The following is a 105,286-nucleotide window of genomic DNA, read 5'->3' on the forward strand; positions in this document are numbered from 1 at the left end:
TTGTCTCCCGTCCGATGCTGGGCCCGGTCACCATCGTGGGCCCGTATTTCATCCTACCGGGGGGCAACCACCTGACCAGCGCGTCCTGATCGCGTGGAAGCGCACCCCGCGATTACCCCATGTGTTTAACCCTGTTGGTCAGCGCCCCGGTCGCCCCAAACACGGGTGTTGCCTGCCCGGCCGATGCGAAGGCTTCGCGCCCCTGCCAGCAGGCCGCAAGGCCGTTACAGGCGGGGGCAAGAAGCGAGCGAGCCGGGCCATTATTTCGTGCGTCCCGATCGACAAAAAAGAAGGGCATCCGGCGGTGAGACCGGACACCCTTCTGGTTGATTGGGAAGGTGGCGCCCCCGCTCAGAACGGCGGGAGATCGTCGCCATTGGCAACCCGCTTCATCGCTGGGCGTTCAGCCTGCGCCGGGTCCTTGGCGCGCTGCGCTGGAGGCTCGTGCTGGGCCGATGCGTCGCGCACGATATGCAGGGGGATGCGGGCCTCACGCAGCCGGTCGGCAAGGTTCGCCTGAATGCCGCCGCCGCTACACACCACCGCCTCGACCGGCTTGAAGGCCAGCATGCGCGCATTGCGCTGATAGGGCGCCGAAGGTCCCCGCGAGGTATCGGGCTTGCACAGGATCACCGGCACATTGTGGCGCGATGCCCAGGCGGCTGCGATCACGTCCGCGCCCTTGTTCTGGGCGGTGGTTGCCAGCGCCATCGACGGCACCCGTGCGTGGATCGCATCGAGGTAGTCTTCAACGAGGGCAATGTCGGTGAACTGCTGCCCGCCCGAGAACACCACGACTGGTCCTGAGGGGGCGAACTGCTCGCGCCGCTGTGCCTTCTGCGCCGCGAGATAGTCGCGCGCCTCGATCATCGAGGCGTTGGTCTTGGACGAGACCCGCGAGCCGCGCACCGGCGAGAAGGGCCGGCCGGTCTCGACGAGGTAGATGCGGGCGGCATGGTCGCGCATGCATTCCATCGCGTCGCGGCATTCGGCGAGGCTGCGGGCCTGCATGGTCAGGTCTTCAAGGTCGGTCGCATAGACCTCGCTTGGATCGTATTCGCGCAGCTTCTCCTGCAGCCGGTTGGCCATCGCATCCTCGCGGTCATCGAGGCGTTTGGCGACGACGTGGAAGCTGTTGGCGATCCCCCAGGCGACCTCGCTGGCGAAATCCTCCATCCGGGTGTCGCGGAACAGGTCGAAGACCGTTGCCAGCATCATCTCGATGGCTGATTGCGCGGTCTCGGGATCGGGCATTTCGCTGCTGCTCGGTTCGTGCTCGATCGAGAGCTTGGCAAACTCGGTCTGCTCCATGAATGCCCGGGCGTAGTCGGGTGTGGCGATTTCACGCGCATAGTGTTCGGCAAGGTCGGCGAAGTTCGAGAAACGGTCCGTCATGATAACCTCCAAAAGGAATTTTCTCTCATCACACTGATGAAAGATGCCCATCGGAGGGACGCCGGAGTCAGGCAGTCAGGGACGGCGGCGCGAACGCGCTGCCGCCGCGAACAGCGGGCGCGGGGGGAGCCGATTTTTGCTCGCAAGGCGGTTAGCCGCCGCAGGCCAAAATCGGGGGGCACCCGCGATCCTTGACGGCCGCCAATCTCCCAGGCGTCATGCTATGGCGATGCTGATTTCGCTCAGCCACCGAGATGAGAGAGAGATTACGGTTTTGCCCCCGCACCCCTCTGGGCGTTCGGGGTTAACCGCAAAACGCCACTCCTCTACGCCCCGCCTGACCATCCTGAACGAGGACGGTCATGGGCGCGCGGCGGGGCGCTCTGGCTGCGCCAATTCTGGCGCGGCCCAACACAAAGCGGACCCCTTGCCGGAGACAGTCAGTCGGCCCGTGGCCCGGTGCATCGCACGGGCGCGGGGCGGCGACGAAGGCGGAGTGCAAGAGTGCCGGCGGCCCAACGCGAGGAACTTCGCACCCGCAGGAGCGCAGCCCGCAAGGGCGCGCGGGACCGAGTGCGGCAATCTTGACGGGGCCGCTCATTCGTTAGCGCGCTGGGGGAAGGGGAATTGCTTTGAGGATAAGATGCACAGGCTCGCCAAATCTGTTTGGAATGTTAGGATACGAGGCATGTCCAAGGCGAGCCTTGCCCCCCATGATGAACTGGCCCGGCGAAACCGGGACAGGCAGCGCCTTCGTGCAATCTTGCGGGAAGGGGCACAATCTGCGCCGGGATGTCCTGCTGATCAGCGATATTTCGCGGCGCTCCGTGCGCGGGTGGCGCAGTGTGCAGATGGGCCATATCCCGGGGCCAGTGCGTAATTCGCGAAAATTCGCTCATATTGCGTCTTAAGTATCATTTTGTCGCATAAAGCGCTTCTTAAATCTCGAATCTTCAGGTATGAGGCTCCGCAAGGAGCAAACAATGTCCAGAAATTCGCTCGCGGCGCTCCCTGAAGTTTTCGTTTCGGACGCAGCGATCTCCAAAGCTGTCTATCAGGCGGTGGAGCGCGGGGAATTGCGCAAACTTGGCTCGCGCCTCTACACTCGCAATCTCGGCGAGGAACCTGAACGACTGGTGCGGCGCAACTGGTACAACCTCGTCGCCGCATATTATCCTGATGCGATCATTGCCGATCGCACAGCGCTGGAAGGAAAGCCGGCCGAGGATGGTTCGGTATTCCTGATCTCGTCGAAGCGACGCGAAACCGAGTTGCCAGGCCTTGTCTTGCGACCGAGGTCGGGCCCTGCAGCTCTCGACAGTGATCGCCCGTTCAGTGGGGTCCGGCTAGCTTCGACGGCCAGGGCCTATCTCGAAAACATGCGGCCGACGCGCGGGCGCGGTGGCCGGATATCGAGAACTGTATCCCGCGCCGAACTGGAAGAGCGGCTCGACCGGATGCTGCGCAGCCAGGGTGAGGGGGCCATCAATCGGCTGCGTGACGATGCGCGGGCGCTTGCATCGGCACTCGACTACGAGGCCGAGGCCGCCGAGCTCGACGGCCTGATCGGCTCGCTACTCGGGACTCGCGAAGCGGTGATGCAGAGCGAAATCGGCAAGGCTCGTCTGGCGGGGCATCCGTTCGACCCGGCGCGCGTCGAAATGTTCGAAGAGCTGTTCTCGGCATTGCGCGAGACCGTACCGGAGCGCCGGCCCGTACCCGCGCGTAGCGCAGAGGCGACCTCGACCCTGGCGTTTTACGAAGCCTATTTTTCGAACTTCATCGAGGGCACCGAGTTCAGCGTCGAAGAAGCCGCCGATATTGTCTTCGAGGGTGTCATACCGACCGAACGGCCCGCGGACGCGCATGACGTACTTGGCACCTTCCGAGTGGTTTCGGACCTGGTCCGCATGAAGGTTCTGCCAAGCGATTATGCGTCCTTGCGCGAATTGCTCATGGACCGACATGCCGCCGTTATGGAAGCGCGCCCTGACAAGCTGCCGGGAGCCTTCAAGCAACGCGGCAATCAAGCGGGCGCGACAGTGTTCGTCGCGCCCGATCTGGTCGAAGGTACGCTCGATCGAGGCTTCGGCTTCTTGCAGGCCCTAGGCGAACCCTTCCAACGGGCCATTTTCATGATGACGCTGGTCAGCGAAGTTCATCCCTTCGCTGACGGCAATGGCCGGATCGCGCGGATCATGATGAACGCCGAGCTGCTGGCGCATGGCGAAGAGCGCATCATCATCCCGACGGCCTATCGCACCGACTACCTGAGCGCCCTCAAGGCATTCTCGCACAATCGCCAGACAGCGCCGCTGATCCGCATGCTCGATGTCGCGCAAGCATTCACGCACGCCGTTGACTGGAGCACCCTGGAATCGGCGCGGGCCATGCTGATGGCCAGCAACGCCTTCGATCAGGGTGAGGACGCAAAGCTTCGGCCCGTAGCCATCGGACTTGGCCGCACATGATCAGGCAGGAAGGTTGAACATGGAATTCGACGACCAGATGCGGCGCTTCTTTGGGACCGATGATCTCGGAGCGGTTTCACCCGCAGCAATGGCCAGCGGCGTCGAACGGATGCAGGTCGAGTTCGGGCTCGAGCCCGACAAGGGCCGCAGATTCGCGATGTGGTCCCTGCTCTACATGCTGGGCTCGGCACCCGACCTCGATGTTGCCTTCAAGGACGATCGCGACCGCGATGCGGCACGCACGTTCATGGACCTGCTGGACCAGGCGAATGAGGACGCAAGCGGACCGCGCTAAGGCGCTAACCGTTCAATGGAGCGTTTCGCCATCGCGATTGCGGACGGGTTCCCTGTCCGTGCAGTGAGCAAGCCACTCTATGGCACCATGGGTGCAGAACCAGTCGATCCCGAGTTCCTGAGCATACCATGCAGCTTCGCTCTCGCGGCCGGGCGAATAGGTGCCGGATCCCTCGTGCCAAAGCCCTGAGTTGGCGAGATAGTGCGGGATGTGGCGATTGGCGAGGTAGGCCTTCGCCGCCATGTCGCGCGTGTGCTCGCAGTCGCCTTGCATCCGGTAGGCAAGCAGCACGCGGGTGAATTCCATGAAGGCCGAGATTTCATCACGGTGCTTGTCGAGCAAGTCTTCCGCTGCCTGATAGGCATCCGACCGGATTAGCCATATCAGAAGGACGTAGCGCAGACCTTGATTGTCGTTCGGATTTAGGTCGAGCATCTCGTGCAAGTGGGCGATTGCGGCGATCCGCTCACCCTTGTCACAAGAATACCAGAGATCCTGAGCCAGCGCGAAACGCGCGCGCATATAAGGGCGGGTATCGAGAACCAGCCAGAAATCGCCCTTGACCTCGGCAAATCGTCGTTCGCCGACCGCGAGTTCACCGGCGCAAACCGCACGCAAAAGATATTCGCGGCGCTGCGAGTCCGAGAGATTGCGAAGCTCGGAGAGTTGCAGCCAGGCATCAGCACAAAGCGGCGACCGGGCGAGGGCCTTGCGGGCCAGCAAATTGCGACGCGTCCGGTCAGGCTCGTCCCAAGCGTCATAGGCAAACTGCTGCGCTTCGTTGATATCGTCGGAACTGCCGCCGCCGCCGCTGCTGGAAAGCTTGCGCAGTCCATCGCAATCCGGGAAGCGCTCGAGGTCGGAGCCGGATTGCTTGGACGTCATCTCAATTGCCTTCCCTCAGCGAATGACTGCGACGCTAACCCCGGCGGCGGCGGCAACGGTCCGCCACTGCTTGTCCGCAGTCAGGGCTGGGAGGCCATCGCGGCGGGCCAGTGCAAGGCAGAACCGGTCGCCGAGCGACAGGCCGGCTTCGGCCGTCGCGGCGCGCAAGCGTCCGGCGATCGTGGCAAGGCCGTGGTCCGCATCGACGATGGCCATCGGCAAGGGTTTCAGCATCGCATCGACTTCGCCCGCTGGCATGCCGGCGTGAATGAAGTGGCTGACGACTTCGGCAAAGTTGACGCTGGACATGCGAGCATCCGCGATGGCGTCGGCAACCTTGTCGGCTCCGGGCTCGTCCCGGAGCAAGGCAAGGAGCGCTGAGGCATCGAGCACCACTTCGCTCATTCGCCGGATTCCTCACGGCGGCGGGCAAGGAAGGCATCGACCGAGGCCTCGGACTTGCCGCCCGTGTACTTTTTCGCGAGCGCCTGCGCGTGAGCGATGGACTGCGCGACCGTTCGCAAGATGACGCCGTCCTCGGTTTCCTCGACCAGCAAGGCGCCGCCACCAGCGAGGCCGAGCCGCTTGCGGATATCGGCAGGCAGGCTCATCCGGCCGTTTGGCGTGATCGTCACTTGAACCGTCATGGCAGTGCTCCAGGTCGCTTGGCATGCCCCTACACGAGGCAATGTTCGGACATGAATTGCATCTTATGCCATAAAACAGAAAACGTGTCACATGCACCGCATTATGGCACGATCGTCCGGATTGATAATATTTCTTATGTTAAATGCAGCTCCGCCAAGACCCATGTTGCGCGCCTCCGCTCGGACGGAAAACCGGCGCGTTAGCCGACGGTTATGATGGTTCTCGCCGGGAAGACTGATCACGCGGCAGTCGGAGTTCGTCGTCGATGACCTCGAGCCGGTGCGGCGGATTGCGGCTCCACGACCACAGTATGAGATTGCGGTCGTCGGACGTGGCGCGCGACGCGAAGCTCGGCACGATCACGCCGGCACAGCCTCCGGCAATCAGCCAGTCGGCAAGTTCCCAGGTAGGCACCGGCTGGCGGTCTCCGGCAAGCCGCTCCCACGCACAGCCAAGCTGCGCCAGCGTCACCCGCGCTGCTTCGCGCACACCGGGATCGGTCAGGTCGAGGATGTCGGCCAGTTCCGCTCGGTAGCTGCAGATGGTGAGCGGCTGCGCCTTGAAGGCAAAGCCCTGCTGCGCCTCGAGCCAGGCCGTTTCGAGGCTCAGTGCGGCATAGAAGCAGGCCGTGCCGATGCGGTTAAAGCGCCCGCCATGCAGCTTCGCACCTTCACCGGATTCCGGATCGAACGCCCAGGCCGGATGATGCGCGCGGTAGACGAGTCCGTCGAACCGGCTGAAGGACAACGTCATCTTGAGGGTGCCTGGCGATCAGGCAAACCCACCAGCGGCGATCCGGCCAAGATAGGCGCGCACCTTCTCGCCGAGGCCCTGGCGGACAAGTTCTTCGGCCGTGGCATCGCCGAACGAAGGCAGCGGCTGCGAGCGATACCAGGCATAGGCGGCCAGTTCGCTGCCTGCCCAAGGGATGACACGGTTGATGATCTCGCTCACCTCGCGCAGCCGTGCCTGGGTGACCACGCTCTGGCTGCGGGCAGCCTTGGAGACAGCATCGCGGGACAATCCGGCCGCGAGCGCCAGCTCAGACTTGGTGATATGCAAGGCGGCCGACAGCCGGTCGGGCGATACGCCCTTCTCGCCGGTGACTTCGCTCAAGAATGCCGCGCTTGCCATTTGCCTCACCAAATGCCCTTAATTTTGGTCATAATGTGTGGCGCAGGCAGGGACTTGTCAAGGTGAAGGCGTTACGATGGCACGTTGCAGCGAAGCAGCAGTGCCCAGGATGACCGGAGCATGACGCCTCGGCGATGCGTGCCGCTAGGCAAGGCAAGCCCCTGCAGCACTCAACCTTGCGGTTCAGCGCCAGCAACCAATGCATCCGCCTGCGGCACATCGACCGCGTCAAATGCCACCTTGAGCTTCTTGCGCGGCGCCTTCCGCTTGACCGCCGCCTCGTCTGCGGGCGCCCCGCTTGCAGCCTTGCGCTTAACGGGGGCCTTTCTGGCCGGCGCAAGCTTCGAACGTGCGTCCTGGACCGGTTCGGCCACCTGTGCCGGTGCGCCCAACGGCTTGCGGCCCAGTCCAATACTCAGCGCCAGTTCTTTGCGCCGCGCGGCGTAGTCGGGCGCAACCATCGGGTAGCTCGCAGGCAGGCTCCAGCGCACCCGATACTCGGCCGGCGTCAGCCCATGGTCGCTGCCAAGATGGCGCTTGAGCAGCTTGAGCTTTGCGCCGCATTCGAGGCAGGCGATCGCATCCGGCTTGACCGAGGCGCGTACCGACACAGCCGGCTTGCGCTCTTCGTCCACGATCTCTGTCGCTTGGCCGAGGCGGGCGAGCGAGGCATGGACGGCGATGATCAACCCCGGCAGGTCATGTGCCGAAACCGCATTGTTGCTGACGTGCGCGGTGACAATGTCGGCGACGTGATCGAGCAGCGTTTGGGTTTCAGCCAAGGGAGATCCTTTCCAGGGAAGCGCGTAATGTTATCTAGGCGATAAGTATCTCTGGCACCATATCGACCGCGCCTAAAGGGCGATACCCTGTGGTGCGGCCCTGGTTCTTCGGACAGCGAACAGCTCGCCTTGCGGGTTTGTATGCACGGCGGACGATCGTCGCACCGGCGCAGGCTTACGCAGCAAGCCCAGTACGTGCGGTTTGATCCCGTAGACCGCATGGCGCCCACCCCCACGGTTCTTGTGGTTCGTTGCATAGCCTGCATAGTGGCGCGTCATCAGGCCGGCACGCACGAGGTCGGAAATCGCCCGGCTGATATTGGCGCGACCGACGGCCTGGACCTGCTCTTCGACAGCTGCGTTGATCCGGGCGGAATCGCGTGCCGCATCGCCAGTCAGTTCCCCAAGGAGTCCTGCCGTCACGCGTGCGCGCAGGGCGGCGCGGCGCGCGGGCTGCTCGGTCATCGGCAGCAGCTTGGTGCAAAGCCAGTCGCGCAACAGGACGGGTGCCCCTGCCCTCATCACAAAGGGGCCCGCCTGCCCTCGCCTGTCCGCGAGATCGGCGACAAGCTGAAGAACCATGAAGGCGTAACGTGGCCGGTTCGAGGCTGCGACCAGGACCGCATAGATGTCCCCGAAATCGGTGATCTGTGGCTCGTGCTCCATGGATCAGTATTGAGCACAAAAGGTGAATCCTGTGAATCCCCTTCCCGCACCGCGCATGTCGTTTGTCGTGCGTGACACTTCGCCCGAGCGGCCTTCGCGAAACGAAACTCATTGGCGCTGTTCCAAGGAGCCGATCTCCCGCAACCCAAAGCAAACGGGGCAACCGGCACCTGCTTTGCGCCCTGCAAAGTGTCACTTTGTCCAAGGGCGAAGTGTCACAGGCGGCATATCTCGACCGCTCGCAATCAAAATGGAATAAAGTGATCTCTCCATCAATCTCGGAGGTGTGACACCGCCATTTTTTGACTTGGCAAACCAGCGTTCCCTAGAGTCCCAAATCCAACCGTTTCTCAGGCACCGGTGCCTGCATTCCGCAATGCTTCTCGGGTTCCGCGCGCAAGGAAGCAGGATCAATATCAGCCGATTTTGAGACCGATGAACGCCCCGCCGAACGGACAGTGGCCGAAGGCGGATCGACGACCTTCTCCCCCACCGCTTCCAGCGCGCTGGCCTTGTCGCCGCGATTGCCTTCGATGGTCCTGAGCAGTGCGTCCCTGTCGTTCGTGACGATCTCAAGATTGTCGCGAACGCGCGTTGCCATGACATAGGTCAGGCGCTGGTTGGACAGCAGGCGTTCGGACGAGTGCATGACCCCGATCCCCTTGTCCGAGGTCATACCCTGCGCCTGGTGCATGTTGATGGCATAAGCCAAACCGAGCCGCTCGAGCATGGGATCATCACGCCGCAAGGTGAAGATGTCCCCGCGCGCGTTCTCGATGCGCACGCTGTCGCCATTGATGCCCAGCACCCGCGCCTGAGCCGAATTGAACAGCGCCCGATCCTTGTCGTTGGCACTCCAGCGGATCCGGTCGCCTGCATGGATCCGCACTTTCTCGGTCTCATAGAGCGCCAAGGCATCGCGGTGGTCACCGGCCTCGATTTCACCCGGCGAAAAACGGACATGCTCCCCTGCCCCGTCCCGCAAAGTCACCATGCCCTTGGCGTTGGCCGAGAGCACCTCGTACCGGCCGACATCAATCCCCGCCGGGCGATCCCTGCGGAATACCTCGACGACCTGCCCCTTGCGGTATGTGTGCGCCAGGCGCAGTTCCTCGCGGGTCGCGTTGACCTTCTGGAGCGTGGTCAGTTCAAGCCCGTCCCCGGTCAGAACGCCCTCGGCACGAAGGCCGGCCTGCACCAGCGCATTGAGTTCGGACCGGGTTTCCCGGCCCGACGCATAGAGCGCAGTGCGTTCGCGGTCCTCGGATGACAAGTCCAACCACCGCCGAGCGGCTACCGCCCGATACTCGACACCGGCACTGGTCACGCGGTCTCCCAGCACCTCGAACGCCTCTCGAAACGCCCCTGCCCGCGCAAGGCCCGCCACCGCCTTCATCGCATCGGTGCGCTGGCGCAGACTTTCCTCGAGGTGTGCGATGGTGGGTCCGTGCGACTGGACGAGACTGAAAGCCTTGCCGGCATCGATCGGCTGCAACTGCTTGCGATCCCCGATCATCACCATGCGCTCGACACCCATCCGATTGGCGATGAGGACAAGGTCGTTCATGGCCTCGGTCGAAACGAGCGAAGCTTCGTCGAGCACGAGGATCTTGCCGGACAGTGCGTCGCGCGATGCCTCGAGCCCTGACCCGGCGCCCTGCCCGGTCGCAGAGCGATGCGCATGGACAAACGCCGCGACGGTCTCGGCGGCAATTCCCCCCTCGTCGCGCAACATGTCGACCATCTTGTTGGCCATGGCGAGACCTAGCACGCTGCGCCCATGCTCCCCCGCAACCTCCGCGATGCTGCGGATCAGCGTGGTCTTGCCGGCACCGGCAACGCCTTGAATCACCACAAACCGATCCGGGCTCGACAAGGCAACAACGCCGGCCGCCAGTTGCTCGGCACTCAGCGGATGATCGCCCGCGATGGCCTGCAGCCGCTCCACGGCCCCATTCGCAGGGACTAGGACAGTGCCCCGCCCGCGCCCGGCATCGATCCCACCCAGCAGCTTGCGCTCGGCCGCGAGGTGGCCGGGCGTCGTCACATGCGTCACCGCGCCATCTGCGCGATCGGAAACACCCGGGATGAGGGCGCCGCTGCCCAGAAGCTGACCGATCCGCGCTTCGACCCGCTCGATGGTCACCCCCTTGATCCCGAGGTTGAGCGCGGTGCTGGCAAGCTCGCCAATGGCAAAGGCCGCCTCGCGCTGCCCTATGATCCGCAATGCAGAAGCCACGGCGAGTTCGCTGCGGAAGGCCTGCGGCGACAGCTTGAGGCGGGCAAGACCGTTGGTGGCCAGCGGATCGTCGGGCAGCAGGTATGTGCCGACCGTAGCGCGCACCGAGCGCAAGATTTCGCCTGCGTGCCGCAGGGTGCCGATCAGTGCTTCCCGCCCCGGCGTGGCGGTGGAGCGCTCCCGCGCCGCTGCCACAAGCGTGGCACCGGCAAACCCCAGCTCTGCCGCGCGATCGCGCCAGACGCCCCGCAGTGCCTCGCGATCCTCGAGATTGATCTTGTCGTCGCGGGTGCGGCGAGTGATTTCGCGAAGGATACGGGTTTCGTCGGCGCCGCGGCCCAGTTCTGCCGCCTTGGCGAGAATGTCCTGTCGGCGCTGGCTGAAGGCGTCGATCACCGCCTTGGGTACGCCCTCGATCTCGAACTGGCCGTGCTTGCCGGTGATGCGCGTTTCGTATCCAAGCTTCTCGATCTCGGAGCGCAGGGCCGCGTGATAGGCACTGCCAATCGCGGCGTTGTTCTTCCATAGCTCGCCATTCCACAAGGCGCGCCATTGCCCGGCTGCGGTGCGCGTGATGGCAGCGATGACCACGTGTATGTGCGCCTGAGGATCGAGCTTGCGGCTCGTGTCGTGCTGAAACATGGCATAGACGAGATTGCCCGTGCGCACGGCCTCGCCGCTGCGATTGCGATCGTAGTTGCGCGCTTCGGCGAACTTCTTTTCCGCCCAGGCCATGGTCTGGCGCACCGCGAGGCGATGGGCGGCGAGCAGGCGTTCGTCGCCCGCGACATAGGCCAGCACGCTTGCCGACTTGGGCATCGAGAAGGTCAGGTCGATACCGGCCCGGCGATGCTCGTGCGCATTGACCACGGTGCCATCGGGGAGTGCACCGTTGAGCAGGGTCTCGAAAGTGGCCTTGCCGACCTCGCCGTCAAGGCCCAGCGCGGCAGCCCCCTCCCCGCCCCATTCGCTCATCTCCGAGGCGTGCTCGCCGGTGTAGTAATCGTCCTTCGCAAAATAGCTCGCCGCCCCGCCCGCCGATCGCACTGGAGCCACCGACAACATCGCATCAGTCCCCGATGCCCGGACCGTCGTCTCGGTCATGGCCAGGCTCGGTCGCCTCGTGCCCCCGCCGCGCGTGACGGTCGGTGTAGTCGAAACCCAGCTGTTCCTCGCGCGCCGCGAGCAGCTCGGGCGCCTTGCGGGCCGCGGCGATCCCGGCACGCCTGCCGATCGCGGCATCGCGCGCGCTGTCGGCAAGGCGCGGCTCCCCCGTGCTTTGCGAACGCATGTTGCCGATAATTCCGGCGAGGCCCGCTTCTGGCTGGCTTGGGTTATCCGGTTCGCCGGCAGCGCGCGTGTCGGTCTCGCGCTCGCCCGCGGTCACCTCGCGCCGATCGGCCGCAGTGAACAGGTCATCGGTCAGGCGGGCGCGTTCCTCCGGCACGATCTGCCCCACCAATGCACGCTGCTCCGCTCCCGCCCGTGCAGGCACGGGCTCGACGCCCCCCTCCCCTTCGGCAGGCGCGGCACTGCCGCCCGGCGGCACGAAAGGCGCGGGCGTCAGGCTGGCGCGTCGCCGCCAGGGTTCGGCCACGGCCGGATAGTCGCGCCAGACAAGGCGGATGCGCGTGGCCGGGAACCCATCGGGGAACTTGAGGAAACCGTAGAGCGCGGGGAGATTCATGATGTCGTCGGGAATGACGAGCGGCTTGACCTCGGTGCGCGGCGTCAGGGTCGAGGCATCGCGGGTGTTGTTGTAGCCGTAGGAATAGGCCTCATCCATCTCGCGCACTTCGCGGTTGCCGATAAACTCGGCGCAGACCCGTGCGGTTTCCATGTCGGCGGTCGAGAGGATCAGTTTGGTCCGCGCCAATGCGGCCAGGTTGATGGCGCCCTGCTCGCCGTAGGTTTCTGCAAGCTTGTCGAAACTGTGCATGCCGAGCACGAAGGCACCGCCAAAGGCCCGAGCAGTCTGGAGACCATGCTCGATCGCGGGCAGACGGTGCAACGCATGGACCTCGTCGAACAGGAACCAGGTGCGCAAGTCACGGGTGCGCTCGAGCCGCATCAGCGCGTTGACCGCCATATCCATCCACAGCGTCAGCAGCGCGCGATTGAGCGTGAGGTCGGTATGGGTCGAGGTGATGAAGAGGATGCCTCCATCGCGCGCCTCCTCGCGCATCCAGGCGTTGATCGAGAACGCCGGCAACCCGCCCTCGACCGGATCGGGCAGGAAGCGGATGACCTGCGCATTGGTGTTGAACACCGCCCGAATCGATTCCGCCATGCGCGCAGCCTGGGTCGCCGTCAGCGGATCGGCGATGGTGTTCTCGAGCATCCGGTGCACGGCGGACAAGTCGGCATGCATGAGGTGGTGGGCGATGGCGCCGTTGGAGATGAGCCCGGCTTCGGCAAGTTTGACGCACATTTCGACGAAGAGCGTGCGCGCAGCCATCGCCCAGAAGGGTTCGGCATTGCCGCCATCGCTCGGGATGAGCGCGGCGGCGGCGGCGGTGAAGTCGGCATAGTTCACGCAGTCGTTGAAGATCGTCCAGGGCGGGCAGCGCTCGTCCATCGGATTGAGAATGTGGTCGCGCGAAGGATCGTAGAAGCTCTCGACGAAGGCCCCGGTCAGGTCGAAAATCACGCAACGGTGCCCACGCTCGCGCGCCTGGGCGACGATCGAGCGCAATTGCGTTGTCTTGCCAGCACCAGTCGTGCCGATCAGCATCGCGTGGCTCTGCTCGAGCCGCCATGGGAAGGGAACGCCCGCCATGTCGTAGGGCGCGGGGATCCCCATCGCGAGCCGCCGCGCGGGCGAGGTCGTCGCAACCCGTGCAGCATCAAGGCGTGGATCGATCCGGGCAAGCTCGCGCGCGAGTTCGGCATGGTTGTGCGCGGCGATTTCGCGCAGGAGGACGGGCCGCTCGACCAGCATGGCGCCGCGCTCGTGGCGTTCCTTGAGGATCTCGATTCCGCGCCGACGCGACACATCGACGAACCAGATCGAGAGCGGGATCGTGAGGAACGCCGCCCCGATCGCGGCGGCGAGCGCACAGTGCATGGCCTTGGCCCAGGCGATGCGGACCGCACTGTTGTAGGGGACCGCCCCCATCGGCACGCGGATGACGCGATCGGAGGGCAGGGTCAGGTTGATCACGTGGGTGGGGTCAAAATCGACCATGTCCCAGGCCAGCGCATAGAGCTTCATCAGCACGAGCTGGATCTCGTGGTCCTCCATGTGGAAGGTCAGGATCAGCGAGGCGAGGATCGTGAAGGCGAAGAAGCCGATCACCAGCGGCAGCTTGAGCCCCTGCCATGTCATCAGCACTTCGTGCGTCAGCAGCTGCGAGCCGCGCGTGAAGTGGCCGGCGTTGCGGATCACCCGCCCTCGTGCCGAGTGGTGCTGGACCGTGGCCGGCCGGCCGTCGAAACGGATGCCACGCTCACGCATCGTGGTAGGCCTTGAGCCGTTCGATGGTGAGCGCGGGCAGCCGCTCGGCGAACTCGGGGTCGGCCAGGGTAAGCAACCGATCGGTCGCGGCCTGCGTGCTTTCGATGATCGCGATGAGGCGCGTGAGGTTGACGCCGTGCCCAGCCTCGACGAACGGGAGCCCCACATCGATCAGCTGGCGGATGATGGCCGAGCGCGACATGCCAAGCCCTGAAGCCAGCGCGTCGATCCGTGCGAACTGGTCCTGTGCGAGCGAGACGCCCACATCCCTGAAGGTCTTCACCAGCGTTCCCTTGCCTTGAGGGAACGTGATTTCGGGTATCGCAGCGCCGATCCTACGCCGCTGTCGTGATGCTGTCGAACCGAAATCGGGCTGCAGCCGGCAGCAACCAGAAAGGGCGCAATTTCAGCATCTTGCGAGAAGGGCCGGTGAACTGCAGCGGGCTGCAGCAAGGGCAAAGGGCGGCAAATTGGCGGATTTCTGCCGTTTCTTGAATACGGCCCCGCCGTGTACGGTGTGCCTGTCAATAGGCAGGATTCAGGCCCCTTGGACCGGTACTGGCGGCTTGATGGAAATCTCTGGTTTCTCCCGGATTCCTGCGGGATTGCGGCCCGTTAGGGCCGTGGCGGTGGCCGCGACCACGTCGAAGCGACTGGGACGAAATTCACCATTTGTTCCGTTTGCGGGTACAAATAGCCATCAGGCGTGCCCAAACTGCCTGACCCTTCCGAACGACCATTTGGCCATGCAGATGGTCTTCGACGGCCGGGGCCAAGGGTCCACGGGTGAGTACAAAACCTGACGACAAAAGGCCCCTGCGGATCGTCCGCAGAGGCATTATCGAGGATGATCCTGGTGATGATAGGCGGCGCTACTTCGAGCGCCGCCGGGTGGTCTTGGCAGGAACTGGTTCTGCGGTTTCCTCCAGCGGGAGTTCGGCATCGGCTGCCGCCTTTTCCTTCGCCTTCGCGAGGAAGTCGACCTGCTCGGCGATGATCTCGCAACCGTAGCGGACCTGGCCGTCCTTGTCGGTCCAGCGAGTGTAGTGGATGCGGCCCGTGACCATGACCAAGGCGCCCTTGGCGACGTGTTCTGCGACCTGCTTGCCGACGCCGTTGAAGCAAGTGACGCGATGCCATTCGGTCTCGGTCTGACGATGTCCCTCGCCGTCCTTGTAGTGGCGCGTGGTGGCGAGGGAGAGGCTGGTGACCGAGGCTCCGCTCTGGAGGTTGCGCACTTCCGGGGTGTTGCCGACGAAGCCTGCGAGGATGACGGTGTTCTTCATGGCGAATTCCTTTTGAAGCTCATTTGAGTGTCCAAGGGACCATCCCTTCGACTGAGCCCCGAAAGGTCCGGGGGCGGAGAGGACCGCACGAGCGACGCGAGGAAACCCCGCAGGAAGGAGTGGGGCGGGCAGCCGCGCAAAGCGCGGCAACACGGTCCGCGCCGGCGCGGGTTGCGTGTCCTGTCCGGCTTCGGACAGGGGCGTATTTCAGTCTCGGAAGGGGATGGTTTTTGGGCGCGGGCGAGCGTTCACGATGGCCTGTCGCGAAGAACCAATCCTGCCTCAGGCAGCCTTGGCAAGAACCTCGATGCGCGCCTCGCAGGCGCTCTTCACCAGCCCCTGGAGCACCTCCACCCGCCCCGCGATCCAGGCGAGTTCGTCTGCCGAAATTCGGTAAGATGGCGCGTACCTTGCCTTCACATAGGCATCGCGCAGCAAGGCATAGCATCGCTTCTCGAAGCGCCCGGTTCGCGGCCAGACATCCTTCAGCACGGGCTCAAGTTCCTCGGCCATGTCCCGCAAGCGGTTGAGGTTATGAGTCTTGGGCGAGTAGAGCGTTCGAACGAGGAACAGGCAGTGGTAAAGGCGCTCGGTTGCTTGGTGGAGGTCGAAGGCAGCGAACTTTAGCTGCTGATCGGCCATACTGGTGTAGGCGCGCTCGACCGAATCCCGGGCACTCTCAAACCATTCCTTGAAATAGTCCTGCGTCGCCTCGAGAGCCTGCTGGCAGGACAGTGGCATGGGCTGGACGAAAGCGGATTCTGCCTCCTCGAACAGCACCACTCCATCATTCAGAATGTCCATAAAGAAGTACCGGCCGAGCCGCAGCTTGTCGTTCACATCCTCGAGGCTGTGGTAGATCAGGCTGACTGGAGTGCGCAGGACAGTGCCTGCCGACAGGTCGGCAAGCAGCCTGCTTTCGGTCGCTTCCCAGAACTGGGCGATGTCAGTGAGATCGTCGTGGTTCACGACCACCAACAGGTCGTAATCGGAAAAGTAGCGGCCGACCGGTTCTTCGACCCAATCTCCGCGGGCATAGGAACCGATCAGCACGATCTTCAGCAACTTGCCTGCGCGATAGCGTGGCTGCGTGCGATGCGCGATTGCCTCGGCACAGCCAGCGCGGACCGTCGCGACGACGTGCCCGAGTTCGCGCCGCTTGCCTTCGGGGAGATGATCGAGGCCGGATTTCATCAAATTTGGAATCGGCGGATTCCATCTCTTGCCAAGGAAAAAGTGTAAGCGCCCTGCGGCAAGCGTGGAAGGACATGAACTGGCGATATGGGAGGGTAGGGCTTAATGGCAGAGGATGGAACAAACTCGCCCTTGAGCGGAGCGACTGTGAACGTCGGGCTGCGCCGAAACCGGCCATTCGCCGGTCCACCAAGGCCCGCTCTCCTATTTCAAGGCCTGGAGTGAGTACGGAACGGTAGGTCTGGGCTGCGGCTCCGTCGCAACCAGGCGTTCATTTTCCCGTGGAGGTCGCTCTAACCCGCCGACTTGCGACAAGTACAAGTCGATCACTTGGACCCGCGAGCGACCTCCATCCCAGTTGGACCCAAGCTTGACCGCTAACAGAACCGGTGTCACAGTGTTCGTGTCGGGATCGAGCAACCTCCCGGTCAGGCGTCAGCCCAAGCGTTGCCTTTCACTGGTCCGCTCTTTGGCGGGCGGAAAGGCGTATCGAGGGCAATGGCGCGCGGTAACCTAAATTCCCTGCAAATTCCTACTTTTCGTGAACTCGTGAGGGTCTCCGTGCGAATCGGTTGCCTGAGCTTCGGCGGGCCGGTCGGACAGATCGCGCTGATGCACCGCGAACTAGTCGAAGAGCGGCAATGGGTCACCGAAGATCAATACCTCCACGCCTTGAACTTCTGCCATCTGCTGCCGGGTCCCGAGGCACAGCAGCTTGCGATCTGGATCGGATGGAAGCTGCATGGCCTTAGAGGCGGCCTTGCTGCGGGTCTGCTCTTTGTCATTCCGGGCGCACTTGTGATCCTCGCGTTGTCGATCCTCTATGGCTACGCGGCGCACCTCACCTGGTTCGCTGCGCTTTTCCTCGGGATCAAGGCCGCGGTGCTCGCGATCGTGGTGCAAGCGCTGCTGCGAGTTGCAGGACGGGCGCTTAATACCGGGTTCAAGCGAGGCATCGCGCTCGCAGCGTTTGCTGCGCTGTTCGTACTGAATCTCCCGTTTCCGCTTGTCGTGCTCGCCGCCGGGGCTGCTGGGACGATTGCCGCGGCAACACGCCCGGACCTGCTGGCGCTGAAGCAGACCGACAAGGCACCGGAGCTCGCCCCGCGCCCCTGGGGGGCCAGCATTCGCGCTATCGTAGTTGGATCGCTGATCTGGGTCGCACCGATGGTGATGGTGTTCATGACGCTCGGCCCCGACCATGTGCTTTGGCAGGTCGGCGCATTCTTCTCGAAGCTGGCAATCGTGACCTTCGGCGGCGCCTATGCGGTGCTCGCCTACATGGCGCAGCAGGCCGTGCAGGGCTTTGGCTGGCTGAGCGCTGGGGAAATGGCCGACGGGCTCGGCCTGGCCGAGACCACGCCAGGGCCGCTGATCATGGTGACGCAGTACGTCGGCTACCTCGCGGCGTTCCGCGCGCCTGAACCGTTCACACCGCTCGTTGCTGGAGTCATCGGTGCGGCGTTGACGACCTGGGTGACTTTTGCCCCCTGCTTCCTCTGGATCTTCGCGCTGGCACCGTGGATCGAACGGCTCGAACATGCCCATAAACTCAAGGGTGGACTAGCCGCCGTGACTGCGGCGATCGTCGGAGTGATCGCCAACCTCAGCCTGTGGTTCGCACTCCATGTGCTTTTCAAGCGGGTCGGATCGGTTGAGCTCGGGTCGCTCACGATCTCGGCGCCCGAACTCGCCAGCTTTGACTGGCGCGCAGCCGTCTTGGGAGCACTTGCCGCGTTCCTCATCTTCGGCCGCAAATGGAACATCATCCGCGTGCTCGCCTTGAGCGCAGCAGGCGGCCTTATCCTCGGTCAGATCGCTTGAACAGGAGCCTCACACCATGAACGACGTCTCTCGCCGCAACGCCATTGGCAGCATTGCGCTTGGCGTCGCAGCCGCAGCAGCCCCAGGTCCCGCTGCTGCCGTCACACCCACTTCCGGAGGTGCTCCCATGACCAGCCCCGCTCCCGCCTTTGCCGGCGGCCATACCGTCAAACCGCTCGGGTTCGATCCCACCAACCTTACGGGTCTCTCCGAAAAGCTGATCCGCTCGCACTGGGAAAACAACTACCAAGGCTCGGTAAAGACCCTCAACATGATCGAGGGTCGGCTTGCCGCCGCGATGGCTGACAAGGATCTTCCACCGGTCGTCTATGGCGGTCTCAAACGCGAGGAACTGCACCGCACCGGCTCGGTGATCCTCCACGAACTCTACTTCGAGCAGTTTGGCGGCAATGGTCTGGCGGCAGGAAGCATCCGGGATGCACTGGCTGCCAGCCACGGTTCGTTCGAAGCGTGGGAAACCGAGTTCCGGCGCACGGCGATGGCGCTGGCGGGCGGCTCTGGCTGGGCCATTCTCGCCTGGAACCAGTACACCCGCTCATTGCATAACTACTGGGCCTGGGATCATACCAACGGGCCGGTCGCTGGAGTGCCCTTGCTCGTGCTCGACATGTACGAACATGCCTTCGCCATGGATTATGGCACGGCCGCTGCGAAATACGTCGACTCCTTCATGCACAATCTCGATTGGGCAGTGGTCGATGCGCGTTACCGCTCCGCATCTCGTACCTGAGGCGCACAGCGATGAAATGGGTCACCCGTGAGCGGCCGAAGATTGACCGGATTGCCTGCCCGTGGCTGATCCGGCGCTTCATCGAACCCGAGGCCGAGTTCCTCTACGTTCCGGCAGATCAGGTGCTCGACACCGCCGAGACTGAGGGAGCCATTCCATACGACATCCCCGGCGTGGAATTCAGCCATGTCGGGGAGAAATGCAGCTTTGATGCCATCATCGAGAAATATGCGCTGACCGATCCGGCACTCCTTCAACTGGCCGTGATCGTTCGTGGTGCAGACACCTCGCGGCTCGACCTGGCCCCGCAATCGGCGGGCTTGCTGGCGATGTCACTGGGCCTGTCGGCCAATTACGCCAACGATCATGATATGCTCGAACAGGGTATGGTGATGTACGACGCGCTTTATGCCTGGTGCCGGTCTTGCCAGAATGAGGCGCACAATTGGCCACCTTAGGCATTTAGCGGACAAGCGAGCAAAGCAAAACGATAGAAGTGCAGGCTCCATTTCGCTCAATGGGTTCCCTAGATGGCGGCTTTGTCGGCGTCTGCAATCTAGACCCTAGGGTTCATTTCAATTATTCTACCAGGTTTCCCTCTAATATCTTCAGAATCACGACCGCCTAAAGCATAATGTCGAAGGATAGGTCGGATTCCGACATTATCGGGCTGTAAAACCATTGTCGATCACGAGCTCTGCGCCGCTCATGTAACTGGCGTCGTCGGACAGCAGGAAGAGGATGCCAGCTGCAATTTCGTCGGGTTCGGCAAGCCTGCCTGCCGGAAGCAGACTGTTGAGCGCGCCGCGAATTTCGTCCGAGCCTCCGAGCTGGTCGACGATCGCGTCGGCCATTGGTGTCTGGGTGAGCGCGGGGTGGACGGAGTTGACGCGGATACGGCTGGGCATGGCGATCGCTTCGAGCGCGGCGGTCTTGGTCAGCAGTCGGACCGCGCCCTTGCTCGCGGTATAAGCGGCTGCACCGGGCGAGCCGCGCAGGCCTGCGGTCGAGGACAAATTGACGATCGATCCGGTGCCGGCAACCTGCATCGCGCGCATCACGTGCTTGCAGCCGAGGAACGTTCCTTCGACGTTGACGCGCATCACTAACCGGAAATCCTCGATCGTGGTTTCAATAGTCGTGCCCATGCGGATCACGCCGGCCGCGTTGACCAGTCCGTCGATCCGGCCGTCGGAGGCAGTCACCGCTTCAACCAGCGCGATCCAGTCGTCCTCACTTGTGACGTCGCAAATGTGGTCGACCATGCCTGCAAGGCCGCAGGAAGTCAGGTCGGCCCCATGAACGACCGCGCCTTGCGCGACCAGCCGCTCAGCGGTGCGCTTGCCGATTCCAGACGAGGCTCCGGTCACGATCACGACTTTGCCTCCGAAACGCCCGTCCATCCCGCTCTCCTGTCTTTGCTTGTTTTTCTGGAACTTCAGTCCTGCAGCGCATTCCGCAGCACGGTCTTGGCATAGCCGAGCAGGTCCGCGACGACCTCGGGCTGCACCTGACCCGCGAGTTGTCCGTAGGCCATGCCCTCGAGCACATAGTGCGCGATATTGCCCGCCTGCATGACCTGGGGATCGGCGTAGCGCCAGCCGAACGCCTGTCGTGCGGTCTCGTACCAGTCGCGGAGGAAGGCCTGATAGCGGGGCGCGAATTCCTCGGTCAGTTCGGCATCGCTGCGGGCCAGCAGAACGAGTTCCTGGTAGGCGCGGAAATCGCGCTCGTTGAGGTGCTTCCAGTGTGCATCGATGATCTGGCTGGCGACGTCCTCGTCCGGCCCGATCGCCTCGACATCCGCCTTGAACTGGTTCAGGCGGCGCACGTTGATGTACTCGATCACCGCGCACAGCAGGTCGCGACGGGTTGCGAAGTGGTATTGCGCGCCCCCGCGTGAAATTCCCGCGCGGTCTGCAATCACGGCAAACGACAGCTCGTGCGCGGTCCCTTCGAGCAGGCAATCGACCGTTGCTTCGAGGACCCTCAGCCGCATCGTCTCGCTTTTGGCGAGCTGGCGCGCGGAAGGTCCCTCGCTGCGGCGCCGCGGCGCGCGCGGACGCGGAGAAGAATTCGCCTCACCGATCACACCGCCGTTCGAAGTCACGCCCGTCCTTCCCCTTCCGCGGCCTTGCTGCGCTCGCGGGGCATCTGTGCGTCGCCTGTCGCAGGGGCGCAAGTCAAGCCGTCGCCACGGCCCTATCTAAAAAACGAGCGACCTAACAGGTTTTGTTGACAGCCGCCGAAATGCGCATAGTTTCTCAAAAAAAGCTGGCTGGCATGTTTTAATCCGGCGGCGCATTGCGGAGAAATCGAAAGGCACTGCGCGAGCGTACACTGCTTGCGCGGCGACGGGCGCAGCATGCCCGGCCAAAGCCACTTCCCACGATGCTGCCGCCGGGCCGTCCATGAAAGGATTGCCCGAGTATGGCCAAGATAGAAGACCGGATGATCGAGGTGCTGGGTGCCGAGCGCCAGCAGACTCAGGCGCCAGCGTTCGTCCCGCGAAAGCCCATCCCGATGTTGGGCTACCAGCGCATCGACGGCGCGCGTTTCCATTCGCCCGAGTTCATGCAGGCCGAATGGGACCACGTCTGGACCAAGACCTGGAACGTCGCTTGCCATGTCTCGGAACTCGGCGAACCCGGCGAATTTCGTGTCCATACGCTGGGCAAGGAATCGCTGCTGTTCGTGCGCGGCGAGGACGGTGAAATTCGCGGCTTCTTCAACGTCTGCCAGCACCGTGGGAACGTGCTTTGCCAGGTTCAGTCGGGCATGGTCGAGCGATTCACCTGCCCCTATCACGGATGGCAGTGGAACAATGATGGCAGCCTTCACCTGCTGTCGCGGCCCGAACTGTTCGGCCAGTTCAAGGACGGGGTACCGAAGGGCGAACTCGACCTGCCGCCGGTCCGCACAGACACTTGGGGTGGCTGGGTCTGGTTCAACCTCGATCCGTACGCGATCGACTTGCGCAATTTCCTAGGTGAGGCGGGCCGGCACCTCGAAAGCTACGAGCTCGAGAAATTCCAGCTGATCGACCAGGCCACATTCGAATGGAACGGCAACTGGAAGCATGCGCACGATGCTTTCAATGAATCCTACCATTTTGAGACGCTGCACGCCGACTTCATGAACATCACCGAAGGCTACGATGTGCCGATCGAATTGGTGGGCATGCACAGCCGGATGATCAATTTCAACCTGACGGTCAGCGAACTGCTCGGCAATGCCGAGGAGATGACGCCGCTGCGCGAGAAGTTTCTCGGCATCGGCACACAAGTCCCGGCGGACTACCAGGGCAGCTTGCGCGACATTCACCTCGAAGTGATCAAGGCCAAGCGCGCGATCCAGGACCAGACCCACTTGCCCTATCGCCGGATGAACGACGAACAGCTGGTCCACCAGTACCACTACACGTTCTTCCCCGGCACCACCTTCACTCAGACGCCCGAGGGATCGATCGTTTTCCGCTATCGCCCGCACCCGACCGACCCGGCGTTCTGCTACTACGACTTCCTGATCACCGAGCACCGCGCGCCCGGCAGCAAGCCACCCTTGGTGACGCCGCGGTTCTTCCGCCACGACGAACTCGACGACTACGCCGACGCCTTTCCCGACACGTTCGACCCGTTCCTTGCCAACGTGCTCAAGCAGGATGGCTCGAACATGCCGACGATGCAGCAGGGCACCGGCTCATTGGGCTTCCGCGGCATGATCCTGGGCGACCAGGAAGTGCGCATCCGTCATTTCCACCAGCAGATCGATCGCTGCCTGATGGGCGATTATCCATGGCTGCACGCGACCTGAGCGGACCCTGACAACCAACTTATACAAACATCGCATAACGACAAAAAAGGGGAGAGTGATGATGAAGCCTTTGAAGCCCAAGGCATTAGATCGGCGCGCGGAACCGGCGCTGACAGGTTGCGCCAGCGTGCTCGCGCTGTTGCTCGCGGCCAACCCGGCCTACGCCCAGCAGGCGGCGCAGCCGGCACGGGCCGACACGCCGGCGAACCCCGACGATGCCGAGATCATCGTCACCGCGCAGCGCCGCGAACAGACGCTGATGAAAGTGCCGCAGGCGGTCCAAGGCCTGTCGGGTGAGAGCCTCGTCCGCATGGGGGTGACCGACATCCAGTCGGCGATCTCGCTGGTGCCGAGCGCGACCACCGGCTCGACCATCGGCGCAGGCAGCACCACCTACCAGATTCGCGCGATTGCTGCGTCGGAGACTGACGGCGATCCGGCGGTCGGCTACTATCTCGACAATTTCGCCTTCACCATGCCCGGCCGACCATACGCGCCGGCCGCCGACTTCTACGACCTCGAGCGCGTCGAAGTGCTGCGCGGGCCATCGGGCACGCTTTATGGCCTCGGCTCGATCGGCGGCACCATCAAGGTGCTGACCAAGGACCCCGAGCTCGACGGAGTCAGCGGTTCACTACGCGGAACCGGCAGTCTCACCACCGGGGGCAAGCCGGGCTGGTCGGGCGACCAGATGCTTAACCTGCCGATCGTAGACGGTAAGGTCGCGTTGCGCGGAGTGATCAGCTACAAGCGGGTCGGCGGCTATGCCGACATCATCCCGACCGGGGTCAAGAACGACAACCCATCGACCAGCTTCACCGGCAGGCTCAAGCTGCTGGCCAAGCCGACCGACAACCTGACGATCCGCCTTTCCGCCTGGCGCAACAACACCAAACAGCGCTGGTCGAACCGCATCACCTTCTCCGAGCCCGCCAGCATCGATCAGCAGTTCGGCGAAGCGCTGTCGGACTACTGGCTGTTTGCCGGCGACGTCGAATACGACATGGGGTTCGCCACGATCCAGAGCTCGACCGGGCACATCAAGAACACCGTTATTTCGAACAACGGCGGGTTCATTCCGGGCATCGGCAACTTCACCTCGCTGTGGCCGCTGGTCACCAACAACTTTAACGAGGATCTGAGGCTGACCTCGAACGGCGACGGCCCGCTGCAGTATATCGTCGGTTTTTTCTACCAGAACGGCAACACTGCAGGCGGCCAGACCGTGCAGTTGCCTGACTTCCCGGTCGCGCCTGGCGTCATCGGCTTCAACACCGTCAACGACCGCAACCGGCTCTTCAGCAAGGGCTGGGCGGTCTACGGCGAGGCAACTTACTCGACTTTCGACCGCAAGCTCGACCTGACCGTGGGCGGGCGCTACTACAAGGAGCAGCGCCGCTTCGAGGAAGACAGCCAGCTCGAGATCGCCGGCTCCGTCATCCCCAACCGCAGCACCACCCGCGCCAGCCACGATACCTTCAATCCGCGCGTCAACATTGCCTATCACCCTGCCCCCAATGCGATGATCTACGCCGAAGTCGCCAAGGGCTTCCGCAGCGGCTCGATCACTTCAGCCTCGATCATCGGCGCATCGAACGCGGTGCTCGGCACCAGCCTGTCGAACGTCTCGCCGCCCGACACGCTGTGGAACTACGAAGGCGGGCTCAAGGTGGGTCTGTTCGACAACGCAGTGCAACTCGAACTGGCCGGCTACTATGTCGACTGGGCAAAGGCGCAGATCGAGTTGAGCCCCGCGCTCCAGACGATCGTCGCGCAAGTGGGCGACGTGCGCGGCCACGGCATAGAGCCATCGATCACCTGGCGCACTCCGTTGCGCGGCCTGACCCTCAACTTTGCCGGCAACTTCAACTCGACCACGATCCACAACGTGCCTGCCGCGATCGTGGCGCATATCCCACAGTTGAAGGAGGGCAACCAACTCCCCGGCACCGCCAAGACCACCTTCACGCTGGCGGGTTCGTACCAGACCCCGATCGGCGGCAACGGCCTGCAACTGCGGTTGAATGCCCGCTACAGCTACCGTTCGCGCCAGCAGAGTATCTTCAATGGCGCCTACGCCCCCTACAACGGGGTCGGCTACGCGCGGGCGAGCATTGGCAACGATCGGTGGGAAGCGGGCGTTTTCAGCGACAACCTCGGCAATACGGTCGGCCCGCTCGACCGGCCGGGCGGCCAGAACCAAATCGTCTATCCGCGGACAGTCGGCATCTCGTTCGAAGCCCACTACTGATCCTGTTACCGCCTGATCCATTGGGAGGGTGCCAATGATCTTCTACGATTTTGACCTGTTCGCACCCAACCCGTGGATCGCGTGGATCTTCGCGCAGGAGAAAGGAATCGTGCTTGAGCGGCGGTTTCTCGATCTGTTCACGCGTGAGAACAGGCGCGAGCCGTTCGTGTCGCGGGTCAATCCGTTAGGCGAACTTCCTGCGCTTGAACTCGACGACGGAACGGTCATCACCGAAGTCACGCCGATCTGCGAATACCTCGAGGACATCTGTCCGGACCCGCCGTTGATCGGTTCGACGCCCGAGGAGCGGGCGCAGACGCGGATGTGGGTGCGAAGGATCGACCAGAACATCGCCTGGCCGATGGGCGAAGGGTTTACCACGCAGGAGGGCCGGGCGCTGTTCGAAGGCGATCACCAGCTTGACGGCGTCCTGGCAAAGCCGCTGCTCCCGCCCGATGCTGCGCCCATCCTCAAAGCCAAGTCACGTGCCAAGCTGCTGTGGCTCGACCGGCAGATGCAGGGCAAACCCTATGTCTGCGGTGACCGGTTCACGCTGGCCGACATCGTACTCTACTGCTTTCTCCAGTTCGGCGAGAACCACGGCCAGCCGATCCCCGAGGAGGCACCTTGGTCGCGCGATTTCTTCGCGCGGATGAAGGCACGGCCTACGACCTGGCACGAGCCTGCCCCTGCGAACAAAGGATGACGACCATGCACGGCCCGATCATGCAACTCGGCTACGTCGTCGGCGATATCGCCACGAGCGCCGCCAACTGGCGGGCGCGCACCGGCGCAGGTCCGTTCTTCCACTTACCGTCGATGGCCTTCGACCGCTGGACCTTCAATGGCGCGCCTCAGGATCTGGTGCTGCATATCGCCTTTGCCCAGTTCGCCGGCGTCATGGTCGAGCTGATCGAGCCGGTTGGCCCCTGGCCCAACGTCTATGGCGATGCGCCGCTGGCAAAGGGCGCGTGCCGGCCACACCACCATGCGTTCCTTGTCGCCGACCTTGATGCCGCCGCAGCGCATCTCGAGGCGGGCGCGCCTGTGACCACGGGGCAGATCTCCGACAACGCCCAATTGCGCTATTACGATTGCCGCGACACGCTGGGCCTGCTGGTCGAGGTGATCTCGGACACGCCCGACACGCGCGCCTTCTTTGACGTTGCCCGGCAGGGTGCAGAACGATGGGACGGCGCCGGCCCAGTGCTGCGTCCACTTCCCGCCATGGGAGACACCGCATGAGCGATCCTATTCGCATCCACCTCGTCACCGGCGGCAAGTATCACGATTTCGATCTGGCGCGCCGTGTCCTGTTGGACCTGATGGCAGAGGACGACCGCATCCGGGTGCGCTGCGCTGCAGACTTTTCCGGGATTACGGACCTGTCAGCGTTTGCCGGGGTGATACTCTATACCTGCGACCTCATGCCCTCGGACGCTGAGGCCCGGGCCCTGACCGACTTCGTCGCAGATGGCGGCAAGTTGTTCGCGCTCCACGGCGCCAATGCTGGGCTGGAATTTACGGATGGGCCAGAGATCGTCGCCAGCGGGGTCCGCATTCCGGGACTGGTGAAACCCACGGCCGAAACCGTTGCCCCCGCGTTCATGGAGTTGCTGGGCAGCCGCTTTGTCGCGCACTTGGCGGCCCAGCCGATGCACATCCACGTCGAGGATGCAGCCCATCCGATCACGCAGGGCCTGCAGGACTTTACCGTGATCGACGAGCCCTACATCGCCCAGCCGATTTGCGATTATAGAACTCTGCTTTCGGCTCGCTACAAAGGCGAGGCGCCGGGCTATCTCTTGGGACAGTGGGACGACGACCCGCCGCGGCCGCAGCTTTACGTTCGTGCCCATGGCAAAGGCGAAGTGGCCTATTCGCCGCTCGGCCACGCTTGCGGACGCTTCGACGCCCGCCCGCTGATGGACGAGGCGCCGGTTGTCCGAGGGCCATGGGACAGTGCGCCGTTTCAGGAGTTGTTGCGACGCGCAATTGGATGGATAGCCGGTTCGCGGTAGTGCGAGCCCTTACCCACCTGCGTCAGGAAATCCACGATTGGAGTGCATCGTTGCAGATCTATGCGCCAATTGGGACGACAGCTAACCGCCTTTGCACACTCAAACGAAACCTTCGGAGCGAGCCCGTCCCGTTCTGGTCGATCTCGCTCGACGTGATATGCAGCGCCCCGCACCTTTCTGTTCTGGCCCCTCGCTGTACGAGAGGCGATCGCCACCAGTGCCGCGTTCAGAACCCAGAGCATTGCTTGCTCTCGAATCGGGCAAGCGGATCGGAGGTGGGACAGACGAGTCCCGCCATTCGGTATGCACAGTTGAGAAGCACGAAACCGCGCACGATCGGAACTTGGGGTCCGCATCGTCGAGCGACAACTGCGGGCCAACCAGCACGCGCACTTCACCGATTGGGCCAGTGGGCGCGCTGCTCAGACGGACAATGGCGGTCGCGGCGCAGAATAGGTGCGTGGGAATGTCGATATCCGGCGTGGTTTCAGACTGTTGAATGACTGCATCAGCCAGTCAGCATTTTATAGGCGGGGATTCGCCGGTGCGAAGCACGCAGGTCTGCCTCGTTCGTGAACCGGGACGAAAGGTTGTCTCGGAAGGACGATAACTCGCAAATAGGGACTGCTGGGATGGACTTGGCAGTCGCTTCCGGAAGGCTCGGTAGCACTTGAAACGCTGGCGAGGGTCCGAACAAAGGCGTATATTATGTTCGCTCACAAACCTTTAGAAGGGGAGCGACCGATGGCTGAAAGCGATCTGTTTTCCGATTTCATGCGGAAGTTCGATCAACAGCGTCAGACAGAAATGTCGCTGGAAGATTACCTTGTCGCGTGCCGCAAGGATCCGCTGATGTATGCCAGCGCGCCGGAAAGGCTGCTGGCCGCGATCGGGGAACCGCAGATCGTGGATACGGCACAGGATCAGCGCCTCGGCCGGATCTTCATGAACCGGACCATCAGGATCTATCCCAGCTTCTCCTCCTTTTATGGCATGGAGCAGACGATCGAGCAGATCGTGAGCTTCCTGCGCCATGCCTCGCAGGGGTTGGAGGAGCGCAAGCAGATTCTCTACCTGCTCGGGCCGGTGGGTGGCGGCAAGTCGTCGCTGGCCGAACGGCTGAAGTCGCTGATGGAAAAGAATCCCATCTATGCGCTGAAGGCCGGCGACGAAATCAGCCCGATCTTCGACGCTCCGCTCTCGCTGTTCGACAGTGATCTCCACGGCCCGATGATCGAGGACCGGTACGGCATTCCGCGCCGCCGCCTGACGGGGATGGTCAGCCCATGGTGTCGCAAGCGGCTGGACGAGTTCGGCGGAGACATCACGCGGTTCCGGGTCGTGCGGCTGATGCCCTCGCAAATGCGGCAGATCGCCGTATCCAAGACCGAGCCGGGGGACGAGAACAACCAGGACATTTCCTCGCTGGTGGGCAAGGTCGATATCCGCAAGCTGGAAATGCTGTCGCAGAACGACCCCGATGCCTACAGCTATTCGGGCGGGCTCAACCGCGCGAACCAGGGCATTCTCGAATTCGTCGAGATGTTCAAGGCGCCGATCAAGATGCTGCATCCGCTGCTGACGGCGACGCAGGAGGGCAATTACATCGGCACCGAGAACATCGGCGGCATCCCGTTCACCGGGGTGATCATGGCCCATTCCAACGAAAGCGAATGGCAGAATTTCAAGAACAACAGGAACAATGAAGCCTTCATCGACCGCATCTTCGTGATCAAGGTGCCCTATTGCCTGCGCACCACCGAAGAGCGGCAGGTCTATGAAAAGCTGCTGCGCGAATCCGAACTGGCATCGGCCCCGTGCGCACCGGGCACGCTCGACATGCTGGCGCGCTTCTCGGTGCTGACACGCCTGCGCGAACACGAAAATTCCAGCCTTTATTCGAAGATGCGCGTCTACAATGGCGAAATGCTGCGGGAGATCGACCCGCGTGCCAAAAGCTTGCAGGAATACCGCGACGCCGCCGGCGTGGACGAAGGCATGTCGGGCATCTCCACGCGTTTTGCCTTCAAGGCGCTGTCGGCCACGTTCAATCACGACACCATCGAGATCGCGGCGGACCCCGTCCATCTGATGTATGTGCTGGAAGGGATGATACGGCAGGAACAGTTCCCGGCCGAAACCGAGGCCCGTTACCTTGAATTCGTGAAGGGCGAACTTGCCCCGCGCTATGCCGAATTCATCGGCAATGAGATCCAGAAGGCCTATCTCGAATCCTACAACGACTACGGGCAAAATCTGTTCGACCGCTATGTCGCTTATGCCGATGCCTGGATCGAGGATCTCGATTTCAAGGACCCCGACACCGGGCAACTGCTCAACCGCGAGGTGATCGACCAGGAACTGTCCAAGACCGAAAAGCCCGCCGGCATCGCCAACCCCAAGGACTTCCGCAACGAGGTAGTGAAGTTCGCACTGCGCATGCGCGCCGCCAACGAAGGCCGTAACCCCGCTTGGACATCGTACGAGAAGATCCGCGAGGTCATCGAAAAGCGCATGTTCAGCCAAGTGGAAGACCTGCTGCCGGTGATCAGCTTCGGGTCCAAGAAGGATGGCGAAAGCGCCAAGAAGCACAGCGAATTCGTGGAGCGGATGATCGTGCGCGGCTACACCGAACGGCAGGTCAGGCGCCTTGTGGAATGGTACATCCGGGTGAAGCAGGCAGGCTGATGGAGGCGCGATAGCAGCACCATGCACATCGTCGACCGCCGCCTGAACCCCGGAGGGAAAAGCCTGGTCAACCGCCAGCGGTTCCTGCGGCGGGCGCGGGCGGCGGTACAGCAGGCGGTCCGCCAGAGCATCAAGGACCGCAGCATCAAGGAGATCGATCGCGAAGGCCAGATCAGCATCCCGCGCGACAGCATCCACGAACCGACGCTGCACCGCACCAGCCATGGCGGCAACCGCGAACGGGTTCTGCCGGGCAACCGCGATTACCTGGAAGGCGACAGGATCCCCAGGCCGTCGGGGCAATCCGGCGGCGGGTCCAGCGCGGGGACCGGCGATGGCGAGGACGATTTCCGCTTCGTCCTCACGCGCGAGGAATTTCTCGAACTGTTCCTCGACGATCTCGAATTGCCCGATCTCGCCAAGCGCAAGCTGAAGGGCGAGGCGTCAAGCACGCCGCGCCGCGCGGGCTATACCACGGTCGGTTCGCCGTCGAACCTCTCGGTTCCCCGCACGATGCAGAAGGCAATGTCGCGCCGTCTGGCGCTGCGCCGCCCCGGCCGCGCCGACCTGGAACGGATAGAGGAGGAAATCGCCCAGGTGGAGGCGCACCAACCCGCGCAGGATGGGGATGCCGAACGGCTGGAGCAGCTCCGCGAAGAACACCAGCGCCTGCTGCGCCGACGCGCGCTGATCGCCTACATAGACCCCGTCGACTTGCGCTATCGCCGGTTCGAGGCCACGCCGCGTCCGATTGCCCAGGCGGTGATGTTCTGCCTGATGGACGTGTCCGGTTCGATGAGCGCGCACATGAAGGATCTGGCCAAGCGGTTCTTCGCGCTGCTCCACCTGTTCCTGACCCGCAGCTACGAATACGTCGAGGTTGTGTTCATCCACCACACCGACCACGCCGCAGAGGTGGACGAACAGACCTTCTTCCATTCGACCGTATCTGGCGGGACGGTCGTTTCCAGCGCGCTGGAGGAAATGCTGGCGGTCGTCTCCGCCCGTTATCCGCCCGATGACTGGAATATCTATGTTGCCCAGGCGTCCGACGGCGACAACATCAACAACGATAATCCCAAGACGGCCCGGCTGATGCGCGAGGATATCCTGCCGATCTCCCAGTACGTCGCCTATATCGAGGTCGGCGCCGAGGAGCGGCCGGTGGACGATGGAGGCAAGAGTTCGCTGTGGTCGGCTTACGAGGAACTTCAGGCCACATCGCGCCACTTCGCCATGCGCAAGGTCCATCATCGCACTGAAATATATCCCGTGCTGCGTGAACTGTTCCAGCGCAGGAGCGCGGACGAACGGGACCGCGCGAAAGGACGGTCATGACCATGGCGCGTGCTGACCGTCCGTTGTTCGAAGGGAGCGACTGGAACTTCGACCTGATCCAGCGGATCTACGACGCGGTCGAAACGATCGCGCTCACTGATTTTCACCTGGATGTCTATCCGAACCAGATCGAGGTGATCAGCGCCGAACAGATGCTCGATGCCTATGCCTCCACCGGCATGCCGCTGTTCTACAAGCACTGGTCGTTCGGCAAGCAGTTCGTCGCCAACGAGATGCTCTATCGCAAGGGATTGCGCGGGCTGGCGTATGAACTGGTGATCAATTCCGACCCCTGCATCAGCTATATCATGCAGGAAAACAGCGCGACCATGCAGACGCTGGTGATCGCGCATGCCGCATTCGGTCACAACCACTTCTTCAAGAACAACTACTCCTTCCGGCAATGGACCGATGCCACAGGCATTCTCGATTACCTCGAGTTCGCCAAATCCTATATCGCCCACTGCGAGGAACGGTATGGCGAGGCAGCTGTGGAGCGGCTTCTCGATGGCGCGCACGCCCTGATGCACCAAGGCGTGCACCGCCATCCCCGCGTGCGGAGCCGGGATCTGAAGCTGGAAGCGGCGCGCGAGGCCGAACGGCAAGCCTATCGTGACAAGATCTACGACGATCTCTGGCGCACCTTGCCAGCCAGCACCAGGGCGCCCGAGGCCACCGACGGTCACCGGCGCAGGGCACTCAACCTGCCGCAGGAAAACATCCTCTATTTTCTCGAAAAGACCGGCCCCGCGCTAGAGCCCTGGCAACGTGAAATCCTGCGGATCGTCCGCCTGATCGCGCAATATTTCTATCCCCAGCGCCAGACCAAGGTGATGAACGAGGGCTGCGCCACCTGGTGCCACTACCAGATCATGACCAAGCTGCACGAACGCGGCCAGATCACCGACGGATCGTTCCTCGAATTCCTCCAGTCGCATACCAACGTCGTCAATCAGCCGACCTTCGATTCCGGGCATTTCTCGGGCTTCAATCCCTACACGCTCGGTTTCGGCATCATGGAGGACATGGCGCGAATTTGCCGGAATCCGACCGACGAGGATCGCGAATGGTTCCCCGCTTTTGCGGGCAAGGGCGATGTGAACGGCGTTTTGCAGGACGCCTGGGCCAATTACCGCGACGAAAGCTTTATCACGCAGTTTCTCAGCCCCCACATGATCCGCAAATGGCGGCTTTTCCAGGTGACCGACCGGCAATCGGAAGCCGCATTGAGCGTCGCGGCGATCCACGACGAACGCGGTTACCGCCGCATCCGCCGGGCGCTGGCGCGCGAATACGACATCGGGCGGCAGGAACCCGACATCCAGATTGTCGATGTCGATCTCGCGGGCGATCGCACGCTGATGCTGGAACACAGCGTGGCCGATGGCGTGCTGCTGGACGAACGCGATGCGGCGATGGTGTTGCAGAACCTTGCCAATCTCTGGCGTTACGAGGTCGTGCTCATCGAACTGGACGCACAGGATCGCAAGGTTCTGAAAACCCATCGGCTGAAGCCCGCGCTCCTGCAATGACCTTGGCCTTGAGCGCAAGGCCCGCCGGGAATCCCGTTTCCTTCCCCGGAAAAGAAGCGTATTGTTCGCGGCCGGATGAATCGCGCTGGCGCGGCCGCCGTTTCCCGATGCTGCGGCAGCACGAGGCCAGGCCAAGCTGGAGTTTGCCGCATGGACCAAGCGGACCATCAAGCCCATTGTCTGGAACGGGCACGCATGCACGATAGACTGGCGGCCAGCACAAACGATACGGCCGCGCGCCAGATGCATCAGGCAATGGCGGCGGAATTCCGGCGCCGTGCCAGCTGGCCCGGAGAGGGCGACCCCATGCAACCGCCCTCCCGTGGGCCAATACTCGAGATGTATCCAAGCCAACATTAACACTGGCCGTCCGTGCCGGTGGATCTGTCTGGCTTGGTGGGGCGGCGTCCACGGAGGAGCGGGCGTTGCTTGGTCGGTTGCGCGTGAGACCGATCGATTTGCGGCCAGAGCCTATTGCTGGCGGCGAAGCCTTTCGGGTAAAGTTTCTGCTGCTCCGGATCGCTTCTTCGAAGAACTACTACTGACGGCGGCAATGATATCGTCAGTAAGACGGGCGCCTGATTTAAAACTTGCGCAAATCTTGGTCGCTCACACAATCAACCGCGAAGAGCAGAGCGTTATCCTTAATAAATTTATTACTATCAATAACTTGTTATATTTCCGGGTTTTCATCGATATTATCCGCCGGAAAACGCATTAAATCGGCCACGTAATCCGTTCTTCCTACGAGCCACTGATCAGTGGATGTCGTTTGCTTCGGGAAGGATTTGCGACGCGTCAGCCTACGTCGACCGTCAATATTGGGCGTTCGAAGATGAACTGCGCGGACGCTCAATCGCTATCCCGCGATGTATGTAGATGTAAACGGTCACACAGATGCGATCGGCTCCTACGGGTATTACCAGGCACTTTCGGAAAGACGCGCAGGAGCGGTCGCCGACTATCTGGCAGACCGCTCCGTCATGTCCGGACGTCTGCATGTCGAAGGATTTTGAAAGACCGAGCCAATTGCCTCCAACGCAACGACTTTGGGGCGCGCTGCAAACCGCCGGGTCGAGATCGTGCTGACGACCTATATCTCCTGAGCGTAGGCTGCGACCGGATCTCGGTATTTTCCGTCCAGAAATATATTGACGGGGACACACCCCGTACGGTCCGCAAAAGTTTGACACGAGAGCGCCAGACAGCGAGAAGAACCTCGTGAACGCATGGCGCTCCTGGCTGCTCCTTTTTGGAGTGATTTTTGGCCTTCTCGGCCAAGAGGCCGTATTTGCCCGGGCGATACCTGATGCGATGGCAAATCAGTCGCAGACTTCGGCATCGCAAACTGCAAGGCGCGTTGATTGCGTAGAAATGAGGGGCTTGGCCAAGCGCCAGTCGCAATCATCGGAAAAACCCTGTGAGGGCAAGAATCTCGACTGCATGGCAAAGATGGGATGCGCGGCGCCTCTGGCACTGCTTCCTCCGCTTCCCTTCGATACGTCCTCCCAGTTCCGCACGACCGTACCGCGGGTAATGCCCGTTGCGGTGATGATTGGCCGCGACATCGCTCCTGAACCTGAACCACCCGCACACCTTGGCTGAATTCTAATGAACGCCGCGAGTTCTGCTGACTGCTCGCGGTGCCATCTGCAAATTCAATCAAGGATATTCGACATGAAGACGATTCTGACGCTCGCCGCTGTCGCGGCGGCGCTCTCCACCGCATCGGTGGCTTCCGCCCATGACGCCAGCAACGGTCATTGGGATTGGCGTGATCAGTCATCTTTCGGCCCCCGGTCGATTGCCTACCCGCCCAATCCGGTCTGGGTGAAGGACACCGCCCCCGCGATGGCTAGCTGCAACTGCTCCATGATGAAGGCGGATAGCGCCAAACGCATGATGGGCATGTCCGGCAAGAGCCATTCGCCGTCGGCCAGCTAGCACTATCGCCTGGCCGAAAACGAGAAAATGAGGGCCAGGCGCACGGCACCGGCAGGGTCATCCCCTTCGCCGGTGCCGTGTTAGCTGCAAGCCCTCATTGGACGTCGAACCGGCCATCGTATTCGGGGCTCCCCATGCGAAAAAAATTCATCGCGCCCTTGCTGGCGCTGGTACCGGGCGTTGCCGCGGCCGAGCCTTTGACGTTCGAAGCGGCTGTGCAACGCGCGATGCAGGCTGCCCCATCGGTGCAGGCCCAACAAGCCAGCGTTCAGGCCCGGCGGTCGGCTGCTGTAGCCGCCGGTCAATTGCCCGATCCCACGCTGAATGCGGGCTTCGACAACTTTCCCGTTACAGGGCCTCCCGCGTTCAGCCTCACTCGCGAAAGCATGACGATGGCGCGGGTGGGCATCGAGCAGGCTTTCCCCAATCCGGCAAAGCGTGCGGCCGAGCGCTCGCGCGCGGCGGCCGACATGGCGTTCGCCGAAAGCGGCCTTGCCATGGAGCAACAAAACGTCCGTCTGGAAACGGCGCTCGCGTGGATCGACCTCTACTACGGGACGCGGCGGCTCGCCCAGTTGCAGGCCCTGGATTCGAGCCTGCATGATCTTCAGGCGACTGTCTCGGCAAGGCTGGCTTCGGGTTCGTCCCGTCCCGCAATGGCGCTCGAACCCGATCAGCTGCGCGCGGCGGTGAATGATCGGCGTAGCGAGCTGACGGCAGATATCGGGCGAGCCAGGGCGCGGTTGACACGCTACACCGGGGTGCAGGACGCAGATGTCTTGGGACTGCCGCCTGTGCCGACCGTCGACAGGGCCGCGCTGGTAACGGGGTTGGCAGCGCTTCCGAAGCTGCAGGCCCTCGACGCGGCCGTGGGCGGGATGAAAGCTGACTCGTCGATGGCACGTGCCGCGAAACGGCCGGACTGGCGGGTGAGCGCAAGCTATGGCCGCCGCAATCCCGCCTATGGCGACATGGTTTCGCTGGGCGTGAGTATCGACCTGCCGGTGTTCGGCAGAAAACGGCAGGATCCGAAGATTGCCGCGGCGGCGAGCGAGGAGACGCAAGCGCGGTTCAACCGCGTCGCAGCGGAACGGGAACTGGTCGCCTCGCTCGACAGCGACCTGGCCGACCAGGAGATGCACATGGCACGCCTCGACAACGCACGCCAGGTGCTGGTGCCACTCGCAAGGCGGCGCGCGGAACTGGACATGGCCAGCTATGCCGCCGGAAAGCTCGATCTCGGCAGCGCCCTGCTGTCGTCGCTGGCGTTGGCCGAAGCTGAAGTCGATGCACTGTCCCGCGAAGCGGACGTCGCGCGCGATGCCGTGCGCATTGCCTATACCTATGGGGGAGTTCGGCCATGATGCTGAACAATATGAATGCGGCGCGCCTTGGCGCCGGCGTGCTGGCCATCGCGCTGGTTGCGGGTGGCGGCGGTTATTGGCTGGGGCGACTGTCTCCCGCGCAGGAGGGCGCCCAGCCCACGCTAACGGGCCGCAAGATACTCTACTGGTACGACCCGATGGTGCCGGCCGAGCACTACGATAATCCCAATTCGCTCTCGTCGATGGGCATGAAGACCATACCCAAGTATGCCGATGAAGCCCCGGACACGGGACCCGGCATTGCCGTCGATGCCGGCGCCAGCCAGAGTCTTGGCCTGCGCGTTGCCACGGCGGAGGCCGGCACCTTGCCGTCTGGGCTGACCGTCACCGGAACCATCGACTTCAACCAGCGAAGCGTCGCCAATGTGCAAGCGCGTTCGGGCGGCTTCGTTACGCGCGTTTATGGGCGGGCGCCGGGTGATGTGATCGCTGCCGGAGCCCCGATTGCCGATCTGCAACTGCCGGAATGGGGCGGCGCGCAGGGCGAATACCTCGCGGTCCGCAAGCTCGGCCGAGCCGACCTGACCACCGCGGCCCGTCAGCGGTTGCGGCTGCTGGGCATGTCCGATTCGCTGATTGGCGCGGTGGAACGCACCGGGCGCCCCAACGGCACGGTGACGATCCGCACGCCAGTCGGCGGGGTGATCCAGGCGCTCGATGTCCGCGCCGGGATGACCGTTGCGGCTGGGCAAAGCCTCGCGCAGGTAAGCGGGATCGGCACGGTGTGGCTTAATGCGGCGGTCCCTGAAACACAGGCCGGCATGGTTCGCGTTGGTCAGGCCGCGAGCATGACGCTTGCCGCGTTCCCCGGGGAAACCTTTATCGGACGCGTCATCGCGATCCTGCCGGCCGCCCAGACCGAAAGCCGGACCCTGACCGCTCGCATCGAACTGGCCAATCGCGGCGGCAGGCTGCGTCCGGGCATGTTTGCTGCGGTGGCGTTTGCCGGAGACGGCGGGCCAGCGCTTCTCATCCCTAGCGAGGCGGTCATCCGCACCGGGGCCCGGACGCTGGTGATGCTGGCCTTGCCGGATGGTCGCTACCGTCCGGCCGAGGTGCGGATCGGGCGTGACAGCAACGGCAAGGCCGAAGTGCTGGCGGGGCTTGCCGCCGGCGAGAAAGTCGTGGCCTCGGGCCAGTTCCTGCTCGATTCCGAAGCCAGCCTGTCGGGGGTCGAAGCGCGCCCCCTCGGAGGCGGTCGATGATCGCCGCGATCATTCGCGCATCGGTCAGGGCGCGCAATCTCGTGCTTGGTGCGGCGCTGGTGCTGACCATGCTTGGCATCGCCGCGGTTCGCACGACGCCGGTCGATGCTTTGCCCGACCTGTCCGACGTGCAGGTCATCATCCGCACCAGCTGGCCGGGCCAGGCGCCGCAGATCGTCGAGAACCAGGTCACAACCCCGGTCGCCTCGATGATGCTGTCGGTCCCCGGTGCGCGCGTGGTGCGTGGCTATTCGTTCACCGGAGACAGCTTCGTCTATGTTCTGTTCGACGACAGCACGGACCTCTACTGGGCACGCAGCCGCGTTCTTGAATATCTCAGCCAGGTGCAGAGCCGCCTGCCGGAAGGGGCCAGGCCCTCGCTCGGTCCCGACGCGACAGGGGTTGGCTGGGTCTACGAATATGCGCTGGTTGACCGGACCAGACGGCATGACCTGTCGCAGCTGCGCTCGTTGCAGGACTGGTTCCTGCGTTATGAGCTGAAGACCGTTCCCGGTGTGGCCGAGGTCGCCAGCATTGGCGGGATGGTCAAGGAATACCAGATCCTCGTCGATCCGGCGAAGCTTGCCGCCTATGGCGTCACCGGCGACGAGGTGGCCGAAGCGATCCGCCGCGCGAACCAGGAAGTCGGCGGTTCGAGCGTGGAGATGGCCGGGGCCGAATATACCGTGCGGGCAAGTGGCTACCTGAAGTCGCTTGATGACTTTCGCTCCGTTCCGATCCGCACCACTGCGGGAGGCGTGCCGGTCATGGTCGGCGATGTGGCAACGATCCAGCTTGGTCCGGAGATGCGGCGCGGCATTGCGGAACTGAACGGGCAAGGCGAGGTCGCAGGCGGTGTCATCGTCATGCGGCAGGGCCAGAATGCCCGGGACGTCATTGCCGGTGTGCGCGGGAAGCTGGAGGAGCTGAAGAACAGCCTTCCACCCGGGGTCGAGGTGGTTACCACCTATGATCGCTCGGGGTTAATCGATCGCGCGGTCGAGAACCTCACCGGCAAGCTGTTCGAAGAGTTCCTGATCGTTGCGGCCGTCTGCGCGCTGTTCCTGTGGCACGCGCGCTCGGCGCTCGTTGCGATCCTCACACTGCCGCTCGGAATCCTCATCGCGTTCATCGCGATGCGGCTGCAGGGCCTAAACGCCAATATCCTCTCGCTGGGCGGGATCGCCATTGCCATCGGGGCCATGGTCGACGCGGCCGTGGTCATGATCGAGAATGCGCACAAGCATCTCGAACGCTGGCGGCATGACCATGCGGATGCGGAGGCCGACCCAGCCACGCGCTGGGCCCTGGTGACGGCCGCCGCCGCCGAAGTCGGACCGGCGCTGTTTCTCAGCCTGCTGATCATCACGTTCTCGTTCCTGCCCATCTTCACGCTTCAGGGACAGGAAGGCCGGCTGTTTTCGCCGCTTGCCTTCACCAAGACTTATGCGATGGCGGCAGCAGCGCTGCTTTCGATCACGCTGATCCCGGTGCTGATGGGGCTGCTGATCAAGGGAAGGATTCCGAGCGAGGAGGCCAATCCGCTCAACCGGACGCTGACACGGCTATATCGTCCGATCATCGACCGAGTGCTCGAACGTCCGAAACAGACGCTGTTCATCGCTTTGCTGGTCTTTGCCACCAGCCTTTGGCCGCTTTCGCGGATCGGCGGGGAGTTCCTGCCGCAGATGAACGAGGGCGACCTGCTTTACATGCCATCGGCCCTGCCGGGTCTGTCCGCGGCGCAGGCGGGGCACTTGCTCCAGCAGACCGACCGGCTGATCAAGACGGTGCCCGAGGTGGAAAGCGTGTTCGGTAAAGCCGGGCGGGCAGACAGTGCGACCGACCCTGCACCATTTGAGATGTTCGAGACCACCATCCGCTTCAAGCCCCGCGACCAGTGGCGGCCCGGCATGACACCGGCCAAGCTGATCGAGGAACTCGACGCGCGGGTAAAGGTGCCCGGTCTTGCCAACTTCTGGATCCCGCCGATCCGCAACCGGATCGACATGTTGGCGACAGGCGTGAAAAGTCCCATCGGTATCAAGGTTGCCGGTTCGAACCTATCCGATATCGACCGGACCGCGCAGACCATCGAGGGCGTGGTGAAAACGGTGCCCGGCGTGACCTCCGCGCTGGCCGAGCGGTTGACCGGTGGCCGTTACATCGACGTCGATGTGAACCGTGCGGTCGCCGCGCGCTATGGCCTCAATGTGGCCGATGTGCAGGCAGTGGTTTCTGGTGCCATCGGCGGCGAGCGCATCGGCGAAACGGTAGAGGGCCTCGGCCGCTATCCGATCAGCGTGCGCTATCCCCGCGAATTGCGCGACAGCACGGACAAGCTCGTAAACCTGCCGGTGCTGACGCCCTCGCGTCAGCAAATAACGCTGGGCACCGTCGCCTCGATCCGCGTCAGCGATGGGCCGCCCATGCTTCGCAGCGAGAACGGCCGTCCAGTCACCTGGATCTACGTCGATGGGCGCGACAGCGACATGGCCTCGCTGGTCGAATCCATCAACCAGGCCATAACCGCCAGGGTGCAACTGCCGCCGGGTGTGAGCATATCCTACACCGGGCAGTACGAATTTCTGGTCCGGGCGAAGGAGCGGATGAAGCTGGTTATCCCAGTGACCCTCGCGATCATCTTTGCGCTGCTATACCTGACTTTCCGGCGATGGGACGAGGCACTGCTGATCATGGGCACGCTGCCGTTCGCACTCACCGGTGGATTGTGGCTGCTTTACTGGCTCGGCTACGATCAATCGGTTGCAACCGCGGTTGGCTTCATCGCGGTCGCAGGCGTCGCAGCCGAGTTTGGCGTGGTCATGCTTATCTATCTCAAGCACGCGCTGGATGAACGCACCGATGGTGATGTCGCTGCTGCCGTCCGCGAAGGTGCGCTGCTGCGCGTGCGGCCCAAGGCGATGACCGTCGCGGTGATCCTCGCGGGCCTGCTCCCGGTTCTCGTCGGCAGCGGGGCGGGATCGGAAGTCATGAGCCGGATTGCCGCTCCCATGGTGGGCGGCATGCTTACCGCGCCCTTGCTGTCCATGCTCGTCATTCCGGCGGCGTACCTCCTGTTGCGCCGCCGAACTCATCCAACCAATCACCCCCAAGGAGAATTGAAATGATCAGAACCATGACCGTTGCCGCGGGCCTCGCGCTCGCTGCCGCACTTGCCGGTTGCCAGAAGCAGGCCGAAGCCCCGGCCCCGGCACCAAGCGGTTCGATGATGTCGGGCAGCATGGGCACCATGCCAATGGCCGGAGCGATGAAGCGCGGTCAGGCTACTGGCACCGTGACCGCGATCGATGCCGCCAAGGGCAGGATCACGCTCGACCACGGTCCGATGATGGGTCTGAACTGGCCAGCCATGAAGATGGGCTTCACGGCAAAGCCGGAGCAACTGGCCGGCCTGAAGATCGGGGACAAGGTGGACTTCGAGATCGACTGGGATGGCAAGGCCGGAATGATCACGAAAGTTCGCAAGGTCAACTGAAGCAGCGCGACCGGTGATGGATTCACGCCCCTTGCCGGTCGTGACTGAATTTTTGGGTGCTATTTGTCCTTATTGGGAAATATTGTCACATATTAATATTATAAATTATAATCCACCCATATATTCTAAAGTACATACGTGATTAAGTGCAATTTATTGATATCTCGCACCATGCACCACTGGGGGGGAAATTCAGGTCAACTGCGGCCAGCCCAGGCTGGGCCGAAAGCAACTTGTGGCCCAGACCTTGCTTTTTTGGGGGTTTCACACAAGGCCCCAGTCGCTCTTCCCACAGGACAGTCAGGCATTTACCGTCCGGACGGAGAAACCATCGTAGTGACACTCGCCCTTCCGGCACCGACAACGCCCCGTACCGCATCGCATTCGTACAGAGCTCGTGAATGGCCATGATCAATGGAATACAGCTGTCAGTTGGGACCTCAATGGGCTCCCCCGCGAGGTAGATCTGTCCTTCCGAACAAAATGGCGCGATTGCCTTTTGGAACATCGTCGGCAGTTTACGGTCGGAACTTGAGCCAATTTGCAATAAATCGCTTGCCCTCCCCAACGCATTCAAGCGTTCTGAGAAAACCGAATAAAAATCTAGTGGTGAATCTTCGTTTATTCCGCGCACAGAAAGCGCCTGAATCACGGCTAAAACACCTTGGACACGGGCCTTTAGCTCCTCGTTGTATTGCTCCTGCTTTCTAGAGTATTCATCGGCACGGCGGATGGCGACTTTCAATCGATCTCCAATGACAATGATGCTTGCCGAGGTTAGAGCGAAAACCGTAAATAAGGAAAAATGCGCTTGGTCCGGGTGCTTGAACCAAGGCTCGCCAACAAAAAGCCACTGGGTAACCGCAGCCGATCCGAACGCCACTAGGGATGCCAAAAAGAGATCTAGCAGCAAGGAAGCGACGAGAATCGCCGGGAAGCATGTCGCAAAGTGCATCCCCAGCCTTCCACCATCGATTGTCCACCGGAAAAGGGGGGGCAGCAAGATCAGGCCAGTCGCATAAAGCACCTGAAGCCAACGACTTCGGGGATTGGATACCGCGTTGCTAACTAATTTTGCCAAAGCCATACCCTAAGCCCCCTGGCTTCACCGCCGCATGAATCTCGCAAATCTTACTTGGGCCTAATGCGACTGAGGCGGGAGCACGAGTCCGATCCCCCCGCTGCCTTCAGGCGAGCCGTCAACAGGTAATCTTCGGTGGGCATTATGCGATCTGCCTCTGCAATCAATGCGAATATGGCGCGCCGACAGCCATCGCTCGACCCGGCAGATTTGTTTAGTATCTGTTGATACGATCGTACAGTTTCCGGTAGTGTTGTATTCTAGTAACTCGAAGGCCGGCCAATCCGGAGCGATCGACCGCTCGCTCCCAGCCAATATACTCTTCAAGCGTTAGGCGATATCGCGTGCACGCCTCATCGATCGTCAGAAGCCCGCCCTTTACTGCAGCCACGACTTCAGCCTTGCGCCGGATAACCCAGCGCCGGGTGTCGATTGGGGGAAGAGACGCGAGCGTCAAAGGCTCTCCTACCGGACCGATCACCGATTCTGGGCGAATTTTCTGGTTCTCAAGCATGTCAACATTTTATATGCCAAAAGTTAATTGTTTACATACTAATGTAATGGGATTGCGTCCCCCAGCACCCCATGGCGGCCCGTCCGAAATTCCGTGTCAGGCCGGTGCATGCGACATCGCCCAATCTACGCGGTACGCTACCCATCCCCAGAGCACTCAGCGTCCGCGGCGCATAGAAGATGGGCCGCGAAAGCACCGCCTGCCCCTTCCACGCTGTCCGACGCCCGTGACCGCCTTCCGCCTGTGCAAGGCGGAAGATATGACCTCGCCCGAAGATGACCAATCACCAAAGGTCTTCCTTGATCGCAAGCCACCTTCCGGACATGGAAGAAGCAAGGCGTACTAAGCTGATGGAATTCACGCGATGTGGCTAACTAAAAGCCCGCGCCGATCATTAAGCCGAGGGTCGTGTCCGCCGCTCCTCGACTCAATCCTGCTTCTCCTTGAATGCCCACGCGCAACTTGGGCCTCAGAGTTACACCAAGGCCCACTGCAACGCTCTGACTGTCGGTCAGTGCTCGCGTTGCCGATTGCTCGTAGGAATAGGACAAAATCCCATCTACCCCATGTCCCAATCCAACACGCGCACCAGCGCTGCCTGACAGAACGTTATGCACCGCGACATCATCAGGCTTGCCAATAATTTTATAGCCGACGCTGGCAAACGGTGCGACTCTGCCACCGATTGCGCGCGACACCTGGGCATTCACGAAATAGTCGGCCTTGCCGGTACCAAGTCCCTTGGAGCGAGAAGCAGTCGGGATTTTCAGCCCTGCCCCCAGCGATGCAGCGAAACCCGCTATGGGTAGACCGTAGGCCATCTGCACATTTGCATCGCCTAGCCCCTCCCGTTTGGTCCGTCGCGTATCGGTACGGCCGCTGGCCAGAAGCGGAGTGCCGAAAAGCCCGCCTTGGCTTAACACAACGTCGACAGGTGCGGTCGTTTGTACATACGGCACGGCAACGCCGAACCGTACCCGCCCTTTTCGTACCGAAACCCCGACCGTTGTCGCAACTGTCTCGACCTTCGCTCCAGTACCATAGTCGCCCCGTCGGTATTCCGCTCCACCGAACACTTCACCTGATCCATCGGGGGATGCAGAAGGGCGTGGACGAAGCACCAGTTCCTGCGCAGCCGCAACGGTTGGTGGGAGTACTATGGCAATGAGAAGCAACGGAAGTTTGGAAATACTGCGCATGGAATGGCTCCCGTCAGCCTTGGCGATCGGAGCCGGCTGTCCCATGAAGAACGAATTAGGGAGCTCGCTTAATCCATGGAGCCACGCGCGCCGGATGCGCCCTTGCCATATGCTTGGCACTCGGGGGAGTGGCACCATGCTTCTTGCCGCAAACCGCAAGGGCTCCGCGCGTTCCCTGCTGGCTTCTACTTTATGCTACCGCGTCGGCGTGTGATACCGATGCACAGTTCAGCGAAACTCGGTCCCCTGCGACGGTACGGCCATCTTCTGCGCAAGAGCATTGCCAATGGCGAGGTCAATTCTGGCTGGCCAACACGGCGAGCTGAGTTTTACGCGCCCCCCTAGCCTTTAGCCTGCGGACGCCCTAATGGGCCGGCACGCCATCCGGAGCAATCCAGGTGGCAAATGATCGCGTCGGTGCCCGAAAGGGCTTAAACGGGAACGCGGTGAGGATCGGCATCGCGCCGATCCGAAGCCGAGGCTGTCCCTGCAACTGTAAGCGGCGAGCGCGATGCAACCGCTTCCCCCCCAACGCAGGGGAAGCAGCCACTGGGCCGGACGCAGAATCATGCGAGGCCTGGGAAGGCTTGCATCAAGCATTGACCCGCGAGCCAGGAGACCTGCCGGCGTCTGGTCGCTCTTGCCATGGCCCAGGGGTTGGCCGAGGCACGGTGAACTCCGTCTGAGCGACGCCTAGCCGCCGACACGCGTCGGGCGACAGTGATGTCGCGCGCGCGTCCGGCCCTGTCGCAAGATGCCGGAGTACCCCCGTATCGTGATCAAGACCATTCTTCCTGCCAGCGTGCTGGCACTTTCCCTGACCCCACAGCCCTGCCATGCCGACGCGGCCGACGACGGGGCCGCAACGGCCGACATCGTCGTGTTCGGGCGGGGAGAAACCAAGATCGGCACGGCCCACGCCGCCAGCGAAGGCAGCGTCGGTGGAGCCGACCTGCTGGTGCGCCCATTGCTGAGGGTGGCCGAACTTCTGGAGGCCGTGCCGGGCATGGTCGCAGCGCAGCATTCAGGCAGCGGCAAGGCCAACCAGTACTTCCTGCGCGGCTTCAACCTCGACCACGGATCGGACTTTACCACCTACATCGACGGCGTGCAGATGAACTTTCGCACGCATGGGCATGGGCAAGGCTATCTCGACCTCAACGGCCTGATCCCGGAAGTGGTGGCCCGCGAGGACTTCCGCAAAGGCCCCTATCGCGCCGACGGCGGCGACCTGGCTCTGGCCGGTGCCGCGTACATGGCCACGGTCGATGGGTATGATCGCCCCTGGGCCTCGCTTGAAGGCGGCTCGTATGGCTGGCGACGCTTGGCAGCGGGCGGAACCGTCCACAATCTGGCCGGGGGCGACCTCACGCTCGTGGGACAGGCCAAGCTCTATGACGGCCCGTGGCAGGAGCCCGAGCGGCTGCGGCACTATGCCGGGTTCGCCAAGTACCGAGCACCGACAGGCAGGGAAACGCTCGAAGCATCGCTGCACGCCTACCGCGCCACTTGGCGACCGACAGAGCAGATCCCCGAACGGATCATCGGAACGTCGCTCTGCCCCGACGTCTTCTGCTCGCCCGATCCATCCGCGCGGGGCCAGACCACGCGCCTGATCGGCAACATGGCGGTGAAGCAGCCGACATGGCACGCCAACGCCTATGCCCAGTTCTACGACTGGTCGATGTTCTCCAACCCGACTTACGCCGATCCCGACGGGACCAGCGCGCAGATCGCACAATTTGACCGACGCTGGGTCCTGGGGCTGACCGCGCAGAAAAACTGGGCCGTCGGGCCTGCGCTGGCGCTTTCGACCGGCATCGAGAGCCGGTACGATGCAATCGGCAATATCGGCGTGAACCGGACGGCCCAACGGCGCTTCCTCGCCTCGCTCGGCCATTACCAGGTCAAGGAACTATCGACCGCGCTCTATGGCGAGGCGACGTGGGCGCCCCTTACCGGACTGCGGCTGACGGGCGGACTGCGGGGGGACTACTACCGCTACGTGGTCAGGGCGCGCGATGCCGCCGCCGCGGCGTTGGGCCAGGGGGATGGCTCGGCCTTCCTCGCCTCGCCCAAGGCGTCGGTGTCCTGGGCCGCGACACCGCAAATCGAATTCTACGGCAATTGGGGCCGTGGCTTCCATTCCAATGACATGCGCGGCGCCGTCAACGCGGCCACGCCGGTGCCGGCGCTGGTTCGCGGAGCGGGCCACGAACTGGGCGCGCGGACGCAGTTTTCCGGCGTAACGCTGACGCTGACGCGCTGGTGGCTGAACGTCGACAGCGAATTGCGCTTCGTCGGCGATTCCAATTCGGTGGAACCGTCAGGCGCGAGCCGCCGGAACGGATACGAGGCGACGGCCTTCTGGCGGGCGCTGCCATGGCTCGTGCTGGATGGGAACTACACCGTCAGCCATGCCCGCTACGACAATGGCGATCACATCCCCAACGCCTTCGAAAGCGCCGCTTCGGCGGGTGCGGCCTTGATCCTGAACCGCTGGAAAGCCAGCGTGCGGGTGCGTCACCTTGGCCCGTCGCCGCTGATCGAGGACAACAGCATCCGCGATCGCGGCAGCACCGTGGTCAACGCCCGCGCCGCGTGGTCCGACAAGCGGATCGAGCTTTACGGCGAGATCCTCAACCTGCTTGCCAGCAAGGACAAGGACATCGCGTATTACTACGAGTCCTATATCCCCGCCTTCGATACCGATGGTCCTGTTTCCGGCCGATTGAGCCGCGTGGTGGAGCCGCGAACCCTGCGCTTTGGCGCAAAGGTCAACTTCTGATGACGGCGCTTCATGATGCGCATGACAGCGCGCCCATGCCTGCCCTGCCCCTTCGTCGCAGGATCGGCTGGCTGTTCGCCGCGCTCATCGGCGCCAACCTGCTGGCCTGGGCCTGGGCGCTGAGCCTGTTTCATGCCCAGCCGCTGATGCTGGGCACAGCGCTGCTCGCCTGGGGGCTGGGCTTGCGCCATGCGGTGGACGCAGACCACATCGCGGCCATCGACAACGTGACACGCAAGCTGATGCAGGAAGGCCAGCGCCCGATCTCGGTCGGCTGCTGGTTCGCCATCGGGCATTCGACGATCATCGCGCTGGCATCGACCACGATCGCACTGACGGCGAGCGCGCTTGTACGGTTCGACGCCTTTCGCCAGATCGGGGCGCTGATCGCCACGGCAGCTTCGGCCCTGTTCCTGTTCACCATCGCGGCGATGAACCTGGTGATCCTGCGGTCGGTCTGGCGGACGTTCCGGCACGTGCGCGCGGGCGGTGCCTATGTCGAGGAAGACCTCGACATCCTGACCGGATCGCGGGGGCCGCTGTCGCGCATCTTCGGCAAGCTGTTCCGGCTGGTCTCAAGGCCGTGGCACATGGCGCCGCTGGGATTCCTGTTCGGCCTGGGCTTCGACACCGCGACCGAAGTCGCCATCCTTGGCATGTCGGCAAGCCAGGCCGCCAATGGCCTTTCGATCGCAACCGTGCTGGTGCTGCCGGCCCTGTTCGCTGCCGGAATGGCGCTGATCGACACCGTGGATGGCGTGGTGATGCTCGGGGCTTACGAATGGGCCTTCGTGAAGCCAATCCGCAAGCTGTACTACAACATCACGATCACCCTGATTTCCGCGGTGGTCGCCATCGTCATCGGCGGAATCGAGACGATCGCGCTGATCGGCAGCCGGTTTGCACTGACCGGCTGGCCATGGACCTTCGCCGCCGATCTGGGGGCGCATTTCAACAGCCTGGGCTTTGCCATCATCGCCTTGTTCGTGGCCTGCTGGGTGGCGAGTTTCGCCATCTATCGCTGGAAGCGGCTGGACGAAATCGAGGTTTCGACAAAGGCTTAGCCAAGAGGCGATTGCATCGGTGGCGATCTCCCGCTAGGTCGCCGCGCGAAGGTCTGGCTTCGGCCCGTCTTTCACATGATCGCGCCGGTGCCCGGGAACGGGCTTAATCGGGAATGCGGTGCGGGAAGCATGTCTTCCCAAATCCGCGGCTGTCCCTGCAACTGTAAGCGGATAGCGCGATGCACTGGCCCCTTCGAGGGGCAGCCACTGGGCGGCGCATGCGCCGTGTTGGGAAGGCGTGCATCAAGCTGTGACCCGCGAGCCAGGAGACCTGCCGGCGCACCGGTCGCTCTTGCCTTGGTCCAGGGGATGGTCATGGCACGGTATCTCTCCGTCTGAGCGACGAAGCTGTGTGGCTGGGGCTGCACGGGTCGCGTGGTTACGGGCGCAACGTCGCGCCCGCCCGTCGTCGCGCGCCGACCGGACTTGTCCGGCAAGCCCCGCCCGGTCTCGCTCTGGCGCGCGGGAGAGTTGCACGTGTCCGACCTTTCGAAGGTGCCCGTCACCATCGTCACCGGCTTTCTTGGCGCGGGGAAGACCACGCTGATCAGCCACCTGATCCGCAATGCCGGTGGCCGCCGGCTGGCGGTCGTGGTCAACGAGTTCGGCACACTGGGCGTGGACGGCGACATCCTGCAATCCTGCGCCATTCCCGATTGCCCGGCGGAAAACATCGTGGAACTGGCCAATGGCTGCATCTGCTGCACCGTGGCCGACGACTTCATCCCCACGGTGGAAAAGCTGCTCGCGCTCGACCCTCGGCCCGACCACATCCTGATCGAGACCTCGGGCCTTGCCCTGCCCAAGCCGCTGCTGAAAGCGTTCGACTGGCCCGCGATCCGCAGCCGGATCACGGTGGACGGGGTGCTGGCGCTGGCGGATGCCGAAGCCGTTGCGGCCGGGCGCTTCGCCCCCGACGTGGCGGCGCTCGACGCGCAGCGCGCCGCCGATCCCGGCATCGACCACGAAACGCCCTTGTCCGAAGTGTTCGAGGACCAGCTGGCCTGCGCCGACATGGTGCTGCTGACCAAGGTCGACCTTGCCGGAGCCGATGGCGTGGCCGCTGCGCGGGCGGTGATCGCGGCGGAATCCCCTCGCCCCGTGCCGGTGATCGAACTCGTCGATGGCGCGGTCGATCCGCGCGTGATCCTGGGACTCGACGCCGCGGCCGAGGACGACATCGCGGCGCGTCCTTCGCACCATGACGGCGAAGACGATCACGAGCACGACGATTTCGACAGCACCGTGGTGACGCTGGGCGAAATTGCCGATCCCTCCGCACTTGTCGCACGGATCGAGACACTGGCGCGCGAGCACCGGATCCTGCGCGTCAAGGGCTATGCCGCCGTGACCGGCAAGCCGATGCGACTGCTGGTGCAGGCGGTGGGATCGCGCGTGCGCCATCACTACGACCGACCATGGCGCGCAGGGGAAACCCGCCATACCACGCTGGTCGCCATTGCCGAGCGCGAGCACGTGGATGCGCCTGCGATCAAGGCGGTTCTCGCCGGCTGAGCCAGCGCAATGCACGTCATCTTCCGCGAAACGCACGGGATGGAGGAAACCGCCGTCCCGCAGGATCTGGGGCAGACGCCTGCGGATCTCGTGGTGCTGTCTTTTTCCGACAGCGACCTTGGCGCGTTCGCGGGCGGCTGGCATCAGGCGAGACTGGCGAACCCGGCGTTTCCGTCGCTGCGCCTCGCCAATCTGGCGGCGCTGATGCACCCGCTTTCCGTCGATACGTATATCGAACGCACGCTGGGCGGGGCGCGGGCGATCCTGATCCGGCTGATCGGCGGCACGCCCTATTGGAGCTATGGGCTGCAACAGGTGGCGTTGCTGGCGCGCTCGCGCGGGATCGCGCTGGCGGTGTTGTCCGGCGATGGGCGGCCGGATCACAGGCTGGACGAAGCCTCCACGGTTCCGCCCGCGGTGCTGCGCACGCTGGGCCAGCTTTGCGATTCTGGTGGAGCGGATGCGGCGCGCGCGGCGCTGGGCGAGCTGGCACGCGCAGCCCGGCTTGTCACGGCCACAGAAATCCCGAGCACGGCGCTGCCCATGGCCGGTGGCTGGCACCCGCTCCATGGCCTGTGCGATCCGCTGGCGCTGATCCCCGACGCAACACGCCCGCTGGTGCTGATCGTGTTCTACAGGTCCTATCTTGCGGCCCACGATCTCGACCCGTTCGAGGCTCTGCATCGGGCGTTCGAGGCGGCGGGCTTTGCCACGCTGTCGCTCTACGTCACGTCGCTGAAGGAGCCGCAATCGCGCGCGCAAGTCGATCGCTGGGTGCGGCAGCTGGCCCCCGCTGCGATCGTCAATGCGACCGCCTTTTCCGCGCGGGATGATCAGGGCCACAGCCCGCTGGATGGCGCTGGCGTGCCCGTGTTCCAATTGGCGCTGGCCACCGGAGCGCGTGAAGCGTGGACGAATGCCGCGCGCGGGCTGTCGCCCGCGGATCTGGCGATGCACGTGGTTCTGCCTGAAATCGATGGTCGCGTGTTCGCGGGCGTGGCCAGCTTCAAGCAAGCCGATGTGGCAGACCCCGCGCTGGAGTTTGCCCAGAACCGGCACCGCGCCGACCCGGATCGCATCGCGGCCATCGCGGCGCGCGTGGCGGGCGCAATCGCGTTGGCAAGGAAGCCCGCCCGCGAACGCCGTGTAGCGCTGGTCCTGTCGACCTATCCGGGCAAGGCGCACCAGATGGCGCACGCCGTGGGGCTGGATGCGCTCGCCTCGGCCGAGGCGATCCTCCATGATCTGGCCGATGCGGGCTATGCGACGGGCGCCGTTCCCGATCTGGCGACCGCGCTGGGGCAGGAGACCCTTCACTGGCCACTGGCCGCGTATCGGGCGGCGTTGACCACCCTGCCCGCGCCCTTGCGCGCCGCGCTGGCCGAGACCTGGGGCGATCCGGAGAGCGACCCTGCCGTGGTGGATGGCGCGTTCCGGTTTGCCGCCGTGACGACGGGCCAGGCGCTGGTCGCGCTGCAACCCGAACGCGGCAATCTGGCCGACCGGGACGAGGCCTATCACGATACGACACGATGCCCTCGCCATGCCTATGTAGCCTTCTACCTCTGGCTGCGCGCACTGGGAATCGATGCGCTGGTGCACGTCGGCGCGCACGGCACGCTGGAATGGCTGCCGGGCAAATCGGTGGCGCTGTCGGAAGCCTGCTGGCCCGAAGCGCTGGTTGGCGCCCTGCCGGTGATCTACCCGTTCATCGTCAACGATCCGGGCGAAGCCGCGCAAGCCAAGCGCCGCATCGGTGCAGTCACGCTGGGCCATGCCCCGCCACCGCTGGCACCAACCCGGCATGGCGCCGGGCTGGAACGGATTGAGACGCTGCTCGACGAGTTTTCCAACGCCGATGGCCTCGATCCTGCCCGCCGCGATCGCCTGCAAGGCGCCATCCGCGCCGAGGCGCAGGCGCTGGGGCTGGAGGCGGAACTGGGTCTTGATGCCGCAACCACGCTGGGCGAAGCGATCACGCGCATCGACCGCTTCGTGTGCGATGTGAAGGAGAGCCAGTTCGGCGACGGCCTGCATGTGTTCGGCCGTGGCGAACAGGGTGCGTCCGAGCGTGCGGGCCTCCTTGCGGCGCTGGCGGGACGGCGCGTGCCTGCCGGACCTTCGGGATCGCCCCATCGCGGGCGCAGCGACGTGCTGCCGACGGGGCGCAACCTTTACACCATCGATCCGCGCGCGGTGCCCTCGCGCGCCGCCCATGCGCAGGGCGTGACGCTGGCCGAGGAACTGCTGCGCCGGCACTTGCAGGATCACGGCGACTACCCCCACGGTCTGGTGGTGGACCTGTGGGGTTCGGCCACGATGCGCACAGCGGGCGAGGAATTCGCCATGGCGCTGCATCTGCTGGGCGCAAAGCCGCTGTGGGATCCGGCGTCCGAGCGCGTGACCGGGATCGAGATCCTGCCCCTTGCCCTGCTCGACCGACCACGCATCGACGTGACGCTGCGCGTGTCGGGGCTGTTTCGCGATGCCTTCCCTGCGTTGCCCATGCTGTTCGGGCAAGCGGTGCGCGCGCTGTGCGAACGGGACGAAGAGCCGGAATGGAACCCTTTTGCCAATACACAGGCAACCCCGCGCGTCTATGGTCCGCAGCCCGGTCGCTATGGCCTGGACATGGGGGCAGCAGCGGAAACCTATACCGACGCGGCACGCCGCGCGGCGGGGGAAGCCTGGCTGGCAGCATCCGGCCACGCACTCGACACCGCCGATGCGCAGGCGGACAGCCGGGGCCTGCGTGAACGGGTGGCCGGAGCCGATGCCTTTGTGCATTTGCAGGATCTTGCCGAAACAGACCTGTTGCTGGCGGCGGACTATGCCGCGCACGAGGCTGGCTTTGCCGCTGCGCAGGCCGTCACCGGCGGCAATGCGGCGCTCTATCACCTCGACAGCCGCAACCCCGAACGCCCGGTCGCGCGCGCGCTGACCGAGGAAATCGCGCGCGTGGTGCGCGCCCGCGCCGCGCATCCGGGATGGATCGCCGGGATGATGCGCCACGGCTTTCGCGGAGGCGCGGAACTGGCCGCAACGCTGGATCATCTGGGCGCAATTGCGCATCTTTCCGGCAGCGTGCCGCCACAACTGTTCGACCTCTATCACGAGGCTACGCTGGGGCAGAGCGAGGTGCGCGCCTTTCTGGAACGGGAAAACCCGCAGGCGCTGGCAGCAATGGAAGCGCGCTTTGCCGCACTCCATGCCGCAGGACTTTGGCCTACACGGCGAAATTCGATCCTCGCCACCCTGCCCCTGTCGTCCGCGCCGGAAACCGAGGCGTGAGCGGCTTCGAGATCAAGGGCTGGTGCCCCGATGCGTGGCGACCGATGGAAACGGGCGACGGCCTGCTGGTGCGGATCAAGCCACGTCTCGCGCGCCTGACCCGTGGACAAGCACGCGCCCTGTGCGCGCTGGCCGACCGCTTCGGCAACGGCATCATCGACGTCACGCGTCGCGCCAATCTCCAGGTCCGCGGCGTCCACGAAACCGGCTGGCGCGATCTGGTGCGTGAACTGGTCGGGTTGGGGTTGGTGGACGCCGATCGCCGTATCGAAACCCGGAGCAACCTGCTGGTGGCGCCCGATTGGACGCTGGGCGACGACAGCCATCGTATTGCCTGCGACCTGCTGGCGCGGCTGGGCCAGTTGCCCGACCTGCCTGGCAAGGTCGGCTTCGTGGTCGACGCCGGTGCCGCTCCGGCCCTGCTCGACGAACCGGGCGATTTCCGCGTCGAACGCGGTGCCACAGGCGGCTTGATCCTGCGCGCCGCCGGGCGGTCCACGGGCGTTGAACTCGCCGCAGGCAGCGAAGCAGGCATGCTGATCGCGCTCGCACACTGGTTCCACGAGAGCGGCGGCACGCTGGCAGGCCGCATGGCTCGCCACGATGCGCCCTTGCCGGATTGGGCGACGGGAAAAGTGCCGCCCGCACCGCCCGTTTCTCCGATGGTGCCGGGCAGCACGCCGCAAGGCACAGCGCATGGCGCGCCGTTCGGGCAGGTGGAAGCGGCCGTTCTGGCCCGCGCCGTTGCCGATCCTGCCGTCGAGGGCCTGCGGATCACGCCATGGCGCGTGTTGCTGCTCGAAGGGACGCAGAGCGGTGCCATCCCCGGCCTGATCGCCGATGCCGCCGACCCGCTCCTGCGCGCTTATGCCTGCCCCGGTGCCCCGTTCTGCCCTCAGGCGAACGTGGCCACGCGCGAGCTGGCGCGGCGGCTGGCGCCCGCCGTTTCGGGCAACCTGCACGTTTCCGGCTGCGCCAAGGGCTGTGCCTGCCCGCAGCCCGCCGCCGTCGTCCTGACCGGCCGCGATGGCCGGTTCGACCTTGCCCACAACGACCGCGCCGGATCGCCCGCCGCCGTGACCGATCTCGGCCCCGCAGCGGTCCTTGCGCATTTTGGAGTCGCCTGATGCCCCATGCCTATGAAACCTGTGGCGCGGCGATCTATCGCCAGTCCTTCGCCATGATCCGTGCCGAGGCTGATCTGGCGCGCTTTTCCGCCGAGGAAGAACCGGTGGCCGTGCGCATGATCCATGCCGCCGGGATGGTGGACCTCGCCCGGCATATCCGCTTGTCGCCCGGCTTTGCCGATGCCGCCCGCGGCGCGCTGGCGGCAGGCGCACCCATCCTGTGCGATGCCCGGATGGTCTCCGAAGGGGTCACCCGCCCGCGCCTCCCCGCCGATAACGCGGTGCTGTGCACCCTGCACGATCCGCAAGTGCCCGATCTGGCGCGCACCATGGCCAACACCCGCTCGGCCGCCGCGCTGGAACTGTGGCGGCCCCATCTGGCGGGCGCGGTGGTGGCCATCGGCAACGCCCCCACCGCCCTGTTCCACCTGCTGAACATGCTGGAGGATCCGGACTGCCCGCGCCCGGCCGCGATCATCGGCTGTCCTGTCGGGTTCGTGGGCGCGGTGGAATCCAAAGCCGCGTTGTGGGACGCGCAGCCCGTGCCCTGCTGCATCGTGGAGGGGCGCCTCGGCGGCAGCGCCATCACCGTGGCGGCAGTCAACGCCCTTGCGAGCCGCGCGGAATGAGCGCCGCCCTCACCGCAGGCACGATCCACGGCGTCGGCCTTGGTCCCGGCGCGCCCGACCTGCTGAGCGTGCGCGCCGACCGGCTGGTGCGCGGCACCCGCCACATCGCCTATTTCCGCAAGGCGGGCCGCCCCGGACAGGCACGGCGCATTGCCGAGGGCATGTTGCGCGACGATGCCATCGAGATCGCCATGGAATATCCGGTGACGACCGAGATCCCGGTCTCCGACCCGCGCTACAACGCCTGTCTTTCGGCTTTCTATGCCGAGTGCACCGAACGGCTCGCCACGCTGGCCCGCGCGGGCGACGATGTGGTGGTCCTGTGTGAAGGCGATCCGTTCTTCTACGGCTCGTTCATGCATCTACATTCGCGGCTTGCCGGCCTGACGCCGGTCGAGGTCGTGCCCGGCATCACCGGCATGGCGGGCGCATGGAACGCCACGGGACTTCCGATCACCTGGGGCGACGACGTGCTGACGGTGGCCACGGCCACCCTGCCCGAGGAGGAACTGGCCCGCCGCATCCGCGATACCGATGCGCTGGTGGTGATGAAGATCGGCCGCAACCTGCCCAAGCTGCGTCGCGCGGTCAAAGCCGCCGGGCGAGAACAGGCGGCATGGCTGGTAGAATACGCTGCCATGCCTGCGCAACGCGTGACGCCACTGGCAGAAGCGACCGACGTGACGCCCTATTTCTCGATCCTGCTGATCCACGGACAGGGGCGCAGACCGTGAGCGTGCCCGCGCAAGGCGGCTGGCTGGCCGTCGCCGGACTGGGGCCGGGCGATCAGGCTCTAGTCACGCCCGAAGTCAGCGATGCGCTGGCCGCAGCCACCGACGTGATCGGCTATTTCCCCTATGTCGCGCGGATTGCCCCACGCGAAGGGCTGGTGCTGCATCCGTCCGACAATCGCGTGGAACTGGACCGGGCGAAACTGGCGCTGGACCTTGCGGCGCAGGGTCGCAACGTGGTGGTCGTCTCGTCGGGCGATCCCGGCGTCTTCGCCATGGCCGCCGCCGTGTTCGAAGCGTTGGAGGCGGGCACGCCCGCATGGCAGGACATCGACATCCGCGTCCTGCCCGGCATCACCGCGATGCTGGCGGCCAGCGCGCGCGCCGGTGCCCCGCTCGGCCATGATTTCTGCGCGATCAACCTGTCGGACAACCTGAAACCGTGGTCGCTGATCGCAAAGCGCCTGCGGCTGGCGGCCGAAGCCGATTTCGCGATGGCGTTCTACAACCCGCGCTCCAAATCGCGGCCCCAAGGCTTCGCCCGCGCACTGGCGGTGTTGCAGGAAGCCTGCGGCGACGACCGCCCGGTGCTGTTCGCCCGCGCGGTATCGACGGCAGACGAAGTGCTGCGCATCGTGCCGCTCGACAAGGCCCAGCCCGACATGGCCGACATGCGCACGATGGTGATCGTAGGGTCCAGCCAGACGCGGATCATCGAACGCCCCGCAGGCCCCGTGCTCTATACCCCGCGTTCCGCGCCGAAAGCTGTGGCGTGACCCAGCCAGGCGATCACATCTTCCGGCCGATGCACTTCGAGCCGTTCGGGCATGGCCGGACGGTCGATCATCAGCACGGGCAAACCCAGTTCGCGCGCGGCGATCAGCTTTGCCTCCGCGCCCGTGCCGCCAGCGTTCTTGCTGACGACAAGATCGATGCCGTGTTCCTGCAACAGCGCGCGGTCGCCCGCCACGGTGAACGGCCCGCGATCGACGACGAGGCCATGATCGGGCAGCCCGGGCGGCATGGCGGGCGCATCGACGAAGCGCAGCAGGTAGTGGTGCTGCGGCTGCGCGGCGAAAGCGTCCACATGCATCCGTCCCAGGGCCAGCAGAACGCGGCGGGTCGGCCCCGCCAGCGCGGCGACGGCGGCAGCGATGTCGGCCACGTGATGCCACTGATCGCCGCCGACCGGCTGCCAGGCGGGCCGGGTCAGCGCGATGTGCGGAACGCCCGCCTCTCGTGCGGCCGCCACGGCATTCGCGCTCATCGTCGCGGCGAAGGGATGGGTGGCGTCCACCAGGTGCGTGACACCCGTTTCGCGCAAAAGCTCCGCCAGACCTGCCGCGCCGCCGAAACCGCCGATGCGCACCGGCACGGGCTGGGGGCGCGGGTTTTCGGTGCGACCGGCATAGCTCAGCCTGGCCGTGATGCCGCGCCCTGCAAGCAGGCGCGCCAGCGCGCTGGCTTCGGTGGTGCCGCCCAGCACAAGGACGTTTGGCATGGCTGATCGGGATCCCGCTGGCTGGTTGACGATCATCGGCGTCGGCGAAGATGGTTTCGATGGCCTGTCCGCCGCCAGCCGCGCGGCGCTGGCCGGTGCCGAACTGGTGATGGGGCCGCCGCGCCACCTGTCGTTGCTGCCAGCGCTTACCTGCCCGGCCATCGCATGGCCAGTGCCTTTCGCCGATGGCGTGGCGCGCCTGCTGGAGCATCGCGGGCGCCGCGTGGTCATGCTGGCGTCAGGAGATCCCTTCTGGTTCGGCGCCGGAAAAAGCGTGACGCGCCATCTCGATCGCGATGAATGGATCGCGCACCCGGCCCCGTCGACGTTCTCGTTGGCCGCAAGCCAGTTGGGATGGGCCGTGCAGGATACGGTCTGCCTCGGCCTGCACGCCGCGCCGCTGCAACGCCTGCGCCCGCATCTGGCACCGGGTCGGCGGATCATCGTCCTGCTGCGTGATGGCCATGCGGTGCATGTACTGGCGGCCTATTGCGCCAGCCTTGGCTTCGGGGCGTCCACGCTTCACGTCATGGAGGCGCTGGGCGGTCCTCGGGCACGGGTGCGCCACGTGGTGGCCGACCAGGTGGTGCTCGGCGAGATTGCCCATCCTGTCGCCGTCGGTATCGCTACGGCGGGCGAAGGCCACGCGGTGCCCACGACCTCCGGCCTGCCCGACGATCTGTTCGCGTCCGATGGCCAGATTACCAAGCGGCCGGTGCGTGCGCTGACCTTGTCGGCGCTGGCGCCGCGCGCGGGCGAAACGCTGTGGGACATCGGCGCAGGCTCCGGCTCGATCGGGATCGAATGGCTGCTGTCGCACCCCGCCAACCATGCCATCGCGCTGGAAGCCGATCCGGTGCGGGCTGCCCGCGCGCGGGCCAATGCCGCCGCGCTGGGCGCTGACCATCTGTGCGTGATCGAAGGCCGCGCTCCCACCGACCTGCCCGATGGCCCGGCGCCTGATGCGGTGTTTATCGGCGGCGGGCTGTCCTACGCCCTGCTGGAAGCCCTGTGGCACCGCCTTCCCGCCGGAACCCGGCTGGTTGCCAACGCGGTCACGCTGGAATCGGAAGCCGTGCTGGCACACTGGCATGGCGCGAAAGGCGGCGCGCTGCTGCGCGTCGAACTGGCCGATGCCGCCCCCATTGGCAACCGTCACGGCTGGAAGGCCCGCTATCCGGTGGTGCAGTGGAGCATCACGCTATGATCGTCGCCGGCTTCGGGTTCCGCGCCAGCGCCAGCCTTGAATCGCTACGCGCGGCGCTGGCGCTGGCGCAACAGGGCGCGCCCACGGTCACGCGCCTCGCCACCGCGCAGGCCAAGGCCGCAACGCTCGCCCCGCTGGCACAGGCGCTGGGCCTGCCGCTGGCCGAAGTGACCGCCGACGCGCTGGCCGCCCGCCGTACGCACACCGAATCCGCCGCCAGCCGCAAGGCACACGGCACTGGCAGCGTGGCGGAATCCGCCGCGCTCGCCGCCGCAGGGTCGGGGGCACGACTGTTGCGCCGCCGGCAGATTTCCCCCGATCGCATGGCCACTTGCGCCATTGCCCAAGGAATACCTGAATGACCGTCCATTTCATTGGCGCCGGCCCTGGCGCGCCCGATCTGCTGACCCTGCGCGGGCGCGACCTGATCGCAGCGAGCCTCGTCTGCCTTTATGCCGGATCGCTGATTCCGGCCGCCATGCTGGCCCATTGCCCGCCGAACGCGCGCATCGTGAACACCGCGCCCATGGCACTGGACGATATCGTGGCCGAGATCGCCGCGGCCCATGCCGCCGGGCATGACGTCGCGCGGCTGCATTCGGGCGACCTGTCGGTCTGGTCGGCGATGGGCGAACAGTTGCGCCGGCTGCGCGCGCTGGACATTCCCTTCACCGTCACGCCCGGCGTCCCCGCCTTTGCCGCCGCCGCCGCAACGCTTGAGGCGGAACTGACTCTGCCCGAACTCGGCCAGTCGCTGGTCCTCACGCGCACGCCCGGCCGCGCCAGCACGATGCCGCCGCGCGAAAGCCTCGCCAACTTCGCGGTGACCGGCGCGACGCTCGCCATTCACCTGTCGATCCACAATCTGGCCACGGTGGTGGCCGATCTTGCCCCCGCCTATGGTCAGGATTGCCCGGTCGCCGTGGTGTGGCGCGCCAGCTGGCCCGACCAGCGCGTGGTCCGCGCCACGCTGGGCACGGTGGAACAGGCCGTGGCGGGCAGCATGGAGCGCACTGCGCTGATCCTCGTCGGCCGCGTGCTGGCTGCCGAAGGGTTTGCCGAAAGCAGCCTTTATGCCGCCGATTACGACCGCCGCTTCCGCCCGCAGGATGCCACCTCGCGCTTCATCGGCGTCACCGAATGAGCGTTCCCGGCCTGATGATCGCGGCGCCCGCGTCGGGCACCGGCAAGACCACGGTCATGCTCGGGCTGCTGCGCGCGTTGATGCAGGATGGCCTTGCCGTGCAGCCGTTCAAGAGCGGGCCGGATTACATCGACCCCGCGTTCCACCGCGCCGCCTGCGGACGCGCCTCGTTCAACCTTGACAGCTGGGCGATGGAACCGGCGCTGATCGACGCCATCACCGCGCAGGCGATGGGCGCGGACATGATCCTTGCCGAAGGCTCCATGGGCCTGTTCGACGGCGTGGCCTGCCGGGGCGCTACCGGCAATGGCGCCAGCGCCGACGTTGCCAAGCGCATGGGCTGGCCGGTGGTGCTGGTGCTGGACGCATCGGGACAGGCGCAGTCCGTCGCCGCCACCGCGCTCGGCTTTCGCAGCTTCGATCCCGCGCTGCGCATAGCCGCAGTGATCCTCAATCGCGTGGCCAGCCCCCGCCACGAAAGCCTGCTGCGCAAGGGGCTGGAGTCCATCGACATGCCCGTGCTCGGCGCGCTGCCCCGGCGCACCGATCTGGCCTTGCCAGAACGCCATCTCGGGCTGGTGCAGGCGATGGAACACCCCGATCTGGAACGCGCGGTCGTCGATTACGCCGCGTTCCTGCGCGGCCATGTCGATCTCGCCGCTCTCCGCGCCGCAGCACTAGCCAGGCCCCCCGTATCTCGGCCCAGCCACCTGCCCCCTCCCCCGGCACAGCGCATCGCGGTCGCACGCGATGCAGCGTTTTCCTTCCTCTATCCGCACCTTCTGGAAGGCTGGCGGCGTGCAGGTGCGCAGATCACGCCGTTCTCCCCGCTGGCCGACGAAGCACCGGCCGCCGATGCCGATCTCGTATGGCTTCCGGGCGGCTATCCCGAACTGCATGCCGGAACGATCGCGGCCGCTTCCACCTTCCTCGAAGGCTTGCACCGCCATGCCGAAACGCGGCCCATCCATGGCGAATGCGGCGGATACATGGTGCTGGGCGAAACGCTGGTGGACAAGGCAGGGACATGCCACCGCATGGCCGGCCTGCTCGGGCTGGAAACCAGTTATGCCCAGCGCCGGATGCACCTTGGCTATCGCCATGCCGAACTGCTTGCGCCTGTCGCGGGTATTGCGGCGGGCACCTGCCTGCGCGGGCACGAGTTCCATTATTCCACCATCCTCGCGCAGCACGATGCGCCGCTGGCCCGCGTCACCGATGCCAACGGCGATCCGGTGGCCGAAACCGGATCGCGCCGGGGCCGGGTGACCGGCACCTTCTTTCACATGATTGCCCCCTCCGACCGAGGCGTAAACGCGTGATCGAGCTTCACCTGATCGGCATCGGCACCGGCAACCCCGATCACCTCACCACGCAAGCAACCCGCGCCATGAACGCGGCGGACCTCATCCTGCTGCCGCGCAAGGGCAGTGCGAAGTCGGACCTTGCAGATCTGCGCCGCACGATCTGCGCGAACGTGCTGACCCGCCCGGTGCCGATCGTCGAATTCGACATGCCGGTGCGGGCAGATGATGGCGACTATGCGCGCGCCGTCAACGACTGGCACGATGCCATCGCGGCCATCTGGCGCGAACAGATCGCCGCGCACTTGCCCAGGGGCGGGCGGCTCGCGCTGCTGGTCTGGGGCGATCCTTCGCTCTACGACAGCACGCTGCGCATTGCCGAGCGGTTGCAGCGTGCCGGGCTGGAAGTTGCCGTCAAGGTTGTCGCCGGCATCACCAGCATCCAGGCGCTGACCTCCGCCCATGCCATTCCGCTCAACCCACTGGCCGGTCCCGTTACCATCACCACCGGGCGTGCGCTGCGCACCCACGGCTGGCCGGTCGATGCCGATACGATCGTCGTCATGCTCGACAGCGGCTGCGCCTTCGACGTGCTTGATCCGCGCGGCATCACGATCTGGTGGGGGGCCTATCTGGGCATGGACCATCAGGCGCTGGAACAGGGGCCGCTGGCCGAAGCGGCCCCGCGGATCGCCGCACGCCGGGCGGCCCTTCGCGCCCGCCACGGCTGGATCATGGATGTCTATCTGATGCGAAAGGAACAGGTCGATGGAAGCCGCTGACGCACCGATGGCGGGAGAAGCCGCCGATGCCCGCCACGCCGACAAGATGCGCAAGAAGCAGGCCGCACGCGACACGATCATGGCCAACAAGACGCGCGAAAAGGGCCTGCTGATCGTTCACACGGGCAAGGGCAAGGGCAAGACCAGCGCCGCGCTGGGCATGGTGGTGCGCGCCATCGGCCACGGCATGAAAGTGGGCGTGGTCCAGTTCGTGAAAGGCGCGATGGTCACGGGCGAAAAGGCGGTGTTCGACGCCTTTCCCGACAATGTCGAGTTCAAGCCCATGGGCGAAGGCTTTACCTGGAACACGCAGGATCGTGCGCGCGACATAGCCTCTGCCCGCACCGCCTGGGACGAAGTGAAGCGCATGATCGCGGACCCGGCCTATCACATGGTGCTGGCCGACGAGCTGAACATCGTGCTGCGCTACGATTATCTGCCGCTCGACGAAGTGCTCGAAGTCCTGACCGCCAAGCCAGAGATGAAGCACGTGATCGTCACCGGCCGGAATGCACCCGATGCGCTGATGGAGGCCGCCGATCTCGTCACCGAGATGACCATGGTGAAGCACCCGTTCCGATCAGGCGTCAAGGCGCAGGCGGGAATCGAGTTTTGAGCCAGCCCGCTCCCCAGTTCGATGCCGAATTCGCACAGGCGTTCGAAACGCTGCTGCACTGGCGGCGCGATGTGCGCCATTTCGCATCGCAGCCGGTGACCGAACAGGACATGGCCGAACTGCTGGCGCTGGCGACGCTGGCTCCCTCGGTCGGCAACGCCCAACCCTGGCGCTTCGTGCGCGTGCGCACGCCTGCCTTGCGCGAGGCGCTGGCCGTCCATGTCGATGACCAGAACGCGTTGGCCGCACGTGGCTACGCCGACCAGGCGCGCCACGATGCCTATCGCGCGCTCAAGCTGCACGGCTTGCGCGAAGCACCCGAGATCGTGGCCCTGTTCTGCGACGAACAGGCGCAGGCGGGCCACCGCCTTGGCATCGCCACCATGCCCGAAATGCTGCGCTATTCCTGCGTCGCGGCCATCCAGACGCTATGGCTGGCCGCGCGCATTCGCGGGATAGGCCTCGGCTGGGTCTCGATCCTCGATCCGCAGGTGGTGAGCGCCATGCTGGACGTGCCGCCACGGTGGTCGCTGATCGCACTGCTGTGCATCGGCTATCCCGAGCAATCTTCAGAAACCCCCGAACTCGAACAACGCGGTTGGCAATCGCGTGAGCCGCTGGCCGACCGCGTGTTCGAGAGATGACCCTTGCCCGAAGGAGCGCAATGCGATGCTGATCCCCGCCGATGATGGCCCGGCCATCGTGGCCTGCAACACCTGCCGCCATTCCAAGGATGCCCAGAACGGCGTGGACGGTCAGCGCGGCGGTGCCCTGCTGGTCGCCGCACTGCGCGCCGTGCAGCAAGGCGATCCGCGCTATGCCGGCATCGCAGTGCAGGAAATGCCGTGCCTGTTTTCCTGCACCGAGTTCTGCTCGGTCCACGTCCGCGCTCCGGGCAAACTCGGGTATGTGCTCGGCCGCTTCACCCCGGACGAGGAGGCCGCCACTGCCCTGCTCGACTATGCCCTGCTCCATGCGGCCAGTGAACACGGTCGCGTGCCGTTCAAGGAATGGCCAAAGGGCGTGAAGGGCCACTTCATCTGCCGCACCCCGCCCGCAGGGTTTGTGGCGCAATGATCGGGTTTGCCTCCCCCGCCGCATTCGAGGCCGCTCTGGCCAGTCTGCCCTCCCCAGATGCGAACGCCATTGCGGCCGCCCGCGCCCGGCAGGGCCAGTTGACCAAGCCACCGGGATCGCTGGGGCGGCTGGAAGACATCGCCGTGTTCATGGCCGGCTGGCAGGGCACGGCCCGCCCGGTGATCGAACGTGGTCGCACCGCGATCTTTGCCGGCAATCATGGCTTCGTGGCCCACGGCGTCAGCGCCTTTCCCGCCAGCGTGACTGCGGCCATGGTCGCCAATTTCGAGGCGGGCGGCGCGGCGATCAACGCGCTGGCTGGCGCAGCCGGGCTGGATCTCAGGATCGTCGCGCTCGACCTTGATCGCCCCACCGCCGATTTCACCACTGCCCCCGCGATGGACGAGGACGAATGCCTTGCCGCACTGTCGGCGGGGGCGAGCGTCGTGACGCCCGATCTCCATATCGTCACCATGGGGGAAATGGGCATCGGCAATACCACGGCCGCCGCGGCGCTTTCCGCCCGCAGCTTTGGCGGCAGCGTGGCCGAATGGGTCGGCCCCGGCACGGGTGTCGACAGTGCCGGCATTGCCCGAAAGGTTGCCGTGATCGGACAGGCGCTTGCCCTGCATGATTCCGCGCCTGCCTCGCCGTTCGAAACGCTGCGCAGGCTTGGCGGGCGGGAGATCGCGGCCATTGCAGGTGCGGTGCTGAAGGCGCGCCAGTTGCGCATCCCCGTGGTGCTTGATGGCTTCATCACCTGTGCGGCGATTGCGCCGCTGGCCGCCAAGGTTCCGGCGATCACCGATCATTGCCTTGCCGGGCATTGCTCGGCCGAACCCGGCCATGTCCGCCTGCTTCGCCACCTTGGCCTGTCTCCCTTGCTGAGCCTTGGGATGCGGCTCGGCGAAGGCAGCGGCGCAGCGCTCGCCGTGTCGGTGATCCGCGCAGCGCTTGCCACGCACGCGCAGATGGCCACCTTTGCCGAAGCGGGCGTGGCCGACAGCCTGTGAGCGCGTTTCACCTCCACCTGATGCGGCATGGCGCCCCTGAAACGCCCGGACTCCTGCTGGGCCGTACCGATATGCCCAGCACCCCGGCCGGTATTGCGGCCTGCGTGCAGCAAGTCGCCGACCTCTCCTTCGGCACCGTGATCGCGTCCGACCTGCAACGCTGCGCGGTAACGGCGGACGGGATCGCCGGTTCGCGCGGCTTGCCGGTCACGCGCGATCCACGCTGGCGCGAGCTGCATTTCGGGGCCTGGGACGGGCTGAACCCGGCGCACGTGGACAGCACAGCGCTCGCCAGATTCTGGAACGATCCCGAAGCCGATCCGCCACCGGGCGGCGAACGCTGGTCCTCGCTGGTCGCCCGCGTCGATGCCGCGCTCGGCAGTATCGCGGGCGATACGCTGGTCGTCACGCACGGCGGCGCTATCCGCGCGGCGCTGGCTTGCCTGTTCGGCTTCGAGCAGCGCCATCTCTGGGCATTCGACCTGCCCTATACCTGCGTCGTCAGCCTGCGCCTGTGGCCGGGCACGCCGCGCACTGCGCAGATCGTGGGGCTGTGGCCATGAAGGGCCTTTGCATCGCGGTGCAGTTCCTTACCCGCCTGCCCGCGCCGTCAGTGTCTGTCTCGAACGACGCGTTCGGCGCATCGATGCGGTGGTTCCCGGTGGTCGGGTTGATCGTCGGCGGGATTGTTGCCGCGGCGGGATGGGCCGGGGCGCATGTCGACAGCTGGACCGGCGCGCTGGCCGCGCTTGCGGCATGGGTGCTGGTCACAGGCGCGCTGCACCTGGACGGGCTGGGCGACATGGCCGATGCCAGCGGTGCCGCGCACAAGGATCGCGAGCGGCTCCGTGCCGTGCTGGCCGATCCCCATGTGGGCAGCTTCGGCGTGACCGCCATCACGCTGCAATTGCTGGCCAAGCTGGTGCTGCTGCACGCGCTGATCGACCAACGCCAGATCGCTGCGGTCGTGCTGGTGCCTTTCGCCGCACGCATCGCCCCGTTGTTCTGGACCCGCTGGATCGCTCCGTTGCATCAGGGGCTTGGGGCACGCTTTGCTGGGGCCATCCGCCCGGCAGACCTTGCCTTCTGGACGCTCGCGTTGCTGGCAACCGCGTGGTTCCACCCGGCCCTGCTGGCCACCGTTCCTGTCATCGTACAGTGGGGCCGCTGGATCGCCCGGCGTATCGGCGGCATTTCCGGGGACGGCCATGGCGCGGGAATCGAACTGATCGAAACCGCGCTGTTGCTGGGCCTTTGCGTGGAGGCAGCGCTGTGACATCACCCCGTTGGACATGGCATGGCGGCGGCATCGATGCGGCCCGGCAGCACTTCGGTGGGGAGGATTGGCTGGACCTTTCCACCGGCATCAACCCGCACGCCTGGCCGCACGCCAACGCCGTGCCCGTCGATTGGCGCGCGCTGCCGGGCGAAGACGACGTGGCGGCGCTGGAACGCGCGGCGGCCGCCCACTTCGGCTGCGATGCAGGCAGCGTCTGCGCCGTCCCGGGAACCGAAGTGGGCCTGCGCCTTGCAGGCGAACTGCTTAATGGCCGCGCCTGCCACGTCACCCCCACCTATCGCACGCATACCGAGATGGTGGCAGGCAGCTGGCCCATCGCTATCGACACGCTCGATCAGGCAGACGGCGCAACGCTGATCCTCGCCAACCCGAACAACCCCGATGGGCGTCTGCTCAGCCGTGACCAAATCGACGATCTGCTGGCACGGCGCGGCGCAAGCGGCTGGCTCGTGCTGGATGAAGCCTTTGCCGATTGCCACCCCAACCACACCGTCGCCGACCGGGTCAGCGACGAGCGGCGCCTGATCGTCTTCCGCTCGTTCGGCAAGTTCTTCGGGCTGGCCGGCGTGCGGCTCGGCTTCGTGATCGGGCCGCGCCAGATCATCGACGACCTGCGCAGGCGGCTGGGAGCCTGGCCCGTCTCCGCCGCCGCCATCGCGATCGGCACGGCTGCTTACGGCGATCATGCGTGGACGGCCATGATGCGCCGCAGGCTGGAGGCCGATGCAGCGCGACTGGACGCAGCACTGCATAGGCGCGGCTATCGCGTGATCGGCGCCTGCCCGCTGTTCCGCCTGATCGAATGTGCCGATGGCGCGGCCCTGTTCGACCATCTGGCCCGGCGGGCCATTCTCACCCGCCCCTTTGCCCACCAACCCCAGTGGTTGCGGGTGGGGCTGCCGGGCAGCGAAGAGGGACTTGCCCGCTTCATCTCCGCCCTGCCTGATGGCTGAAGCTGTCGTTCTTCTTGCCCTTGCCCTCGATGCGGCGATTGGCTGGCCTGATCGGCTCTATCGACGGCTGGGTCACCCGGTCGGCGGTTTTGCCCGGATCATCCAGAGTTGCGAGCGCGTCTGGAACCGCTCGGCGTTGCCCCCGCCGCTACGGCGATTGCTCGGGGTGCTGACGGTGGTGATCCTCATCGCCATTCCGGTCGGGATGGCGCTCGCGGTACAGGCGCTTTTGCTCAAGATTTTCGGGTCGTTTGCATGGATCGCCGAGGCCGTGCTCGCCTGGCCCGCGCTGGCGCAGCGCAGCTTGTTCGATCATGTCCGCCCGGTGGTCGTGGCCCTTGAGGCAGGCGACCTTCTCGCGGCCCGCCGGGCCGTTGCCATGATCGTCGGGCGTGATACCGCCGAACTCGATGCAGCGGGCGTGGCGCGGGCCGCGATCGAAAGCCTTGCCGAAAGCTTTTGCGACGGGATTGCCGCACCGCTGTTCTGGCTGGTCGCGGGCGGCGTGCCGGGGATTTGGGCCTACAAGGCGATCAACACCGCCGACAGCCTGATTGGCCATCGCGAGGAGCGCTGGCGCGCCTTCGGTTGGGCCGCCGCACGCACCGACGACCTGGCGAACCTGTTGCCCGCGCGGATCGGCGCCGTGATCCTCTGCCTTGCAGGACGCGGCGGATGGTCGACGATGTGGCGCGATCATGGCCGTCATTCCTCGCCCAACGCTGGCTGGACCGAAGCGGCCATGGCCGGCGCCCTGCACGTGCGGCTGGCTGGACCGGTCGTCTACGATGGAGTGGCCCATGCGAAGCCGTGGATCGGCGAAGGCCCGCCCGACGCGACGGCGGCGGATATCCGCCGCGCGCTCGTAATCTACGTTCGCGCCTGCCTCCTGCTGGGCGTAACGGCTACCGCGTTTGCATGGAGAGGATGGTGATGGGCGCACTGATGCTGCAAGGTACCGGGTCCGATGTCGGCAAATCGGTGCTGGTCGCCGGGCTGTGCCGCGCGTTTGCCAATCGCGGTCTTTCCGTGCGCCCGTTCAAGCCGCAGAACATGTCGAACAATGCTGCCGTCACGGTCGACGGCGGAGAGATCGGGCGAGCGCAGGCCTTGCAGGCCATGGCCTGCCGGGTTGAGCCGCATACGGACATGAATCCCGTCCTGCTCAAGCCGCAGGCAGACCACACCTCGCAACTCGTGGTGCATGGGCGAGTGCGCGGAACGATGGGCGGCGGGAATTTCCGCACCGCGCGCGCCGCGCTCCTGCCCGATGTGCTGGAAAGCTGGCAACGCCTGCGCTCGCAATGCGATCTTGTGGTCGTCGAAGGCGCAGGATCCCCGGCCGAGATCAACCTGCGCGCAGGCGATATCGCCAACATGGGCTTTGCGCGCGCGGCAGGCGTGCCGGTGGTGCTGGTGGGCGATATCGACCGTGGCGGGGTGATCGCGGCGGTGGTCGGCACCCGCACCGTGATCGATCCTGCCGATGCAGCGATGATCCGGGGCTTCATCATCAACAAGTTTCGGGGCGATCCCGCGCTGTTCACGGACGGCTATCGCCAGATCGAGGAACTTTCGGGCTGGCGCGGCTATGGCGTGGTTCCGTGGCTCGCCGCCAGCGCGCGCCTGCCCAGCGAAGATGCCGTCGTGCTCGAACGCCATACGCGCGATGGCATGGGCACGCTGAAGATTGCCTGCCCGATCCTGCCGCGCATCGCCAATTTCGACGATCTCGATCCCCTGAAGGCCGAAAGCGGGGTCACGGTCGTCATGGTACCGCCCGGCCATCCCATCCCCGCCGATTGCGCGCTGATCGTGCTGCCAGGCTCGAAGGCGACCATCGCGGACATGGTCGCACTGCGCGAACAGGGATGGGACATCGACATCCTCGCCCATCACCGGCGCGGGGGACGCGTACTCGGCATCTGCGGCGGCTATCAGATGCTGGGTCGCCGCATCCGCGATCCGCATGGCATCGAAGGCCCGCTAGCGGAAATCGACGGGCTGGGCCTGCTCGATGTCGAAACCGTGCTTACCCCGCACAAGGCGTTGCGGCGCGTGCGGGGGACGGCGTTGGACCAGCCGTTCGAAGGCTTCGAGATGCACATGGGCGAAACTATCGGTGCGGGATGCCAGCGTCCCTTCGCCGTGCTCGACGGCAACCGCCCAGATGGCGCCATCAGCCCCAATGGACAGGTCATGGGCAGCTATGTCCACCGTGCGCTGGCCAGCACGCCCTTGCGCACGGCACTGCTCGCCGCGCTCGGCGTCCAGTCCGATGGTGTCGACCACGCCGCCGCGGTGGACGCCGCGCTCGATTCGATTGCCGACGATCTCGAAACCCACCTCGACGTCGAGGCCCTGCTGGCGCTCGCGCAGGGAGATGGCGATGCCTAGCCTGTTCGTTCTGGGCGGCGCCCGTTCGGGCAAGAGCCGCTATGCGCAGCACCGTGCCGAAGCCACCGGCCTTTCGCCGGTTTACATTGCCACCGCTCAGGCGTGGGACGACGAAATGCGCGACCGCATACGCCTGCACCAGCAGGATCGCGGCCCCGCCTGGTCAACCGTGGAAGCGCCGCTTGCGCTGGCAGAGGCAATTCGCGCGCACAATGCGCCAGACGCGGTGGTGCTGGTCGACTGCCTGACCTTGTGGGTCACCAACCTGCTGCTGTCCGATCGCGACATCCCGGCGGCCACCACCGACCTGACGAAGGCGATCGCCTGTGCCAGAGGTAACGTCGTTCTCGTCAGCAACGAAGTCGGCCTTGGCATCGTCCCCGAAAACGCCCTCGCGCGCCGGTTTCGCGACGAAGCCGGCAGAGTCAACCAGGTGGTTGCAGCCGCGGTGGGAGAGGTCCAGTTCGTGGCTGCGGGACTGAATCTCAGGATGAAATAGCCCCCGCCCAGACCAATACCGACAGCCCTATCATGCAAACGCCAACGAAAACGGCGATGCTGTTTCCAAACCGGCTCACTCTTTCAAAAGCGACAAGCACGCTCAAAAGGGCGATCCACAATACATTCATGACCCCGCCCACGAACAGTAGCGCCATCAGCAACCAGCAACAGCCCACGCAGATAGCGCCGTGCATCATCCCCATCCGCAACGCCCCCATGCGCCTGGGACGGTAGTACCGGCTCAAGAATTCGGCCGGATTGCGGCACCGGCGAAGGCATGCGTTCTTCGCTGGCGAAAGCTGGTAGATACCGGCACAGAAAAGAAGGCTTCCGGCCGTCCGGGAACTGGTCAGCGCCATTGTCCCTGGTTCGATCAAGCCTTTCCGCGCGAGGAAGGATTGCAACACGGCAATTGCCAGAGAAAAAGCGCCCCACAACAGCAGGTAACCCACAAGGAAAAGGCCGGTTTCCGGCCATTCGTTCTTTCCGCGACCGGGGGCATGCGTCGCCACGCGATCAAACAAAAGGATGGTGGGCGTGGCCGCTGGAAGCATCATCGCAGCCATCATCACCCACCACATCGCAAACAGGATTACGCAGCGCAGCGGCGCCACGTCCATTCGCATCGCATCCATTGCAGACGGGGTGGCATCGCGCGGCCACAGACTGCCGGAAATCGCCATGCCGGTTCCGGCCCCCGACAGCACCCAAACCCATACCATGACGCAAAGCAGGACCAGCAGGGCCGCACTTACCCGCGCGGGCCGGGCTAGCGCACGACGCCACCGTTGCGGATCAGGACCGGACAACACCATGGCTGTCGAGATGAATATTGGCAAACTGCCCATAGCTTTGCGCATGGTCCAGCTTCATCGGGGCGAACGACCGACTGGTGCCAGATCCCACTTCCGCCACCTCGTACTCAAAGCCTTCCGGCAGCCGTATCTGCGCACGGATTTCCTTGCCATCCACCGGGCTGCGGATCGGTTCGCCGCGCATTTCCACGTGATCGGCAATGCGTAGACGACCGCGGCGCGCTTCTACGTCCACGTCGAAGGCGATCGGCTGGAAACGAGGTTCGTGCATCGTCTCGATTGTCGATGCGAACACTGCGAAAACCGTCGCAAAGGGGTCCGTGTCGCCTCCAGTCATGATGGTCAGCAAAGCGTTGCGCTGTTGGGCGCTGGCCCGTTCATCGACGAATGCGGCACATTCCCCGTGCCCTTCGTGAATTGGCCCCGGCCAGCGGAACACAGCTGCGATGTTCAGCCCCGAAAGATCGGTGTCACCGTGCCTGCCGACATCTATCGCCATCCCGAATACCGCCTGGCAATGCCCCTTGTCGGGCAACCCACCGAACTGGCAGTTGCAGCCGAAATCGCAGTTGCAGTTCACCAGTTCGCGGCCCTTGAGATTCCAGTATGCCATCCTGCACCTCCATGGTGAGAAGCACCGTCCATCCCGCTCGTAATAACAAACGATACCACATCTACACTGCTTTGTCAGGCATCAGAATCCCAATTGGTGAACCGTTCCGACCACGAGGACGACCGAGCTTGCAGTGATATCAAGGCAGGCACGATGCGAACGGTGATCTTGATGATGGCCCTGATGATCAGCACGACGACGCGCATGACTGGCTAAACGCACGGCGCGCTAAAACCCACCAATATTGGATGACGCCTTGACAGCAGGAACGGCTTCACCACCGTCCGGGTCTCGAGCACCCGCGCGAACATCGACTGGAGGAACGGAAACATGATGCGAAATGAAGGCGGCTGCTGGCTAAGCTAAAACAGCGGTAAGCAAATGGTTTTCTGCGGGTCAATAGGATTGGACGGACCGCCCACGCGCATTATCTTGGAATAATTGGCCCGCCCCCCTGTACTCGCCTGCGCCGATGCCTGCGAAACCAAATCCATACTCCGGTCGTGTACATCACGGGTAGCGCCAATCCGGCAAGGAGTACGGCAATCCGCCCCGCCAACCCGGCTGCCTCACCGCTGTGGAAGGCAAAGGCGCTCTCAAGCAGGCGATTGGTCAGCGGTGCCTTTTCGGCATCGTAAACGTCCAGTACCCGGCCATCCACCGGATCGACTGTGACCATGCTCGTGCCTGACCAGATCCGCCATTCCCCAGGCTGACGAAGCCTGACTTGATATGCGGGCAGTGCAGGGCTCGGCAGGGTGAGCGAGACGAAGGCGGCGCGCGGAAGCGTGGCCTGAGCGGCCGCCAGTGCTTGATCGGCAGTTACAATACGTTGCTGCGGTGGACCAGACTGCAGAGCAAAGGGAGACCGATATGGCAAATGGCTCTCGCTGAAACTGCGCAACTGTTTGCCGAAGTCCATCGTCGCCCCCGTAATTGCGAGGAGCACAAGGGCCGCAGCGGCGCATAGCCCGGTCAGTCGATGCCAGCCAAAAAGGCGCTGGGCACGCGAATGCCACCGACGGATGCCGAGGATGGCGCGCCAGGCGTTGCGGCGCGGCCATGCCAGCCACAGGCCACTCAATGCGCTGGCCAGCAGAAACAGGCCGGATGCACCAAGCAAGAGTCCGCCCATTTCACCCAGCAACAAGCGATGGTGCAAATCATAAAGCCACCGCGTCGCACTGCCTTCAAATGGAGAAGGCGGTCGCCAGTCACGTTCACCAAGCTTGGCCCCTGTCGCGGTGTCGATGAGATGGCCCCGCTTGCGTCCGTCAAGGTCGGTATAATTGATAATGAATATCGACGGGTCCTGATCAACACGTCCGATGCTGTCGGCACGCATCGCAACTGGCAAGCGCGCGGTCCCAAGCAGTACGTCCAGCGAAAGTGGCTTGGAGCGCTGAGGAGACGGTAAGGCGCTTCGGTCCAGTTCGCGATGAAACACCAGGATCGCGCCGGTGAACCCTTGCAGCGCCCACAACAAGCCGAGGGTGAGACCCAGCCACAGGTGCACGCGGCTCAAAATGACCTTTGCCTTACCGCCTTCTCGAAATGCTGTCGACGCCATGCATTGTTCCTCCCAGATGACCCATTTTAACCCATTCCAGGAAAAATAAAACGCTATTGCGAGTCACTCGCATTCTCGTTAATGGCCCTGATATCAGGAGGGACCGTCATGCACATCAGAATGCCATCTTCCACCGCCGCCATTGCCTTGGCTTGCGCTTTGAGCGCGGGCGCTCACGCGAACGAAGCCGAAAGCAGTGCCGCTGATAGCGAGGGACGTGGCCGCGGCATTGTGGTCACCGGCGCGCGCGAGGCAGGTTATGCGCCAGCCGCCACGGCAGCGATCAAAATCCCGGCCGAACTCCGTGACATTCCGCAGACAGTAGATGTCGTGCCGGAGGAGATATTGCGGGATCAGCGCGCGTTGTCGATCCAGGATGCGCTGAAGAACGTGCCGGGTGTTGGCCTCAGCCACGGCGATGGCCAGCGCGACCAGGTGACAATCCGCGGCTTCAGCGCGATTTCCGACCAATTCGTTGACGGATTCCGCGATGACGCGCTCTACTTCCGCGACCTTTCCAACGTCGAGCGGATCGAGGTGATCAAGGGGCCGGCGGCTGTACTCTATGGGCGAGGTTCGTCAGGCGGCCTTATCAACCGGGTCACCCGCAAGCCGGGCGAGAACGTTTCGGCGCTGACGCTCACCGCAGGCTCTTGGGAAACCAAGCGCGGCGAGTTCGATTTCGGCCAGGTCTTCGATGACGGAAAGGTCGCCTTGCGGCTTACCGGCGCGCTCGAGCGCAGCGGCAGCTTCCGGCAGTACCAGTTCCTCGACCGCGAAGGGATTGCGCCGTCACTGCTGCTGCGTCCCGGCCCGCAAACCGAAATTTTATTCCAGGCCGATTATCTGCGCGACAAGCGCATCACTGATTTCGGTATTCCCGCCTACCAAGGCCGACCGGTGGATGTGGCACCGGGAACCTACTATGGAGCGGCGAACGCCCGCGATGCCGACACCAGCCGGTCAAAGGTTTCCTCCCAGGCGATCAGCATCGTCCATCATTTCTCGGACGACCTGACCCTGCGCAACGGCTTTCGCCGCTACAACTATGACCTCGATCGCCGCAACACCCTGACTGGCGCGGTGCTCCCGGTCAGCGATACCCGGCCCCGCCCGCTGGCCTCGCTCAACCGTTCCAACTTCTTCCGCAACGAAGATGGCTGGTCAAACCAGCTCGAACTGACCCACATCTTCGCCACCAGTGGCATTCGCCACACGGTGCTTTACGGTTTCGAGATCGGCCGCCAGACCAAGCGGCAATTGCTCTATTCGCGCAATGGTTTTGCGACGGTCGACCTGTTCGCGCCGGTACTGCCTGTCGTGCCGGTGGATCTTGGCGGCAATCCTGCGACCGACAACGAAGGCCGTTTCCGGAACGAAGGGCTTTATGCGCAGGATCTGATCGACTTTGGCTCGGGCATCAAGGCCCTGGTGGGTATTCGCCATGACTGGTTCGAACAGCGCACGATCCAGCATCTTGCGCTACCCAACCTTGCGCGCAAGGATAGCGAATGGAGCCCGCGCGCGGGCCTGGTCTTCCAGCCCGATGCGACGCAGAGCTACTATGCCTCGTGGAGCCGCTCCTTCCAGCCCTCCGGCGAAGGCTTCGCGCTGGCCGTCAACAATGCCGGGATCGAGCCCGAACGGACGTCGAACAAGGAAGTCGGCGCCAAGTACACTTTCCTCGGCGGAAGGCTGAACACGACGGTTTCCTTATTCGAGCTGGAGCGCACCGGGATCAAGTCGGCGGTGCCGGGGACCACAACGCTGATCCCGATCGGAACCCAGCGCACGCGCGGCGTCGAATTGTCAGCCAATCTCGACCTGGCGTCCGGCTGGCGGGCGGTGGCGGGATATTCGTATCTCGATGCCAGGGTGATCCGCTCGATCGCCATCGACGACGGCCAGCCGGTCCAGGGCAAGCGCGCCACGATCACTCCGCGGCACAGCGCCAACCTGTTCGTCACCAAGACGTTCGAGGATCGCTACGGGCTCGGCCTTGGCGGCAACTACGTGGGTGACAGGTTTGCGAACCCCGGCAACACAGTGACTTTGCCGGCTTATGTCACCGTCGATGCGCTGGCCTGGGTCAGGCTCGGCAATGCGCGGCTGCAAGTCAACGCCTACAATTTGTTCGACCGCCGCTACATCGTGTCGGGACACGGCACGTCGCCCAACCTCAACCTGCCCGGCGCGCCGCGTACGGTCATGGGAACGGTGCGCTTCGAACTGTGACACGGCTCGGGACTGGCACCCGCTCCTAGACCTGATACACATGCCGCAGCCAGTGCCCGCCATGCACGACTTCGCGAACCAACCAGTCGCAAGTTTTGATCGTGGCGGGCACTTCCAGTTCAGCCCGACACTTCATGGCACTCTGGAAGACGATGGCGTTCGTCGGAAAAATTGCGTAAAATTGCCATTGCGGTTGCCATCGCCAGGGCCGTGATGCGAGTATGGCATTGCCTCGGCAAATGCAGGAGAGACTGTCATGACCGAAGACGACAAGAAGTCCGCCATTGGAGTTCTGAACCGGATCATGGAGGCCGAGTTGGCCGGCGTCGTCCGCTACACCCACTATTCGTTGATGGTGTACGGATATAACCGCATCCCGATCGTCTCGTGGCTGGAAGGCAACGCTGCGGAAGGCCTGGCGCATGCACGAAAGGCCGGCGAACTGGTGACGCTGTTGGGCGGGCACCCGTCACTGCAGATCGGCCCGCTTCTGGAAACCGCCCGGCACGACATAGGCGACATCCTGCGCGAGAGCCTCGAGCACGAGAGGATGACTTTGGGCCTTTACTACGAGCTTCTCAAAGCATCGGGCGACCGATCCGTGCTGCTGGAAGAGTACGCGCGAGAGATGATCATGCTTGAGGAATTACACCTCGATGAGGTCAACAAAATGCTGCGCAAGCCGGGCGACGTGCAGGCGTTCCAAGAATAATTTCTTACCGTTTGGAAGGCATGCGCCGACGTTCCGCCGAGCGCACCATAGCTGTGGACGCGAGCGCTTTTGGCGGCTGGATGCTCTCAATTTTGGGAGGCGTCCAGTTGTCTGTCCATTACAGAAACGGTGTCTGGATCAGCGGGCCCATCACCTCACCGTCAACGGCTGTCGGCGCTGAAGGCTTCGTCCTGACTCGGCGGCGCATCCTCAAGCCGCTCACGTAATGCCAGGTAAATATGACGGGCATCGCAAGTCCAACCAGCCAGTGCGACACGCTGGCGTAGGTCCGGATTCCTTCGTCACCTGCATAATGAAGCCTATATCCGCTGCGGGCGAGGACCATCAGCGCAACGCTCAGCGCCAGTCCAGCCACGCGCTGCCCCTTGTGGGACCAGCCTTGCGGAATATGCGCAACAAAAAGCCCGCCTAGGCCAAGCACGGCGGGAATGAGGACGAGGCCAAACGCGCCAGTTCATCGTCCGACAAGAAGCGCTTGCGATGCACACGCCTGCTTTGCCGGATGGACCAGCACGGATTTGTGTTGTCGGGTCGATAGCCCCAAGCCTCAGCCTTGTTCAGCGCAGCACGCAGAATCTCAAAGCAGCGGTTGGCGGCCGCTGGAACTAACCTGCCGGTCAGCGCGGCAAACCATAGGCAGTTTCAGGCTCGTCCAATGTATTGACGCATGCGTCTGGAAATGCAGCGTCGACGTGCGAGCGCCGATAGCCCGTCATTGCCTCCAGCGTCGAAGTCTCTCAATCGGGAGCGCGCCGTTCGCAATTCGGCGGTAAAGTCGTCGATACGAGACGCGGTGCTTGCAGGCTGGTGCACCTCGGTGGAGCCATGTCCAAACTGGGCATGGACCAGGGCGCGGCGACCAACCGTAATGGCCTTGTGATACGTCAGCACCTGCCCAGCCTCGATGGTCACGGTGCGCGTCCACCCCTCATGCCGGTCTGCACGACGTAGACCTTGCGACCACTCTGGTAGTGACGGATGCCGACGCCGCGCACGCCTGCAAACCATGTGATGGCACGAGTCCTGCCCGGTGACGCAGCCGCAAGCGCGGTCCAATCCAACCTCTCTGAATGCACCAGCGACGGTTTCGCGAAGCGTAAAGCGCGTCCTGGTCGCATTCCCAAGGATACCCGCCGCGCCGCCTTGGCAATCATCTCGCCGGCAAGGCGTGGCCGAGCAGACCAACCGACCGACCGTTGCAAAAGGCACGCGGCTGCACCGCTTATTGTATGAGCGGGCAAAAGTCGCCGCGAACGCAGTTGGCATCTCAAAGAATGGAGGCTCAAAAAAGCTGCCGCTGTCAACTCGGTATGATTGACGTCACGTCAGGCAACACGACTCCAGCCAGAGGAGATTACGGTGAAAAACTCGGGCGCCAGCGATTCAGTTTTCTGGAATCAGATCAGCCGCGCGGCCCGTGTCGAGCCGGTCACGCCCCCCGGACAGGTCTGGGTCACCGAACCGATGGCCGCAGCGGTGGCGATGGCGGCCCCGGATCGCTTCGCCTGCCACTATGTCGGCCGGATCGCCCTTGCCAAGTCTTATGGCACCGAGCCGATCTACCGGTTGGCGCGGAAGGATTGAACCAATGTCCGCGGGGCAGATTGCATCGACGCCCACAAAAAGGCGGCCGTGATTTCCGGCAAGGAAAATCACGGCCCGTTTGATGGACGTATTACTGCTGGCGCGTGTTTTCCTTGTTGGCACGGGTCGACTTGCTGGCGGTCTGGGCCTTGGCCGGAGCCGACGGGGTGCTGCTAGCCTGCTTGATCTGGCTCGCCCCCATGGCGGACACTAACGCATTGCCGCTCGCCGTGAAGTTGGCTGCGGGCAGCGTTGCAGTCTCGCCCTGCACATTGACCACCAGCGCCTTCACCTCGCCACGCGCATCGGTGACGACCTTGCGGACGGTGCCAAGCTGGGTGGAGGCGTCCGGCGAAAGGACGCTCATGCCCTTGCTCACCGAAACCGCCCCTTCAGCCGACGAGGCCACGCTGCCGGCAAGGGCAAGGTTGCCCGCCGCACCGCCCATGGCGGAGCCGGCTGTACTACCCGCGCCGCTGGCGTTGCCGGCCACCGATCCGGTCGCCGTTCGCGCGCCGGAGAAGGCCGCATTGCCTGCGCCAGTGCCCGCTGCGCGCGCGGAACTAGCCGCCGACCCTGCCGCTGCGTGAAGCGCATCGGTCCCGATCAACTGCCCGTTGGCCTGCGCCGAGCCGTGGCCCGCGGCGCTCCCGCTGCCATTGGTACCCGTGGCCGCAGTGAGCGGGCCGGTGGCGCTGGCGAGATTGCCCGTCGCCGCGCCGGTGAGCGAACCGTCCGCGTTGCCATCGGCGTGGACCTTGCCGCTCTTGCGATCGACCGACTTGTGGGCGCTCGCCGAACCCGATCCGCGCGCAGCGCCCGATGCGGCGCCGTCCACCGAATCCATGGTCGAGCCGAGCGTACCACCATTGAGCGTGCCCCCCAGCGTCCCGCCAAGGCTTCCACCGAGGCTGCCGCCAAGACCGCCCCCCAGTCCACCGCCGCCGAGCAGTTGCGCATGAGCCGGAGTCACCACGATCAGCATCGCCGCAGAGGCTGCAAGAATGGTACGCATCGCAAATTCCTTTCGTCGCATGGGAGGCGCATCCTGTGCGTCCTTCGACAGGGGAAACGGATGCCGACGCCCGCTTAATTCATTGTCACGCGATTTTTTTCATCAGCCCCGACATGGGCCGCAAATCAGGCCTCGACCATAGGTGGCGTCAGGGCCGCGTGGTCCAAGATCGACCGCCTCCCGGTCAAGCGCATCGCGTACGTTGGCGTGTCCCGCCGCCGCGGTGCGTGCGGCCACCAGAGGCACGGCGAAAGATGTGCCGCGCACCGGAACGCGGCGCCCCCGCATGTCGAGCGCGCGCATATCCGCCGCGGGTGCAGCATAATCGAGATGCAACGCCCGGCCTGCCTCGATCAATGGGCGGTTGCGCCCGTCAACGCCCGTTACGGCGAGGACCCCCGGAAACGAGGCCGGATAGGCGGGAGGCGCCGCAGGGCCATCGTTGCCGACCGGCGCCACGATGGTCGTTCCGCGCCGCTGCGCGCCAGCAATAGCGCGCGCCAGCAGCGGATTGGCCGGCCCGACCAGGCTGATGCTGACGACCCGCACCCCCTGCCCCACCAGCCAGTCGAACGCCCGCGCGATGGCCAGCGCATTTCCGCCTGCGGGATCGGACCCATAGACGTCCGCGACAAGCACGCGCCGAACGCCTGCGCCGTGCAACAGTGATACGACGGCACTGCCATGGTTGCCTGCGACCGGCGCGCCGGTGGCAAAGCCGCGTTGCGCCTCGACTGCGCCCGCCGCCCCACCATCGATCACCCCAACAGGGCCGGCGATTGTTCCGTAGGCGGTGACAGGTCGCGCGCCGGCGCGCCTGTCTGTACTGACGGAGCCGCCGGGAAACAGCAGGTTGTCCGCCCCCACCTCGACACCCGGCAGTCGATCGCGCAACATATCCTGCGCGCGCGACAGCCCCATGCCCGGCGGAACCGCAACCTGCACGACCTCCACATCGATGTCCGCCAGTCGTTCACGCCCGATTTCGCGGAAGCCGGAGCCTTCGAGGCGTTGCGCTAGGTCGGCGGGCGGATCGGAGATCAGCAGCACCCCCTTGCGAGCGGGCTGGCCGTCGCGGTCCATGTCCACCAACGCCCGCTGCTGCCGGACGAGACGGCTAAGCCGCTCGATCCGCCGCTGGGCAAGGCTCTGTGCGCGATCGGGCAGATCAGCCACTGTATCGATCGCGGGATCGATTGCATCGGTGGCCAGTCGGGCCACCGTTCCCACGGTGTCACGCAGCCCCGGCACGGCGACTTGCGCCGCGAGCGGGGGGCAAACCAGCGCAAGTAGCGCTCCGACAGGGATCAAGCGTTTGTGCATTGGTGGCTGTTCTCATAAATCGTATTGCCCATGGATGAAACGGACGACCCCATCCGTTGCATCCAGCAGAAAGGCCGATGCCCCTGTCAGACCCGTTTGCCAGTGCCCTGCTCGATCTGCTGCCGCGCCTCAGGCGCTTTGCGGCAGGCCTGTCGCGCGATCGCTCGGAAGCGGACGACTTGTGCCAGGCGACGATCGAGCGGGCCTTGCGCAATCGCACACGATGGCAGGACGGCACCCGGCTCGACAGCTGGATCTACCGGATGATGCGGAATATGTGGATAGACGAAGTGCGGGCCAGAACCCGGCGAGGCCAGACCTTCATCGCCGAGGAACTCGGCAGTGACATCGGCAGCGATGGCGGGCAGGAGGCCGGCGTGATGCTGGGCGATGTCGATCGCGCTCTGGCCACCCTGCCCGACGAACAGCGCGAAGCGGTGATCCTCGTCATGGTCGAAGGCTATTCCTACAAGGAAGCGGCGGAAATCGTGGGGTGCCCGGTGGGCACGCTGAATTCGCGGCTGGTGCGCGGGCGCGATGCGCTGCTCGCCCGATTGGGAGAAGCGGCATGACGCCAACACCCGAACAGATCGCCGCCTTTGCCGACGGGCAGCTCGAAGGCGAGCAAGCTGCGCAGGTCGAAGATGCGGTTGCGCAGTCCCCCGCGCTTCAGGCGCAAGTCGCAGCGCATCGGGCCTTGCGCGCCCGTCTGTCCGCCCACTTCGCGCCGGTGCTGGAAGAAGAGGTCAGCGCAGCGCACCTTCGTCTCTTGCACCCGAAGGACGATACCGTCGTCGATCTGGCCAGCGTCCGGGCCATACGCAAGCGCCGCTGGACGTGGGTGGCCGCCCCGGCGCTGGCCGCATCGACCGCTCTGGTGGTTCTGCTGAGGCCCGCTGCGCTTCCCGAAGGGTATGCGCAGCCCCAACTTGCCGGAATGCTCGACCGGCAGTTGGTGGCGGAACAGGATGCTGGCGCTTCCCAGCGGGTGCTGCTGAGCTTCCAATCGCGCGATGGCCGATTCTGCCGGGCCTACAGCTCCCCCGGCGCCAGCGGAATTGCGTGTCATGATGACCGCGGATGGAAGATCGAAAGCGTAGGCGCCGCCTCGCACGAAGCCAACGAATACCGGCAGGCGGGGAGCGTGGCGACGATCATGCAACAGGCGCAGGATATGGCCATTGGTCCCGCGCTCGACCCCAAGGATGAACAAGTGGCGCGGAAATCAGGTTGGCGCGCCCCGCGCTGAAGCAGGAAAGCGGCTGGCCAATATCGCTCGGGCCAACACCTCGTCGTCCAGCTTTAGGCAACATCTCGTCGAGGTGCCAAAATCAGTGTCGGAAGCCACGCGTCCGGCGGCTTACTGCCGCCCGATGTCCGCTGCGAGCAACAAACCAAGGCAATTCGCAATGAACTCTGCGGAAAACCACCTCAATCGATACCTGCCTTGCGCTGTTGCACGGCAATCCATTCCAGTCGCCAAAGGCACTCTTCGAGGTTCTCCTCCAACTCTTCCAGTTCTGCCTCGTATTGGGCGGTGGCCAACTCAGAGATACTTTGCCGAAAGAACAGGACCGCCTCGAGGCAATCATCCTGCTCCTCCTGCACCCTGGAAGCATATTCACCGAGATTGATGTGCCCTAGGCGGTACTGATCGAACAAGTGAGTCAACCGCTCGGCGAATGTCGGCAGCCGGACCTCCCGAACTCGCGGCGGGCGTAGTTCTGCCTGTCCGCTTGCAGGCACGCTATCGTTTGCGGTAATTGTGGCAATAGCTGCCCTGGCCGTAGCCCATGCATTTCTGCACCAGGATATGATCCCCACGCCTTCTCCCAATTCGGTTGGCGTCCGTATGCATCGAACGGCTACCCCAGACTACGTACGGTGTGCCTGTCAATAGGCAGGATTCAGGCCCCTTGGACCGGTACTGGCGGCTTGATCAGAATCTCTGGTTTCTCTCTGATTCCTGTGGGATTGCGGCCCGTTCGGACCAATGCGGTGGCTTCGACCGCGTCGAAGCGATAGCGACGAAATTCTCTATTTGTTTCGTTTGCGGGTACAAATAGCCATCAGCTCTACCCAAACTGCCCGACCCTTCCGAACGACCATTTTGGCAATGTAGCTGGTCTTCGACGGCTCGGCCTATGAGCGTCCTGATGAGTGCGAAACCAGACGACAAAAGGCCCCTGCGGATCGTCCGCAGAGGCCTTATCGGGGGTGATCCCGGTGATGATAGGCGGCGCTACTTTGAGCGCCGCCGGGTGGCCTTAGCAGGAGCCGGGACTACGGTCTCATCCAGCGGGAGCTCGGCATCGCCTGCTGCCTTTTCCTTGGCCTTCGCGAGGAAGTCGACCTGCTCGGCGATGATCTCGCAGCCATAGCGGACCTGGCCGTCCTTGTCGGTCCAGCGCGTGTAGTGGATGCGGCCGGTGACCATGACCAGGGCACCCTTGGCGACGTGCTCTGCGACCTGCTTGCCGACACCGTTGAAGCAAGTGACGCGATGCCATTCGGTCTCGGTCTGACGATGTCCCTCGCCGTCCTTGTAGTGGCGCGTGGTGGCGAGGGAGAGGCTGGTGACCGAGGCGCCGTTCTGGAGGTTGCGGACTTCCGGGGTGTTGCCGACGAAGCCTGCGAGGATGACGGTGTTCTTCATGGCGGATTCCCTTTGAAGCTCTTCAGAGTGTCCAAGGGACCATCCCTTCGACTGAGCCCCGAAAGGTCCGGGGGTGGAGAGGACCGCACGAGCGACGCGAGGAAACCCCGCCGGAAGGAGTGGTGCGGGCAGCCGCGCTTGGCGCGGCAACACGGTCCGCACCGGTGCGGGTTGCGTGTCCTGTCCGGCTTCGGACAGGGGCGTGTTTCAGTCTTGGAAGGGGATGTTCTCTGGACGCGTGCGAGCGTTCACCACGCCGGGTCATAAAGAACCAATCCTGCCTCAGGCAGCCTTGGCAAGATCCTCGATGCGCGCCTCGCAGGCGCTCTTCACCAGCCCTTGGAGCACCTCCACCCGCCCGGCAATCCAAGCGAGTTCGTCTGCCGAAATGCGGTAAGATGGCGCGTACCTTGCCTTTACATAGGCATCGCGCAGCAGGGCATAGCACCGCTTCTCGAAGCGCCCGGTGCGCGGCCAGACATCCTTTAGCGCTGGCTCAAGTTCCTCGGCCATGTCCCGCAGGCGGTTGAGGTTGTGCGACTTGGGCGACCACAATTTGCGCACGAGGAAGAGGCAGTGATAGAGCCGTTCCACTGCCTGATGCAGGTCGAACACTGCAATCTTGGGGGCACCATCCGCGACCGCATGTTCGTACTGGCGGTAGAACTGACCGGCGCTCTCGAACCAGTCATCGAAGTAGTCCTGCGTCTCCTGAAGAGCCTGCTCGCGTGACAGGGGCATGGGCTCAACGAACGCGGAATCTACCTCCTCGAAAAGCACGACGCCATCCTTGAGGATGTCCATGAAAAAGTAGCGGCCAAGCCGGAGCTTCTCGTTCACATCGTCAAGGCTGTGATAGATCAGGCTGACCGGTGTGCGCAGCACTTTACCCGCCGACAAATCGGCAAGCAGCCTGCTTTCGGTCGCTTCCCAGAACTCGGCGATGTCGGTGAGATCGTCGTGGTTCACGACCACCAACAGGTCGTAATCGGAAAAGTAGCGGCCGACCGGGTCTTCGACCCAATCTCCGCGTGCATAGGAGCCGAACAGCACGATCTTCAGCAGCTTGCCTGCACGATAGCGTGGCTGCGTACGATGCGCGATTGCCTCGGCAAAGCCGGCGCGCACCGTCTCGACGACGTGGGCAAGTTCGCGCCGCTTGCCTTCGGGGAGATGATCGAGGCCGGATTTCATCAAATGCGGAATCGGTGGTTTTGCATCTTCTGCCAAGGAAAAAGTGTAATCGACCTGCGGCACTCGTAGCACGAGATGAGCTTGCGATACGGAAGGGCGTGGCTTGATGTCGAGCGACGGGACGTTCCTGCCGGTGCGCTATTGGGAACGTCCGGTTATGACAACGGGCGTTCTAGATAAACCTAATCTTTTTCTCCTAGAGCTGCTTGGACGTCCCGAAAGTCCGCTTAGGGCCGGTTGATCGGCGCAAGCTGCCCCTGGGTTCAGGGGAGACGTAAGGCGCCGGTGCGATGCGACGTTGCGCGCTAAATATCTGCGGTCTTTCGCTTGATGGGATCGATGTGATGGACCTGCCGCCCCAAGGCCATTGCATATACAACAATGTCAGCAGTGCCGCCCCGTCCGGCCGCATCCTCACCATCCCAAACCGTAACTAAGCAATCCACGTTCCTGGCGATCCATTTTCCCGCATCGAGGAAGGCGCCCTCGTCGGGCTTTCTCGATCGCAATTGGACAATCTGCGCCTTTGCGAGCAGCCGGCTATATTCCCTGAGCGGCTCATCCTTAAACTGGCTGGGATAGTCCTCCATAGGAACGACAGCTATCAACGTACCGCCAGCATCAAGCACAGCGTCTGCAAAGATTTGATCGGCGCCTGCCGCCAAGCTGGAATAGCCGAAAATGATCGATTTGCCCGCTAGATAGCGGTCGATGCGTGACCTAACCCACCGCCAGTCGATGCCCTCACGCTGTTGATGGCCAGTTACACCGATTTTCATTTCGTACCCTTCTAACAGGCAAACGCGAGCAAACGTTGCCATAGCGATTGCCAAGGGATCGCCGTCACAGCCTGAAAGCCGTAGATTCCAACGAACACGCGCGGCACGAACTTCTCAGTCTCGTAGAAGGAATTGTGCTTCTTGCCGTCACCGTCTGGATCGAGCCTTGCCCATTCTTCCGTGAAAGGTTGCTCGACTAGCTTCCGTTCCATGTCGTTGATCACACCAAACTTGGCCGTATTGAGCGTTTTGTAGCTGAGGATAGATCGGCTCCAATATCGGCAAACCAGCACGCCAGCCAGCGACACCAATAACGCTGTTTTAAGCGGAGGGGTGCCGCCTCCAAAATAGGCTGATCCGCCTACCAGAATCGTGTTTATCGAAAGGTAGAACGAGTTAGCCACCTGCCGCCGTTGGCTAACCCTATCCGCCATTTCGACCATCAACTTGTATTGTTCTAAGCGCTCAGCTTGCTCGACTTTGCGCCGACCAGTGACAGATTGGCCTTGAAGATACTGTTGGCCTTTCACCAGAGGCAATCCTGCTGGGGCAGCGTCGCTACCCACCGTTCCCGCAGCCAGCATCTCATTTCTTGTTCTTACCTTCACCCATCATCTGAGTGACCGCAGCAGCGACGCCATCCCAAGTCCAAGGGATCGTCCGATTCCGCGCCAATCCGACCGGAAGCGTGCTATTTGCATCAGCACCACCGACATACACGCCAAAATATGGAACGTCTTGAGCTTTCGCCATCGCAATCTCTTTCACGACGCCTGTGGCTGTGCTCATGTGCTTCCCGACAAGGACAATCATCAAGTGAGTTTTATTGATTTTCGCCTTTACGAGATTTTCCCACTGCGACTGAGCCATTGGCTCCTTCGCTGACCAATCCTCGTGACTAAACGGTGTCTTTGAATGCCAGGCCTGTCCTGCGAAGAGCATTTTCTCGTTACTGTTATTGTCGACGTCAAAGCTGATGAACGCGCGTGGCTCCGCCATTGATACCTCCCGGGTTTGCAATCATGAGTTTGGCTCGGTTGCTTGACCAGCGCAATGACAACAAATCGAGAGTGAAGTTTTTCAAGATCGATCTTTGCGCTAGGACGAGCCAACACATTTTCGTAGCCTCGGTTCTCACGGAACACAGCTCAATTGGCGGTCGCGTCATGCGTCCAGAAAAGGTATGAGTGGAGAACAAAACAGGTGCGAGGAGCCGCATTGGACCAAGAGGAACCACGCGAAGCGATCTTCATCAGCCATGCAAGCCCGGAGCAGAACATGTTCACGCTCTGGCTCGGCGCCAAGCTGGCGGCGATGGGCTATGAGGTCTGGGCTGACGTCCTGCGCCTCAAGGGCGGCGATGATTGGCAGCGCAAGCTCGAACATGCCCTACGCCATCGCGCGGCCAAAGTGCTCCTTGTCGCGGATCCGGTCTCGGTCGACAAGCAGGGCGTCCGCAACGAGATACAGATTGCGTCCGACATCGCGCGCCGGATTGGTGACGAGGAGTTCATCATCCCCTTGAAGCTGGCGGCGTTCGAAGCACCCTTTCTGATCGCCCATGCCCAATATATCGATTTTGAGAAGAGTTGGGCCGCAGGTCTGGCCGAGTTGCTGGATGTCTTAGGGCTAACCTACCGCATCCCCCGAACCGAACCCATGAATGGCAGCGTCTGGCGCGACGTGCATCTTATTAATGCCAGGCGGATCCAGTCGCAGCCAGAAGCCCTCATCTCCAACTGGTTGCTGATGGACGCAGTACCCAAGCGCATCCGCCAGTTTCGCTTTCCAGATGGGGTGCCTCAGGCCGCGATCGACAAGAGCCTCAAGGGTGCGCCGTGGCCGCTGGTCCCGTTCCGCGAGGGATTTTTGACCTTTGCGCTCGCCCATGACCTGCAGGATCATTTCGGGCCAAGCCTTCCCCTACGCGCGGCGGGCTCGCAATCGTTAGGAGCCTTTCTCGACAAGGGTTGGGAAGAAAATGCGATCAAGCCTTGGAACTCCCGAAACATATTTGCCGACCTTGTACGCCAAGGTTTGGAAGCCGCGTTTCGAGGCCGGCAGCTGGAACCCTACCAGATGTCTGGCACTCAGCTGGCCTGGTGGGCGCGCGCCGATGTAGCGCCATCCAATCAGGTCGCGTTCCAGATGGGTCAATGGTCGGGCTCTCGGCAAATTCAGGGCTACTCCTCGAAGCGTGGCCTGCATTGGCATTTCGGTATTTCTGTGGCCGCGCGCACTGCACCAATTCGCCATGTACGGGTGCTCAGCCGCCTCATTTTTAGTACCGATGGCCAGAATGCGTTGGACGATGTGAAGAAGATGCATCGCCAACGTCGCTCGTTTGCCAAGGGCTGGCGCAACGCACGCTGGCGGGACATGCTACTGGCGTTCCTGCACTGGGTGGCGGAGGGAAAAGCGGTCCTCGAAGTACCTATGAGCAGCAGCGAAAGCATCGCTCTCAAAATTCCGCCAATGCAGTGGACCGCGCCCGTGAGCATCCCGCTCGCCGGCGACGACCAGATGAGCGATGAAGACGATCCTACCATTGATGAGGATGACGATGATGGCTTCGACGAAATCGAAGACGCGTCGGACGCAGCGTAGCGCGCCGACTTATCCGCGGGTGCGCTATATGCGCGAACCTACGCTTGAATTCGCGATGGGACAAAAGCTGGCCTATCCGCGTGATGGTCTCTTTCTCTATGGTCCGGTTGGGGATCCACGAGACCTGCCGAGCATTCGCTATGGCGTCATCGGCACTGCGCAGGGCGTCCTACGGTTTCGCCGCTGGTCGGCTTCGATCAACCGGGTGATCGCGATTCCCAAGCCCGGGCTGCGCTCCCGCGAGGTCGAGCCCCAGCATGTCCCCTTCCCTGGCTTCGAGCAGGCCTTTCACGCGACTTGGCCTGATGAGCCGGTACGCGTGATCGACGACCTAGACGAAGGTGAATTGCAGCGCATTCTCAAGATCGAGAATCGGCACGAAGCTGTGCGCGGCGCGGTCGATGTTTATGTGACACGTCTCATTGCCGAAGCAGACCGCATGGAGAATCCGCCGGCCTTTTGGTTCGTCATCATTCCGGAAATTGTCTACGCACTAGGGCGCCCCAAGTCTTCCGTCCCCAAATCCGAACGAAGCGCCGGCGTCGTCTCGATAACGGTTGCACGGGCACGCCAATTGCAGAGGCAGCCAACCCTGTTCGGAGACGATGAGCGGGAAGCGGCGGTCTATCAGTATGCCACCCATTTCCGGCGACAGCTCAAAGCAAGGCTGCTCTCCAAGCGGATCGTTACTCAGATTGTTCGTGAAACGACTTTGACGCCTGACGAGTTCAAGCGAGAGAGCGGCATGCCAATACGTCGTGTCGAGGATCCGGCTACAATCGCGTGGAAGCTTTGCACCGGCGCCTATTACAAGGCGGGTGGCAGACCTTGGCAGCTCGCCGATGTCCGCCCGGGCGTCTGTTATGTCGGCTTGGTCTACAAACGCAGCGAATTGTCCGCGGATGCCCGCCATGCGTGCTGCGCCGCACAGATGTTCCTTTCCGATGGCGAGGGCGTCGTGTTCCGAGGCGCGCTGGGGCCTTGGTTTCACACTGATTCCCGGCAGTTCCACCTAGATGAGCCGGCGGCTGCTAACTTAGTGAGTATGGTCGTCGGGGAATATGAGCGACTCCATAACGCGCCACCGCGCGAGCTCTTCATCCACGCGCCCTCCAATTTTACCGACGAAGAGTGGCTGGGGTTCCAGTCCGCCTGCGGAAAAGAAACCAATCTGGTCGGCGTCCAGATCTCCGACGCAAAGGACAATGTGAAACTCTACCGGCCGGGCGGTTATCCGGTCATTCGCGGGACGGCGCTCGAGACCTCCAACCGCCACGCATTCCTGTGGACATCCGGCTACGCGCCGCGCCTCGATACCTACATGGGACCCGAGACACCCAACCCCATTTCTGTGCGAGTCGCGCGGGGCATTTGTTCCCTTGATACTGTGCTTCAGGATGTGATGGGTCTGACCAAAATTAACTTCAACAGTTGCCTTCACAACGATCGACTGCCGGTCACAATCCGGTTCGCCAACGCAGTGGGCGACGTGCTGATATCGGCACCCATGGATGGCGAGCCAAAGCTTCCGTTCAAATTCTACATCTGATTAAGAGCTCAGCCATGAGCGGCGGCAATTAGGACAGCGGTACTACGGCTCTAAGTTCAGCTATGTCGGCCGCCGCCCGGTCGTACTGGCACATTTGAAAGACAAATTTTCGCGTATGCGGACATACAAGCACTTGCCTCGAAACAGCTTATGCACATCTCTTCATTCATATCGGCCGCCGTCAGCGTGATCGGCGTAAGGCTGGATCCTCAAGCCGCGCTGCGCTATCATCGGTCGCATTTTCGATAGAATGGGATCTGTCATCATCGCTGTTACCATGTAGTCGCGGTGCGCATCAGAAATGCCGCACTGCTTCGCAACGGTCACGTCCAGGTCTGCGAGCGCATCCAGATAGTTCTTCTCGAGGTTCGCTGTCGTCAGCGCCTTGATGGCCACGACCACATCAACGAGATTTGATGGTACCACGATGTCGAGAACGTGCCGTCGTGCGATCGGCTCATCCGGCTCCTGCTCAATTCGCCGACTCAGGACGAAAGCAAGATAGTCTCGAAGATCGTTGTCTGGCACCGTAATCGCGAAAAACAGGTCGCTCGACTGCAGGCCGCTAGACGTCTCGGTGATCCCAGTGATGGCAACTCCCGCCTCCGCGGCGCCATTCAAGTCTATGCCAGCGGTCAATGGATCCGCGTTCACGATAAGTGAGGCAAGTGTCGAAGAGCCGGCAGCACCCTTTCGAATGAGTTCGTCAATCGCACGGTATTGGTTTGCCACGTCGCTATCCGCATCCAGCACGCGCTGACCTGCCAATGTGAGTTCGGCCACGGCCACGGCACTCCGATCAGCGGGGATCGGAAGGAGAGTTAGTGTCCGCTTGTACCAATGGCAGCCGAGATCCTCGATGATCGACGACCTCAGCACCCGGGCAGCGTAAAATTGGACGACACGGCTCAGAACGAAAGTGTGCAGCGGGAAGTCTTCCGACAGCTCGATCATGTGCGCAGTGTTCTGGAACCCCTGACCAGGCTCCAATCGCGCGATCGTCGGGAGTTGCGAAATCTCCCTTGCGGCGAAAGTGCGCGCATAACTAAGATGCAAGGCATAGCTGTAGATGTACCGCGTACTTTCACGCTGTGCCGTCGTCGACCACTCTCCCATTGGCTCACCCAGAAGCCCTTGGGGGAAAATGTTCTGTCCCTTGAAAAGGTGGATGCAATCGGTGTCGCCAGCACGCTTGAGTGCGCCAGGGCCACCTAACTTCACACCATAGTTGAAAAGCAATTCGGGACGATAAAGATACCGTTCATGGGCGGGCTTATCCTCCCGAACCTCGACGATCCTTCCACGCGCGCGCTTCACGTAGACAAGCTTCACTATTTCCCCGAGGCGCGGAAGATCACGCATAGTGCGCAACGCTTCGGTGTCGGAGGCACTCATCTTCGTCAGAATCGCGTCCGCACTTTCGTCATCGCCACGGAGTGCCTCGAGCCATTCTGGCGTAGGCAAACTTTCATCGCCTTCATTTTCAAGAGCTTCAGCGGTCACATCCTCGCCTGTAGTCTCGTACTCCACGGTTGCGGCTGCAGATTCCAGCGAACCACGAAGATGCAGCGGGAGGTAGGCCAATCGGTCGAGATCGGACCGCTTTACTTGCGAACGCATACCGCGATTGAAGTCGATCACATCGTCAACCAACGCAGTCGGGTCCAGCTGGAGGATATCTACCATATCCTCTGGGCTCGGCTTGGCCTTCTCTACAATCATGATGATCGTGGCGCGCTTCACCCCCCGAAAGGTGCTATTCCCGAGGCCTTCCAGGTCGGCAATCAATTTGATGCGGTAGCCTTCGAGAACCTTTCGCAGGGGTCCTGCATACGCCGCCTCGGTGACGCCGATCGGCACAATGAAAGCAAGCTTCCCACCGGGCTTCACCCACTGCTTGAGCGCCCGATAGATAAAGTAGATCGACGTGTCGGTATTTTTGAACGTCACCGCGTGATAGGCGTCTCCCACACTCGCGGTACCCGCACGTTCCGCTCGGATATAGGGAGGATTCATGATAACGATATCGTAGCTGCCCTTCGCGGTGCGTTCGAACCCTGTCGGGATCAATGCCTGCGCCTTGCGGTCACTCACGTAGGCTACCCGAAACGCCATCCCAGCCTGCGCGCCGGCACTTCCACCAGACCCTGCCCCCGCTTCGAAACTGGCGCCCATAGGATCGAGCGACGACCACCCTCCGAACAACCGAAGAACCGGCAAGATCGAGCGAGCAAAAGCCCTAATTTCCTCCGGCGTCTTGCCGGAAACTACGTCGATCAGATGCCAAAAGAACTGTATCTGGGCCAGCGTTACTGAGAAGGTCGAGATATCCAGACCATGAAGGCGCCCAATCACCTCCCGCACGGTGTCGCTGGTGATCGCCCCGGCGGCTGAAAGTGCCTGCAGCCTCTGCGTTAACGCTTCTACGAGGAATGTTCCCGTGCCGCACGCCGGATCAAGCACCGTCGATTGTGCCGACCACCCCGCTTCTGCCAACATGAACCGGGCGACTTCCGATCGGGTGTAAACCTCTCCGAGACGCCGCCGTTGCGACACATCCAGGTACTGGTCATACACGCCGGACAAGATATCGCCGCGCACCGTCCGGAAATTCCAACGCGAGAGCACGAGTGCCGCACGTAGGAGAGCATCAGACAGAAGTTGGTCGTCACGCCGGATCGCCCAATCCAGAATGTTCGCATCGAAGATAGAGCGAAATACATCGCCGGCGTGCTTGTAGCTCTGCCGCAGAAGCTCTTGCATCGGCAGCGCGAAATGGTCCGCGAAACGCCAGAAAATTTCGATCCCGCCATTCGAGATATAGCGAACGCGGAAAAGCTCATGGTCCTCGCAGAACCTGATGGTCAGCATCCGCGACAAGATCAGCGAAGCCGTCTCATACACGAGTGAGTCGACGAGGCGCTTATTCGCTTTGTTCGAATCCCCGGACAGCCTGAGCAAGCTGGGACCTTCTACGCCTTGACGCTGCCCATATTGCTGCAGTAGGTCGGTCTCGATCCTCAGTGCATAGAGCACTGGCTCCAGATCCATCATCAGTGCATCGAGGCGCGCTTCGTAATCGGTGACAAGTTCGTCGGTAAGCTCGGCCGCCGCACGCGGATCGAGCATCTTGAAAAACTCAACAGGCCGACGCGCACTGGACCAATCGAAGCGCGGCGAACCATAGTCCGCTGCCATAGCCTCGATGTGCGCGATCGCTGACCTGAGATCGGCCACGCCCTGCTCAAATAAAATGCTTTCGACCGCCTGCCTGATAGTTTCCGAAGCGGCGCGCACCGTCGCTCCGAACATGTTCCGCTTCGGGCCACTCGCATCCAGGAATGCATAGCGCGTCCGGTTGGCCCGAAAAGCGGCCAGCTCATTCTCCAGCTGAAGCTCTGCCGAAGAGATAACACCAAAGCAAGCCATGAACGAAGCGGGGTCTTCGAGTGCGTCCCACGTCCACGTCTGCGTGATGGACTCCGGCAGCGCGCCGCGGGTATCGAGTGCACTATCGAAAGCAATAGGATCGGAGACATCGATCCTAAGGACCACCTCTTGGTCGATCAGATAGAACCAGCGCGTACCCGATTGCGGATAGGTTCGCTTCTCTTTCGCGATCGCCTTACCATTAGTCCGAATGGCGTGGCCCAGTTTCACTTCGAACACGGCAGCCGCATAGTCGGGCCCGCGAAGCGCGCGCCCCCCAGACGACCGATATACCACCAAATCGGGCCTTTTGCGGCTCGCGGCGATTTTGGAATCAATGACCACTTGGCCTGCAGTTAGCCCGATGCAGAAACTCGAGCGTGTCAGGAGATCGCGCACATAAGCATAGAGATCGGGCTCTCCGGCGCTGTTCGACGTGATCTCGCGTACCTTGCGGCGAAGTGGTGCCGCAGACGGCAGGGACGGAATGATCGGTTGACTGGCCATGCGCGCGAATAAATGGCCGGTGCGATTCTCCGGGTCAATTCAAAAGGCCAAGACTTCGAACTCGCTTCGCCCACTCCACAAAAAGGGCGTCCTCAGATCACCGGCTACAACGTTGGCGGTCCCAGTAAGGGATCCCGCACGCTGCAATGCCGGTCTGTCTAACAAGCCCACGCATCTCGCCAATGCGTGAGGCAGCCGGGAACAAATCGAACAATTCTGCTCCGGTAAGATCGCCAGCACCTAGGGGCCGCATCAAGCAGCGCCTGTATACATTAGCCGTTCGACAAGATCACCAATAGCTGCAGCCGCCTCCAGCAAATGTCCATCATCCAGATGAGCGTAGCGCGCTGTGGATGCAACGCGGGCGTGGCCAAGCAGCTTCCCGATCATCGGCAGGTTCTCGCGGCTCATCGCAGCGTGGCTGGCAAAGGTGTGGCGAAGATCGTGCAGCCGGACGTCATTGAGACCAACCTTTCGGCGCATTTCAATCCATACGTGGGTCAGGCTTTGGATGGGACCCTTATAGCGCGAGTTCCAGAACAGGTGACCAACTCCCGCTTTGCGCGGCAAAGCATCGATCACATCGCGCGCTTCTTGGCCGAGCCAGACGGTTCGCGGGCCGGTCTTGCTATCACGCAGGTTCAGCCTCAATCCACGGAGGTCGCTCCACTGCAGGCTCAGGATTTCGCCAATCCGGCAGCCGGTCAGAAGCAGGAGCGTGATCGCGGAGGCATGCGTGCGGACGACAAGTTCGTTACTTGCCCTGCCCTCGGCGAGCAATGTTCCCAATCGCGCCAGTTCGTCGCTCGACAAAAAGCGCTTGCGATGCACACGCCGGTTTTGCCGGATGGCCCGGCAGGGATTTGTGTTCTCAGAGCGATAACCCCAAGCCTCCGCCTTGTTCATCGCCGCACGCAGGATCTCCAGGCAACGGTTGGCGGCAGCCGGCCCCGACCTGCCGGCCAGTGCGGCAAACCAACGCGCAATTTCAGGCTCTTCCAAAGTGTCGACGCAGGCGTCCGGAAACGCGCCGTCGATGTGCGAGCGCCGATAACCCGTCATCGTCTCCAGCGTCGACGCCTTCCAACCGGGCGCGCACCGTTCCCAGTACTCGGTCATGAAATCGTCCATGCGCGGTGCCGTCCTTGCACGCTGGCGCACCTCGGCGGGATCATGGCCAATTTGGGCATGGGCCAAGACGCGGCGACCAACGGTAATGGCCTGATGCCGCGTTAGCACATGGGCAGGCCCGATGGTCACGGTGCGCATCCGCCCACTCATGCGGGTTTGCACGACGTAGACTTTGCGGCCGCTTTGGTAGTGGCGGATGCCGATGCCACGCTCACCAGCCAGCCAGGACGTGGTACGCGCCCTGCCCCTTGGCTCGACCGCGAGTGCGCGATCCAGTCCAACCTCCCCGAGCGCGCCTGCGACGATTTCGCGCAGCGTAAGGCGCGTCATGGTCGCACTCCCAGGGCTGATGCCATAGTGGAGGATACCCGCGCCGCCGCTTCGGCAATCGTCTCATCGGCGAGGTGGGCATACCGGGCGGTGGTTTCCGGCAAGGCATGGCCGAGCAGGCGACCGATTGTCGCCAGAGGCACACCTTCCCGTACGGCTACCGAAGCGAAGCTGTGGCGCAGATCATGCAAACGAACGTCTGGCAGCGCACAGGTTCGACGAAATCGCCACCAGAATGCCTCGAGCGACATGTGCCCCTTGCCCCGCTTTTTCGGGAACACCAGCGCGACACCTTCGTGTCGTGGCAAGCTCTGGAGAATAGCCAGCGCCTGCCTGTTGAGCATGATGATCTTTGCCCCCGTCTTGCTGTCGGGCAGCACAAGGCGCGGAGGCTGAACCCAGTCCCAATGAAGCCCGCAAATCTCGTTCAGGCGCGCGCCGGTGTAAATCAGCAGTCGGATCGCCGCGACCTCGTTCGGATAATCGTCTTCCACCTGCGCAAGCTGACGCCCGAGACGAGCATACTCGCCGGGGCTCAGGAACCGCTCCATCGCCTTACGCCGGAAGCGTTCGATACCGCGACAGGGGTTCTTGCCCTTTGGCCTGTAGCCGAGTTGCTCGGCATATTTCAGCATCGCGGCCAGCACCGGCAACGCGCGATTGAACTTCGCTTCGGCGACATTGGCGCAATCGTCGCGCCACCGCACGATGTCGGTCCGGTCCATCTCGTTGAGCCGATGTTCGGCAAAGAATGGCAGGATATGATGGTCAAGCGCTGTCCGATTGCGACGCTGAGTCGAGGGCTTCCAATGATGCGCACAGTCGCGCCAGAACTCTTCGGCATAGTCGATGAACACTGGCCCCACCGGGATGTCCGGCCGCCTGGGCAAGCCATCGAGCGCAACCTCGACCAGATGGCGCCGCGCTACCCGGCGCGCGACCAGCGCCTCCACGTCCTCCACGCTGCCGAGCGTAATCCGGCGGTGACGTCTGCGATGCCGCACGCGGACAAACCAGGATCGATGTCCACCGGGCTGAACCCGCATGCCGAAGCCCGGCAACGTGGTGTCCCAGATCTCGTGTTCCGAAGGCAATTCCTGGCTTTGCCGACGGGCAAAATTACCGTCCAGAAATGCCTTTCGAGGGCATTTTTCAGGCTCAGGGTACAAATAGCCATTTTTCGCGCATTCCGGAGGGTCAGAAACCGCAGATTTCTGCGGCTTTTGCGGGTACGAATAGCCAACGCCAGCATGCAAACTGCCACACACTTCGGCGACTGAAAGTCGCGGATTTCCGCCATTTTTTGCCATAAAAATACGGATATCCGTGTACGGTGTGCCCCTCAATCGCCAGATTTGAGCGACGTCGGGGGATGTGATGGGGCTTGATCGCAAGGCATGGGTGCTGGGGTCTTCCGGTGGGGGCCAGGGCATGATCCCGGCGAATGTTGGAGGGCGGAACAGGCATGCAGGCGAGAGGGCGATGGCTGCTGGCGTGCGTTCTGACACCCTGCTTGTCTCCGGGAGCATGAGAAAAAGGATAGGGTGGGGCTAGTCGCCCCACCATTCGCCTTCCGCCGCCCCGGCCTGCCCGTCGGTGCCAGGTAATGCCTCGGCCGTGCTGCGTGCCTGTGCCAGCCATGCCTGTTCGAGGCTGGCGATGATGCCGTCGAGATCGTCGTGTTCGTTGGTGGGATTGGTCATCGTGGCCTCCTTCGTCGGTATCGACGGGCAGGCGGACGGTGGCGGTGCGCGGTCTCGGTCAAGGACGGCGAAGCCGCCGCGCAGCGGGGAGCGGGGGTGCCGATTTTTCCGCCAGGAAAAATTGGGGGTACCGCTCATCCTTGAGGGAGGCCGCGCACCGCCACCATCATGGGACGGCTATGGCGACCTGTTGTGTTTCTGTGTCCTTGCAGGCGCCGCCGCTGCACCCTTATGATGGCAGCGGGATGGTGTCGTGGCTCGAGCGTCGCACGATGACCGGTTCCGACGCTGTCGTTGTTCGCAAGCGCCGGAGGGCCAGACATGCAGCACTATCATCTGCTCGAGCGCGAGATCGCCGAGGACGATCCGGGCCTTGCCGGCTTGCTCGCGCAGGCGCACGGCCAGCGCGAGCGCGCGATCTGCCTGTGCCGGCGCGATCACAAGCTGCCGCTCTACATCGCGCACCGACAGGGTGGATACGTGCTGGCGCGCTGGCCCGGCACGGGACCGCGCCATGCCTCGGCCTGCAACCACTACGAGGCGCCCGATTTCCTGACAGGGCTCGGCCAGGTCCGGGGATCGGCCGTGGTCGAGCATGAGGACAGCGGCGAGACCGAACTCAAGTTCGCGTTTCCGCTGTCGCGCGGGCCGGCGCGCGCCGCGCCTTCGGCCTTCACCAACGACAAGCCGGCGGTCAGGACCAATGGCCTGCGCCTGACGATGCAGGGGCTGCTGCATTTCCTGTGGGACAAGGCCGAACTGACGCACTGGCATCCGCGCATGGGGGGCAAACGCAACTGGTTCGTGGTCCGGCGCGCGCTGTTCCATGCCGGGCTTGCCTGCAGGGCGCGCGGCGAAAGCCTGGCGCGCGTGCTGTTCGTGCCCGAGACGTTCCAGCTCGAGCAGAAGGAGAACATCGCCGGGCGTCGCCGGTCGGACCTCGCGATGGCGCATGCCTCGAGCGAAGCCATCATGGTCGTGATCGGCGAGATCAAGGCGATCGAGCCGGCGCGTTTCGGCGAGAAGATCGTGGTGCGCCACCTGCCCGACTGGCCGTTCCTGATGGACGAGGACATGGCGCGCCGCTTCCACAAGCGGTTCGCGGTCGAGGAGGAACTGTGGCGCTCGGATGGTGGCGGCGGACACCTGGTGATGAGTGCCACCTTCTCGATCGGGGCCTCGGGCCTGCCCCAGCTCTTCGAAATCGCGGTCAGGCCGGTCACGCGCGAGTGGATGCCCTACGAAAGCCTCGACGAACGCGCGCTGGTGAGCAAGGCCGTCGGCGAGGGACGCAGGTTCGTGAAGGGGCTTCGGGTCAATCTCGGGCCTGACCAACCGATCGCCAGCATCGCGCTCAAGGACACCGGGCTCGATGCAACGGCGGTCCACCTCGTGCGCAATGTCCCCGATCCCGCCTACGACGATGCGCTCGCCGCGCTGATGATGACGCCGGGGGTATGCCATGTGGTCTGGCAACCGGGCGACAGCCTGCCGCTACCTGCGCCCCGGTCCTGATCGCTCTTGCTTGTCCCGACCAGGCGCGCGGCATGTGGGGCCAGAGCCCCACTACGCCCGCGTGCCTTGCCGCCAGAACAAGAAATGAGAAAATTGGAGGACGCCGCGGGATGCAGCGCCCTCCTTGGGGCAAGTTCAGAATGCGGCACCGCGCCGCGCAAACCGCCGCTGCCCGTTCACGGCAGGCGCGCCTTCGGGAAAGGCCGGCTGCTGGTGGCTCGCGGCGAAGGCATGGTAGGGAACGCCCGCCTCGCGCACTTTGGTCAGGAGGTTGGCCTGCAGCCCCGATCCCTCGCAGATCACCGCGTGCACAGGCTTGAGGTTCATCATCTGCTCGTTACGGGCGAACCCTGCGCGCTTGCCCATCGCGCGATTGAGCGTGAAGCGCACCGTCGCAACGCCGCGCGAAGCCGCCCAGGCGTGGGCGATCTGGTCGCATCCCCGGTGCTGGGCGGTGGTCGCCAGGATCATGCTCGGAATGCGCGCGAAGGTATCATCGAGCGCCTTGTAGAGCAGTTCGTGGTCATGCCAGGTGTCGCCGCCTGAGAAGATCACGACGGGACCGGTCGGAGCGTGAGCCTCGCGGCGCTTGGCCGCGCGCGCTGCCAGGAAATCGCGCGCCTCGATCTGGCTCGCGGTTGTGGCGGAGCTGACCCGCGATCCCCGCGCGGTCGAGAAGGGTCGGCCGGTTTCGACGTGGAACACTTGCGCCGCATGGTCGCGCATGCACTCCAGCGCTTCGCGGCAACTCTCGAGCGTCTCGCACAAGAGGCGGGTGTCTTCGACTTGCGTCGCGTGGATTTCGGACGGATCGGAGATGCGCACCAGTTCTCCGAGTTCCTTGGCGGCATCGTCCTCGCGGCCCTCGATGCGCTTGGCGACGACATGGAAGCTGTTGGCGAAGCCCCAGGCGAGATCGGCGGCAAATGGTTCGAGCCGCGTATCGCGCAGCACGTCGAACAGCGTGGTCATGACCATTTCTACTGCGGCGCGGGCCTGGTCGGGATCGGGCATGCAGCAGACTTCCGCCTCGTCGACGATGGACAGCTTGGCGCGTTCGTCGTGCTCGATGAAGGCGTGCGCGTAGGTCGATGCCTGGTCGGTCGATTCGGTTTCCTCGGCGATGAAGCTCGCGAGATCGGCGAAGTTCGAGAAGGTTTGCATTGGTTCAGCTCCTGCGTTTCGTCATCGGCTTGATGACGCCCCTCATCCGGCAAGCCGTGCCAAGGCCAGTCAGGGACGTTGACCGGGAAGCCGGGGCGCGGACAGCGTCCCCGGACCCCGGTTGACGCCGCGAAGCGGGGCATGGGGGAGCCGATTTTGTGGGTGGTGGCCGTCAGGCCGCCGGCCGCCAAAATTGGGGGAACCGTGCATCCTTGACGGGGCGCCAGGCCGGGTTGCCACACTGGGAGGACACAGAAAGGGTTGGGTATTGCAGCTCTTTCCTCTCCCTGGGCGGGCATCCGCCAGGGGAGAGAAAACAGGACAAAAGGGCCGGCGCGGACGCGCCGACCCTCACGATCGCGACGATGATGATGTTGATGATGATGGCAATTGCCCCCAGCGGCCCATCCCCGCGGACACGCGAAAACGGGCGGCTCAGGGGAGCCGCCCGCCCACGGTGGTCAGATGAACTCGATCTCGTCGGCGACGATCTCGGTGTTGTAGTAGGTCTTGCCGTCGCGTTCGTTGCGCGAGTAGCGGATCTCGCCGGTCACGAGCAGCTTGTCGCCCTTGTGCTTTTTGTTGGCGATCGCCTTGCCGAGGCCGCCGAAGGCCTTGACCGTGTGGAACTGGTCGTAGGTCTCGGTGTAGCCGTTCTCGTCCTTCTGGACCTTGCCGTCCTTGATGACGGGCTTGCTGGTCACCAGCGTGAACATCACGCCGCCCTTGCTGTCGGTGCCGAAGCGCGAAACGTCCGCGGTGATGCGACCGGAGAGAAAAACCTTGTTCATGCGCCATTCCTTCGGTGTCATCGGCGGGCCAATCCCGCCGGGATGAACAAAGACGAAGCCCGGGAATGAGCGGGCTTTGCACCGAGCGGGCGGCGTGCCGTCCGGCGAGGGGAACCGCTGATCCCAAGCGGGTGGTGCGGGCGGAGGCCGTCAGGCCGACAACACGGCCCCTTGAGGTCGGCGGTTGCAAAGGTCGTGCACGGGCGAAGAGTTTCATCCCGTCTGGCGGATGGCCAACCGATGGTGCTGAAGGTGTGGCCCGTCATGGACATGACGGTTTCTCTCGCGCTGCGATGCGGCTGACGGGAAATCGCGTTTCGGTGCCGGTGGCGGGCGGTGCTGTCATGCAGGTCACCGACCTGCACGCCCATCAGGGACGGATCAGGACCAGTGGGACGAAGGCACAACCAGACCTCGCAAAGCGCTCCGCACGATCGACGCATCGGCCTTGGCGCCAGCGCACGGACACAACGACGGCGTGGCGACAGCCGCGGTTTGACCGGCGACGGGTCTGCGCCTCCGGGCGAGGCACGGAGCACCTGCACATCGCCGGGATCGTCGTTGGTGGGCGACGGTGATCACCGCATTGGGCGGCGCCCATAGGGCGCCCGTTGCTCCGGGGAGCGGCGCGGGTACCGCGCTCCGACCTGGCAACCCCCGCGCGTGACTCTGTCCTCGCTTACAAAAAATTGCGGTCCGACCGCGGGGGAGGTCGGACCGCAAGGTTGGTCGGGGAAGCCTGGGGGGTCAGGCTTCGACGCCGACGTAGTCGCCCGTCGCAGAGGCAAAGGGGTCTTCGCTGGGGGCGGCGAAGGTTTCGCTACGCGGGCTGAAGGTGGTGTCGCCATCGGCGCTGGTGGGTGCACCCTCGTCGAAAGGATTGGTCATGCGGCGGCGCGGACGCGACCAGACCACGTTGAGCGCGCCGTCCTGCTGGGTGAACAGCGCGATCGACAGCGGCGCCTCGAAGCTCGGATCGTCGATCTGGCCCTGGAGGAAGGCGCCGGTGCCGTTGGCGGCCATCTTCTCCCACAGGCCGCCGGCCGGAATGAAGGTGCCATTGCGCGTGCGCACCATGACATCGAAGCGGGGGGCGTCGGGGTTGGTCGAGGTGACCGAGCGCAGGCCGATCACAAGGTCGATCGTCGCGGTCTGGATCTTGCCGATGAAGTTGCCGGAGGCATTCTTCTTGAGTTGACCGATGTTCATTGCCGCATTCTCCTTCAAATGCCGCCCCGTCTTGCTGCTCGGGGGCCGGTACGGGTTCGTGAACGGGTCCATTCCCGCCACACCTTCCTCCTCACCCCCTTCTCTCTGATCCCGCCGCCAGAGCCGGACACGGAGGCAGCGGACGAAGCGAGAGGCCCGCCGCCGGGAACACGATCAGGTCCGGCATCGCCGGAGAAGCCCGGTCGAAGACCGGATGATCGGATGGGAGGCGAAAGGGTCGGCGCAAGGCGAGCCCAGGCTCTCGCGCCAGACCCGCCCATGGCGCCGTTCCGGGCAGGCCCGTGCCGCTCAGTTCCTCAAGCCGCGCGGCAAGGCGATCCACTCAGGCTGGTCATGCGCGATCGGGATATCCATCTGCCCTGCCTGCTCCTCGGTGAAGACGTCCGCCGTCTCGAGGGATCCGAAACCGTCGGTATTGTTCCAGAACAGCAACCCCTCCTCGTCATCCCGCATGGCAAGGACGAGTTTCGGGGCGAACCTCGCGTTGTCATTGAGGTGGCTGGTCTCGATCCAGTGGGTGCCATCGGCATCGATCCGGAAGCCGCCCCCGCCGAAGGCGTCGGGCTGGTATCGATCGCTGTCGTAGCCCCAGGTGACGATCAGCGGCCACGATCGCGTGAGGATCCGTTGGAACAGTGCCGCAACCGCGTCCGGCTCGAACTGGTCGGCTTGCCCGAACACCGAGATCGAGGCCGGATTGTGGTCGCCGAACACGAATTGCGTGCCGAATGTCGGGAAATCGGGATCGTTGAAGATCGCAAGGAACCCTGACACCGGATTATCGTCAATTGGCGGGAACAGCGCGCGAAAGCTGGCGGCGGCTTGCGCCCAGCGCGTTGCGATCTCGTCGTGGAGCGGGCCACTTTCGAGGAAGGCCGCAAGCGCGATCGCCTCGGCGAGAAGTGCGTGCTCGTCAGGCGTCACGCGGAAGGCGAAGCAGGTATGCGTATAGCAATTGGACATGGGCCAATTCCTTCGTGGCGAGAGGTTGCGCAGCAGCGGTCCCGACCGCGCCAGAATTGGTGAACCGCCGAGGGTACAGACCGGCTGTGCGCCGGCCGCGCCGATCACCTCGCGACCGACGCGGCTGATGCCGCGGCCTCGGGCGCGACAATGGTCCAGGCCCTGGTCATCAGCCGCGAGATTCGCACGCCAGCCCCGTCGCCCGCGCGCAGGAGAACGGTCCTCGTGCCCCAGGAGCCAACCCGGAACGTCTGCTCGCTAATCCCGTCGGAAAATGTCAGCGGTTCGGGGAGCACCAGGGTGTCACCCGGCCTCGGCTTGCGACGCGAAGTCAGCGCAAGGCGTTGACGACATCTGGCGCGCCATTCGGCGGCATGGTCATTGATCGGCGGCCCCAGCATGTCGAGGATCGAGGCCGGGCAATCGAAGTAGTAGGGCCCTGCCGTTTCCGTCATGTCCTTGTAGGCGAACACGTATCCATCGCGGGCGCGTGGGTTCCAGCGGATAAGGCAGATGATGGCAAAGGGCGGGCGCTCGCCGTCAGGTCCATAGTTCTGGCAGGCGGCATAGTAGGCGCCGGAACGGACCGTGGACTTGAGGACGCGCAAACCTTCGGTCCGCCCCGCCGCCGCGTCAGGCGCATAAGTGCACTGGTCGTCGAGATAGGCCTTGGGCGTGGCATGGGGCCCCATGCCGCGCAGGGTCATCGAGAGCCATCCCATCGGGATCTCCTGTGTCGGGAGGAAAGGGGTCGGCTGCGGAGCCGGAGACGCGAAGAAGGGTTCAGCCTGCGATTGCGCCAGGCGCAGTCGTGTCGGACGTCGGGGCGTCCGCCTCGGGCAGGAGGACAAGCTCCTTGCGGGACATCGACCAGGACAGACGCAAGGTCCGTCCAGCGGGAATGCGCCAGGCAATGCGATCGGCAAAGACCATGCGGATCACGGCGAGCGTTGCCGCATCGTCATCTTCGAGCATGGCATGGGCGCGCGCGGCAGCCTCGTAGCGGAACCGTGTTTCCTGGGTATCGTAGCTGTCCGCATCGGAATCATCAGATGGGCTGAAGACGGCATCGATGATGTAATCCGTGAGATCGCCGGGATCGAGCCGCGAACATTTCGTGAGCGCAATCTGCACCGTGTCGACGTCCGTCCAGCTGTCGTCGCCCTCCAGAAGCGCAAGATCGGTCGGCAGGTCGAGACCTCCGCCAAACTGATCGCTGAGTTCGAGCGTGATGGTCTCGGGCCGCAAGGTGCAGGGGTCGCGCCCGAGTGGGGTATCGCTGCCATCGGCCTCGCAGAAGCGCTCGCCTGTGCGCACGTAGCATTTCAGGCGGTCGTACCAACTGTAGCCGATGAATTGCTTGATCGGGTCATAGAACGTCAGCGGTGCCTGCCCCTCGAGGCGATGCACCTCGCCAGCTTGGCCATTTCGCGAGAACGCAAGCGCGCGACCGAACGTCACGGAATCGAGCGCATCCATGTCGTCATAGAGGGCTGCGTCCGCAGCAATGGCCGTGAAGCCGGGAAGATCGCGGTAGCTGTCACGCGCCAGAGACGGCGTCCACGTCGGCAACTGGGCAATCGCCTCGGGAAAGGCGTCGCAGAACAGGTTGGCCTCGAGCCAGCAGGCATGGCTGAGACGGTGGAAGGGCTCGGCGAGGATCGTCTGATACATGGCCTCCCGGCACAGGGTTTTGAGCCGCGTGAGCGCGGCGTTGTGGTAGATCTCCTTGCGCGCGGGCAGGACCAGAACGAGATCGCGCGCATCGACGACGTCGACATGCACGCTCCACTGCGCGTGGTGGATTTCCTTCACCTGCGGCAAGACGTGCCGGAGCGTCACACCGTGGAAATTGACGGTGTCGCCGGCAGACGACGTGCGGTTGCGATAGACGCCGAGGCGATACCCTTCGCGCTCGACGATCTTGTGCGCGCCTGCGAGGAAATCGACCCGCTTCAATTCCTCGCCGTTGAACGTGACGGGCAGCGGAAAATGCCGGGCCGCGCTTTCGAGACAACGCTCGAGCTTGCCGTCGCGCTGCGGCGGGGCATGGAACGCGATGCTGGTGCCGCGAGGTCCCCCCCAGGGCAGCACCGCGATATCAGTTTCGCCGGTCCAGGCATCGCCGGCGATCGCGAGGGCGAAGGACGCGTGCGCGCTGACCGAGCGCACGACCGTGTCGAGCCCGGCCAGGCTGAAGAAACCCATGCCGGCGGGATCTTCGCGCGCGCGACAAGCCTCCGACCAGTCCGACTGGCCGAGCGAGACGAGATCGGCCGGATCGGCGATACCCGCGCCATCGTCGGTAACGGTGACGATGCAGGCATCCTCGAGGTGCTCTGCGGTCACTGCAACCGTGGTCGCGCCGGCGCGGCGCGCGTTCTGGAACAGCTCGTTGAAGATGTCGCCAAGCGTTCCGTTGAAGATACGGGTGACTTTGGTGATCGCCTCGGGCGAAACCCGGGCACGCAAAGTGGCAGGAAGGGTCATGGACGGATGTCCTTCGGTGATCACGCGCCCACTGACGTGCGCATGGTGCGTCGGTGAAAGCGACGGAAAGTCGCAGCGGCTTGCAAAGCCGTTGCAGAGGCGGTCACTCGGCCGGGCAGACACGATCGAACACGGGATCGATGGCAAAGCCCAAGGCTCGGGCCAGTGCGATGGCCCCGCGCACGTCCTCCTCGTCGAAGCCGAGCGGCGCTACGAGGTCGGTCAGCGTCGCGGCGCCGGCATCGGCAATCTTGTGGAGGTGGCCCGCTTCGGCGGTGACCGCCACCGGCCAGGCCCATGCAAGGCCGACCACGCCTTCACCGAGGACGATCAACGTGTGGCCTTTGGCAATGGATTCATCGACCTGGCAGGCGTCGTAGGCATTGCCCGTCGTGTCGAGAACATGCGCGCGGTGGGTTTGGAATGCGAACCGCTCGGAATCGGTCAGCATGGCTGCTTCCCTTCAATGAAGCGCCCCGACCGCCGTAAGGTGGCCGGGGCGCAGGGTGGTTCGGGGGAGTGGACGTGTCAGGCGGTTCCAACGGGCGAGAACGCATCGGCCCGCCGCCGGGCGCGCGGCCGCGACCAGACCAAGTTGTAGCTGCCGTCGTCCTGCTTGAACGCGCTGATCGGCAGCGGCCGCGTCAGCGACGGATCATCGATGCGCCCCTGCAGGTAGCATTCGCCGGTCTCGAGCGCGGCCTTCTCCCACAAGGCGCCGACCTGCACGAAAGCGCCGCCGGTGTTGCGGGTGAGAATTTCGAAGCGGGGCGCCTTGTCGTTGCGCGATTCAACCTCGCGCAGCGCGAAGGTCATGGCGACCATGACGGTCGCGAGCGAGCCGCTCAGGTGACCCTGCGCATTGCTCTGGATGGTGCCGATGTTCATTGCCTGGTGCTCCTTGGCAAAGACCCCGTCTTGCTGCTCGGGGGTCGTGGGGGTGATGGCCTGGGGCATCCCTGCTCCGACCAACCACTCCCTTCCCGCTTCCCTCCCGCCGCTGGGGTCCTGGCCCCGGACCCCTGAGTCTCACGGGTGCTGCCGGCATCAATGCACGGTCGCACCGGACTGTTCATGGATGCAGGCGCTCCGCAGGTCCGCCCGCGACGCATGATCGGGATAGCCGGCGCGCAAATTGGCATGCAGGCGCGCGAACAGGTCGAGGGCGAAGGTGCCGTCGGCGGCCGGGCGGCTCGTGATCAGGGCGCGCTCGATTGCTTCGCGCGATGGCGAATGCGGACAGATCGCCGTCCATGTCCCGTCGGGCGCATAGTCGTAGGGCGCCGGCATCATCGCGTCGAGCCAGTGCGCAAGGCCATGCTCGACCATCGCCTCATAGGCATCGTCGTGGTGCGCGGCGTCCGAAGGGCATCGCAGGCGCACGGTATAATAGGTTCCGAAATCGTGGGGGTTGCCGACAACCTCAAGGGCATAGTCTTCAGGCGGAACGCCCAGCACCGCGACAAGCGCGGCGCGGTAAGCAAGCGCCTCCTGACGGCTGCGCGCCGGCGCATCGGGATCGCGGCCCACTTGCGCGCAAGGTTCATCGAACCGCGTTCCCGAAAGATCGATGGTGCGGGTCATGTTGGGATCTCCTCGCGCGCGCAAGGCGCAGGCGCGTTCAGTATTCGCACGGTTGCAGCACGGTCAGGACCCGGATCGTGACCGAGGCGTCCCAGGGTGTGTCCGACCCGAACGAGAAGCTGCCGTCGTCGGCGTAAGCGTCGATCTTCCAGTACAGGCGTTCACCGAGGAAGGTGACGACCCCGAAATCGCGTTCGCCATAGGGATCGTCACCGGGATCAATCGGAGCATTGGCGATCTGCCGCATGAGCCGCTCCTGGTTGATCATGACCCGCGCCGTGCGCGCAGGCTCCTCGGTCTGCCCTTCGGCGAGCAGTTCGACGACACCGCGCGTGAACAGGATGCGCGCGCGGCGCGCCTTGCCCTGGCGGGTTTCGTCGTTGAGGCGCGCGATCTGCTCGGTGCGTTCGCGCTGGACCTGATCAGGGTCCGCTGGAGGAAGAGGATTGCTGGACATGTGTGATCTCCCGATGGGTTCACACACCCTTGCCCGCTCCCCTCCCGGACACTGGGCAGCGGTCACCGCGTCAATGCCGCTTGCGATAGACGCCTTCGCCATTCGACATGTGGCCAAGGCACACGTATTCGCCGAACAGATCGTCAAAGCGCCCGGCAATGCTGCCGAGCCAGTGCTGCGCCAGCGCATGCAGCGGGCGGCGCAACTCGGCCTCGTGATACGAAGTGTCGTCGCGCTCGACGATCCATACCGCGGCAAGGCCGCCGTAGATCGACAGCCCAAAGTCGGCGTAGCCGTTGCGCAGGAGGATGCGGTCCTCGCGCCCGCGCCAGCCCTCGTGCGGTTCCAGCGAGGGAAATGCCGACTGTGCCTGCGCGATCAGATCGTCCCGCAGCCATTCGAGGGTGCATTCCCAGTCGTCTTCATCGTCAATTGCGAACCCCTGATAGGCGACCAGCGCACCGGACGGGTAGCTGACGGAGCGTCCCATGGTTCCCTCCGTCAGGCCGCGAGCGCGATGTCGGATGCCGCGTCGGGATTGGCACTGTCCGTATCGTCCGATGGCACATCGGCCGCACGGCCGCCGAGCCGCAACAGCATGCTCGCCGCTTCCTCCGCCTTGGCAGCAGCGGTGAGGATTGCGCGATCGTCCTGCCTTAGGACGGCCAGCCAGTGATCGATGTAGCTGGCATGATGATCGAGATGCGTGACCGGCAGGCCGAGTTCCGCACCCAGCATGGCGCTGGATAATTCCGCGACATATCCTGACAGTCCAGCGCTAATGTGAATTCCAGCGCCATTTTTGCGAACCTGTTTCACGCCGCCATCTCCTCGGCCTGAGGCTGCTGGGCATGCATCCAGTCGGCTGCGGCCTGGGCCTTG

Annotated in this window: 98 protein-coding genes and 2 riboswitches; of the genes, 51 read left to right on the forward strand and 47 right to left on the reverse strand. The window is 63.8% G+C overall.

Features of this window, described 5'->3' with window-relative positions; genetic code table 11:
* Window positions 1-351: 351 nt before the first annotated feature.
* Complete coding sequence (locus OLX02_RS16840; RefSeq protein ID WP_039336855.1) at window positions 352-1,395, reverse strand: DUF2493 domain-containing protein; 1,044 nt, start codon at window positions 1,393-1,395, stop codon at window positions 352-354.
* A gap of 983 nt (window positions 1,396-2,378) precedes the next feature.
* Between OLX02_RS16840 and OLX02_RS16845 the strand changes: the two genes are divergently transcribed.
* Both OLX02_RS16845 and OLX02_RS16850 read left to right on the forward strand, forming a co-directional pair.
* Window positions 2,379-3,866: a Fic family protein gene (locus OLX02_RS16845; RefSeq protein ID WP_010890949.1), complete on the forward strand. Its 1,488-nt coding sequence runs from the start codon at window positions 2,379-2,381 to the stop codon at window positions 3,864-3,866.
* A gap of 19 nt (window positions 3,867-3,885) precedes the next feature.
* A complete protein-coding gene (locus OLX02_RS16850; RefSeq protein ID WP_010890948.1) occupies window positions 3,886-4,161 on the forward strand; it encodes a hypothetical protein in 276 nt (91 codons plus the stop codon).
* Window positions 4,162-4,173: 12 nt separating this feature from the next.
* On the opposite strand, the gene OLX02_RS16855 is transcribed toward OLX02_RS16850, so the two are convergent.
* The 12 genes from OLX02_RS16855 to OLX02_RS16910 all read right to left on the reverse strand — a co-directional run bounded on the left by OLX02_RS16855 (window position 4,174) and on the right by OLX02_RS16910 (window position 16,452).
* Window positions 4,174-5,046, reverse strand: coding sequence for a hypothetical protein (locus tag OLX02_RS16855; protein ID WP_010890947.1), 873 nt, complete (start codon window positions 5,044-5,046; stop codon window positions 4,174-4,176).
* Window positions 5,047-5,061: 15 nt separating this feature from the next.
* Entirely contained in the window at window positions 5,062-5,451 is a 390-nt protein-coding gene (locus OLX02_RS16860; RefSeq protein WP_010890946.1) for a type II toxin-antitoxin system VapC family toxin, read from the reverse strand.
* A complete protein-coding gene (locus OLX02_RS16865; RefSeq protein WP_010890945.1) occupies window positions 5,448-5,693 on the reverse strand; it encodes an AbrB/MazE/SpoVT family DNA-binding domain-containing protein in 246 nt (81 codons plus the stop codon). The genes OLX02_RS16860 and OLX02_RS16865 overlap by 4 nt, the downstream gene beginning before the upstream one ends.
* 211 nt (window positions 5,694-5,904) lie before the next feature.
* Complete coding sequence (locus OLX02_RS16870; RefSeq protein ID WP_226019648.1) at window positions 5,905-6,447, reverse strand: RES family NAD+ phosphorylase; 543 nt, start codon at window positions 6,445-6,447, stop codon at window positions 5,905-5,907.
* Between the two features lie 18 nt (window positions 6,448-6,465).
* Window positions 6,466-6,810 (reverse strand): antitoxin Xre/MbcA/ParS toxin-binding domain-containing protein, encoded by a 345-nt coding sequence (locus OLX02_RS16875; RefSeq protein ID WP_226019649.1) that lies wholly within the window; start codon window positions 6,808-6,810, stop codon window positions 6,466-6,468.
* Window positions 6,811-6,998: 188 nt separating this feature from the next.
* Complete coding sequence (locus OLX02_RS16880; protein WP_226019650.1) at window positions 6,999-7,610, reverse strand: MucR family transcriptional regulator; 612 nt, start codon at window positions 7,608-7,610, stop codon at window positions 6,999-7,001.
* Window positions 7,611-7,682: 72 nt separating this feature from the next.
* Window positions 7,683-8,276 (reverse strand): hypothetical protein, encoded by a 594-nt coding sequence (locus OLX02_RS16885; RefSeq protein WP_226019651.1) that lies wholly within the window; start codon window positions 8,274-8,276, stop codon window positions 7,683-7,685.
* A 325-nt stretch (window positions 8,277-8,601) separates the two neighbouring features.
* On the reverse strand, window positions 8,602-11,619 hold the full coding sequence (gene mobF / locus OLX02_RS16890; RefSeq protein ID WP_226019652.1) for a MobF family relaxase: 3,018 nt from the start codon (window positions 11,617-11,619) through the stop codon (window positions 8,602-8,604).
* Entirely contained in the window at window positions 11,585-13,972 is a 2,388-nt protein-coding gene (locus tag OLX02_RS16895; protein ID WP_264424764.1) for a type IV secretion system DNA-binding domain-containing protein, read from the reverse strand. The genes mobF and OLX02_RS16895 overlap by 35 nt, the downstream gene beginning before the upstream one ends.
* The gene (locus OLX02_RS16900) at window positions 13,965-14,255 is read right to left on the reverse strand and encodes a ribbon-helix-helix domain-containing protein (RefSeq protein ID WP_226019654.1); all 291 of its coding nucleotides are present in this window, start codon (window positions 14,253-14,255) and stop codon (window positions 13,965-13,967) included. Before OLX02_RS16900 ends, OLX02_RS16895 begins: the two co-directional genes overlap by 8 nt.
* A gap of 589 nt (window positions 14,256-14,844) precedes the next feature.
* Window positions 14,845-15,258, reverse strand: a complete 414-nt coding sequence (locus OLX02_RS16905; protein ID WP_193829243.1) for a single-stranded DNA-binding protein — start codon at window positions 15,256-15,258, stop codon at window positions 14,845-14,847.
* A 282-nt stretch (window positions 15,259-15,540) separates the two neighbouring features.
* Window positions 15,541-16,452: a HEPN domain-containing protein gene (locus OLX02_RS16910; protein ID WP_193829242.1), complete on the reverse strand. Its 912-nt coding sequence runs from the start codon at window positions 16,450-16,452 to the stop codon at window positions 15,541-15,543.
* A gap of 498 nt (window positions 16,453-16,950) precedes the next feature.
* Between OLX02_RS16910 and chrA the strand changes: the two genes are divergently transcribed.
* From chrA to OLX02_RS16925, 3 genes are all read left to right on the forward strand, one after another.
* Complete coding sequence (gene chrA / locus OLX02_RS16915; RefSeq protein WP_193829241.1) at window positions 16,951-18,276, forward strand: chromate efflux transporter; 1,326 nt, start codon at window positions 16,951-16,953, stop codon at window positions 18,274-18,276.
* Between the two features lie 127 nt (window positions 18,277-18,403).
* Window positions 18,404-19,027 (forward strand): superoxide dismutase, encoded by a 624-nt coding sequence (locus OLX02_RS16920; RefSeq protein ID WP_264424768.1) that lies wholly within the window; start codon window positions 18,404-18,406, stop codon window positions 19,025-19,027.
* Window positions 19,028-19,038: 11 nt separating this feature from the next.
* Window positions 19,039-19,485: a chromate resistance protein ChrB domain-containing protein gene (locus tag OLX02_RS16925; protein ID WP_193829239.1), complete on the forward strand. Its 447-nt coding sequence runs from the start codon at window positions 19,039-19,041 to the stop codon at window positions 19,483-19,485.
* Between the two features lie 204 nt (window positions 19,486-19,689).
* Here the strand turns inward: OLX02_RS16925 and OLX02_RS16930 are convergent, their stop codons facing one another.
* Together OLX02_RS16930 and OLX02_RS16935 are read right to left on the reverse strand one after the other, a co-directional pair.
* On the reverse strand, window positions 19,690-20,430 hold the full coding sequence (locus OLX02_RS16930; RefSeq protein WP_193829238.1) for an SDR family oxidoreductase: 741 nt from the start codon (window positions 20,428-20,430) through the stop codon (window positions 19,690-19,692).
* A 35-nt stretch (window positions 20,431-20,465) separates the two neighbouring features.
* Window positions 20,466-21,137: a TetR/AcrR family transcriptional regulator gene (locus OLX02_RS16935; RefSeq protein ID WP_193829237.1), complete on the reverse strand. Its 672-nt coding sequence runs from the start codon at window positions 21,135-21,137 to the stop codon at window positions 20,466-20,468.
* Between the two features lie 320 nt (window positions 21,138-21,457).
* On the opposite strand from OLX02_RS16935, the gene OLX02_RS16940 reads away from it, so the two are divergent.
* From OLX02_RS16940 to OLX02_RS17010, 15 genes are all read left to right on the forward strand, one after another.
* The gene (locus OLX02_RS16940) at window positions 21,458-22,840 is read left to right on the forward strand and encodes an aromatic ring-hydroxylating oxygenase subunit alpha (protein WP_193829236.1); all 1,383 of its coding nucleotides are present in this window, start codon (window positions 21,458-21,460) and stop codon (window positions 22,838-22,840) included.
* A 58-nt stretch (window positions 22,841-22,898) separates the two neighbouring features.
* Window positions 22,899-25,091 (forward strand): TonB-dependent receptor, encoded by a 2,193-nt coding sequence (locus tag OLX02_RS16945; protein ID WP_193829235.1) that lies wholly within the window; start codon window positions 22,899-22,901, stop codon window positions 25,089-25,091.
* Window positions 25,092-25,125: 34 nt separating this feature from the next.
* Window positions 25,126-25,797, forward strand: coding sequence for a glutathione S-transferase family protein (locus OLX02_RS16950; protein WP_193829234.1), 672 nt, complete (start codon window positions 25,126-25,128; stop codon window positions 25,795-25,797).
* Window positions 25,798-25,802: 5 nt separating this feature from the next.
* Entirely contained in the window at window positions 25,803-26,336 is a 534-nt protein-coding gene (locus OLX02_RS16955; RefSeq protein WP_193829233.1) for a VOC family protein, read from the forward strand.
* Entirely contained in the window at window positions 26,333-27,112 is a 780-nt protein-coding gene (locus OLX02_RS16960; RefSeq protein WP_193829232.1) for a ThuA domain-containing protein, read from the forward strand. The genes OLX02_RS16955 and OLX02_RS16960 overlap by 4 nt, the downstream gene beginning before the upstream one ends.
* Before the next feature lie 744 nt (window positions 27,113-27,856).
* On the forward strand, window positions 27,857-29,800 hold the full coding sequence (locus OLX02_RS16965; RefSeq protein ID WP_193829231.1) for a PrkA family serine protein kinase: 1,944 nt from the start codon (window positions 27,857-27,859) through the stop codon (window positions 29,798-29,800).
* 21 nt (window positions 29,801-29,821) lie between these two features.
* The gene (locus OLX02_RS16970; RefSeq protein ID WP_193829230.1) at window positions 29,822-31,138 is read left to right on the forward strand and encodes a YeaH/YhbH family protein; all 1,317 of its coding nucleotides are present in this window, start codon (window positions 29,822-29,824) and stop codon (window positions 31,136-31,138) included.
* Window positions 31,135-32,670 (forward strand): SpoVR family protein, encoded by a 1,536-nt coding sequence (locus OLX02_RS16975; RefSeq protein ID WP_193829229.1) that lies wholly within the window; start codon window positions 31,135-31,137, stop codon window positions 32,668-32,670. Before OLX02_RS16970 ends, OLX02_RS16975 begins: the two co-directional genes overlap by 4 nt.
* A gap of 869 nt (window positions 32,671-33,539) precedes the next feature.
* On the forward strand, window positions 33,540-33,686 hold the full coding sequence (locus tag OLX02_RS16980; RefSeq protein ID WP_193829228.1) for an OmpA family protein: 147 nt from the start codon (window positions 33,540-33,542) through the stop codon (window positions 33,684-33,686).
* 205 nt (window positions 33,687-33,891) lie between these two features.
* Window positions 33,892-34,275, forward strand: a complete 384-nt coding sequence (locus OLX02_RS16985) for a hypothetical protein (RefSeq protein ID WP_193829227.1) — start codon at window positions 33,892-33,894, stop codon at window positions 34,273-34,275.
* Window positions 34,276-34,347: 72 nt separating this feature from the next.
* A complete protein-coding gene (locus OLX02_RS16990) occupies window positions 34,348-34,614 on the forward strand; it encodes a hypothetical protein (protein ID WP_193829226.1) in 267 nt (88 codons plus the stop codon).
* Between the two features lie 134 nt (window positions 34,615-34,748).
* Window positions 34,749-35,978 carry a TolC family protein gene (locus tag OLX02_RS16995; protein WP_193829225.1) on the forward strand — a complete coding sequence of 410 codons (1,230 nt, stop codon included), beginning with the start codon at window positions 34,749-34,751 and terminating at the stop codon, window positions 35,976-35,978.
* Window positions 35,975-37,204 (forward strand): efflux RND transporter periplasmic adaptor subunit, encoded by a 1,230-nt coding sequence (locus OLX02_RS17000; RefSeq protein WP_230487990.1) that lies wholly within the window; start codon window positions 35,975-35,977, stop codon window positions 37,202-37,204. The genes OLX02_RS16995 and OLX02_RS17000 overlap by 4 nt, the downstream gene beginning before the upstream one ends.
* Window positions 37,201-40,335 carry an efflux RND transporter permease subunit gene (locus tag OLX02_RS17005; protein WP_264424773.1) on the forward strand — a complete coding sequence of 1,045 codons (3,135 nt, stop codon included), beginning with the start codon at window positions 37,201-37,203 and terminating at the stop codon, window positions 40,333-40,335. Before OLX02_RS17000 ends, OLX02_RS17005 begins: the two co-directional genes overlap by 4 nt.
* Window positions 40,332-40,703: a copper-binding protein gene (locus OLX02_RS17010; protein WP_193829223.1), complete on the forward strand. Its 372-nt coding sequence runs from the start codon at window positions 40,332-40,334 to the stop codon at window positions 40,701-40,703. The genes OLX02_RS17005 and OLX02_RS17010 overlap by 4 nt, the downstream gene beginning before the upstream one ends.
* Window positions 40,704-40,845: 142 nt before the next feature.
* Here OLX02_RS17010 and OLX02_RS17015 read toward each other — a convergent pair whose 3' ends face one another.
* The 3 genes from OLX02_RS17015 to OLX02_RS17025 form a co-directional block, all read right to left on the reverse strand.
* On the reverse strand, window positions 40,846-41,790 hold the full coding sequence (locus tag OLX02_RS17015) for a sensor histidine kinase (protein WP_193829222.1): 945 nt from the start codon (window positions 41,788-41,790) through the stop codon (window positions 40,846-40,848).
* A gap of 208 nt (window positions 41,791-41,998) precedes the next feature.
* Window positions 41,999-42,298: a DUF1153 domain-containing protein gene (locus OLX02_RS17020; protein ID WP_169494929.1), complete on the reverse strand. Its 300-nt coding sequence runs from the start codon at window positions 42,296-42,298 to the stop codon at window positions 41,999-42,001.
* A gap of 374 nt (window positions 42,299-42,672) precedes the next feature.
* Window positions 42,673-43,497, reverse strand: a complete 825-nt coding sequence (locus tag OLX02_RS17025) for a transporter (protein WP_193829221.1) — start codon at window positions 43,495-43,497, stop codon at window positions 42,673-42,675.
* A 398-nt stretch (window positions 43,498-43,895) separates the two neighbouring features.
* Window positions 43,896-44,140: riboswitch (cobalamin riboswitch) on the forward strand.
* Between the two features lie 111 nt (window positions 44,141-44,251).
* On the opposite strand from OLX02_RS17025, the gene OLX02_RS17030 reads away from it, so the two are divergent.
* The 8 genes from OLX02_RS17030 to cobJ all read left to right on the forward strand — a co-directional run bounded on the left by OLX02_RS17030 (window position 44,252) and on the right by cobJ (window position 55,418).
* Window positions 44,252-46,285, forward strand: a complete 2,034-nt coding sequence (locus OLX02_RS17030; protein ID WP_264424777.1) for a TonB-dependent receptor — start codon at window positions 44,252-44,254, stop codon at window positions 46,283-46,285.
* A gap of 35 nt (window positions 46,286-46,320) precedes the next feature.
* Window positions 46,321-47,349, forward strand: coding sequence for a HoxN/HupN/NixA family nickel/cobalt transporter (locus tag OLX02_RS17035; protein WP_193829269.1), 1,029 nt, complete (start codon window positions 46,321-46,323; stop codon window positions 47,347-47,349).
* Window positions 47,350-47,417: 68 nt separating this feature from the next.
* Window positions 47,418-47,643: riboswitch (cobalamin riboswitch) on the forward strand.
* Between the two features lie 183 nt (window positions 47,644-47,826).
* A complete protein-coding gene (gene cobW, locus OLX02_RS17040) occupies window positions 47,827-48,864 on the forward strand; it encodes a cobalamin biosynthesis protein CobW (RefSeq protein ID WP_193829219.1) in 1,038 nt (345 codons plus the stop codon).
* Between the two features lie 9 nt (window positions 48,865-48,873).
* Window positions 48,874-52,155, forward strand: a complete 3,282-nt coding sequence (gene cobN, locus OLX02_RS17045) for a cobaltochelatase subunit CobN (protein ID WP_193829218.1) — start codon at window positions 48,874-48,876, stop codon at window positions 52,153-52,155.
* Complete coding sequence (locus OLX02_RS17050) at window positions 52,152-53,282, forward strand: cobalamin biosynthesis protein CobG (RefSeq protein WP_230487989.1); 1,131 nt, start codon at window positions 52,152-52,154, stop codon at window positions 53,280-53,282. Before cobN ends, OLX02_RS17050 begins: the two co-directional genes overlap by 4 nt.
* Complete coding sequence (locus OLX02_RS17055; RefSeq protein WP_193829217.1) at window positions 53,282-53,911, forward strand: precorrin-8X methylmutase; 630 nt, start codon at window positions 53,282-53,284, stop codon at window positions 53,909-53,911. The genes OLX02_RS17050 and OLX02_RS17055 overlap by 1 nt, the downstream gene beginning before the upstream one ends.
* Window positions 53,908-54,645, forward strand: a complete 738-nt coding sequence (cobI, locus tag OLX02_RS17060) for a precorrin-2 C(20)-methyltransferase (RefSeq protein ID WP_193829216.1) — start codon at window positions 53,908-53,910, stop codon at window positions 54,643-54,645. Before OLX02_RS17055 ends, cobI begins: the two co-directional genes overlap by 4 nt.
* Window positions 54,642-55,418 (forward strand): precorrin-3B C(17)-methyltransferase, encoded by a 777-nt coding sequence (gene cobJ / locus OLX02_RS17065; RefSeq protein WP_230487988.1) that lies wholly within the window; start codon window positions 54,642-54,644, stop codon window positions 55,416-55,418. Before cobI ends, cobJ begins: the two co-directional genes overlap by 4 nt.
* Here cobJ and OLX02_RS17070 read toward each other — a convergent pair.
* Entirely contained in the window at window positions 55,382-56,143 is a 762-nt protein-coding gene (locus tag OLX02_RS17070; RefSeq protein ID WP_193829214.1) for a cobalt-precorrin-6A reductase, read from the reverse strand. The two genes, cobJ and OLX02_RS17070, sit on opposite strands and share 37 nt — an antisense overlap.
* On the opposite strand from OLX02_RS17070, the gene cbiE reads away from it, so the two are divergent.
* From cbiE to cobU, 15 genes are read left to right on the forward strand one after another with little or no spacing between them, the layout of a single operon-like run.
* Window positions 56,142-57,350: a precorrin-6y C5,15-methyltransferase (decarboxylating) subunit CbiE gene (gene cbiE, locus OLX02_RS17075; protein WP_193829213.1), complete on the forward strand. Its 1,209-nt coding sequence runs from the start codon at window positions 56,142-56,144 to the stop codon at window positions 57,348-57,350. The two genes, OLX02_RS17070 and cbiE, sit on opposite strands and share 2 nt — an antisense overlap.
* Complete coding sequence (locus tag OLX02_RS17080) at window positions 57,347-57,712, forward strand: cobalamin biosynthesis protein (protein WP_193829212.1); 366 nt, start codon at window positions 57,347-57,349, stop codon at window positions 57,710-57,712. Before cbiE ends, OLX02_RS17080 begins: the two co-directional genes overlap by 4 nt.
* A complete protein-coding gene (gene cobM, locus OLX02_RS17085) occupies window positions 57,709-58,494 on the forward strand; it encodes a precorrin-4 C(11)-methyltransferase (protein WP_193829211.1) in 786 nt (261 codons plus the stop codon). The genes OLX02_RS17080 and cobM overlap by 4 nt, the downstream gene beginning before the upstream one ends.
* The gene (locus OLX02_RS17090; RefSeq protein WP_193829210.1) at window positions 58,491-59,816 is read left to right on the forward strand and encodes a cobyrinate a,c-diamide synthase; all 1,326 of its coding nucleotides are present in this window, start codon (window positions 58,491-58,493) and stop codon (window positions 59,814-59,816) included. Before cobM ends, OLX02_RS17090 begins: the two co-directional genes overlap by 4 nt.
* Window positions 59,813-60,580 carry a precorrin-6A synthase (deacetylating) gene (gene cobF, locus OLX02_RS17095; protein ID WP_193829209.1) on the forward strand — a complete coding sequence of 256 codons (768 nt, stop codon included), beginning with the start codon at window positions 59,813-59,815 and terminating at the stop codon, window positions 60,578-60,580. The genes OLX02_RS17090 and cobF overlap by 4 nt, the downstream gene beginning before the upstream one ends.
* Window positions 60,567-61,196: a cob(I)yrinic acid a,c-diamide adenosyltransferase gene (gene cobO, locus OLX02_RS17100; RefSeq protein WP_230487987.1), complete on the forward strand. Its 630-nt coding sequence runs from the start codon at window positions 60,567-60,569 to the stop codon at window positions 61,194-61,196. The genes cobF and cobO overlap by 14 nt, the downstream gene beginning before the upstream one ends.
* Window positions 61,193-61,840 (forward strand): 5,6-dimethylbenzimidazole synthase, encoded by a 648-nt coding sequence (gene bluB, locus OLX02_RS17105; protein WP_193829208.1) that lies wholly within the window; start codon window positions 61,193-61,195, stop codon window positions 61,838-61,840. Before cobO ends, bluB begins: the two co-directional genes overlap by 4 nt.
* 25 nt (window positions 61,841-61,865) lie before the next feature.
* Window positions 61,866-62,273 (forward strand): DUF1636 domain-containing protein, encoded by a 408-nt coding sequence (locus OLX02_RS17110; protein WP_193829207.1) that lies wholly within the window; start codon window positions 61,866-61,868, stop codon window positions 62,271-62,273.
* Complete coding sequence (gene cobT, locus OLX02_RS17115) at window positions 62,270-63,286, forward strand: nicotinate-nucleotide--dimethylbenzimidazole phosphoribosyltransferase (protein ID WP_193829206.1); 1,017 nt, start codon at window positions 62,270-62,272, stop codon at window positions 63,284-63,286. The genes OLX02_RS17110 and cobT overlap by 4 nt, the downstream gene beginning before the upstream one ends.
* The gene (locus OLX02_RS17120) at window positions 63,283-63,849 is read left to right on the forward strand and encodes a histidine phosphatase family protein (RefSeq protein ID WP_193829205.1); all 567 of its coding nucleotides are present in this window, start codon (window positions 63,283-63,285) and stop codon (window positions 63,847-63,849) included. The genes cobT and OLX02_RS17120 overlap by 4 nt, the downstream gene beginning before the upstream one ends.
* A complete protein-coding gene (cobS, locus tag OLX02_RS17125; protein ID WP_193829204.1) occupies window positions 63,846-64,562 on the forward strand; it encodes an adenosylcobinamide-GDP ribazoletransferase in 717 nt (238 codons plus the stop codon). The genes OLX02_RS17120 and cobS overlap by 4 nt, the downstream gene beginning before the upstream one ends.
* The gene (gene cobD, locus OLX02_RS17130; RefSeq protein ID WP_193829203.1) at window positions 64,559-65,539 is read left to right on the forward strand and encodes a threonine-phosphate decarboxylase CobD; all 981 of its coding nucleotides are present in this window, start codon (window positions 64,559-64,561) and stop codon (window positions 65,537-65,539) included. The genes cobS and cobD overlap by 4 nt, the downstream gene beginning before the upstream one ends.
* Window positions 65,532-66,473, forward strand: coding sequence for an adenosylcobinamide-phosphate synthase CbiB (cbiB, locus tag OLX02_RS17135; protein WP_193829202.1), 942 nt, complete (start codon window positions 65,532-65,534; stop codon window positions 66,471-66,473). Before cobD ends, cbiB begins: the two co-directional genes overlap by 8 nt.
* The gene (locus tag OLX02_RS17140; protein ID WP_193829201.1) at window positions 66,473-67,936 is read left to right on the forward strand and encodes a cobyric acid synthase; all 1,464 of its coding nucleotides are present in this window, start codon (window positions 66,473-66,475) and stop codon (window positions 67,934-67,936) included. The genes cbiB and OLX02_RS17140 overlap by 1 nt, the downstream gene beginning before the upstream one ends.
* Window positions 67,929-68,435 (forward strand): bifunctional adenosylcobinamide kinase/adenosylcobinamide-phosphate guanylyltransferase, encoded by a 507-nt coding sequence (gene cobU, locus OLX02_RS17145; RefSeq protein WP_264424787.1) that lies wholly within the window; start codon window positions 67,929-67,931, stop codon window positions 68,433-68,435. Before OLX02_RS17140 ends, cobU begins: the two co-directional genes overlap by 8 nt.
* Here cobU and OLX02_RS17150 read toward each other — a convergent pair.
* The 3 genes from OLX02_RS17150 to OLX02_RS17160 form a co-directional block, all read right to left on the reverse strand.
* Window positions 68,422-69,120 carry a DUF2182 domain-containing protein gene (locus tag OLX02_RS17150; RefSeq protein WP_230487986.1) on the reverse strand — a complete coding sequence of 233 codons (699 nt, stop codon included), beginning with the start codon at window positions 69,118-69,120 and terminating at the stop codon, window positions 68,422-68,424. The two genes, cobU and OLX02_RS17150, sit on opposite strands and share 14 nt — an antisense overlap.
* Window positions 69,121-69,232: 112 nt before the next feature.
* Complete coding sequence (locus OLX02_RS17155) at window positions 69,233-69,865, reverse strand: DUF1326 domain-containing protein (protein WP_193829199.1); 633 nt, start codon at window positions 69,863-69,865, stop codon at window positions 69,233-69,235.
* 427 nt (window positions 69,866-70,292) lie between these two features.
* A complete protein-coding gene (locus OLX02_RS17160; protein ID WP_193829198.1) occupies window positions 70,293-71,435 on the reverse strand; it encodes a PepSY-associated TM helix domain-containing protein in 1,143 nt (380 codons plus the stop codon).
* A 108-nt stretch (window positions 71,436-71,543) separates the two neighbouring features.
* Between OLX02_RS17160 and OLX02_RS17165 the strand changes: the two genes are divergently transcribed.
* A complete protein-coding gene (locus tag OLX02_RS17165; RefSeq protein WP_193829197.1) occupies window positions 71,544-73,670 on the forward strand; it encodes a TonB-dependent receptor in 2,127 nt (708 codons plus the stop codon).
* Between the two features lie 256 nt (window positions 73,671-73,926).
* Window positions 73,927-74,382 (forward strand): ferritin-like domain-containing protein, encoded by a 456-nt coding sequence (locus OLX02_RS17170; RefSeq protein WP_193829196.1) that lies wholly within the window; start codon window positions 73,927-73,929, stop codon window positions 74,380-74,382.
* Window positions 74,383-75,045: 663 nt separating this feature from the next.
* On the opposite strand, the gene OLX02_RS17175 is transcribed toward OLX02_RS17170, so the two are convergent.
* On the reverse strand, window positions 75,046-75,315 hold the full coding sequence (locus tag OLX02_RS17175) for a hypothetical protein (protein ID WP_193829195.1): 270 nt from the start codon (window positions 75,313-75,315) through the stop codon (window positions 75,046-75,048).
* Window positions 75,316-75,762: 447 nt separating this feature from the next.
* On the opposite strand from OLX02_RS17175, the gene OLX02_RS17180 reads away from it, so the two are divergent.
* Window positions 75,763-75,987, forward strand: a complete 225-nt coding sequence (locus OLX02_RS17180) for a hypothetical protein (protein WP_193829194.1) — start codon at window positions 75,763-75,765, stop codon at window positions 75,985-75,987.
* A gap of 91 nt (window positions 75,988-76,078) precedes the next feature.
* Here the strand turns inward: OLX02_RS17180 and OLX02_RS17185 are convergent, their stop codons facing one another.
* Entirely contained in the window at window positions 76,079-77,002 is a 924-nt protein-coding gene (locus OLX02_RS17185) for a hypothetical protein (protein ID WP_193829193.1), read from the reverse strand.
* Between the two features lie 102 nt (window positions 77,003-77,104).
* Entirely contained in the window at window positions 77,105-78,325 is a 1,221-nt protein-coding gene (locus OLX02_RS17190; protein ID WP_193829192.1) for a S8 family serine peptidase, read from the reverse strand.
* Between the two features lie 77 nt (window positions 78,326-78,402).
* Between OLX02_RS17190 and OLX02_RS17195 the strand changes: the two genes are divergently transcribed.
* Together OLX02_RS17195 and OLX02_RS17200 are read left to right on the forward strand one after the other, a co-directional pair.
* Entirely contained in the window at window positions 78,403-78,897 is a 495-nt protein-coding gene (locus OLX02_RS17195; RefSeq protein ID WP_193829191.1) for an RNA polymerase sigma factor, read from the forward strand.
* Complete coding sequence (locus OLX02_RS17200) at window positions 78,894-79,574, forward strand: hypothetical protein (protein WP_193829190.1); 681 nt, start codon at window positions 78,894-78,896, stop codon at window positions 79,572-79,574. The genes OLX02_RS17195 and OLX02_RS17200 overlap by 4 nt, the downstream gene beginning before the upstream one ends.
* 182 nt (window positions 79,575-79,756) lie before the next feature.
* Here OLX02_RS17200 and OLX02_RS17205 read toward each other — a convergent pair whose 3' ends face one another.
* From OLX02_RS17205 to OLX02_RS17230, 6 genes are all read right to left on the reverse strand, one after another.
* Complete coding sequence (locus tag OLX02_RS17205) at window positions 79,757-80,149, reverse strand: hypothetical protein (RefSeq protein ID WP_264424794.1); 393 nt, start codon at window positions 80,147-80,149, stop codon at window positions 79,757-79,759.
* Window positions 80,150-80,567: 418 nt separating this feature from the next.
* Window positions 80,568-80,981, reverse strand: a complete 414-nt coding sequence (locus tag OLX02_RS17210; protein WP_193829188.1) for a single-stranded DNA-binding protein — start codon at window positions 80,979-80,981, stop codon at window positions 80,568-80,570.
* Between the two features lie 282 nt (window positions 80,982-81,263).
* On the reverse strand, window positions 81,264-82,238 hold the full coding sequence (locus OLX02_RS17215; RefSeq protein WP_264424796.1) for a HEPN domain-containing protein: 975 nt from the start codon (window positions 82,236-82,238) through the stop codon (window positions 81,264-81,266).
* 242 nt (window positions 82,239-82,480) lie between these two features.
* Window positions 82,481-82,996: a hypothetical protein gene (locus tag OLX02_RS17220; protein WP_264424798.1), complete on the reverse strand. Its 516-nt coding sequence runs from the start codon at window positions 82,994-82,996 to the stop codon at window positions 82,481-82,483.
* Window positions 82,966-83,538 carry a hypothetical protein gene (locus OLX02_RS17225; RefSeq protein ID WP_193829185.1) on the reverse strand — a complete coding sequence of 191 codons (573 nt, stop codon included), beginning with the start codon at window positions 83,536-83,538 and terminating at the stop codon, window positions 82,966-82,968. Before OLX02_RS17225 ends, OLX02_RS17220 begins: the two co-directional genes overlap by 31 nt.
* Before the next feature lies 1 nt (window position 83,539).
* Window positions 83,540-83,953 carry a TIR domain-containing protein gene (locus OLX02_RS17230; RefSeq protein ID WP_193829184.1) on the reverse strand — a complete coding sequence of 138 codons (414 nt, stop codon included), beginning with the start codon at window positions 83,951-83,953 and terminating at the stop codon, window positions 83,540-83,542.
* 219 nt (window positions 83,954-84,172) lie between these two features.
* Here OLX02_RS17230 and OLX02_RS17235 point away from each other — a divergent pair, with 219 nt between their 5' ends.
* Both OLX02_RS17235 and OLX02_RS17240 read left to right on the forward strand, forming a co-directional pair.
* Window positions 84,173-85,561, forward strand: coding sequence for a toll/interleukin-1 receptor domain-containing protein (locus OLX02_RS17235; protein WP_264424802.1), 1,389 nt, complete (start codon window positions 84,173-84,175; stop codon window positions 85,559-85,561).
* Window positions 85,521-87,110 carry an argonaute/piwi family protein gene (locus OLX02_RS17240; protein WP_264424803.1) on the forward strand — a complete coding sequence of 530 codons (1,590 nt, stop codon included), beginning with the start codon at window positions 85,521-85,523 and terminating at the stop codon, window positions 87,108-87,110. Before OLX02_RS17235 ends, OLX02_RS17240 begins: the two co-directional genes overlap by 41 nt.
* 162 nt (window positions 87,111-87,272) lie before the next feature.
* On the opposite strand, the gene OLX02_RS17245 is transcribed toward OLX02_RS17240, so the two are convergent.
* The 4 genes from OLX02_RS17245 to OLX02_RS17260 form a co-directional block, all read right to left on the reverse strand.
* On the reverse strand, window positions 87,273-91,046 hold the full coding sequence (locus OLX02_RS17245) for an Eco57I restriction-modification methylase domain-containing protein (RefSeq protein ID WP_264424804.1): 3,774 nt from the start codon (window positions 91,044-91,046) through the stop codon (window positions 87,273-87,275).
* A 252-nt stretch (window positions 91,047-91,298) separates the two neighbouring features.
* Window positions 91,299-92,507 (reverse strand): tyrosine-type recombinase/integrase, encoded by a 1,209-nt coding sequence (locus tag OLX02_RS17250; protein WP_264424806.1) that lies wholly within the window; start codon window positions 92,505-92,507, stop codon window positions 91,299-91,301.
* Entirely contained in the window at window positions 92,504-94,015 is a 1,512-nt protein-coding gene (locus tag OLX02_RS17255; RefSeq protein WP_264424808.1) for a site-specific integrase, read from the reverse strand. Before OLX02_RS17255 ends, OLX02_RS17250 begins: the two co-directional genes overlap by 4 nt.
* Window positions 94,016-94,057: 42 nt before the next feature.
* Window positions 94,058-94,210 carry a hypothetical protein gene (locus tag OLX02_RS17260; protein ID WP_264424810.1) on the reverse strand — a complete coding sequence of 51 codons (153 nt, stop codon included), beginning with the start codon at window positions 94,208-94,210 and terminating at the stop codon, window positions 94,058-94,060.
* A 321-nt stretch (window positions 94,211-94,531) separates the two neighbouring features.
* Here OLX02_RS17260 and OLX02_RS17265 point away from each other — a divergent pair, with 321 nt between their 5' ends.
* Entirely contained in the window at window positions 94,532-95,725 is a 1,194-nt protein-coding gene (locus OLX02_RS17265; protein WP_264424813.1) for a DUF1173 domain-containing protein, read from the forward strand.
* 135 nt (window positions 95,726-95,860) lie between these two features.
* On the opposite strand, the gene OLX02_RS17270 is transcribed toward OLX02_RS17265, so the two are convergent.
* The 12 genes from OLX02_RS17270 to OLX02_RS17325 form a co-directional block, all read right to left on the reverse strand.
* Complete coding sequence (locus tag OLX02_RS17270) at window positions 95,861-96,889, reverse strand: DUF2493 domain-containing protein (RefSeq protein WP_264424815.1); 1,029 nt, start codon at window positions 96,887-96,889, stop codon at window positions 95,861-95,863.
* A gap of 461 nt (window positions 96,890-97,350) precedes the next feature.
* A complete protein-coding gene (locus OLX02_RS17275; RefSeq protein ID WP_264424817.1) occupies window positions 97,351-97,680 on the reverse strand; it encodes a single-stranded DNA-binding protein in 330 nt (109 codons plus the stop codon).
* 747 nt (window positions 97,681-98,427) lie between these two features.
* Window positions 98,428-98,889, reverse strand: coding sequence for a DUF736 domain-containing protein (locus OLX02_RS17280; protein ID WP_264424819.1), 462 nt, complete (start codon window positions 98,887-98,889; stop codon window positions 98,428-98,430).
* Between the two features lie 309 nt (window positions 98,890-99,198).
* Window positions 99,199-99,981 carry a hypothetical protein gene (locus tag OLX02_RS17285; protein ID WP_264424821.1) on the reverse strand — a complete coding sequence of 261 codons (783 nt, stop codon included), beginning with the start codon at window positions 99,979-99,981 and terminating at the stop codon, window positions 99,199-99,201.
* Window positions 99,978-100,595, reverse strand: coding sequence for a DUF6927 domain-containing protein (locus OLX02_RS17290; protein WP_264424823.1), 618 nt, complete (start codon window positions 100,593-100,595; stop codon window positions 99,978-99,980). The genes OLX02_RS17285 and OLX02_RS17290 overlap by 4 nt, the downstream gene beginning before the upstream one ends.
* Window positions 100,596-100,656: 61 nt before the next feature.
* Window positions 100,657-102,363 (reverse strand): ATP-binding protein, encoded by a 1,707-nt coding sequence (locus tag OLX02_RS17295; RefSeq protein ID WP_264424825.1) that lies wholly within the window; start codon window positions 102,361-102,363, stop codon window positions 100,657-100,659.
* 103 nt (window positions 102,364-102,466) lie between these two features.
* Window positions 102,467-102,814: a hypothetical protein gene (locus tag OLX02_RS17300; protein WP_264424827.1), complete on the reverse strand. Its 348-nt coding sequence runs from the start codon at window positions 102,812-102,814 to the stop codon at window positions 102,467-102,469.
* A gap of 77 nt (window positions 102,815-102,891) precedes the next feature.
* On the reverse strand, window positions 102,892-103,320 hold the full coding sequence (locus OLX02_RS17305; RefSeq protein WP_264424829.1) for a DUF736 domain-containing protein: 429 nt from the start codon (window positions 103,318-103,320) through the stop codon (window positions 102,892-102,894).
* A gap of 90 nt (window positions 103,321-103,410) precedes the next feature.
* The gene (locus tag OLX02_RS17310) at window positions 103,411-103,947 is read right to left on the reverse strand and encodes a hypothetical protein (RefSeq protein WP_264424831.1); all 537 of its coding nucleotides are present in this window, start codon (window positions 103,945-103,947) and stop codon (window positions 103,411-103,413) included.
* A 37-nt stretch (window positions 103,948-103,984) separates the two neighbouring features.
* Complete coding sequence (locus OLX02_RS17315) at window positions 103,985-104,404, reverse strand: DUF3768 domain-containing protein (RefSeq protein ID WP_264424832.1); 420 nt, start codon at window positions 104,402-104,404, stop codon at window positions 103,985-103,987.
* Between the two features lie 70 nt (window positions 104,405-104,474).
* A complete protein-coding gene (locus OLX02_RS17320) occupies window positions 104,475-104,894 on the reverse strand; it encodes a hypothetical protein (RefSeq protein ID WP_264424834.1) in 420 nt (139 codons plus the stop codon).
* Between the two features lie 11 nt (window positions 104,895-104,905).
* Window positions 104,906-105,223: a zincin-like metallopeptidase domain-containing protein gene (locus OLX02_RS17325; protein WP_264424836.1), complete on the reverse strand. Its 318-nt coding sequence runs from the start codon at window positions 105,221-105,223 to the stop codon at window positions 104,906-104,908.
* Between the last annotated feature and the right edge of the window lie 63 nt (window positions 105,224-105,286).

This window comes from Novosphingobium sp. KCTC 2891, assembly GCF_025938155.1.
Classification (GTDB): Bacteria; Pseudomonadota; Alphaproteobacteria; order Sphingomonadales; family Sphingomonadaceae; genus Novosphingobium.

Excerpts from the sequence above, each read along its gene's own strand:
- OLX02_RS16840 (WP_039336855.1), bottom strand. The coding sequence starts at position 1,395 with ATGACGGACCGTTTCTCGAACTTCGCCGACCTTGCCGAACACTATGCG.
- OLX02_RS16845 (WP_010890949.1), top strand. The coding sequence starts at position 2,379 with ATGTCCAGAAATTCGCTCGCGGCGCTCCCTGAAGTTTTCGTTTCGGAC.
- OLX02_RS16850 (WP_010890948.1), top strand. The coding sequence starts at position 3,886 with ATGGAATTCGACGACCAGATGCGGCGCTTCTTTGGGACCGATGATCTC.
- OLX02_RS16855 (WP_010890947.1), bottom strand. The coding sequence starts at position 5,046 with ATGACGTCCAAGCAATCCGGCTCCGACCTCGAGCGCTTCCCGGATTGC.
- OLX02_RS16860 (WP_010890946.1), bottom strand. The coding sequence starts at position 5,451 with ATGAGCGAAGTGGTGCTCGATGCCTCAGCGCTCCTTGCCTTGCTCCGG.
- OLX02_RS16865 (WP_010890945.1), bottom strand. The coding sequence starts at position 5,693 with ATGACGGTTCAAGTGACGATCACGCCAAACGGCCGGATGAGCCTGCCT.
- OLX02_RS16870 (WP_226019648.1), bottom strand. The coding sequence starts at position 6,447 with ATGACGTTGTCCTTCAGCCGGTTCGACGGACTCGTCTACCGCGCGCAT.
- OLX02_RS16885 (WP_226019651.1), bottom strand. The coding sequence starts at position 8,276 with ATGGAGCACGAGCCACAGATCACCGATTTCGGGGACATCTATGCGGTC.
- mobF (WP_226019652.1), bottom strand. The coding sequence starts at position 11,619 with ATGACCGAGACGACGGTCCGGGCATCGGGGACTGATGCGATGTTGTCG.
- OLX02_RS16895 (WP_264424764.1), bottom strand. The coding sequence starts at position 13,972 with ATGCGTGAGCGTGGCATCCGTTTCGACGGCCGGCCGGCCACGGTCCAG.
- OLX02_RS16905 (WP_193829243.1), bottom strand. The coding sequence starts at position 15,258 with ATGAAGAACACCGTCATCCTCGCAGGCTTCGTCGGCAACACCCCGGAA.
- OLX02_RS16910 (WP_193829242.1), bottom strand. The coding sequence starts at position 16,452 with ATGAAATCCGGCCTCGATCATCTCCCCGAAGGCAAGCGGCGCGAACTC.
- chrA (WP_193829241.1), top strand. The coding sequence starts at position 16,951 with ATGGCGCGCGGTAACCTAAATTCCCTGCAAATTCCTACTTTTCGTGAA.
- OLX02_RS16920 (WP_264424768.1), top strand. The coding sequence starts at position 18,404 with ATGACCAGCCCCGCTCCCGCCTTTGCCGGCGGCCATACCGTCAAACCG.
- OLX02_RS16925 (WP_193829239.1), top strand. The coding sequence starts at position 19,039 with ATGAAATGGGTCACCCGTGAGCGGCCGAAGATTGACCGGATTGCCTGC.
- OLX02_RS16930 (WP_193829238.1), bottom strand. The coding sequence starts at position 20,430 with ATGGACGGGCGTTTCGGAGGCAAAGTCGTGATCGTGACCGGAGCCTCG.
- OLX02_RS16940 (WP_193829236.1), top strand. The coding sequence starts at position 21,458 with ATGGCCAAGATAGAAGACCGGATGATCGAGGTGCTGGGTGCCGAGCGC.
- OLX02_RS16945 (WP_193829235.1), top strand. The coding sequence starts at position 22,899 with ATGATGAAGCCTTTGAAGCCCAAGGCATTAGATCGGCGCGCGGAACCG.
- OLX02_RS16950 (WP_193829234.1), top strand. The coding sequence starts at position 25,126 with ATGATCTTCTACGATTTTGACCTGTTCGCACCCAACCCGTGGATCGCG.
- OLX02_RS16955 (WP_193829233.1), top strand. The coding sequence starts at position 25,803 with ATGCACGGCCCGATCATGCAACTCGGCTACGTCGTCGGCGATATCGCC.
- OLX02_RS16960 (WP_193829232.1), top strand. The coding sequence starts at position 26,333 with ATGAGCGATCCTATTCGCATCCACCTCGTCACCGGCGGCAAGTATCAC.
- OLX02_RS16965 (WP_193829231.1), top strand. The coding sequence starts at position 27,857 with ATGGCTGAAAGCGATCTGTTTTCCGATTTCATGCGGAAGTTCGATCAA.
- OLX02_RS16970 (WP_193829230.1), top strand. The coding sequence starts at position 29,822 with ATGCACATCGTCGACCGCCGCCTGAACCCCGGAGGGAAAAGCCTGGTC.
- OLX02_RS16975 (WP_193829229.1), top strand. The coding sequence starts at position 31,135 with ATGACCATGGCGCGTGCTGACCGTCCGTTGTTCGAAGGGAGCGACTGG.
- OLX02_RS16980 (WP_193829228.1), top strand. The coding sequence starts at position 33,540 with ATGTATGTAGATGTAAACGGTCACACAGATGCGATCGGCTCCTACGGG.
- OLX02_RS16990 (WP_193829226.1), top strand. The coding sequence starts at position 34,348 with ATGAAGACGATTCTGACGCTCGCCGCTGTCGCGGCGGCGCTCTCCACC.
- OLX02_RS16995 (WP_193829225.1), top strand. The coding sequence starts at position 34,749 with ATGCGAAAAAAATTCATCGCGCCCTTGCTGGCGCTGGTACCGGGCGTT.
- OLX02_RS17000 (WP_230487990.1), top strand. The coding sequence starts at position 35,975 with ATGATGCTGAACAATATGAATGCGGCGCGCCTTGGCGCCGGCGTGCTG.
- OLX02_RS17005 (WP_264424773.1), top strand. The coding sequence starts at position 37,201 with ATGATCGCCGCGATCATTCGCGCATCGGTCAGGGCGCGCAATCTCGTG.
- OLX02_RS17010 (WP_193829223.1), top strand. The coding sequence starts at position 40,332 with ATGATCAGAACCATGACCGTTGCCGCGGGCCTCGCGCTCGCTGCCGCA.
- OLX02_RS17015 (WP_193829222.1), bottom strand. The coding sequence starts at position 41,790 with ATGGCTTTGGCAAAATTAGTTAGCAACGCGGTATCCAATCCCCGAAGT.
- OLX02_RS17020 (WP_169494929.1), bottom strand. The coding sequence starts at position 42,298 with ATGCTTGAGAACCAGAAAATTCGCCCAGAATCGGTGATCGGTCCGGTA.
- OLX02_RS17025 (WP_193829221.1), bottom strand. The coding sequence starts at position 43,497 with ATGCGCAGTATTTCCAAACTTCCGTTGCTTCTCATTGCCATAGTACTC.
- OLX02_RS17030 (WP_264424777.1), top strand. The coding sequence starts at position 44,252 with ATGCCGGAGTACCCCCGTATCGTGATCAAGACCATTCTTCCTGCCAGC.
- OLX02_RS17035 (WP_193829269.1), top strand. The coding sequence starts at position 46,321 with ATGCCTGCCCTGCCCCTTCGTCGCAGGATCGGCTGGCTGTTCGCCGCG.
- cobN (WP_193829218.1), top strand. The coding sequence starts at position 48,874 with ATGCACGTCATCTTCCGCGAAACGCACGGGATGGAGGAAACCGCCGTC.
- OLX02_RS17055 (WP_193829217.1), top strand. The coding sequence starts at position 53,282 with ATGCCCCATGCCTATGAAACCTGTGGCGCGGCGATCTATCGCCAGTCC.
- cobI (WP_193829216.1), top strand. The coding sequence starts at position 53,908 with ATGAGCGCCGCCCTCACCGCAGGCACGATCCACGGCGTCGGCCTTGGT.
- cbiE (WP_193829213.1), top strand. The coding sequence starts at position 56,142 with ATGGCTGATCGGGATCCCGCTGGCTGGTTGACGATCATCGGCGTCGGC.
- OLX02_RS17070 (WP_193829214.1), bottom strand. The coding sequence starts at position 56,143 with ATGCCAAACGTCCTTGTGCTGGGCGGCACCACCGAAGCCAGCGCGCTG.
- OLX02_RS17080 (WP_193829212.1), top strand. The coding sequence starts at position 57,347 with ATGATCGTCGCCGGCTTCGGGTTCCGCGCCAGCGCCAGCCTTGAATCG.
- cobM (WP_193829211.1), top strand. The coding sequence starts at position 57,709 with ATGACCGTCCATTTCATTGGCGCCGGCCCTGGCGCGCCCGATCTGCTG.
- OLX02_RS17090 (WP_193829210.1), top strand. The coding sequence starts at position 58,491 with ATGAGCGTTCCCGGCCTGATGATCGCGGCGCCCGCGTCGGGCACCGGC.
- cobO (WP_230487987.1), top strand. The coding sequence starts at position 60,567 with ATGGAAGCCGCTGACGCACCGATGGCGGGAGAAGCCGCCGATGCCCGC.
- OLX02_RS17110 (WP_193829207.1), top strand. The coding sequence starts at position 61,866 with ATGCTGATCCCCGCCGATGATGGCCCGGCCATCGTGGCCTGCAACACC.
- cobT (WP_193829206.1), top strand. The coding sequence starts at position 62,270 with ATGATCGGGTTTGCCTCCCCCGCCGCATTCGAGGCCGCTCTGGCCAGT.
- cobS (WP_193829204.1), top strand. The coding sequence starts at position 63,846 with ATGAAGGGCCTTTGCATCGCGGTGCAGTTCCTTACCCGCCTGCCCGCG.
- cbiB (WP_193829202.1), top strand. The coding sequence starts at position 65,532 with ATGGCTGAAGCTGTCGTTCTTCTTGCCCTTGCCCTCGATGCGGCGATT.
- OLX02_RS17140 (WP_193829201.1), top strand. The coding sequence starts at position 66,473 with ATGGGCGCACTGATGCTGCAAGGTACCGGGTCCGATGTCGGCAAATCG.
- cobU (WP_264424787.1), top strand. The coding sequence starts at position 67,929 with ATGCCTAGCCTGTTCGTTCTGGGCGGCGCCCGTTCGGGCAAGAGCCGC.
- OLX02_RS17150 (WP_230487986.1), bottom strand. The coding sequence starts at position 69,120 with ATGGCGATTTCCGGCAGTCTGTGGCCGCGCGATGCCACCCCGTCTGCA.
- OLX02_RS17155 (WP_193829199.1), bottom strand. The coding sequence starts at position 69,865 with ATGGCATACTGGAATCTCAAGGGCCGCGAACTGGTGAACTGCAACTGC.
- OLX02_RS17160 (WP_193829198.1), bottom strand. The coding sequence starts at position 71,435 with ATGGCGTCGACAGCATTTCGAGAAGGCGGTAAGGCAAAGGTCATTTTG.
- OLX02_RS17165 (WP_193829197.1), top strand. The coding sequence starts at position 71,544 with ATGCACATCAGAATGCCATCTTCCACCGCCGCCATTGCCTTGGCTTGC.
- OLX02_RS17170 (WP_193829196.1), top strand. The coding sequence starts at position 73,927 with ATGACCGAAGACGACAAGAAGTCCGCCATTGGAGTTCTGAACCGGATC.
- OLX02_RS17185 (WP_193829193.1), bottom strand. The coding sequence starts at position 77,002 with ATGCGTACCATTCTTGCAGCCTCTGCGGCGATGCTGATCGTGGTGACT.
- OLX02_RS17190 (WP_193829192.1), bottom strand. The coding sequence starts at position 78,325 with ATGCACAAACGCTTGATCCCTGTCGGAGCGCTACTTGCGCTGGTTTGC.
- OLX02_RS17195 (WP_193829191.1), top strand. The coding sequence starts at position 78,403 with ATGCCCCTGTCAGACCCGTTTGCCAGTGCCCTGCTCGATCTGCTGCCG.
- OLX02_RS17200 (WP_193829190.1), top strand. The coding sequence starts at position 78,894 with ATGACGCCAACACCCGAACAGATCGCCGCCTTTGCCGACGGGCAGCTC.
- OLX02_RS17210 (WP_193829188.1), bottom strand. The coding sequence starts at position 80,981 with ATGAAGAACACCGTCATCCTCGCAGGCTTCGTCGGCAACACCCCGGAA.
- OLX02_RS17220 (WP_264424798.1), bottom strand. The coding sequence starts at position 82,996 with ATGGCAACGTTTGCTCGCGTTTGCCTGTTAGAAGGGTACGAAATGAAA.
- OLX02_RS17225 (WP_193829185.1), bottom strand. The coding sequence starts at position 83,538 with ATGCTGGCTGCGGGAACGGTGGGTAGCGACGCTGCCCCAGCAGGATTG.
- OLX02_RS17230 (WP_193829184.1), bottom strand. The coding sequence starts at position 83,953 with ATGGCGGAGCCACGCGCGTTCATCAGCTTTGACGTCGACAATAACAGT.
- OLX02_RS17240 (WP_264424803.1), top strand. The coding sequence starts at position 85,521 with ATGGCTTCGACGAAATCGAAGACGCGTCGGACGCAGCGTAGCGCGCCG.
- OLX02_RS17245 (WP_264424804.1), bottom strand. The coding sequence starts at position 91,046 with ATGGCCAGTCAACCGATCATTCCGTCCCTGCCGTCTGCGGCACCACTT.
- OLX02_RS17250 (WP_264424806.1), bottom strand. The coding sequence starts at position 92,507 with ATGACGCGCCTTACGCTGCGCGAAATCGTCGCAGGCGCGCTCGGGGAG.
- OLX02_RS17260 (WP_264424810.1), bottom strand. The coding sequence starts at position 94,210 with ATGACCAATCCCACCAACGAACACGACGATCTCGACGGCATCATCGCC.
- OLX02_RS17265 (WP_264424813.1), top strand. The coding sequence starts at position 94,532 with ATGCAGCACTATCATCTGCTCGAGCGCGAGATCGCCGAGGACGATCCG.
- OLX02_RS17270 (WP_264424815.1), bottom strand. The coding sequence starts at position 96,889 with ATGCAAACCTTCTCGAACTTCGCCGATCTCGCGAGCTTCATCGCCGAG.
- OLX02_RS17275 (WP_264424817.1), bottom strand. The coding sequence starts at position 97,680 with ATGAACAAGGTTTTTCTCTCCGGTCGCATCACCGCGGACGTTTCGCGC.
- OLX02_RS17280 (WP_264424819.1), bottom strand. The coding sequence starts at position 98,889 with ATGAACATCGGTCAACTCAAGAAGAATGCCTCCGGCAACTTCATCGGC.
- OLX02_RS17290 (WP_264424823.1), bottom strand. The coding sequence starts at position 100,595 with ATGGGATGGCTCTCGATGACCCTGCGCGGCATGGGGCCCCATGCCACG.
- OLX02_RS17295 (WP_264424825.1), bottom strand. The coding sequence starts at position 102,363 with ATGACCCTTCCTGCCACTTTGCGTGCCCGGGTTTCGCCCGAGGCGATC.
- OLX02_RS17300 (WP_264424827.1), bottom strand. The coding sequence starts at position 102,814 with ATGCTGACCGATTCCGAGCGGTTCGCATTCCAAACCCACCGCGCGCAT.
- OLX02_RS17305 (WP_264424829.1), bottom strand. The coding sequence starts at position 103,320 with ATGCCCCAGGCCATCACCCCCACGACCCCCGAGCAGCAAGACGGGGTC.
- OLX02_RS17310 (WP_264424831.1), bottom strand. The coding sequence starts at position 103,947 with ATGACCCGCACCATCGATCTTTCGGGAACGCGGTTCGATGAACCTTGC.
- OLX02_RS17315 (WP_264424832.1), bottom strand. The coding sequence starts at position 104,404 with ATGTCCAGCAATCCTCTTCCTCCAGCGGACCCTGATCAGGTCCAGCGC.
- OLX02_RS17320 (WP_264424834.1), bottom strand. The coding sequence starts at position 104,894 with ATGGGACGCTCCGTCAGCTACCCGTCCGGTGCGCTGGTCGCCTATCAG.